The organism is Emticicia fluvialis, from assembly GCF_024793945.1.
Lineage (GTDB): Bacteria > Bacteroidota > Bacteroidia > Cytophagales > Spirosomataceae > Emticicia > Emticicia fluvialis.
The window spans coordinates 57,672-173,014 of sequence record NZ_JANUSD010000011.1 but is presented as its reverse complement, the minus strand read 5'-3'; the positions used below and the strand labels follow the sequence as shown (position 1 = coordinate 173,014).

The window sequence follows — 115,343 nt, the reverse complement described above, 5'->3', positions numbered from 1 at the left end:
AGACCAAGTGAACTTTGAAGTAAACGAAGGGCAAACAGTTGCTTTTGTGGGGCCTTCAGGCTCTGGCAAAACCACTTTGGTGAAGTTGCTGGTAGGTTTGTATAATCCGTCAAGTGGGGTAATTCATTACAATAACCTGCCGTCAGACCGAATAAATATTGAAGAGCTACGCACACAGATTGGCTTTGTAACGCAAGATACACAGTTGTTTTCGGGCACAATTAAAGAAAACCTCTTGTTTGCACATCCAACCGCCACTGATGATGAAATTATGGAGGCACTCAATAAAGCTGCCTGCCAGACATTGCTTGCCCGTGCCGATAATGGCATTGAATCAGTTATTGGAGAAGGTGGCATTAAGATTTCGGGTGGTGAAAAACAAAGACTTTCTATTGCCAGGGCATTGTTGAGGAATCCGAAAATTTTTGTTTTTGATGAGGCTACCTCTGCCCTTGATTCACTTACCGAAGAAGAAATTACCAATACCGTAAAAGCTGTAACAGCGCTGGGAGATTACATTACCGTTATGATTGCGCACCGCCTGAGTACCGTTATGCACGCCGACAAAATTTTTGTTCTGGAGCAGGGCCGTATTATTGAAGTAGGCAGGCATGAAGAACTGCTGGCCGAAAAAGGTTTGTACTATGCTATGTGGAGACAGCAGATAGGGGAGCGGAAAAACACGCTGGCAGTAGCCTGAAACTGTTGAATTTGCGAATAAAAAATGCCCCTGAGCAATCAGGGGCATTTTTTATTGGTTTCGCATTACCTTGGTAATCTCGTTCAGTTTCTGCACTTTGTCCTGAAAATCCCCTTTCAGTTTGTTTCTGATGGCCTGCAGGTTGTCGAGGGTTTCCTGAAGATTATCAGGTAAGATTTCCTCCAGTATTTCTCTGAAACGCTTGGCAAAAGTCGGCGACTTACCATTGGTTGAAATGGCGATTTTTAAATCATCTTTCTGCACCACCGAGCTCAGGTAAAAATCGCACAGGTCGGGGGTATCAGCAATATTAACCATTATTTTTCTGGCTTTGCAATCTATCTGTACCTGTTGATTCACCGATTTATCATCTGTTCCGGCAATTACCAAATCAATGCCATGGAGGTACTGGCTGTCATACTTTTCAAAAACAAGGGTCAGGTCATGGCTTTGTGCCAGATGCCTGATTTCTTCTTTTATCTCAGGCGCTACCAGTGTGATTTTCGCTTTGGGTGAGTTTTTCAATACGGCTTCCAGCTTTTCAAGACCTACGTTTCCACCGCCTACAATAAGCGTATGCAGGTGCTCAAGTTTCAGAAATATCGGAAACAGTGTGTTCATATCAAAGCGTAAAAGTCTTTTGTAATAATTGCATCATTTTCTCAAGCCCGTCTTTATCTACCTCCGAGAAATCATCCAGTTCATCGCTGTCAACATCCAGCACCATAGCTACCTGGCCGGTTTGGTCAAAAACAGGTACCACGATTTCTGACTTTGAGGCCGAACTACAGGCAATATGCCCCGGGAATTTGTCTACATCAGGTACTATCACTGTTTCTCTTGTGCGGTAGCAATAGCCGCATACGCCTTTATCAAAATTAATGCGTGTGCAGGCTAAGGGCCCCTGAAACGGCCCCAGCACCAATTGATTTTCTTTCTTTATATAGAAGCCTACCCAGAAAAAACCGAATGCCTCTTTCAAAACGGCCGCTATATTGGCCAGATTGGCAATGGTGTCTGTTTCTGTACTGATTAACGCTTCTACCTGGGGCAACAGGCTGTCGTAAATCTCTTTGCGAGTTGCTGTTTGTGGTATATATAAGGTCTCGGCCATCAATTTCCGGTTTTAAAATTATTCTTATGCTTTCAAGGCTTTTCTTACCTCGGGGGCTACCACTGAGCCAAACAGCTCAATGGTTTTTAATATTTTGGCGTGAGGAATGTCTCCCTTTACCATCTGTGCCAAAAAGCGTGTATGGCCAAAAAGTTCTGACTGATAGAGTATTTTGTCGATTACCTGCTGCGGACTACCTACAAACAAAGGGCCGTCAGGTAAGCATGAAAGTTCGAAATGCTCACGGGTTATGGGTGACCACCCGCGTTCTCTACCCACCCGGTTCATCAGTTTTTCGTATGACGGCCAGAACTCGTCCTCCGCTTCCTGCGAGGTGTCGGCAATATAAAACTGCGAGTTGATACCTAACTGAAAAGTGGCAGGGTTATGCCCGGCTTCTTTGAACGACTGCTTGTAAAGGTTTACAAACGGCACATACTGGCTGGGTCTGCCTCCTAAGATGGCCAGTGTCATAGGCAGGTTCATTTTACCTGCTCTGATAGCCGATGCCGGAGTGCCACCAACGGCAAGCCAGATGGGCAATGACTCCTGAATGGGTCTTGGATACACACCCAATTTGTAAATGGGCGCTCTGTGTTTACCTTTCCAGGTTATGATTTCCGACTGGTTGATTTTTGAAAGTAAATCGAGTTTTTCTATAAACAACTCGTTATAGTCTTGCAAATCATAACCAAATAATGGGAAAGACTCTGTAAATGAACCCCTGCCTGCCAGTATCTCGGCACGACCGTTTGAGATGAGGTCGAGCGTAGAAAAGTTCTGGAATGTCCGGACCGGGTCTGCAGAGCTTAAAACCGTTACTGAACTTGACAAACGTATATTTTTAGTAACCGCAGCAATGGCAGCCAAAGCCACTTCTGGCGCTGAAATGATAAAATCAGGGCGGTGATGCTCGCCTACTGCAAAAACGTCTAAGCCTACCTCGTCTGCCAGTTTGCCTTCTGCAATTAATTCCTGCATGCGTTCGTGTGCATTAACTGCTTTACCTGCTACACCATCAGGATGCACCTCGCCAAATGTACTGATACCTAGTTCCATGAAAATCTGTTGTGGGAGTTTTATGCCGGGATATTGACGTTATTGAAAAATCTTTTCAGATAGCTTTCTGATGCTTTAATCTGCCAGTTGGTTGACAAGTCGGCCAATGTTTGAATATGATTGTTGTTCACGAAAACAACCGTATCAGCAGCGATTAATCCGCTTTCTATGGCTTTTTTAGGCTGGAAAATAGAAAAAGTTTTTATTTCGCTACCATCAAGGTAGGCCTGCGAGCGGTCGAAGAAATCAACATTCAGTTGTTCGCCCAGTTCTTTAAACCAACGGGTAGAAGCATCTATTGAACAACCGCTGGCTTCGTACTGGCTTTCGTCAAGGGCAATAATTACAAAACGATTCAGCAGCACTTTTACTGAAGCTAATAGTGCAGTGCCGTGAGCCGCCCACTTGGTTACAGCAGGTTGAAGTGTAGTTTCAACTAAAGAAACCTCATTATCGGTTAGTGTACGGTTAGCCTGGTATATCCAGATGCGCGCGCTCTGAGGTAATTGTTCAAAAGAAATATACATACTACAGGTTTTTATTCTGTTAGATAAACATTCAATCTGCCTGTAAAAGTTCTATGAGCCTAGTATCTTATAGGGAAGTATTAAAGCGTCTGAAGCAGCAATTCGGCCAAATCATACACCTTTACCTCATGTTCTTTTTCTTTGTTTTTCACGCCGTCAGACATCATGACCATACAAAACGGACACGCAACTGCAATGGTTTTGGCACCGGTTGCCAGTGCTTCTTCAATGCGTTCTACGTTAATATCTTTAAAGCCTTTTTCTGGTTCTTTAAACATCTGGGCTCCGCCGGCACCGCAGCACAAACCATTGGTTCGGCATCGCTTCATTTCTACTAAATCGGCATCCAGAGTTGCCAGAACCTGACGCGGCGCTTCATAAACATCGTTGGCCCGGCCCAGATAGCAGGAGTCATGGAAAGTAATTCGCTGGCCTTTAAATGTGCCGCCGCCTTCAATCTTCACGCGGCCGTCGTTGATGAGTTGTTGCAGATATTGCGAGTGGTGGATTACCTCATAGGTGCCACCTAACTCGGGGTATTCGTTTTTGAGTGTATTGAAACAATGCGGACAGGCCGTTACTATTTTCTTTACGCCGTAGCCATTCAGTACCTGTATGTTCTGCTGGGCAAGCATCTGAAAGGTAAACTCGTTACCGGCCCGGCGGGCTGGGTCTCCGGTGCAGCTTTCTTCTGTGCCCAACACGGCAAAGTTCACACCGATTTTGTTCAGAATTTTTACAAATGCAATGGTTACTTTCTTGTAGCGGTCGTCGAAAGAACCGGCACATCCAACCCAGAAAAGCACTTCAGGTTCTTTTCCCTGAGCGGCCATTTCTGCCATGGTAGGTACTTTATATTCTGTAGCGTCTGTCATAGTTTTGTCGTTAGTCGCCCCATCAGACCGAGGCTTATAGCAAAAATAGTATGCTTGCATAATATTTGCAATAATAGAGCAAAATATTATTAAAATGTGCAGTTAAGTATGCTGCCAATAAAAGTCTGCTGATTTGTTATGTCATTCTTCTACAAAAACAGCCTTTTATCAAAAAAAGCCTGGCATCGGGTCATTATCCATGTTTATTTGTTGCGTATTGAACCTGCGAGCCTATGATTCATTTGTTTAATGAAGATGGAAACACCCTTGATGTAGTGAAAATGAATGGTAATTCGTTAGTTTTCTCATCATTAAGGCAATTTTATGAGCCCGTAAAATCGGAAGGGTTTGCCATCAAGTATGTGGTTGAAGGCATTGAGAGGTATCAGCTGAACGGACATAGCTACCCTATTGCAGCAGGTGATTATCTGCTAACTAACGACACCTGCGAAGGCAAGGTTGAGGTTGATGAGAACCGAAACGTAAAAGGTATTTGCATTAATATAAGCCCCCGGCTGATAGCCGAAGTTATTGCCGGTTGGAAACGACCTGATACGGCCTTTAGTGATGCAGAACTGGGCAATTTTTTTGTTTCGGCTCACTTTTTTGAAAGCGGTTATCGGGATAATGAAACCCAGCTTGGGCATTACTTAAGACAACTTACGGCAACTGTTCGAAGTGGGTTAGCTGAGCAGGATAGTATTTCTGATGAGTTCTTTTACACTATTGCCGAAAAGATTATACAAGACCAGCTTCCGGTTTTCAGACACCTGCGGGCTATACCAGGCGTAAAACCAGATACCAGAAAGGATTTGTACCGGCGTGTGCAAAAAGGACGAGATTATATAAACGCCTGCTTTATGTTGCCTTTGTCAATCAAAACTATTGCACAAGAGGCCTGCCTTTCAGAATACCATTTTTACCGTCTTTTCAAGGCTGTTTTTGGGATGTCGCCCAACCAGTATATCATTAAAAAACGGCTGGAATTTGGCAAAAGTATTTTACTGCAACACAGGTACGCTGTATCAGAAGCAGCAACGCAATCAGGCTTTGCCGATATACACACCTTCAGTAAGGCATTTAAAAGATATTTCGGTTTCCCGCCATCAGCATTTTTAAAAGGAAAGCGTACTTAGTCTTTCAAAGCCAGATAGCGGCATTTTAAAGATGTAAAGTACGAATTAGCAGAATTTGACAAATTGATTTACGGGGCAATTGATACCTTTGGGTACAAAATTTTACTAATCCTAAAATCTTACTAATTATGAAAAAGCAAGAAGCGTTTCTTCAATCCAAAACTTTCAGGGTTCTGTTGGTTATTTCAATTGTGTACTGCACCATTGTAATATTCAAAGCCGGCTATGCCACGGGCCAATGGCTGTTTGCTGTACTTAATTAAGCATAAGCCACATTTATAGCATTACTAACGTTAAACACACACCATACATTATGATTAAAAAGCTATTACTATTATTATTCGTCAGCATTACGGCAACCGCACAAAACGGAAACATTAAGGGTACTGTAAAGACCAGTAAAAATGAAGCCATTGTCGGGGCAACAGTTATGTTATCGAAATTCCCGAAGGGCGTTATCGTAAAATCTACTTTTACAGATGCTGATGGTAAGTTTGAATTTGAAAAACTGAGATACGATTCCCTCGAAATCTCAGTTAGTTTTGTAGGTATGGCTAAGTTTGTTTCAGATAAAATTATTCTAAGCGGCCAAAGCCCAACTCTTGATCTGGGTACCATTACCCTTGCTGACAGCGACAACCAATTGCAGGAAGTAGCCATTACAGCTCAAAAGGCTTTTGTGGTTCAAAAAATTGACCGAACCGTTGTTAACCCCGATGCCCTGATAAGCAATGCAGGGGTAACATCGCTTGAGGTGCTTGAAAAAGCCCCGGGTGTAATGGTAGATGTGAACGGAAATATATCTTTACGAGGTAAAAGCGGCGTAGTAGTATTTGTTGATGACAAGCCCACTTATTTGTCGGCTGCAGACTTGGCCAATTTCCTGCGTACTATTCCATCTTCTACTATTGAATCTATCGAAATCATGCCTAATCCACCGGCTAAATATGATGCAGCCGGTAATTCGGGGGTTATCAACATTCGCTTGAAGAAAAATGTAGCCAAAGGTATGAATGGTGGTTTGAATCTGTCTTATGGGCAGGGCCAGAACCTGCGTACCAACAACAGTTTCAATTTCAACTACCGCATCAATCAATTCAATTTCTTCTCTAATCTGAGTGTTAATCAGAACAATACCTATCAGGATTTGACTATTACCCGCAAATATTTCACTGATGCAGGTCAGCTGAGTTCAACCTTTGTTCAGAATTCATACATCCGGCCGTCGAACGGAAGCCGTAATCTGAGAATTGGCACCGATTATTACGTAACCAAAAAAACTACGCTGGGTATAGCATTAAGTGGTTTCATTAACCCATCGAGCCGGAATGTGAAAAATACGGCGGTTATCAGAGACGGACAGGGCAGTATTACCGGTTTGGTAGATGCCTATAATCCTATGGATATTTTATTTAAAAATGGCAGCATAAACCTGAATATGACGCATCAGCTGAATAGTAAGGGCAGAGAGCTATCGGCTAATGTAGATAATATTGTGTATAAGTCAAGCATTGAACAGGTGCTTGAAAACAGTAATCTGAACCCTGACGGAAGCCTTGCCGGCAAGACCATTCTGGCTTCAAATTTACCTTCTGACATAAGCATCAGAGTGCTTAAAGTAGATTATCTGCATCCGTTAACAAAAGGTGGCAGGGTAGAAACCGGGGCAAAAACCAGTTTTGTAAAAACAGGCAACATTGCCGATTTTTATGATGTGGCAGACGGACAACAGCAGCCCAATTATACATTCTCTAATAATTTTCAGTATAAGGAAAACATCAATGCAGTGTATGCCAACTACTCCAGAGATTTTAAGAAAATATCGGTGCAGTTAGGTTTACGTGTTGAAAATACCAACATAACGGGCAACCAATTGGGGAACATAGTAGTGAAAGATTCGTCGTTCAAACGAAACTACACCAATCTGTTTCCTACCTTTTATACACAGTACAGGCTAGATTCTGCCTCAAAGCATGTAGTTGGGCTTTCTATCGGCCGACGAATAGACCGCCCGAATTATAAAGACATGAATCCGTTTACGTATCCGATGGACAGATTTACGTATTACGGTGGTAATCCGTTTTTGCAGCCTACGTTTTCTTATAATTTTGAGTTATCTTATACTTACAACAGTTTTGTTACAGCAACGCTTCAGTATAGCAAAATTGAGAATGTGATTTCGGAGACCAACGAGCAAAGGGGCAATATCTATTATAGCCGGCCCGGCAATTTTGCGAAACAGGTATCTTATGGGATAGAATTGAACGGCTCTTATCCTGTTACCAAGTGGTGGACCGTGCAACTGTATACGGCCTATCTTAATAATACATTTGAAGGGCCTATTTATACTGAAACCCTGAACGAGTCGCGCTGGTTTTGGGTTGCAGTACCTACCAATCAGTTTACAATTAACAAAAAATGGAGTGCCGAACTGGCAGGGTCGTATCAGACCAAAGTATTGTCTGGTCAGTTTCTGGTAATTCCTATCGGCTCGGTCAGGGCAGGGGTTTCTACCAAAATAATGAAAGACAAGGGTACATTAAAACTGAACATAAACGATGTTTTTTACACCAATCAGGTGGGAGGCGACATCCGCAACATCAAAAATGCAGCAGCAAGCTGGTTCAGTTATTTAGATACCCGTGTGGTAACGTTATCTTTTTCGTTTAGATTCAATAAGGGGCAAAACCTGAAATTACGCCAGAGCGGCGGTTCAGAAAGTGAGCAGAAACGTGTGAAGGCCTGATGATAACCCCATCCCCCGGCCCTTCCCCGTTAATGGGGGAGGGGTCGGGTGGGGTTAATTATATTACGCTCTTCCATCCGCCACCTAAAGCCCTGTAAAGCCCGATGACACCTTCAAACTGACTTTTACGCAGGTTAATTAGTTCTATTTGCGCCTGCAAGGCATTTTTTTGTGCCGTAATTACCTCCAGATAAGTAGCTCTGCCAAACTTGAATAATTCTACCGATGTGTTGATGGTTACTTTCAATACTTCTACCTCTTTCGATTTCAACTCATACATCTCATTGGTATTCTCAATCAGATTCAGGTAGTTATATACCTCAGTAAAACTATTCACAATTGTTTTTCTGTAATTAGTGTAGGCAATTTTCTGGTCTGCCTCAGATGCCATCAACTCGGCAATCAGCTGGCGTCTGTTCAATAATGGTGCAAACAAACCACCGGCCACATTGTAGGCAAACGAACCCGGATTAAAAAGTACCGCTGCCCTGAATGCCTGCAAACCCATACTGCCATTGATGTTGAGCGACGGGTAAAATGCTGCCTTGGCTGAATATATGTTGGCATCGGCGGCTATTAAATCAAACTCGGCCTGTTTTATATCGGGTCGGTTTTCAAGTAATTGTGAAGGAATGCCAGCCGATAGTTTTGGTGGAACTACTGTCTCCCAGGCTGCAGCCCTTCGTGCAATTGGTTGCGGGAACCTGCCGGATAAGAAATTAATCCGGCTTTCGTTTTCAATAATTTTCTGTTTTACCTCAATTTTTAAAGATTGTGAGCTCAACAACTGGGCGCTCATCAGTTCTACACCCAACTGATTGGCTTCACCGGCCTGTTTCATTACTTTTACAATATCCAGCGCTTCCTGTTGCAGACGGATGTTATCTTCAAGTATTTTCAGTTCGTTGTCAAGAATCAATAATTCAAAATAGGCGTCGGCAATTTCAGCAACCATTGAGGTTACCACCAGATTGCGGCCGTGTTCACTGGCAATAAACCGCGCTGCTGCTGCTTTCTTCTTACTTTTCAGCTTGCCCCATAAGTCAACTTCCCATGATGACTGTAAGCCCACGAAAAAATCGGGGATGCTGGGTGAAGGCAACTTTTGCTTGCTATCCAGATTCGTAGAAAACTGGGTGTCGTAGTTACCTACGCCATCAATTGTATAATTACCGAACTTACGTGAACCCACCGACAGTGCAGCGGATAAATCAGGTCTGTCAATACCCTGTGTGAAACGTACCCCCGCACGCGCCAACTCAATATTTTGAAGGGCCACCTGCAAATCAAAATTATTCTTAAGCGCTGTGTCTATCAGGGCAGTAAGGGCAGGGTCGTTAAAAAACTCATTCAGAGTGGCCAGTTTGTGGGCATCTGCCCCGGCTTTGGCACTGAATTGCTGTGGTAGGTTTACTGGTTTTTGGTCTGGTAAATTCTGTTTTATTTTGCAGCCGCCTAATAAGACAGCTGCCATGAGCGTGTAAATATATTTAGGCTTCGGCATAAGCTTCTTCAGTGATTTTTTTAGCTTTTTTGTTACGATTAAATGTACCTGCAAAGATGATGTACAGCCCCGGAATGACTATTACCCCAAAAATGGTTCCGAAAAGCATACCCCCGGCAGCCGCAGTACCAATGGTTTTGTTACCAATAGCACCTGCACCGGAAGCAAACATAAGCGGAATTAAACCTGCCACAAAGGCAAAGGAGGTCATGAGGATTGGCCTGAAACGGGCTACTGCACCACCAATGGCAGCCTCCAGTACAGATTTGCCCTCTTTTTGTTGCAATACGGCAAACTCAACAATCAGGATGGCGTTTTTGCCCAGCAAACCTATGAGCATTACCATGGCCACCTGTGCATAAATGTTGTTTTCAAGCCCGAAAAGGAATAAGAAGAACAACGAGCCGAATACCCCCACAGGTAATGAAAGAATAACAGGCAAAGGCAGCATGAAGCTCTCGTACTGAGCAGCCAGCAATAAGTAAACAAAGATGAGACAGATGATAAAGATGTAAATTACCTGATTGCCGGATAATACCTCTTCGCGTGTCATTCCCGACCATTCGTAGGAGTATCCACGCGGAAGTTTTTCTTTCGCCACTTCTTCAATAGCGCGGATGGCATCACCACTACTGTAGCCGTCGGCAGACTCGCCGTTTAACATCGCTGAAAAATACATGTTGTATCGAGTGAGCTGTTCAGGACCGTAAATGCGTTCAATACGGCTGAAAATGGAGTAAGGTACCATTTCACCATTTTTATTCTTGATACGTAACTTCATGATATCATCTGGCTGGGCGCGATACTTAGGGTCAGCCTGAATCATTACTTTGTACATCTGCCCATAGAGAATGAAGTTAGTAGCATAAAAACTACCAATGAGCGACTGCAGATTGCTCATGGCGTTATCAACCGAAATGCCCTTTTTGGCGGCCATATCCTGATCAATATGAATAAGATACTGCGGGAAATTAGGGTTGAAGCTGGAGAACACTTCTTTTATCTCAGGCCGTTTACGGAGCTCTTCCATAAAGGATTCTGTTACTTCTGCTGTTCTTTGCAGGTTACCGGTACCGGTTTTATCAAGCAGTCGCATTTCAAAACCACTGGCATTACCAAAACCTGGCACAGCAGGAGGCGGAAAGAACTGAATCTCGGCACCTTTAATGTGTTTGGTTTTTTCTACCAGTTGCGCAATGATGTCGTCAGCAGTAGCTTTTCTTTCGCTCCAGGATTTCAGGTTGATGGTACTCATACCGAACGACGCACCTACACCGTCGGTCATCATACTAAAGCCAGACAGGCTTGAGATGGATTCAACCTCTGGAAGTTTCTGCGCAATGCGGTCTATTTCATTCATTACTTCTTCTGTGCGCTCAAGCGTAGCCCCTGCCGGTGTAGTTACGTTTACATAAACGGTGCCCTGGTCTTCGGTAGGTATAAAGCTGGTAGGCAGCACCTTGCCCACGCCCCAGGTGGCCACACAAAAGGCACCCAGAACAAGTACGGTTACGAGCCTGCGGTTAGCAATAAGGCCGAGAAGTGTTTTGTATTTGTCAGAAAGTTTATCGTAGCTCCGGTTGAAGCCATCAAAGAAACGCGTCAGTAGATTGCTTTTTTTCTTTTCAAGATGTGGGTTTTTCAGCATCAATGCACATAGCGCGGGGGTAAGCGTAAGCGCATTTACACCCGAAATAACAATGGAAATAGCCATTGTGACCGAGAACTGCCGGTAAAATACACCCACCGGGCCGGAAAGAAAGGCCACCGGCACAAACACGGCCGACATAACCAATGTAATGGCAATGATGGCACTGCTGATTTCACCCATCGACTCAATGGTGGCTTCTTTGGGGCCAATATGTTTTTCTTCCATTTTGGCATGCACGCCTTCTACCACAACAATGGCGTTATCTACTACAATACCAATGGCAAGCACCAATGCAAACAGGGTAAGAAGGTTAATAGAGAAGCCAAACAATTGCATAAAAGCAAAAGTACCTACCAGAGAAACAGGAACCGCCAGCACCGGAATAAGGGTAGAGCGGAAGTCTTGCAGGAACAGGAACACGACAATGGCTACCAGAATAAAAGCCTCAATCAGGGTTTTGATTACTTCATGAATTGATGCATCTAGAAAGCGAGAAACATCATAACTGATGGTGTAGGTCATGCCCGGCGGAAATGTTGTTTCTTTCAGGAATTCGAGACGGGATTTGATATTGGCAATTACCTCACTGGCATTTGAGCCCGGTCTTTGTTTTAAAACAATGGCGGCTGATGGTTTGCCGTTTTCCTTTGAAAGCACGTCGTAATCTAACGAACCAAATTCTAAGTCGGCCACGTCTTTCAGGCGAAGCAGTTCACCGTTCTCAGAAGCCTTAATCACAATATTTTCATACTGTTCTTTTTTGGTCATCTTACCTGTGTAGCGCAATACATATTGTAATGATTGCGACTGGCGACCGGAACTCTCACCTATTTTACCGGGGGCTGCTTCAACATTCTGCTCTTTTAGCGCCTTGATGATGTCTTCGGCCGAAATCTCATAGGCATCCATGCGGGCGGGTTTCAGCCATACACGCATGGCGTATTCGCGCGAGCCCATAATATCAACAAAACCTACGCCGTCAATTCGTTTAAGTTCGGCCAAAACGTTTATATCGGCAAAATTATAAATGAATTTTTCGTCAAGCGAGGTGTCAGAACTAATCAGGTTGATGTACATCAACATACTGTTTACTTCTTTTTCGGTTGATACTCCGGCTTTAATTACCTCTTCGGGTAATTCGTCCAATACGGTTGTAACGCGGTTCTGTACGTTTACGGCTGCCACGTCGGGGTCGGTACCTACTTCAAAATATACCTGTATGATGCTGGTTCCGTCGTTACCAGACATGGAGGTCATGTAGGTCATACCCGGCACCCCGTTAATGGCTCTTTCAAGGGGCATTACTACGGCTTTGGCGCACACTTCGGCATTAGCACCGGTGTACTTGGTTATAACTGAAACGGCCGGAGGGGCAATGTCCGGATACTGTGTAATAGGCAGGCCAATCATAGCCAGAACCCCCAGCAATACAATAAATATAGATATAACCAACGACAGAACCGGTCGGTTAATAAAATTTGTAAACATGTGTATCAGGGTTATTTTATGGCATTGTTGGCCACAAGGTCTTTTGATATTTCGTTCATTTCCACAAACTGTGGTTCAACGGTCATGCCGTCTTTGATATTCTGGATACCTTCGTAGATAATCTTGTCATCAGGCGACAAACCCGAATCTATGATATAGAAGTGAGGCATCCGGCTGTTGGTTGTAATGGGCTTTATCTTGACCTTATTACTTTTGTCAATGACATAGACATACATCTTATCCTGAATTTCGAAAGTGGCTTTCTGCGGAATAATCAGTGCTTTTTTGTATTTTCTTAGCAAACGTACTTTACCGCTGGCACCGTGTTTCAGAATCTTGTCGGGGTTACTGAATCTGGCACGGAAAGCTATATTGCCCGTGCTTTGTTCTATTTCACCTTCAGTGGTTTCTATTCGTCCTTTAAACGGATGCTCCTCACCGTTGGCCAGTATAAGGGTTACGTTTTTAGATTGCTCCTGGTCTGCTTTCAGGCCATTGGCATAATTCAGGTATTCTTTTTCAGACACATCAAAGTAGGCAAATACTTCGTCGTTTTTAGAAATACTTGTAAGCAGCGTGCCGTCTTCTATCAGGCTTCCTGTTTTGTTCGGAATCCGGTTTACAATTCCACTGAAAGGTGCTTTAACCTGCGTATATGATAGTTGTATTTTGGCAAAAGTTTCGTTGGCCTGTGCTTCTTCCACTTTGGCTTTGGCCAGATCAACCTTATTTTTTGCCATTTCAAGTTCTGTATTTGAAACCACATTTTTATCTACCAGGTGGCGTACATTCTTTAGTTCAAGTTCAGTAGCTTTTAACTCCGTAATGGTGCTTTTAAGCGCAGCTGATGCTTTGGCAATGTTTTCGTTCAGCTCAGGGTTGTTGATAGTAAACAATAGCTGGCCTTGTTTTACATACTTGCCTTCGTCAATATAGATGTGGTCCAGGTACCCTTTTACTCTCGCTCTGATTTCTACGTTCTGAACAGCGTTAATCTCTGCCACGTAGTCAATCGGAAGCGTGGTATCGATGGCGATGGGCGATGTAACAGGAAATTTTTCCGTCTCCTGAGCTTGCTTCTGACCATCGTCTGTGCTGCAGGAAGATGCCAGAATAAGCATCGAAAGTGTAATTGTAAGATTTTTCATAAACATTCTTGGTGATTCATATTATTTAATGTAGCGCGTGTGTTAAATTAAATTTATCGTATACAAATGGCTATTCCTAGAAATTCTTTGAAAGTCAAAGTCTTTTGTTGGAATCGTACAATGATATACATAGCAGTAGCCCGACAAGGACTTTGCCACAAAGAAAAACGGTGTTTTGTGTTGGAAGCTAAAATGTTACTTTCGTTACAACTGCCTCACCAGCAGCTTGTAATGGCTGCGGAAGTATGTAGCGACGGTAAATTCAGGCGAACAAATCTGATTGTTCGGGAGGGGGGGTGTTCAGGCCCAGGTACACTTCATGTACAAGGGAGGCGGAAAAAGCAGCTTCCTTACCAGGTTTATGTTCAGCAACCACAGGATTGAAAAATCCGGAGCTGATGTATTCATCGGCGTCTTCCAAACCATAAAAGTTGGTTTCAAAAGAACAACTATCTTCAATGCTAATATCCAGACACAGCTCTGATTCATTTGTTGTGAGTTCATAGATACGGAAGGCATCACTTACGAACTGTCTGCAAATAAATAAGAACATCAGCAGTAATAAAAAATGTACGTATGTAGTAGTTTTTTTCTTAAATACCGGCCTCATGTCTTTCACCAGAAAAAGGATATCTGTTGCAAATATAGATATTAACAACTAATGCACTGCCGGGGTTTCAAAAAACTGCTAAATTTCTCTATAAACAACTTGATTTAATCGACCAAACGAAAGAAGTGCATCTATTAGGAATGGATTATTGGCAATCAAAAAAAAAGGTATCAGAAGAAATGCCCCTCTGATACCCTCAAAGATTGAATCTGCCGGAAATGCCTAATAGAGTTTTTCGTAATATTCGGTTGCCATTCTGTCTGAATCAAAAAAGGCATTCACGTCTTGCATGCTTTGCCATACCATTTGCTGCCATTCGGCTGGTTTGTCATAATACACTGGTAAAATATGCTGCTCAAGTGCATCAAACAAGTTATTGATATCTTGTGTATCTCTGTCATGCTCGGGGTAGCCCGGGGCAACAGGAACAACAAAAGAATTCTGTTTGGTAGCAAATTCGCAAATCCAGCCGTCGAATGTAGACAAATTTAGCGCTCCGTTCATGGCGGCAGTCATACCGCTGGTACCTGATGCCTCGCGCGTTACCACAGGCGTATTGAGCCACACATCAGCCCCGTCTTTTAGGGTCTTTGATAATGCCAGTTCGTAACCCGTCAGCACAGCCATGTTTGGGAAAAGATGACTTAAATAATACAGATGGTTAAATGCATTGATGGCGCCTTCGTCAAATGGGTAAGGTTTGCCCGCCCATATAAACTGAATCGGGTATCGAGTGTTTTTCATCAGTCTTTCAAAACGCTCGCGGTCTCTGGTCAGTAAATCAGGGCGTTTGTATCCGGCAAAGCGCCTTGTCCAGACAACAGTGAGTACTTCGGGCTTGAAAAGTTTGCCACACTGGTCGGCCACGGTTTTAAACAAGCTGTTCTTCAGTTCTTTTTTTCGGTCTGCTATTGTTTTTGTATCGGCTTTTTTTCTGGCTTTTTCAAGCGTTTTATCGGCCCAGTAAAGGTTATTCTGGGCATTGGTTATATGGGTAATTTCGCAAACGCCTGCGTAGCCTTTCCACATCGTACGCGACACGTCACCATGAAGTTTTGACACCCCGTTGGCTTTTTTGCTGAACCGAAGCGCTACCAGTGAATGATTGAAAATGTTATCTTTTATGCCTGTAATTTTCCTGACTTCATTGGTGGGTATGCCGTTAAAAAAGCTCATGCTTTCAAGCAGGTTGATGTCATGCTTTTCGTTACCAGCTTCTTCGGGTGTATGCGTGGTAAACACCAGTCTTTTTTTTACCTCTGTGGCATTGCCCAGTTTTTTATACAAATGAAAAATGCCCGAAACGGCGTGGGCCTCGTTAAAATGGTAAGTTTCCGGCTCATAATTGAGTTCGTCCAGCAATTTCATGCCACCCAGGCCCAGTATCATACATTGCGCAATTTTTGTATTGGCGTCGGCGTCATATAATCTGTATGAAATGGCTCTCGCCCAGGGGTCATTACCGTCAGTATCGCTGGTAAGGAAGAACATGGGTACCGTGCCGAAAGTTTGAGGCGGCAGAAAATAGGCGGCTATCCAGACAGGGCGATTCTGAATAGTTATCTGAAAACGGATGCCTGTGTCTTTAATGAAACTATATATTTTTTCGCGGAATTGCACCGCCATGCTGTTATCAGTATTCCGCCCCTGGTCGTAATAGCCATACTTCCACAAGATGCCTATGCCTATCAGGTTTTGTTTTAGTTGAAACGCACTGCGCATGTGAGAACCCGCCAGAAACCCAAGACCACCCGAATAGGTTTTCAGTGCCTGGTCTATGGCAAATTCCATACAGAAATAAACAGCAGATTTTTTAAATTGGGGGGCAAAAGTATAAGGATGAGCCAGTTGCTCAGGAAGGTTTTTCATACTTACTCAGGTGTTTGTTTGGCAATTATTACCAACAATGACATTTTTATATTTCAACTAATGAAAAATTTATACCAGCCCTTTACCATCTCACTTGTCCGTTGCCGGTTATTACCCATTTTTCGGTTACCAGTTTTTCTAAAGCAAATGGCCCGCGCGCATGGAGTTTTTGCGTAGAGATGCCAATCTCGGCGCCTAGGCCAAACTGCCCGCCATCGGTAAAACGGGTAGAAGCGTTATGATACACAGCTGCGGCATCTACCTCTGCCAAAAACTGATTGGCCAGTGCCTGGTTTTCTGTCAGAATAGCCTCCGAATGCCTTGATGAATGCTGTTGGATATGCGCCAGGGCTTCGTCAATGCCTTTTACGGTTTTAATAGAAATTTTATAATCTAGCCACTCTCTACCAAAATCTTCGGGTCTGGCCTCAAGCAGGTTGGTATAACCTGCCTCTTTAAGTACTGCAAATGCGGGGGCATCGGCATATACTTCTACGTTCCACTGCTTTAAATCTTCTATCAGTAAAGGTAGAAAATCACCTAGAATGTGCTCGTCAATAATGGCACAATCAAGCGAATTGCAAACAGACGGGCGCGATACCCGGGCATTGATTATTATGTTTTTGGCTTTCCCCAAATCGGCTGTTTTTTCTACATAAGTGTGTACCACACCTGCGCCGGTTTCAATGGTGGGAATCAGCGAGTTCTGGCGAACAAACTGAATGAGGGAGTCTGAACCCCGCGGAATAATAATATCTACAAAACGGGTGGCTTTGAGAAGTTCTTCAGTAAACTTACGGTCAACGGGTAGCAGCAATACCACCTCTCTGGCTAAGCCTGCTTCTTCAAGTGCCTGATGTATAAGGCTAACAAGGCATTGGTTAGAAAAACTGGCTTCTTTGCCGCCTTTCAGCACGCAGGCATTGCCCGACCGCAGACAAAGTGCGGCAACATCAACAGTAACGTTAGGCCTTGACTCATAAATAACGCCTACCACACCCATTGGTACTGCTATTTTTTTAATATTCAGGCCGTTTTCCAGCTTTTTATTAAGCATAACTTCACCAGTGGGGTCGGGTAAAAGAGCAACCTCCCTTAAAGAATCGGCAAGGCCCTGAATGCGGCTTTCGTTCAGCAGAAGGCGGTCATACTTGGGGTCTGATTTATCCATCAGGTCAAGGTCTTTTTTGTTTTCTGCCATAATAAGCTCCTTCGACTGCTCAATGCCATTGGCCAGCCTGTTCAGTAGTTGTGCTTTCTGTATTGCTGATAAATTTCTGATACCTGCCGATGCCTGTTGCGTAGCCTGAAGAAGTGGAAAAATGCTGTTCATAAATTTCGCCCCAATGTATTGCCTTGATTCTAATTTTTCGTAAAATTACATCGCAATAATTACAAACGAAAGTATAAATACTCACAAGTAACATGCTTATTGAAAAAGACATTAACAAAATAACACAACGCGGGGCAAGCCTTGAAACCATTCAGCAACAGATAGAAAATTTCAAGAAGGGGTTTCCGTATCTGAATGTAATTAAAGCAGCCACAATTGGCGATGGCATTATCTCTCTTTCTGACTCTGAGGCCGATAAATATGCCGGTTACTTTGATTCAAGAGCCAATGATTTGAAATTATTGAAGTTTGTGCCGGCATCTGGTGCGGCTACCCGTATGTTTAAATCTTTGTTTTCGGCCAAAGATGAAGGGAAGCTGGATAAATCAGTAAATGAGTTTCTGGAACGCCTGAAAGATTTTGCTTTTTATGACAAGCTGATTGAAACCATAGGGGAGGCATCGGCCGATTATAAAACGGTTCTGGAGCATTTACTGACCAGCAAAGGACTTGATTATGGTAATTTGCCGAAGGGCCTTTTGCATTTTCATGGTTATGGACAAACCGCACGCACCCCGGTAGAAGAGCATCTGGTTGAAGGTGCCAGATATGCCAATAGTAACAAAGAAGTGAGGCTCCATTTTACAGTTTCGCCAGAACACAGAAAGAAATTTGTTGAGCTGATTGACGCTGTACTGCCAAAATATGAAGCAGAACATGGTGTAAAATATAGCATCAGTTTCTCTGAGCAAAAACCGTCAACCGATACCATTGCCGTAAATATGGATAATACGCCTTTTCGCACGACAGATGATGAGTTGTTGTTCAGACCAGCAGGGCATGGCGCATTACTTGAAAACCTGAATGAGCAGGAGGCCGACATTATCTTTATCAAGAACGTTGACAATGTGGTGCCAGACCGCCTTAAAAAAGAAACTATTCTCTATAAAAAAGCTTTGGCGGGTGTGTTACTGGAGTATCAGGATAAGATTTTCGGATATCTTGAGAAACTATATAACGAAGAAATAAACGAAGCCCTTCTGGCCGAGATACTGGACTTTCTTGAAACTAAACTTTGTACGCTGCCTCCGGAAGGCTTCGGAGCGTATTCGTTTGATGCCAAGGCCGATTACTGTAAACGTAAACTAAATAGGCCGATACGCCTTTGTGGTATGGTGAAAAACGTTGGCGAGCCCGGGGGTGGGCCTTTCTGGGCAAAAGACCCCGACAACTCTGTGTCATTACAGGTTGTGGAATCGGCGCAGATTGATCTGGATAACCCTGAACAGAAAGAGATTTTCCAGAAAGCCACACACTTTAACCCGGTGGATCTGGTATGCTCGGTAAAAGATTATAAAGGCAATAAATTTAATCTGTTGCATTTCCGCGACCCGCAAACCGGCTTTATTACCCAGAAGTCGCAGAGTGGTAAAGACCTGAAGGCGCAAGAGTTGCCTGGCTTATGGAATGGTGCGATGTCTGACTGGAATACGCTTTTTGTTGAGGTACCTCTAATTACTTTTAACCCGGTTAAAACGGTAAACGACTTGTTAAGAAACGAGCACCAACCAGCCTGACGCACATGAACTCTATCAGGATAGATTCTCCAACTGGAATCAGGCAGGGCGAAGAAATTGATTTGAAGAAACTTAATGATTTTTTAAGCGGGGTGTTGCCGGATTTTGAACCGGTTGTAGAAATAGCGCAGTTTCCGGGTGGGTACTCAAACCTTACTTACCTGTTAAAAACGTCTGGTAACGATTATGTTTTACGCAGGCCTCCTTTTGGTGCAAAAGATATAAAAGGTGGCCACGATATGGGCCGGGAGTATAAGATTCTTACTGCTTTGCAAAACAGCGGGTACAAAAAAATACCCCGGCCTGTTATATACGCAGAAGAAGAAAGCATAATGGGTTGCCCTTTTTATATCATGCAGCGCGTTGAGGGGGTGATTCTGAGAGCTAAAGACGCACCAAAACTAATAAACACCGTTGAGCCTGCGCTGATGCGTAAGATGTCTGAGGCTTTGTGCGATAATCTGGTTAATTTACATGCCATAGACATTGAGGCACAGCATGAGGGGTATCCGGCGCTGATAAACATTGGCAAGCCTGAAGGTTATATTCAAAGGCAGATTGATGGTTGGTATAAGCGTTATCTGGTGTCTCAAACGGATGAGATTCCGGCCATGGATAATCTGGCAGCATGGCTGAAAGCTAACATGCCAACGGAAGGGAAACCCACTTTGATACACAATGACTACAAGTATGATAACCTGGTGCTGAATGCGCATGACTGGGCCGATATACTGGCTGTGCTTGACTGGGAAATGACAACCGTAGGTGACCCGCGGATGGATTTAGGTACCACGCTGTCTTACTGGGCTGAGGCCGCTGATGGTATGTTTGAGAAAGGCTTTAACTTGTCGTGGTTGCCGGGAAATATGACCCGCCAGGAGTTTGCAGACCGCTACGCTGAAAAAAGTGGAAGAGATGTATCTAATATTCTGTACTTCTACGTATTTGGGCTTTTCAAAAACGCAGTGGTGATTCAGCAGATATATGGCCGCTACAAAAAAGGCCTTACCAAAGACGAGCGCTTTGCCGACCTTATTTTTGGTGTAAAGGCTTTGTCAAAAAAAGGTACAGTATCGGTAGATAAAGGCAAGATGCTGTAAGAACGGTATTATCATCAAGCAAAAAGGGCTACCTGATTTCAAGTAGCCCTTTTTGCTTTTATTTGTATTGCTCAATAATTCTGAATAATGCCTTCTGGGTATTCAGGTTCGGGAAAAAATCATAAACCTGAGCGTGGGCGTCATAATTAAGTGTAAGGCCGGTTTCCAGATAATGATAGGCTTCATTAAAGTTGCCGTCAAGAATGAGATAAACCGCCGCCCTGTAAAACAAATCGGCATCGTCTGGTATTTCATTGATACCATCATAAATAATTTCAAATGCCCTGCTGTATTCGTTCTGTTCAAAAAACAACAAAGACCAGCTTAACCAGGTGTCTATGTTTTTGGGGTCTAGTTCTATGGCGTGGGTATAGGCTTCGTTGCTTGATACCAGATTTCCCATTTTTGCCTCGGTGTCTGCCAATAGTAACCAATAATCGGCATTAATTTCGTTCAGCTTAATGGCTTTTCGGGTAAAATGATAACTCTCATACCAACGCCCTAATTCATACAATGCTGAACCCAGACCAAACCAGGCTTCGTCCCAGTTCTCATCCAGATTTATTGCCTCATTATAATACTTGTATGCTTCATCAAACTGCTCCAGTTTTTCGCAGGCAATGCCCAGGTGCGTGTAAACTTCAGCCGTAGGTTTTTCATATTTAAGTACTTTCAGATAACACTCTTTGGCATCAATATGGTTTTCCATATTAATGTAAGTGTAGGCAAGATTAAACCAGCCTGAGGCAAACTTTTCGTTAATAGTAACCGAGTAGTCGTAGGCATAGGCTGCATCTGAATGATTATTGAGCCTGCCGTATACCATACCCAATGCAAACCATGCCAGGTAAGAATAAGGGTTGTTATCGATCAGTTCCTGAAAATAAGCTATGTTTTCTTCCAGTTTTTTGAGTTGTTCAAGACAAAAAACCAGTTCATAGAAAGCTATTTCTTCATTAAACTGATACTTGATTGCTTTTTTATAGAAATGCGCCGCTTCTTCAAATTTCTGCCAGTTCTGGTAGGTCTGCGCAAGCTGAAAATAGACAGATTCCGGCTCTTCTGAAATCAACAGAGCCTCTCTCAGGTACTCTACGGCTTCTTCATAACTACCCATCATATTACAGATTACACCACGCATATAGGTAATTTCGTTGTCTGAGGGGTTGAATGTCGAAGCCCTGTCGAGCACTTCCAGCGCTGCTTCAAACTGCTCGTAATTAGCATGTATCTGGGCCTGGTCTAAAAGTAGATCAAGTGAGTAGGGGTATTGTTCCAAACCCATTGAGCAGGCTTTCATGGCCATTTCCCATTGACCTGCCAGAATATAGTATTCAGATATTTGTTCAAACGTTTCCTCGTCAAAGAAGACCGTTTCTCCGCTTTTGAGCATTCCTTCAAAACGTTCGACAGTCGCTTTTACATCTGCGTCATCGAAGTTTTCGAATCTGTCGCTGAATTCGTGTTGCATGTAAGATTACCCAAAGTTTTTACGGCCCAACCATAGGACGGTAATTTTATAAAAATTTGTTCAGATAAGTCTTAATCATATATAAACGGGCTTCAAAAAAAATAAAAGTGTTTTGATTAAGCTTTTCAATGATGACAAATAGAAAAGAATAATGATTAAATATAATGTTTTTTTGTTAGAAGTCAATAGTCAGGGCCAATTTAATTTCTTTTGGTTTTTGGCCTTCCAGCTAAATTATTGAAAATCAATTTTATTAAATACACTATCGGTTCTTTAATAAAAACACAGTTACCCGCTTTAAGGTTTCGTCAAAATCAGTAAACTTGAAATGCAAGGCGTTTTGTATTTTGGTGTTTTTGTACACAAATTTCATCAGCGAATTTTTGGCTGTTTCTTTGGTTATCAGCGGAGCTTTACCTGTAAGCATAGAGCGGAAGGCTTCTAAACGCCAGATGATTTCAGTAAGAACCGGAGACACTTTTCTGGTTGGCGGTTTTTTATTAAACAAGCCGGCGGCCTTTGTAAAAAAGTCTTTATAACTCACTGTTCCACCGTTCAGAATATACCTTTCTCCGTCAATGTCAGAGTTAATGAGTTGATAAACAGCTTCTACCACATCATTTACATCAACATAGTTCAAGTTGCCTTCGCTATAGAAACGGTGTTCGTCATAAGCATATTTAAACAGCTGAGTGCTGCTTTTGCCCCAGTCGCTTTCGCCAAGAATAACCGATGGATTTACTATTACCACAGGCAGGCCTTCTGCATTAGCGCGCCATACTTCAAGCTCGGCCAGATACTTGGTTTTGGCATAATGTGAATTAATGGGCGATTCTTCCCATTTCTGGTTTTCATCTATTTCAATAGATGGGGATGTTAGCTTTAACTGCACATCTGGTTTTCCTAAGGCGGCTATAGAGCTTATGTGGCAAAGCTTTTTTACCCCGTGCATCAGGCAGGTGTTTACTACATTGGCGGTGCCTTCTACGTTTACTTTCAGCATACGGTCTTTGTCTTTGGGCGCATAAGAAACCACTGCCGCGGTGTGCACAACAAAATCTACCTTCTCTAAAGCCTGCTCTAACGATTTAATGTCCAGAATGTCGCCCTCAACAATTTTTATTTTGTCCGCTACTTCTTTCAATGAGTTCAGGTCGCTTTCTGCACGGCATAAAGCCAGTACTTCAAAATCTTCTTGGGCAAATCGTCTGGCTGTTGCACTACCCAGAAGTCCGTTCGCTCCGGTAATAAGTATGCGTTTCATATAGATATCTATTAAACTGGCCTGTATTCTATGTTTTGCAAAGGTAATAGCAAAACTGCTAAAAAAAAGCAGTGAGTGGTTTTGGCAAAGGGCATGCAAACAAAAACTCCCTTATTGAACTGTAAGCCAACAAGGGAGTTTTGGGTGCTGTATACAGAATATTACGCTTTTGCTTCTTCAGCCGCCGGTGTGGCTTCGGTTACTTCTTCAGCCGCTGGCGCTTCAAAAACTTCAGGTAAATATTTTGAAAGAACGTTATACCAGGTGATGATTTTCTTAACATCAGACGCATAAACGCGCTCGCGATCAAAATCAGGCGCTATATCTGCAAAAAAATCAAAAAGCTGGTTGTTTGAGAAATTCTTGTAGGTTTCTTCAACAGTCTCTCCATGTACTTCTCTGATTTTCAGGAAAATATCAGAAAGTGGTATTGACTTATTGTGGTCTTCGGTATAGATTGAAATATCTTTTAAAACAGAAACCCGTGCATTGGCGCTTGCCATTTCACGCTGTTTTTTGTCATCTAGGGTTTCTACAATTACGCCATTACGGCCTGGCTTTAAAATTTTGTACAATCCGCTTTTTCCCGATATATGGGCAATGTCTCTAAGTAATTCCATTGGATGTTAAGCTTTTTTAAGGCTAAGCCTCAAATTGTTTGAGTAATTGAATAAAAAATTCAGTAAATAGCCGGAGTCAGACAACCAACGGCTAATGCGGCTGCAAAATTATAAATTATTTTTTAAATGCCTGATTTAACTCTTCTATTGCTTTCAATAATTCTTCACGGCCTGTTTTTCTTTCTGACGAGGTTACGAAGTACGGAGGAACCTTGCTCCAGGTCATTAACATTGTTTTTTTGAATAAGTCAATGTTTTGCTCGGCTGTAACTTTGCCCACTTTATCGGCCTTGGTAAATATGATATAAAACGGGATGTCCTTCTCGCCCAGCGCATCAATAAAGTTCAGGTCAACGGTTTGTGGTTCAATTCTGATGTCAATCAGTACAAATACGCACATCAGGTTTTCGCGGTAGGCCAGGTAGTCCCAAATCATTTTATCCCATTTGTCGCGTTCGGCTTTCGGGGCCTTTGCAAAACCATAGCCGGGTAAGTCAACAAGAAACCATGCATTATTAACCATAAAATGATTGATAAGCTGGGTTTTGCCGGGTGTCTGCGAGGTCTTAGCCAGATTTTTGGTTGCCGTAAGCATATTAATCAATGAAGATTTACCTACATTTGACCGGCCGATAAACGCGTATTCGGGCAGTAAAGGTTTTGGGCTCTTACGGTAGTCGGAGGCACTCTGTACAAATTTGGCTTCTGTTTGCTTCATAACATTTCTCTGTTGGCCAATACAAATTATTGACTTGGGTATCTCATTCTTTTAAACAAAGAAGAGAGAACAAAGCACAAAGGTAGTACTTTTTTCTCTCTTCTTCTGGTTTGTAAGCCTTGCTTTACGGGCAACGGTTACTTTATCTCCATTTCAAATGGTATTCTGGCCTGTAGTTTATCCATGCTTTGTAAGGTTTTAACCTGTTTTGCCAATGGCGCCAGTGTACCCAGATATGCCCTTAGTTTTTCTTCTTCTCTTTCCTTGCCGAATTTCTCCATAAAGGCCTCAATTCCGGTCTTCTGTATCGGGTAGTATTTCACCCGGTAGTCTCCTTCTTTTAATTTTGCTTTTTTAGCTGCAATACTGATGGCAACATCCATCCCTCCTAAAACATCAACCAGACCATTTTCTTTGGCTTGTTTGCCTGTCCAGACCCTTCCACCTGCCAGAGATTTCAATTTCTCAATGCTCATGTGGCGGCCTTTGGCTGCTTTTGATGTAAACTCTTCGTACCCGCGGTTAACACTGTTCTGAATCATCATTTTTTCGGCATCGCTCATGGTGCGGGTCGCTGAAGGAAAATCTGAATATTGGTGTGTACCCACGCCGTCAAAAGTAATGCCCAGTTTCTGGTTCATCAGGGTTTCAACATTGAAAAGCATACCAAATATACCAATAGACCCGGTTATGGTTGTAGGGCGTGCCACAATGGTATCGCAAGGCATAGCCATATAGTATCCACCGGAAGCGGCGTAGTCGCCCATTGAGGCAATAACCGGTTTTACTTTTTTGGTCAATTCTATTTCTCTCCACATGATGTCAGACGCCAGCGAACTACCACCACCCGAGTTGATTCTGATTACGACGGCTTTCACCTTGTTATCTTTACGAGCTTTTTGCAATTCTTTAATGATTTTGTCTGAACCAATAGAGCCATCTTCGCCTTCTCCGGTTACAATATCTCCTTCTCCTACAATTACGGCAATTCTGTTTGACAGGCTTCCTTCCTTAACAAACTTCTCGGCTTTCAGATATTTATGAATACTGATGTAAGATATTTTCTTGTCATTTTCTTCTCCGGCAGCTTTTCTCAATGCCTGTTCAAATTCGTCCCAGTAGCCTGTGTTGGTTATTAGTTTGTATTTTACGGCATCAGACGGTTCCTGAATCAATGCGTTGTTAAGAATATTGTTCAGTTCTTCCATTGGGATTTTTCTCGATTCCGAGATGTCTCCATAGAAGCGCGCGGCTATGTCGTTTATAAAAGATTGTGTCTGCTCGCGGTTGGCATCACTCATATTGGTTCTGATGAAAGGCTCAACGGCACTTTTATACTCACCAACTCTGAAAATCTCGGGCTTCACGCCTATTTTTTCAAAAAGGCCTTTCATAAAAGTATATTTGGCGCTTAGTCCGTTAAAATCCAGGCCGCCACTTGGGTTAAGGTAGCTTTTGTCGGCCACGCTTGATAAATAGACAGCGCCCTCAGACATCACTTCGGCATAAGAGTAAATAAACTTTCCTGATTTCCGGAAGTCAACCAAATACCCTCTGATTTCCTCAAGCGTAGCAAAACCGGCTGTAGGGTACTCTGCATGCAGGTAAATGCCCTTGATGTTCGGGTCTAGTTTGGCGTTCGCAATAGCTTCTTTTATTTGAGGTAAACCTACCTGCCCGGGGCCTCTGCCACCAGAAAGAAGCTCGGTGAAGGGATCCTCCTGAGGTGTGTTCTCTCGGATTATCTGATTAAGGTCTAATTTTAGAACGGAGTTTTTTGATACAAATGTTTTTTCGTCAGAATTAGACATCAATGAGCCAATACCCACCAGTATAAAGAAACAAACTACAAAAAACAAAAGCAGCCCAACGATTGTCGCAAAGACGTATTTCAGGAATTGTAACATAATTTTTTAAAACGGTATAGTTAATTTAGTGTTTTCATGTATAAGAATTACTTTTTCAAGACCTCAGGGTAGCTGTTTAGTTGCGGTTTAGCTCCGGATAGTTTTTCAAAAATAATTATTAATTGCAAAAATATATGTTGCCACATTAATAAGTACAGATATTTTGATAAATGGCAGAAGTATTAGCTAAGAGGAAATTTGAAAGGATAAAAAAAGGCACCTGTAAAACTCAGTTGACAGGTGCCGGATTTTTAGTTTGTGACAACGGTGTTTGACACCGGCAGAAACTGCCTGATGGCTCCTATGCCACCATCAACATTTATGACGTTATCGAAACCCCTTGATTTTAAGATTGAACTGGCAATCATAGACCGGTAACCACCTGCGCAGTGTATGTAGTTGGTCTGGTCTTTAGAAAACTCGGCCATGTTTTCGCTGATGTAAGCCAGCGGAATATTCGTTGCACCGGCTAAAAACCCGGTCTCAAACTCAGTAGCCTTGCGCACATCTTTTACCAGTTTATTGCCGTTTTTATATTCTTCGGCAAATTGCTCTGCCGAAATAGAAACAATACTATCAGTTTCTTTGCCCGCTGCCTGCCAGGCTTCTATGCCGCCCTTCAGGTAGCCTATAATGTTATCATAACCAACTCTTGATAAGCGCGTAATTACCTCTTGCTCTGTGCCGTCGTTGGCTAAAAAAAGTATCGGCTGATTAATATCGGTTATCAGCGTGCCAACCCAGGGTGCAAAGTCGCCTTTCAGGCCAATATTGATACTGTTGGGTACAAAGGCATCTTTAAAGTACTCTGGCTGGCGGGTGTCTATAATTACCGCGCCGGTTTCGTTGGCTGCTGCCTCAAAAGCCTCTGGCGACAATGGTTGCATGCCGGTCTGCATTACGGCTTCCAGGCTTGCTGACCCTGCTTTGTTTAGCTGCACATTTTTAGGGAAATAATAAGGCGGAGGCGTTAAACCATCTGTTACGGCATTGATGAACGCTTCTTTGGTTTGTTGCTGCAAAGCGTAGTTTACCTGTTTCTGATTGCCGAGGGTGTCGTAGGTTTCTTTGCTCATGTTTTTGCCGCATGCCGAGCCTGCACCGTGTGCCGGATACACAATCAGGTGGTTGGGCAGGGGCATAATCTTTTCATGCAACGAATCATATAAATAACCTGCCAGGTCTTCAACCGTTAGGTCCGACTTCTGGGCCAGGTCTGGTCTGCCCACGTCGCCTATAAAAAGGGTATCGCCGGTAAAAATGCAGTATTCTTTTCCTTGTTCGTCAAACAAAAGATAACAGGAAGACTCCATGGTGTGCCCCGGTGTATGCAGCACTTTTATTTTTATTTCGCCCAATTGAAATGTTTGTCCGTCGGTGGCAATGATACTTTCAAAAGCAGGATTGGCATTGGGGCCATAAATAATGGGCGCCTGTGTTTTTTGCGAAAGCTCGAGATGCCCCGATACGAAATCGGCATGAAAATGGGTTTCAAATATGTATTTTATGGTGGCTCCGTCTTTACGGGCTTTGTTGAGGTAGGTGTTTACTTCACGCAGCGGGTCTATAATGGCAGCTTCTCCGTCTGATTCAATATAATAGGCACCCTGAGCCAGGCAGCCCGTATAGATTTGTTCGACTTTCATGCTTTTGTTGATGTGTTCTGTTTGCTTTTGTCAACGTGAATTTATAAAAAATTGTTCATCTGCCATTCATCAGGTGCCGAATCAACAAGATACTTCAGCAGCCCGGTCAAAAAAAAACTTACCCCGCGCAAAGCGCAGGGCCAGCCAAAACTATTGATTAATGATTGAGATGGCAATCGGCTAAACCATTTTGCCAAGCACGTCGGCAATTTTGCGGTCGTTGGATAAACGAGGGACTTTATTCTGCCCACCCAGTTTACCTTGAGAACGCATATAGGTAATAAAGGCATCGCGTTTCAGCGGTGTAATAACCAGGCGCTGAAGAATGCTTCCGGTTATGAGGTCGTCGTAATAAACATTCAGTTCGGTCATTCGTTTGTCGAGGTCTTCGGCAAACTGAGCTATGTTTTTTGGCGGTGTGGCAAATTCAATAAGCCATTCATGGTAAGGCAAACCCTCTGCCGGGCTTACCATTGGCGCCACTGTAAACTCAATCAGTTCTACTTCCGGATGGCGTTCGCAGGCAAACTTCATTGCTTTTTCTACTTCTTCCCCAATCACGTGTTCGCCAAAGGCTGAAATAAAATGCTTGATACGGCCCGATACTATTACTTTATAAGGGTCAAGGGATACGAACTTTACGGTGTCGCCGATAGAGTAACCCCATAAGCCTGCATTATTGTTTATTACGAGCGCGTAGTTCTTACCCAGTTCAACCTGCTCAATGCTCAGGCGGGTTGGTTTTTCGTTGAAATATTCGTCAATAGGTATAAATTCATAGAAAATGCCGGTGTCTAACAGCAGCAGCATTCCTGGGTCGCCCTGTTTATCCTGATAGGCAAAGAATCCCTCAGAAGCCGGAAAAAGCTCTACCGAATCAATTTTTTTGCCGATAGACTCATACAGTTTAGCGCGGTAGGGTTCAAAATTAACACCGCCATAAACGAACAATTCAAAATTAGGGAACACATCTTTTATCTTTTTGCCCGTACGAGCCTGAATGCGGTCGAAGTACATCTGTACCCAGGGCGGAATACCCGATATGAGGCTCATGGGCTGATTGATGGTTTCATCAATTATTTTCTCCAGTTTTTCTTCCCAGTCTTCAATGCAATTGGTTTCAAAAGACGGCATCCGGTTGCTTTGCAGATAAGCAGGTACGTGATGGGTAGAGATTCCGGACAGACGGCCTATATGTATGCCGTTTTTTTCTTTCAGCTCCGGGCTACCAGATAAAAAGATAAGCTTGTGGTCCAGAAACTGCGATTTACCTGTCTCATGAATATAATTGAGCAAAGCGTTTTTGGCCGAGTTAATATGATTATGGATAGAGTCTTTTGAAATAGGGATATATTTGGTGCCAGAGGTAGTACCAGAGGTTTTAGCGAAGTAGAGAGGTTTACCCGGCCAGAGAACATCTTCACGGCCGTCGAGAATCAGATTAACATAATCTTTTATGTCTTCGTAGTCTCTTACAGCAACCGCCTGCTTGAAATTGTCATAAGACCTGATATCCTTAAAATAATGGTCTTTGCCAAAGGCGGTATCGGTTGCTTTTTCAACCAGCGTTTTTCTCCATCCGGCCTGCACTTCTGCCGAACGGGCCATCCATTTTTTTTGCCGGGCAACAACATAAGCTGCCAGCGGTTTGCTTAAAATTGACCGTATTCCCATAATGTGGCAAATATAGGAGTTTAGAATAAATATTGTTCACAGGTCGTTATTAGTTTGGTAAGTTTTAATACTGCATTGCTTGCCAGTACATAAAAAAGAAGGTAAAAGCGCCGTAGAAACGATTAAGCGGCGCCATGCCAACATACTGCGAAAATTAAGGGCCTAAACTTAAGGAAAATAAAAAAACGGCGGGGTTCTATGCCCTGCAAAGTATTTATATTATTCGGCCAATTAAAAAGTAAAAAATTTATTTTTCACAGAAGTTTGCAAATAATAATTGTAAATTTGCGGGCAAATTTAAAAAACTTATTAACTCATAAAGCTCAATATGGCTGGATTGTTTAATTTTCTCACGAGTGACATCGCGATTGATCTGGGTACGGCAAATACCCTTATTATCTACAAAGACCAGATAGTTGTAGATGAACCCTCAATTATTGCTTTAGACAAGATTACCGGAAAAGTGTTGGCCATTGGTCATAAAGCAATGCAAATGCATGAAAAAACGAACGAAAATATAAAAACTATCCGTCCGTTAAAAGATGGTGTAATTGCTGACTTTACCGCCGCCGAATTGATGATTCGGGGAATGATAAAAATGATTGAAACTGGTCGTAACTGGTTTTTTTCACCATCGCACCGCATGGTGGTTTGTATTCCGTCAGGCATTACTGAGGTTGAAAAACGTGCGGTAAAAGATTCATGCGAGCACGCCGGAGCCAAAGAGGTTTACATGGTGCACGAGCCCATTGCAGCAGCTATTGGTATTGGCATTGATATAGAACAACCCAATGGCTCAATGATTGCCGATATTGGTGGTGGTACTACCGAAATTGCAGTAATAGCGCTTTCGGGTATTGTGTGTGAGGCGTCTATCCGTATTGCGGGTGATTTATTTACGAGAGATATTGTTGATTACATGCGCCGCGAGCATAACCTTTTGATTGGTGAGCGTTCGGCAGAATTTATTAAAATTCAGGTAGGAGCAGCTTTGCCAGACCTGGATAATCCGCCGGCTGATATCGAAATCCGTGGCCGTGACCTGATGACGGGTATTCCGAAAGAAATTAAAGTAACTTACAGCGAGATTGCCTATGCCCTTGACAAATCAATTTCTAAAATTGAAGAGGCTATCATGCGTGCATTAGAGATGTCTCCACCAGAGCTTTCTGCAGATATTTACGAAAACGGCATCTACCTTACCGGTGGTGGCGCCTTGTTGCATGGTTTAGACAAGCGTCTGGCTATAAAAACAAAATTACCTATCCATGTGGCCGACGACCCGCTTCGTGCCGTGGTGCGCGGTACCGGAGAAGTGTTGAAAAATATTGAGAAATACAGAGCCGTTATTGTTCAGTAGATTTAGTAATCTTCAAACTATAAGCTACGGGTTGTATTACTCGTAGCTTATAGTTTTAATTTATAAAGACTTATGTCGCAACTCTTCCGTCTGATATATCGGATACGAAATTTCCTGTTGTTTGTGATTTTAGAAATGCTGAGTTTCTGGCTGATAGTGAAGAACGATTATTACTGGGATGTCTCATTCTTTAATACCTCAAACTACTACGCTGCCAAAACCCTGGAGGTATCAAACTATGTGAAGAGTTATATGAACCTCGGTAATGTAAACGAGCAGCTGGTAACCGAAAATGCCGAGCTGAAGCGCGCCATGATTGCCATGCAGGAATTAAAAGGCCGCGAGGGAGACTATTACAAGGTAGATTCGGCCTATGCCTCCCGGTTTGAATTTAAGGTTGCCAAGGTTGTTAATAATACGGTTAACTTGTCTAAGAACTACCTTACTATTAACAAGGGTAAGCTAGACGGCATTGAACCCGGTATGGGCGTTATTTGTCCGCAAGGTGTGGTTGGGCAGGTTATGCAATGTTCAGACCACTTCTCGCGTGTGTATTCCATTCTGCATTCAGAATTTAATGTTTCAAGCGAGGTAAGAAGCGAAGCCCTGCGCGCCAAAAATGAAAAAGCATTAGGTATTGCCAAATGGGAAGGGCTGGACCCCCGGTCTATTGAGCTGACAACTATCGGGCGATTCAAGCCTATCAAGAAAGGTGACTCCGTGATGACATCTGAACAGAACGTGATTTTCCCTTCAGGAACCATGGTGGGTAGAATCAGTAAAATAGGCACAAAGCAAGATGAAGCATTTTTTGATATTGAGGTAGAGCTGGCAACTGATTTTCAGAACATATCGTACGTGTATGTAGTGAATAACAAGTTGAAAAAAGAGCAGGAAAAACTCGAAGAATCGACCAGACCCGAAGTTAAAAAATAATATTGCAGACCAGCCATACAGCGGGTACCCGTTGTGCATTGTATCAATTATACGCAAGACTTTAAATGAACTCCCAGACCGTCATAAAGTTAATAGTAACCTTTTTCATTTACCTCATCTTACAGATAGTGGTGCTCCGCAATTTTGTATTTTTTGATGTGGCCTTCTGTTTTGTATATGTTGCCTGTATACTATTGTTGCCTTATGAGATTCCGACCCTCTGGGTTATTCTGATAAGTTTTCTTACCGGTTTGCTGGTTGATATTTTCTATAATACAGCCGGGGTGCATGCAGCTGCAAGCGTGCTGGTAGGGTATAGCCGCGGCAGCATTGTTAAGTTTTTGCTTCCAACCAAAGGTATTGATAACGAGATAGTCATCTCATTGAAAGACATGGGAGCAGAGCGATTTGTGAGATATATTTTCATACTTACCCTTATACATCACACGGCTCTGTTTTTTATAGAAGCGGGCGGGTTTACGTTTTTTCTTATTACCATTCTCAAGGTAATCAGCAGTGTTGTGTTTACTTCATTTATGATTATTATTCTGCAGTACGTTAGAGGAAACTGACAGGCCATTAAAAACGATTTTTTTAATCGTATAAAAAGTAATTGTAAAACTTATTTATTGGGTTTTAAAAATGCGTTTTCAGCTATATATTCTTGCCATTCTATTTTCTGTTTTCAGTTTTTCTTGTCAACAAAAATCTACTGATGCTTCTTCGTCTGAACCATCCGTAGACAGCGCTGCTATCCGAAAGAGAGAAGCACGTATCAGAAAAGACATCAAAGCCGATATAAAAGCCGGGCTGATTGAAGAAGTAATGAAAAAGAAACAGGCACAGGGCTTTAACGGAACCGTACTGGTTGCACAGAAGGGGATTGTAGTTTACCAAAACGCTTATGGCTACGCCAATTTTAAAGACACCGTCCGAAATACCCTGCAATCTAAATTTCAGCTGGCCTCACTATCCAAAACATTTACGGCTGTAGCTGTAATGAAACTGAGCGAGCAAGGCAAACTTGGGCTTGACAACACAGTTAAAGACTATTACCCCGATTTCCCCTATGAGGGTGTAACCATCAGAAGTCTGCTATGCCACCGCTCAGGTTTACCTTATTATCAGTATACTTTTGATAAGGTTGTAAGAGGAGACAAAATTTACCCAACCAACCAGGAAATGATGAAGTGGTTTGCTACTACTAAACCTACTCCGGCAATTTTTAACCTGCCCGATCATTTCTTTAGTTACAACAATACCAATTTTGCCATTTTAGCGGCACTGGTAGAGAAAGTAACAGGTATGGGCTTTGACCAATACATGCGCCAGAACATTTTTGTGCCGCTGGGCATGAAAGATTCTTTCATTGCTACCTCTAAAAATGACTCGCTCAATATCAACCGTACCTATGGGTACCAGTTCGGGCAAAGGTTACCAAAAGATTATTATGACGATATAACCGGCGACAAAGGCGTGTTTTCAACCGCCGGTGATTTGCTGAAATGGTATAATGCTTTAAGAGATAACAGGATTATATCGAAGGAATCGTTGAAAGAAATGATTCTTCCAAGGAGTTTTGAGTATCCTGGTTTGCGCAATTATGGCTACGGATTCAGGCTATGGGTGAATGCCAAACAACAAACCGACTACGTGTACCACACCGGCTGGTGGAAAGGCTACAATACCATTATGTTTTTTGACTTGCGTGAGGATTTCGTAATTATACTGCTGAGCAATCGCTACAACCGTTCGGTGTACAATATAAAAGAGATTGTTGATATTATGAATGAAGGTAAGAAATCAACAGTAGAAGAAAATATACTGGACGAGTAAGAACTTTTTTATTCAAAGGCAGGTATTAGATACACCGGGTAAAACCTAAAAAAACAAAATGAAGAGCTATCAGCCCATCGCAGACCACGCTACTGCATATATAAAAAAAAACAAATCAACCTCTTCTATCATTTCTTATCTGCGGCTTTTTCTGGCCATTGCCGGGTTATACATTCTGTTTGTTATCATTAGAGACGGTTCTTCTGTTGTGCTTGTTACAGGCGCCGTTTTGGTGCTTGCCTGTTTTTTGTTTTTTGTGAACTATCACCAGAAGATTATTGAGCGCATAGAATTTCATGAGTCTATGCTCAAAGTCTGCGAAAATGAAACAGCGGCTGTAAATGGTGTCTATGACCAGTTTGAAGATGGAAAGGAGTACCACGATAAGTCACATTTTTTTTCGTTCGACCTTGATATATTCGGAAGGCATTCGCTATTTCAGTTACTGAACCGAACCGTTACCCAGTCGGGCAGGGATACGCTGGCCCGGCAGTTGAAATTCCCTTTTTTGCAAAGACAAGCCATTGAAGATAGACAAACGGCCATTGCCGAACTAGGCAATAAAGTAGCTTGGAGGGTTGATTTTCTTGCAACGGGCAACCTGCTTGAAAAAGACGAAAAGAGATACCAGGAGCTTCTTAAATGGCTAAAAACAGAACCAGTTGATTTACTGGGCAGATACAGATTTTTACTTTGGCTGGTGCCGGCCATCAATGCCATTTTATTGGGCTTGTGGTTGTTTGATATAATTACGTTCAGGGTATGGCTGCTTACATTGATAGCCCAATCAGTTTTTTCTTTTGTGAATCAGAAGAAACTGAGCTCACTTTATTTGAATATCAGCAAAAATGCTTCCAATCTGCAGAAATACACAGAGTTGTTCAGGTTGATTGAGAATGAGCCATTTTCTGCTACTTTATTGAGTAGTCAACAGGCAGAACTGTCAAAACCTGTGCAGACATCGGTTATTATACAAAAACTGGCTACAGTATCGGCCTATTTTGCCATCCGTAACAGTGTATTTGCCCCTGTTTTGAATGCTTTGTTTCTGTGGGATTACCAATGTGCGCACCGTTTTGAAAGCTGGAAAGTTCAGTACAACGATTCAATACTGAACGCCTTTACAATACTGCATGAATGGGAAGCGCTGATAAGCGTTGCCTGCTTCAACTTTGCCAACGATGGCTACACCGTGCCTCAGATTTCAGACACCGTGATACTTGATGCCACACAGATGGGGCATCCGCTGCTAAAAAAGGGCAAAAGCGTAAACAACGATTTCAGCATTAATAAAGAGGAGCAGATATTTATCGTTACCGGAGCCAATATGGCGGGTAAAAGTACTTTTTTACGTGCCATAGGTGCTAATATGATATTGGCTATGACAGGCGCTAACGTCAGAGCCGAAAGGTTTGTGTTTAAGCCGATGCAGGTTTATACCTGTATGCGCATCTCTGATTCAATAGATGAGGGCGAGTCATATTTCCATGCCGAATTGCTCCGCTTGCAACAGGTTGTAAACCTGCTGGCGTCGGGGCATGAGTTATTTGTGATTCTGGATGAGTTGCTAAAAGGCACAAATTCAAAAGACAAGTTGCGGGGCTCTGAATTGTTTCTTGAAAAGCTGGTGCAGTATAAAACTGTTTTTGGCATGATAGCCACACACGACCTGGACCTAACGGCCATGGCTACGCAGTATCCTGAAAAAATAAAGAATATCTGTTTTGAAATAATTATAGAAAACGACAAAATGCGGTTTGATTACAAGCTAAGAGCAGGCGTAACTCAAAACATGAATGCCTTGTTTCTGATGAAACAGATGGGCATTGTGTAGTTTATCTCTTGAAACTTTTAAACCAGCTCCATACTTTCATCATAATTACACCAAATACCGCTTCTCTGAAAATCTTGGTCGACATCTTCGAAACTCCTTTGGTGCGGTCGGTAAAAATAATAGGTACTTCAGTGATATTGAATTTATAAAGGAAGGCGTTAAATTTCATTTCAATCTGAAACGCATAACCAACAAATGTAATTTTGTGTAGCGGTATGGTTTGCAGTACTTCACGCCTGTAGCAGATAAACCCGGCGGTAGGATCCATTATTTTCATACCCGTTACAAATCTTACATATACGCCTGCAAAATAAGACATTAGCACACGCCCGATAGGCCAGTTAACAACGTTTACACCCTTGATATACCTCGAGCCCACGGCCACATCAAAACCATCTATTTTGCAGGCTTTGTATAACCTTACCAGGTCTTCAGGGTTGTGCGAAAAATCAGCATCCATTTCATAGATAAATGCATATTTTTTTTCGATAGCCCATTTAAAACCATGTATATAGGCAGTACCCAGGCCGAGTTTTCCGCTGCGCTCAACCAGATGCAGTTCGTTCGGAAACTCCTTCTGTAACTCTTTCACCTTAAGGCCTGTACCGTCAGGAGAACCATCATCAATTATCAGAATATCAAATGCTTCATCCAGATTGAAAACTTTTCTGATAATGGCTTCAATGTTCTCAATTTCGTTATAAGTGGGTATAATAACCAGGTTGTCTTTAAACATTTACTTTTATTTGTGTTGCGGTTGCTTCAATCTGTTTTTATTTGTTTTTTCTGCTTTCGTTCGTCCAGTATATTCAGGGTTTCGTCATACACTTTCACCATCAGTCCCGGATTCTTCACGTAAAATTTATAGCTGTTTTTATACTGTGCAGTATCTACTTTGTATTTGGCCATTATTCGGCGTTCCAGTTCAATATACGCCACCCGGGTTGAATCATAATCATTAAAAGTGAGCCTGTTTACCTTAGCCTCTGTCAGGTGCACATCTGCCAGAATCTTAGCCATGGTTTTCATGTCAATTACATCTGCCGGTATTTTGGGGTCTGGTATACATGAAGCGAGCGCTGAAATAAGAGCTAAATGTAAGATTATTTTTTTTGTCAGCATTTTCACTTTATCTTCGTTTTCAGATTAAACAACAAATTACGGAAAAAAATAAGAGATTGAGTACGTTAAAGTTTGTTAATCGATTAAAAAGAATGGTAAGTAAATTCTGAAAGACAGGTGGTTGAGGATATCATTTCGAAATTAAATAAGTACGAAATTAAGATACGCAAGGCAGTAGACTCACAAATGCACGGAAACTTCCGGTCGGTATTTAAGGGTTCAGGCCTTGAGTTCAGCGACTTGCGTACCTATCAGTATGGAGATGATGTACGAGCCATAGACTGGATTACCACCGCCAAAGGCCACGGTGCCTATGTGAAGATTTTTAAGGAAGAAAAAGAGCAGACGGTCTTTTTTATGCTCGATGTGAGCGCGTCGCAGGAGGTAGGAAATAACGGCCAGCTGAAGCTGGATACCGCCAAAGAAATATGCGGGGTGTTGTCGCTTTCGGCTATTAAAGAGGCAGGGCATGTAGGGCTATATTGTTTTTCTGACCAGAAAGAGCTGTATTTTAAACCATCTAACGGTATGAAACACGGCTACGAAATTATTCTGAGTCTGTTTAAAATGAAGCCGCTTTCGCAGCAGACCGACATAACGTCGGCCATCGGATTCGCACTCAATATCTTAAAGCGCCGGAGCGTTGTTTTTCTGATATCTGATTTTCTTGACCACAATTATGAGCATAACCTGAAAGCCCTTGCCCGTAAACATGACCTGGTGGTGATACACATTTATGACCAGCGGGAAATAAAGCTGCCAAGCCTTGGGATTATCCCGGTTTTAGATAAAGAAAGCAAAAAAACGGTGTGGCTCAATACTTCATCTCCCAGATTCAAACGGGAAATGAAAGAGATGTTTGAAAATAATCAGGAACGGCTGGAAAAACTCTGCAAACAACATAATGCCAATTATCTGGCCATTGACTCACGCGAAGATTATGTTTCAAAGCTTATACAATTGTTCAGAGTCAGAAAATAACATCATGCGGGGTAATCGTCTGTTTTATACAAAAGAAATTCGGTGGGCTATGCGCATGGTACTTAGCACGCTTTTTTATTTTGTTATGTGTGCAGGAGCAGACCTGTTTGCGCAGAAACCCAAAGGCCGTTTTCTGACGGATAGTGTAGAACTGGGCCGCCCTTTTGACTACGCCCTGAGTTATAAACATGCTCCTGCAGAGGAGGTGTTCTTCCCCGATACCACCTATAATTTCTACCCCTTTGAAATGGTACGGCGCAATTATTTTACAACCAGTACCAATAACAACAAGAGCCTCGATAGCGTGGTGTATACGCTGGTAACCTTTGATATCAGCAAAACGCAGAAATTCAGCCTGCCTGTTTATTTATTGGGTAAAAAAGACTGCACGGCTGTTTTTGCAAGCCTTGATTCGGTTTTTCTGAAGGAGATGATAAAATCAGACACCGACTCGCTCTCTTTAAAGACAGACACAACGCTGATGCCCTTGCAGCAGCAGGTTAACTATCCGAAAATTCTGGGATACATCTTGGGTTTGCTGTGCTTTCTGGGCATTATATATGCCCTTTTTGGCAAGTGGATTGAGAAACAATACAGACTTTTTCTTTTTAGCCGGCGTCATAAAGATTTTGTGAGCAGCTACCGTAAAATTGCACGCGGCACATTAGACAGCGCCAATATTGCCCGGGCATTGGTTATGTGGAAAGAACACCTGGAATGGCTGGAAGACCGGCCTTATACCTCATACACCAGTAAAGAAATTATCAACAGGTTGCCAAGCGAATCGTTAGAGGAGTCGCTACGGGATGTTGACACAGCAATTTATGGGGGGATACTTTCTACCTATATGCCTTTAGCAATGAACGTTTTGTTAGACACGGCTGTTGAATTATACCGGAAACGCAGAGAAGAACTAATTTTGAACTCATAAATAAGGGTATCTCCGGTTAGGTACTCGGTTATTAAGCACAGCATTTTTAATTATGCAAAATCCTATTTTAATTTTTGGAGCAGGCTCGCTCGGCAAGATTACCCTAGATATTTTCAACCGAAACAACGTATTGGTATATGGTTTTTTAGATGATGACAAAAAACTGCATAATACCGAAATAGGTGAAATTGTAGTTCTGGGAGATACAGACGATGACGGTTTTCTGAAAATTATTGGCCAGAAAACCGAAGCTTTTGTGGCCATTGGCAACACAAAAGTTAAAAAGAAACTGGTAGAGATATTGAACGAGCGCCGCAAAGTAATGCCCGTAAACGCCATTCATGACCGGGCGGTGGTATCAGAAGAAGCCATTATCGGGCATGGTAATCTGGTTATGGCCAATGCAGTTATTAACCCGTTTGCCAAGGTGGGCAACCATTGTATTATTCAATCGGGTGCGGTAATTGATGCAGAAGCTCAGGTAGCCGATTTTGCAAACATTGGCGCAGGCGCTATTATAAACACAAATGTAGATATAGCAGAGGGCGCGTTTATAGGTTCGGGTGCCGTAATTGTTACCGGCATCAGAATCGGCAAAAATGCCCGGGTGGGTGCAGGCTCGGTGGTGGTAGAAAACGTGGCCGACAACGCCACTGTTTTTGGCAACCCTGCACAGAAAGTCTAGTCTATCTTAGCATAATTTTTTTCTCCGGCTTCTATTGCCACCTTCAGGTGATTTTCACGCGGAGGTATCGGGCAACTGAAGCCATCACCAAAAGCGCAGTACGGATTATAGGCTTTGTTGAAATCAAGAATGATAACGTCCTTTTCAAGCTGATTCATACGTAAATCTATATATCTGCCGCCGCCGTAAGTATCCTTGCCGTTGGTCTGGTCTTTGAATGGTATAAACAGGTAATCACGATACTGTTGTATACGTTGTAAATCAGGAGAGCGATAAACGGCAAGGGTATAATTCTTCCCATCCAGCATGAAGGTCAGTTCTCCGAATTTTGTGTACGTTCTGGTTTCGCCCGTAGTAGTCGGTATCTTGAATGGCTTGCCGGCAGTAGTGGCTGTAAACTGGCATTCTACCCTGTATTTCTCGTCAGGTTCGTAAAAGCGCAGATATTGAAAGTCTTCTTTTTTTACCGGCGAAAACTTCGACTTCAGAAATTCTTCCTTGTAATTTTCCCTGAACTCTACAATTTCCGTTTTAAAATCCTGTGCAAATGTATTCAGCGCAAAAAACATGAATACATAGGCCAATGTGGTAGTTATCCGTATCATAGTTTTACAGTTTTTATGAAACATCTACGGTGTTTTCATTAGTAACAATTGGCCGGGCTATTGGATTCACCAAACGGGCAATAAAAATACTGATAAATATCATACTTATGGCAAAGTACCCTACATAGGCATAGTTTTCAATATAGCCCGAGGCGGTTTTATGGATTATAAAACCGCCTATATTGGCTGCCAGCGCCTGTGCAAGCAATTGCAACGAAGAGTTAATAGCCATAAAGCTACCCCTTTGCTGCGGATTAACCACGTTTGATATAATTGCCTGTGTAGGAATCAGCCTGCCGTTTGAGAAAACAAAGAAAATACCGGCTACTAATAAAACTGCCCACACCGCGCCTGAAAACATATTGGTGATAAGGTAAATAGGAATCATAGACAGCAACGCAAAAACTACAAATACAGGGTACTTGCCTCTTTTGTCGGCCAGTTTGCCTACCATGGGTGCTGTAAAAATGGTAAGCAGCCCACCAACCAGATAAATAAGAAAGATATTCTGCTGGCTAAAACCTACATTTGCCACCAGCGTAGGAGAAATGTACGGAATAATACTGAAATGCCCCAGCATGATGGTAGTTGAGAGCCAGAGGGCTTTCATCTGGTTCGGATTATTCCATATATTGGTTATTACGTTCAACGGATTAGGCTTGGTTTCTCTATTTTTCAGATGTTTGTCAAGATTGGGTACGAAACGGATAATGAGAAAAATAACCACAATACCCAGAAACCCTACTACCAGAAATGGCGTGTGCCAGCCAAATTTAGCGGCCAGAAACAAACCCGAGGGTATGCCAACCACAGAGGCAACAGAAAAAGCAGTGGTAATATAACCTACGGCAGTAGCCCGGCATTCGTAATCAAAGGTATCAGCTACGATAGACATCACCTGGGCACCGATAAGACCGCCGAAAGTACCAGCAATGATGCGTGCAATAATAAGAAACTGGTGTGTTGGGGCCAAGGCACAGGCAAATGTACCTGCCACAAAGCCAATATAGGCAAAGAGTACTACTTTTTTGCGGTCATAATTATCTACAAAAAAGGCAGCCAGAAAACCCGAAATACCCGCACTGAGCCCATAAGCTGAAACAATGAAACCAAAATGACCGGGAGAAATATTGAAAATCTGCATTAATTGTGGGCCGAGTGGCATCATAATCATGAAGTCCACAATGTGTGTAAAATTAATGCAGGCCAGTATAAAAAGTAGTAGTTTTTCTTTTGAACTCATTTTGAAACATATTCAGGGTCTATTTGTCAACGCAAACAGGCCCTGGCTGGTTCATTATTTGTTGCTGTTAGCCAATTGGCTATCCATACTGTTCACTGGTATTTTGCCTTGCACGCTCCAGGCTCCGTCTACAAAGAACAACTGCCCGGATACAAAGCTTGAATCGTCAGAGGCCAGAAAAACCGCAGGGCCTACCATTTCTTCCGGCTCACCGGTTCTGCCCAAAGGTACCACGCCACCCCAGTTGGTACGGTAGTTGGGGTCTTCTCTCAGGTTTCTATCTACATTAATTGGCCCGGGGCCAAAGGTATTTACTCTGATATTGTAAGGTGCCAGTTCTACTGCCATTTGTTCGGCCATGGCATGTATACCACCCTTGCTGGTTGAATAAGTAATGAGGTTTTTAACACTTAACGTAGCACAGATACTTGAAATGTTAATAATACTGCCGCCGCCGTTGGCGCGCATAATTTTGGCTGCCTCTATTGAGCAGAATAACGTACCTTTCAGGTTTACGCCCATTACGGTATCAAACACGGCTTCGTCTGTTTCAAAGAAATCACTCCAGCCGGTTATGCCAGCATTGTTTACCAGTACATCCAGTTTGCCGTATTTTTGGGTAATCAGCCCAAACATTTCTCTGATTTCAGCCACTTTTGAAATATCCGCATAAATTACTTCAGAACGCCTGCCCATAGCCCGTATTTGGGCAGCCACTTCTTCGGCATAAGTGGCGCCTGCTATTTCGTTTATAATTACATCGGCTCCTTCTCTGGCAAAGCCCAGGGCTATGGCTTCTCCAATACCTCGTCCGGCTCCTGTTATAAGGGTAATTTTATTTTTTAATCGCATGGTTGAATAGAAAATTGAAAGCCAAATGTAATAAATTTTAAAGACGATGAGGCCCCCGGATTGCTAAAATTGCTAGGGCTGCAAAAACAAAGAGGCCACCTGAAAAGGCAGCCTCTGCGTAGATAAAAAACAAAGAGCTTAGTTCAGAAACTCATAAATACCTGCCACGCCTTGTCCACCGCCTACGCAGGCACTTACCATACCATATTTTTTGTTCTGACGGCGCAGCTCGTTGATAATCTGTACCGATAAGCGGCCACCGGTTGAACCCAGTGCATGGCCTAAAGCAATTGCACCGCCGTTCGGGTTAATTTTATTCAAATCTAAGTCAAGTTCTTTAATAACTGCTAACGATTGAGCAGCGAAGGCTTCGTTCAGCTCAATGATATCAATATCATTTTGAGTTAAGCCTGCCTGTTTTAAAGCCAACGGAATAGCAGCCACAGGGCCTATACCCATTATGCGTGGCTCAACCCCTGCCGAAGCATAGGCCATCATACGTGCTATAGGTTTAAGCCCTAAGTCGTTTACCATCTTCTCTGACATTACCACAACAAAGGCAGCTCCGTCAGACGTTTGTGAAGAGTTACCTGCCGTAACGCTGCCACCCATGGTAAACACAGGCTTAAGTTTAGCCAGGGCCTCAAGGCTGGTGTCAGCGCGGGGGCCTTCGTCTTTATTTACTACATATTCTTTTGTTTTTTTCTTACCGGTCGTTTCGTCAAAAAACGTTTCTTTAACGGTTATTGGCACTATTTCTTCATCAAACTTGCCTGCTGCCTGTGCGGCCAGTGCTTTCTGATGCGAATAGTAAGAGAAACGATCCTGCTCATCGCGTGAAATATTAAATTGTTGCGCCACCTGTTCGGCCGTTAAGCCCATACCAATGTAGTAGTCGGGGTGCATGGTGGCCAGGTTATAGTTCAATGCGGTTTTCCAGCCCATGGTTGGTACCAGCGACATTGACTCTGTACCACCGGCAACAATACAGTCGGCCAGGCCGGCATGTATTTTGGCAGCAGCAATGGCAATGGTTTCAATACCAGAGCCGCAGTAACGGTTTACAGTAACACCCGGTACACTTTTGCCCAATGCCAATAAAGATATATAACGCGCCATTTGCATTCCCTGTTCGGCTTCCGGTACGGCGTTACCTACAATAACGTCGTCTACCTGTGCCGGGTCAAGGTTAGGTATGCTGGCCATCAGGTGTTTAATTACCTCAGCGGCCAGGTCGTCTGGGCGTGTAAAACGAAATACACCTTTGGGTGCTTTGCCGACAGCACTACGGTAGCCGGCGACTATATATGCATTCATGTTTTGTTCGTTTTATAAAGCTTTCTGCAAGGGTAAAAGCTCCTTGCCAAAAGGGAATTAGTTCAATGAAACTTTAGTGATTAATTTCTTGGTGGTTTACCACCGCTCAGTAGCCCCTGCATACGCTCAAGGGTTTTCTTCTCGCCGGTTAGCGATAAGAACGCCTCTCTCTCCAGATCAAGCAGGTATTGCTCAGATACTTTCTGAGGGTAACTTAAATCACCACCACAAATAACATAAGCCAGTTTTTCGGCAATTTTTGCATCATGGCGAGAGATGTACTTGCCCATCAGCATGCCTTGTATGCCAGCTTTAAAAAGCGCCAGCCCGGTTTTACCCTGCACTTTAATATCGGTGCGCATTTTTGGCTGGGTATATCCGCCTTCGGCCAGTTTAATGGCTTCGTATTTCGCTTCGGCAATCAGGCGGCTGCGGTTCAGCACTATCCGGTCTTTACCGGCTTTCAGGTAGTTCATATCAAAAGCTTCCTGAGCCGAGGTTGAAACCTTAGCCTGGGCAATATTCATAAATGCGCTCTGCAATATGTTTAGTTCGATATCACCTGCCTGATACATGTCAGAGCAGCGAACCGCCATTTCTTTGGTACCTCCACCGGCTGGTATCAGCCCTACGCCCAGTTCAACCAGCCCCATGTAGGTTTCGGCATGCGCTATTACGCGGTCGGCATGCAGGTTTAGCTCGCAGCCACCACCCAGAGCAAGGCTGTGTGCAGCCGTAACTACAGGTATAGAAGAATAGCGGGCGCGCATCATGGTTTGCTGAAACTGCGCTATCATCAGGTTGATTTCGTCATACTCCTGCTCAACTGCAAACATAAACAGCATAGCCAGATTGGCACCTGCCGAAAACGCCTCGTTTGAGTCATTGCCAATTACCAACCCTCTGAAGTCTTTCTCTGCAACGGCATAGGCTTTGTTGAGTCCCTCTACCACTTCCGGGCCAAAGGTGTTCATTTTTGAATGGAATTCTATACCTGCAATACCATCACCCAAATCAAACAGGGTTGAGCCGGCGTTTTTCCAGACAACGTTGCTTTGGCGAAGGTTATCAAGAATGATGAACGATTCTGTTCCTGGAATGGTCTTGTAAGTCTTACCTGGTATATCATAATACTTACGCTGGCCGTCTTCTATTTTATAGAAACTTTCAAATCCTTCTTCCAGCATTTCATAAACCCAGGTGGCCGGTTTCATGTTTACTGTTTCCATGATTTTCAGCATGTTGCGTACACCTATGGCGTCCCAGGTTTCAAACAGACCTATCTCCCAGCCGAATCCGGCACAGATGGCCTCATCAATGCGGTAAAGTTCATCTGAAATCTCGGGGATACGACGGGTTGCATAGCGGAAGAAATCAGCAAATGTTTTTCTGTAAAATTCTCCGGCGTTGTCTTTACCATTCAGTAAAACCGAAAAACGTTTTTTCAGGTTACTGATACTTTTGGTGCTTTCAAGCGTGGCAAATTTTACCTTCTCAGACGGTTTATATTCAAAGGTTTTCAGGTCTAGTGCCAGAATAACCGTTTTGCCGCTTTCATCTTTGGTTTTTTTATAAAAGCCTTGTCCGGTTTTGTCGCCCAGCCATTTGTTTTTCTGCAACTTGGCCATAACTGTCGGAAGCTGGAACGCATCTTTTGATTCATCGACACGCAGCACTTTCGACAGGTTATTACAAACGTTGACGGTGGTATCAAGCCCTACGATATCAGACAGACGGAACGTGCCTGATTTCGGCCTGCCAACAACCGGGCCAGTCAGTTTATCTACTTCTTCAACGGTCAGCCCCATGTCTTCTGCTGCTCTGATGGTTTGCACCATGGCATATATACCCAGTCGATTGGCGATAAATGCCGGTGTATCTTTGCAAAGCACAGTGGTTTTACCCAGAAAGAGGTCGCCGTATTTCATCAAAAAGTTGACTACCTCAGGGTCTGTATCTCCGGTAGGGATAATTTCCAGTAAACGCAGATAGCGCGGAGGGTTGAAGAAGTGCGTACCACAGAAGTGCTTACGGAAGTCTTCTGAGCGCCCTTTGGCCATTAGCTGAATAGGTATGCCAGAAGTATTGGATGTAACAAGAGTACCGGGTTTACGGAACTCATCCACTTTTTCGTAAATCGCTTTTTTAATATCCAGCCTTTCTACAACTACTTCAATAACCCAATCGTAATCGGCAATTCTGGGCATATCATCATCAAAATTACCCAACGAAACCAACGACAACGATTTCTGGCTGTAAATGGGCGAGGGGCTTGCCTTTACCGCAGCCTGAAACAGGTCTGTCACAATACGGTTACGAATACCCGGCTGGCTGGTAAAAATTTCACCATCCTTTTCGGCATCAGCCGCTTCTTTTGGTACCATGTCTAGCAATAGTACTTCCACACCGATATTAGCGAAATGCAGGGCTATTCGGCTTCCCATAATACCTGCACCTAAAACAGCTACTTTTTTTATACTACGATTCATTTTTGATTGAATATTATTTCTTAATCTTAAATGGTTTCTTAACTCTGTTATAATTGATAAAACTCAGTTTTATGTCTGAAACCGAATGTCGTCTGTTTTAACTCCTGCCTAAACGTAATCAAATAAGCAAAAAATTCTCACTATCAGCAACATTCTCCGCTCAAATTATACTACTAATCGACGGATTCAGGTTTTCGGAATCCAGGCCCATATCATTTCGGCTACAGCCACTTCTTCTTCCGTTTCGTCAGTAATTTTAACTGCCACATTCACATCTCCTTTTACAGTTTCGCGAATCTGGCTTATTTGCTGATCAGTTAGGGTAGCTACTGCTTTTTGATTGCCCAGGCTTCTTTTAATATACTTTACAGACATACTTTTCATCAGTGGTATGCTGGTGTCGGGTATATTCATACCTACAACCATGCCCGTGGCGGTTTCTGCCAGAAGTGCACTGGCTGCTGCGTGTATCTGTCTGATATGATTCTGAACCCTGGGTTTATTTGGAAGTGTAATTACGACCTCGCGGCAACTCATTTTATTGAAATGTATGCCGGCAGTACCTACAAATTTGACGAGCCGGCCGATGGAATAATCTCGTACCTTACCTTGCAGAAAAACGGGTAGTTTCTGAATCTTTGCAAGGTTTCGGTTAAGAAAATTGTTAAATTCCATCAATTTTGAGCAAAAGATTTATTGATATTTGATGCTGCCAGAATTTTGAACAACTGATTTTGCGCCGTGTAAAAATAGTATGCAAGCATAATTTTTTACAAAGATACAGCAAAGAAAATATTATGAAAGAATAAGAATGTAAAATTTATTATAATAAATTTCCGAATAATTATATAATAAAAATTTTAAGCAGCAGAAGTATTTTTGAAACCATTTTTTTGCGCCAATGGTTTTTATTAACAGCATTCAATTACAACACTCTACTGTTTATTGTTTTTATTGATTTGTATTATTCGATAAAAATTAAATTCATTGTTATGGAACTTATACCCATTGAAAGACGCAGCAACTTAAGTCGTGAAGAGTTCATAGAAAATTATCTGAAGCCTAAAAAGCCGGTTGTATTTACCGACCTTGTAAAAGATTGGCCCGCTTTAGATAAATGGACTTTTGAATGGCTCAAAAAAAATTACGGACACATTGAAGTGCCGCTGTTTGACAACCACGTGCATGACACCAAAACTTATTTTCAGGCGGCAAAAACAATGCCTTTTGGCGAGTACCTGAGCCTGATAGAGAAAGGACCGACCGACCTTAGGATTTTCCTGTTCGATATTTTCAAAAAAGTACCTGAGCTTGCCAACGATATCCGTTTTCCTACTATTATGGACGGTTTCCTGAAAAGCTATAAATTCATGTTCTTTGGCGGGCAGAATTCAGAAGTGAATCTGCATTATGATATGGACTGCTCGCACGTGTTTCTGACACAGTTTCAGACACGTAAGCAAATTATTCTTTTTCCGCCTGAAGAGAGCACAAATCTGTATCACCACCCGTTTACAGTTCAGAGCCACGTGCATCCGCTGAAACCAGATTTTGAGAAATACCCGGCGTTTAAAAATGCCGTAGGCTATGAGGCCACTTTCGGGCATGGCGAAACCGTGTTTATTCCTTCTCTATGGTGGCACTATATTAAGTACGTAGATGGCGGTTTCAGCCTTGCCTTGCGTGCCAATGACTCAATATTTACTACCGTAAGAGGTGGCTGGAATCTGGTGCGCCACACATTTGTGGATAAAGGAATGACCAAAATGCTGGGTGGACAGTGGAAAGAGTGGAAAGAAAATAAAGCCAGAGAAAAAGCAGCTCAGGCATTACAGGAAGCCTGATAGATGAATAAAGCGGCATTAAGAGCAGCGTACCTGCAAAAAAGAAAAGAACTTTCGGGTACCGACAGCCAGACTTACTCGCAACGAATCCATGATTGGCTTTTTAAAAGTTTTCCTGTTCATAATTATGCGGCTATTCATACGTATCTGCCCATAAAAAAAAAGATTGAGGTTGATACGCAGTTGGTTATAGATACGCTCAAGCAGGATTTTAAGGCCGGTATAGTTGTTCCTAAAAGCCATGATGACGGCACCATGACTAATTACTGGCTGAAAGATGATACTATACTGCTGGAGAATAAATTTGGTGTACCCGAGCCTGTTAACTGCTCACCATTGACCGTTAATGCACAAGAAATTGATATGGTTTTAATACCTCTGCTGGCTTTTGATAAACGAGGTTACAGAGTAGGATACGGTAAAGGCTATTATGACCGTTTTCTGACCAGATGCCGGCCTGATGTAGTGAAGATTGGCGTGTCTTTTTTTGACCCCGTAGAGGCCATTGATGACGTGAATGATACTGATATAAAGCTCGATTATTGTATTACACCTAACGGAATTTGGAGCTTTTAAAATATTTTGGATTATTCCAAGAAAAACAAACAAAAAAACTTCTATTTTTGTAATTCCAAAGCCCCTTTGAAAATTGGGGCTTTGCTGTAAATATATGTCTAACTAAATTTTGCCCTCAAAAGGGGGTTGTTAATCATGAAAATCGCAGTTGTAGGTGCTACCGGACTGGTAGGCACTGAAATCTTGAAAGTCTTGGCGGAACGTAATTTCCCCGTTACCGAAATCATTCCTGTTGCTTCAGAAAAATCTATAGGTAAACAGGTTGAATTTAAGGGTAAGCAGTTTACAGTAGTAGGCTATGAAGACGCAATCAAGATGAAGCCTGCGGTGGCAATTTTTTCGGCTGGTGGAAGTACTTCGTTGGCGTTGGCTCCGAAATTTGCAGAAGCAGGCATCCCGGTTATAGATAATTCATCAGCCTGGAGAATGGACCCTACCAAGAAACTGGTAGTGCCAGAGGTAAACGCTGATACCTTAACAGCAGAAGATAAAATTATTGCAAACCCGAATTGCTCTACTATTCAGATGGTAGTGGTTCTGAAACCTTTGCATGACAAATATAAGATAAAGCGTGTGGTGGTATCTACCTATCAGTCAGTTACCGGAACCGGTAAAGCCGCGGTAGACCAGCTTTTTGCTGAAAGAAGTGGCGACGACGAAGCTAAAAAGGTGTACCCACACAAAATAGACCTGAATGTGTTGCCCCACATTGATGTATTTCTTGACAATGGTTATACCAAGGAGGAAATGAAAATGACCAACGAAACCAAGAAAATAATGGGCGACGACAGCATTGCAGTAACAGCAACCACGGTGCGTATCCCGACAATCGGCGGGCACTCTGAGGCGGTAAATATTGAATTTGAAAACGAGTTTGACCTCGCTGATATCCCGCAGTTGCTAAGCGAAATGGAGGGAGTAGTTGTACAGGACGACCCTAAAAACTTTGTGTATCCTATGCCAATTAATGCACACGGAAAAGACGAAGTTTTCGTAGGCCGTATCCGTCGTGACGAATCTCAGCCTAAAACCCTTAACCTTTGGATTGTAGCTGACAACCTTCGTAAAGGTGCTGCTACCAATGCCGTTCAGATTGCCGAGTACTTGTTGGCAAAGGGTTTACTTGCTTAAAAACTGGTTTTACAGATGTTATTATATAGAAGGGTATCGGCTGCCGATACCCTTTTTTCGTATATAAGTTTAGGCAAATATCAGCAGTAAACAGTCTTATCTGGTATTAAAAGGGCGATTTAGCTTGTGAAACTGCTCTAAACTTTTTAATATCCTATTCTTTTCCGAACTTTGTATCCTGAATAGCCGTTAGTCTATTCTACGCCTGTCTTACTACAATCAGTAAAAAGTTGAAAACAAAAGGTTCAGTAAAAAATAAAGTAAATATAGTTACACTTGGTTGCTCCAAAAATCTGGTCGATTCGGAGGTTATCTATACGCAGTTAAAAGGTAACGGCTACCATGTAACGCATGAGGGTAAAAAAGATGATGCCAATATTGTTATTATTAATACCTGCGGGTTTATTGATAATGCAAAACAGGAATCGATAGATACAATTTTACGCTATGCCGATGCCAAAGATGCCGGCGTGGTCGATAAAGTATATGTAACGGGGTGTTTGTCGCATAGGTATAAAGACGAACTCGAGCTTGAAATACCAACAGTTGATGCCTGGTTTGGTACCAATGAGCTACCACGCTTATTGAAAACCCTGAAGGCCGATTATAAGCAGGAGCTAGTAGGCGAACGCCTGCTAACTACCCCTGCGCATTACGCCTATATGAAAATAGCCGAAGGCTGCGACCGCCCCTGTAGTTTTTGTGCAATACCTCTTATGAGAGGAGGGCATGTTTCAAAAACAATTGAAGAGGTTGTGCTGGAGGCGAAGAATCTGGCAAGAAAAGGCACCAAAGAACTGATTCTGATTGCACAAGACCTGACCTATTATGGGTTAGACCTCTATAAAAAGCGTGAACTGGCCAATTTGCTCGACAGGCTCTCTGATGTTGAAGGAATAGAATGGATTCGCCTGCAATATGCGTATCCTTCGGGCTTCCCGTTAGATGTGCTGCAGGTAATGAAGAATCGCACTAATGTATGTCATTATCTTGATATGCCCTTGCAACATGGTTCAACAGAAATGTTAAAATTGATGCGCCGCGGTATTACCAGAGAAAAAACAGAAGACCTGATTAAAACCATCAGGGATACCGTGCCGGGCATTGCCTTACGCACTACCCTGATAGCCGGCCACCCCGGCGAAACCGAAGAATACTTTGAAGAAATGTACCGTTTTGTAGAAGAAACAAGGTTTGAGCGCCTGGGGGTTTTTCAGTATTCACACGAAGAAAATACGAATTCATATACCATGCCAGACGATATTCCGGCAGAGGTGAAGCAGGAACGGAACGACCTGATTATGGAGTTGCAACAAGGTATTTCTCAGGAACTCAATCAGCAGAAAGTCGGGCAGACCTTCAAGGTGTTGTTCGACCGCAAAGAAGGCGGTTATTTCATTGGCCGAACAGAATTTGACTCGCCGGAAGTGGATAATGAAGTGCTGGTGCCGGCTTCTCAGTATGTTCGCCTCGGAGACTTCGCCAACATACGAATCACCGATGCAACTGAATTTGATTTATACGGAGAGGTAGTTGTCTGATAACTACCGGCTTTGCCCTGGCGGGTTTTCAGCCACGCAATCTTACATGCTATAGCCATTATAAATTGTTACATGCTGAATTATTAATTTTCAGTAATTACTAATAATTCAGCATGCCAGACGTTATTTATTTGAAGTTTATTTCAGGAAAAGTAATGAGATTGTATTTGTTTTCTTGTGTTACCCTATTTGTTTCAGCAGAGTTGTCGGCTCAGACACCTGTTCTGCGTTCGCAAAATGCAAGTTTTGGTAGTACGTCTGTGGTTAAAACCAGTTCGCCTGCTTCAGAGGTCAAGAATACCAAAAAGCGATTTGCCCCCGCAGGTACAAATATTCATCTCCTGCCACTTTTTGGAGGTTTTGATAAAACCGATAGCCAGAAAGCAACAGATGCAGAATTTTTGAAAGTATGTGACCTGAACTTCAAAAGTCGTAAAGAAGCCAGTGAGTTTTTCTCTTCAAGAGCCTGGGAGTATCTGGGCGAAGGCCAAAGAGATACCGCAACGTACCGTTTCAATCTGGCTTATCTGCTGAATGATGAGAACGTAGACGTATACTGGGGCCTGGGCGTTATTAACTACCAGAATGAGAAATACCCCGAAGCCATAGAGCTGATGGAGCATGGCTTGCAGCTTGACAATGAAGATAACACCACACTGATGGTAGATTTATCGACCGTTTACCTGAAATGGTTTATGGTTGATAGCAAAACCGAGCATATAGATAAAACCTTTAGCTTACTGGCCGATGTAATTAAAAAATCGCCTGAGTATGCCAATGCTTATATGCAGTTGTCGCTGGCAAGGCTCACCAATAACCAGATTGACGAAGCCTGGGATAATTTCCACAAAGGCTACTCGTTAGACCCGCAAAGCGCAAACCCAGAAATTTTGCAGGCATTGCTTGAAAAGAAAGAAGACCCTAAAGGTATCTTCAAAAAAGCACAGTAAACATTAAGCCTCATATTGCCTTCTGTAAACCAGCGGGGTAACTCCTGTCTGGCTTTTAAATATCCGGTGAAAGTGCGATAAGTTCTGGAACCCGCACTCAATACTTATCTGGCTTATGTCCAGCTCATTATCCATCAACATCTTACGGGCGTTACTTAATCTTATCTCGTTCAGAAAATAAATATAGGTTTTTCTGGTACGGGATTTAAAGTACCGGCAAAACGAAGGAACCGTAAGATTAGCAATTTCTGCCACTGTTTCTAAAGATATATCTTCCTTGAAATTCTCAAGCGTAAACTCCAGAATCTTCCGCATCCGCTCATTTTCAGTCTCATCAGGTTTAATATTGAAACCCTCGCTGGCCAGCAACTGGTATTCGGCGCATTTAGATAATTGCTCTAGTGCATCAATCAAAGCCAGCAAGCGCATTACGCCTTCAGTTTCAAATACTTTTTGTACAAGTGGCGCCATAGACACCGGAAATTTTATGCCCGAATCAGCCATATTCAGCATTGACACAATAGATTTACATTCAGGCAGGCTATCTAAAATATTATCTACAAAGGCCGGCGAAAACTGAATCACCACGGCTTCGTCAAGATCATATTCATTTTTGCTCACATGTTCACTTCGCCAGAAATGCGGCAGATTAGAACCCAGCAGAACAAGGTCGCCTTCTTCAAAAGCAGAGACGTGGTCGCCCACAAATCTTTGTCCGCTACCTTTTACAATTAAAGTCAGCTCATATTCAGGATGATAGTGCAGGGGGGCATCAAAGTGGGGCAGGGCTACATATCTTGTCAGGAAAGACGAGCCTTCATCAGTTATTACTTTCTCAAAAAGCGCTTTCATAGTACTTACAACAGTGCTAAAATATATTCAGCGGTATTGATTAACATAGTTGATTCATGGAGTTTCAAATTTATGTTAAAATACTATACAAAAATGAAAATAATAAAGATTTTTCTTAGAAAAATTCTATCGAGATTTGTATTCTCTATTCAACCATAACACTTTAAGCAATGATTGCTGAGTCAGAGAAAACAATTCTTTTGCAACAACTCAGAAAACCCTTCCAATTATCAGCAGAAACCATTGCATTCTACCAGGAATTCGGCTACGTAAAGCTAAAAAATGTACTTTCAGCGGAAGTCTTAACCTATTACGGTGAAATTATTACAGATTGGGTTTTCAGACTCAATAAGCTGAACAAGCCAATGGACGAGCGCACTACGTACGAAAAAGCGTTTTTGCAGATAATGAATTTGTGGTGCGAAAATGAGGAGGTAAAAGAATTTGTTTTTTCTGAACGGCTGGCGCGCATTGCCAGCGAACTGATGGGTGTATCGGGTGTGAGGCTTTACCATGACCAGGCACTGTACAAAGAGCCCTCTGGCGGTATTACCCCCTGGCATGCCGACCAGTTTTACTGGCCACTATCTAGTTCAAATACCATTACAGTCTGGATTCCGCTACAGGAAACGCCAATGGAAATGGGGCCTCTGGCATTTGCCGAAAAAAGCCAGAACCTGGAAATAGGCCGCGATAAAGAGATTTCTGACGAGTCGGAAGCCCTGCTGGCAGATACTCTGAAGCAGTTCTCAATGAACGATACACCCTTTGAACTGGGTGAAGTAAGCTTTCATGCCGGATGGACGTATCACCGCGCTGGGCCGAACATATCTGATAAGCCGCGTAAGGTAATGACCATGATATACATGGACAAAGACATTAGAATTGTTGAACCTACCAACGAGTACCGGTTGGCAGACTGGCAAACCTGGCTTGATAGCAAACCCGTTGGCAGCATTGCAGATGGAAAGCTGAACCCTATATTATACGTATCATGAGCATGAAAAGCGGAGCTTTACACCAGTTTCTTCCGTAAAGCTACGAATCCTATGGTCGCAATCAGACCAAAAGACCCCAGAATATACCAAAGGGCATCATAGCCAAACCTGGCAATCGTTTGTGTGCCTATGAGTGGGGCCGAGATCTGCGCCATAGACCAGCTCATGGCGTAGAGTGCCGAGTATTGTCCACGATTATGAGGCTTGGCTCGCTCAATGCTGAATGCATTCATAAAAGGCATGGCAAACATTTCTGAAAAAGTAGCAAACACCACACCTATTATCAGCCAGAAATAATTGTGCGTAAGCAAAAATATAATGTAGTTGGGCACAACCAGTAATGTTCCGATACTGATGAGAGACAACCGTCTGAATTTTCCTTCAATTTTGTATATGAAAACCATCTCTATCAAGGCAACCATCAGGCCATTAAGGCCCAGCAGATAGCCAATCTGAACCTCGGTTAAATGACAGGCTTCTTTATAAAAAAGTGGGCCTATGGTAAACAATTGCGAAAAAGCAATGGCATAGAGCGTAGCCAGCAGAATGAAAACCAAATAAATGCGGTCTTTGAAGGCCGAGTCGTTTTTATCGGGTGCAAAGGTGTTCTTTGTGGATGTTTTTTCCTTTTTTGTGCTTCTCAAGAACGCCCAAACCAATAATCCGGCGCCAATATTTGTAAAACCATCAGCCCAGAATAGCAGGCTGTAGTTATAAGCTGCCAGAAAGCCTCCGATGGCCGGCCCGATAGACCAGCCTATATTGATAGCCAAGCGAATGAGAGAAACCGAACGGGTGAAGTTTTCAGGTGTGCTGAAATCTGCAATAGAGGCGGTGTTGGCGGGGCGGTAGGCTTCTCCGAACGCACTGAGACAAAGCGCACAAGCGCACAGCGGATAGAAGCTCTGTAAGTGAACCATTACAATAAACATAATACCGCCCAGAAACAGGCTCCAGAACTGAACCGGATAGTATCCGATTTTATCGGTAAGCTTGCCACCCATCCAGGTTCCGAATATAGAACCCGCTCCAAAAAGGGTCATGATAACGCCAGCCTGTTCAATACTGAAATGTAATTTCCGGGTAAGATAAACCGTCAGGAATGCAATTACCATTGTACCGCTACGGTTGATAAACATAACAACAGCCAATAACCACACCTGCTTTGAAAGGCCGCCAAAAGCATTGCGAAACAAGGAAACCATCTGAAGAAAAATTAGGTAATAGCACTGAAACAAAGGTAATGTTTTCATTGCTTGCATCAAACTAAACAATTTCTTAGTTTTGTTGTAATAGGTATGCAAGCATACTATTTCAACACAAACCAATAAACGTAAATGGAAGCTTATATATATGATGCCCTAAGAACCCCTCGCGGGCGTGGCAAAGCAGACGGCTCTTTGCATGATGTTCAGCCTGTGCAATTGCTCTCAACCGTTTTAAAAGCCTTACAAGAGCGCAATGATTTAGATACCTCTTATATAGACGATGTAATTGCCGGTTGTGTTTCGCCACTGGGCGAGCAGGGAGGTGACATTGCCCGTGCTGCCGTGCTAGATGCAGGCTATGCCCAGAGTGTGGCCGGCGTACAGGTAAACCGCTTCTGTTCGTCGGGGCTGGAGGCTATCAATATGGCAGCCGCTTATGTAATGTCGGGCCATGCAGACCTGATAGTGGCTGGTGGAGTAGAGTCCATGTCGCGCGTGCCAATGGGCTCTGACGGCGGCGCAATGATGATGAATCCGCAGCTAATTGCCCGTCATAACATTGTTCCACAAGGCATATCTGCCGATTTGATAGCTACCAAATATGGTTATTCAAGAACAGATCTGGATACTTTTGCTGCTGAATCGGTAAGAAGAGCCGTGCAAGCGCAGCAAAATGGTTATTTTCGTTCAGTAGTACCTGTAAAAGACGAAATAGGATTGACCGTGCTTGACAGAGACGAAGGCATCAGGCCTGATACAACTACTGAATCGTTAAGCAAACTAAAGCCGGCCTTTGAAATGATAGGCAGCATGGGGCTTGATGCCCTGGCTTTGCTTAAATACAATAGTCTGCTGGCCATCAACCATGTGCATCATGCAGGTAACTCGTCGCAGATAAGCGACGGAGCAGGAGCCTTGCTGATAGGTAACAAAGCCACAGGAGAGAAACTGGGCTTAAAGCCCAGAGCCAAAATCAAGGCTTTCGGGGTAGTGGGTTCAGACCCGACTATTATGCTTACCGGCCCTGTGCCGGCTACTCAGAAGGTTCTGAAACGCGCAGGTATGCTGGTGAGTGATATTGATATTTTTGAAGTAAACGAAGCCTTTGCAGCCATACCCATTTATTTTATGGACCAGCTGGGGGTAGACCACAGCAAAGTGAACATCAACGGTGGCGCTATTGCCTTGGGGCATCCACTAGGTGCAACTGGTGCTATTCTATCGGGTACTTTGATTGATGAGATGGAACGCACCAATAAAGCAACAGGTTTGGTAACCCTGTGTATAGGTGGGGGTATGGGCATTGCTACTGTTTTTGAGAGAGTTTAAAATACTACAAGGGGGGCAAAATGATTGTCCCTCTTATGTTTATTGGTAAATCTGATATGCCTGGTTGAAACATATTTTACCCGTCAAACTAAAGTTTATGGAGAATGCATTGCTGAAATTCTTATCAAAATTTGAAACGCTTACGCAAGACGAAGCAGAAAGCATTGCTGATAAGCTACAGGTGCAGACCTACAAAAAAGGCACATTACTGCTGAAAGAAGGTGAAATAGCTAAAAGATGTTTTTTTATATTGAAAGGCTGTGTAAGGCAGTATTATCTAGCCGACGGAGACGAAAAAACTACAGCCTTTTTTACTGAAGAGCAGGCGGTTGTGTCTTTTTCAAGCTATGCAAGGCAAATTCCTTCTACCCAGAATTGGATATGCGCCGAAGACACCACCGCCATTGTTGGTTATCTTGACGCGGAGCAGGAAATGTATGCACAATTTCCGAAATTGCTTGAAATTACACGCGCATTTCTTGAAGTTGACTTTGGTAAAACGCAGGATGACTTTGCGACTTTTGTTGCCTCTTCTCCTGAAGAAAGGTACAACCAACTTCAAGAAAAACGTCCTGGGTTGCTTCAACGTGTGCCTCAACACCAGATAGCCAGTTATCTGGGCATAAAGCCGGAGTCTCTCAGCAGAATCAGAAAACGGCTAAGCCTCCGTAAATGAATCTCCTTCTTTTAGTTTTCTTCCCTTTATTAGCAGCCAGATGGCAAAGCCTACTTCTCCTGTTATTGATGGAATTGCTACCAGTGCAGTCAGAACAGTTTTATAGTTATGGTAGTTACTGGCTAACAACTTTGCCATGTTATCGGTCATATAGGCAATGGCAGCCCACAGTAGAAGGAAACCAATTATTTTAGGAACGAAACCCGAGCGCATGATGAGAAAGGCTAGAAGCAATAAATGAAAAGCAAAAAAGATGAGGGCAATTGCCCAGCCGTCATCAAATGCATTGAAATAAATCAGCGCCTGAACAGAAGCCTCATCAAATGGCTGCGATTGGTTAGTAGATAACAGCCTGAAACCCGATACAAGATTCAGCAACGAAACTGCAAAAATGGTTGTGTAAACCAACCTGAAAATGGCAGCCAGTAATGAGATACATCTATCTACTTTTTTAAAGAAAATATATAATGCCCAGCTAACCAGTATATCACAAATAAGAACAATTATAAAAGCCAGCAAACCTATTTGAAACTTAAAAGGATTGTTGATGATATTATGTGCAGTAGCCTGCGCATTGGCAGGTTCAATAAGGCTCTGGCGTGTATGAAACTCAGCTATCATAGCTGCGAAAAACATAAATATAGACGCTATTGCCGCTATAAAAGCCGCTTGCCCTGTAGTGGTGCCTGGTGTTTTGATGCTCATTTTTGAATCTGGAATAGGAACACAAAACTAAGCAGCTACTGATTGCCAGACATTGACTAAAGTTAAGAAATCAATAGGCGCGAGTATATAAAACAAAACCCCGATGGCGGTTCATCAGGGTTTTATTTTGGGTAAAGCGTAACTACCGCAAATCCACTACCTCTGCGCCGGGGTACAGCTTTTTATCAAAAGTGAAAAGCTTTTCGTCAGCCGGTGCATTGGGTACGAATTTATCTACTCTGAAAACCGTACGTTTGCCGCTTTTATCCCATATTTTCCAGGATTTTAAGGCTTTATCTTTTCTATCCACCTTCATCTGAATTTTGGCTATATTACCCGATTTGCTTTCGGGGGTCAGCTCAATATTATCATATACCTGCGCGCCCTCTTTGGTTTCTCCGGCATAAACATATTTATAGCCTTTTTTATAAAGGTTCAATATACCGGTCGGAGACAGCGCCTCGTCGGTACTGGGGTCATATTCTGTAATATTTACCTCATTGGTTTCTTTTACATAGGTGTAAAGGTCTTTTCCGTTGGTAAATACAGCCTGCCCTGCCATTTTTAAATGAAATTTATTTCCTTTTACTGTTACATCGCCTTTGGTACTTTCAAGCAGCCTGGCATTATTGCCTTCTGTTCCAAAAGTAAAAGCCGCATTGAACGACTTCATGCTCTGGTATTTCCGGCTCACTTCGTCTAATATGGCTGTAGCTTTGGGGTCTTTCTGGGCAATTGCCAGGCTAGTTATAACCAGCCCGCCTATTATTAAAATTAATTTTTTCATTCTGTAAACGTTTAACTGGATGGATATATACCCTTTAGACTAAAAATTTATACCAGGGATTAATACTAACGTAAATTGCGTAATATTTCTTCCAGGTGAGTAAGGTCCTTTACCAGCACCTCACGGGCTTTGCTACCTTCAAATGGCCCTACAATGCCTGCACCTTCCAGCTGGTCAATAATTCTACCGGCACGGTTGTAGCCCAGTTTCATTTTACGTTGTATTAATGAGGTACTACCTTGTTGGTGACTAACCAGCAATCGGGCGGCTTCTTCAAACATGGAGTCCAGTTCTGAAGCGTCAAAATCCAGTGTTTCGTTATCATCATCACCATAAAACTCGGGTAGCATATAAGCAGACTCATAGGCTCTCTGGCTACCGATAAACTCGCAGATATCTTCTACCTCCGGCGTATCTACAAATGGGCATTGCAGGCGTATCATGTCTGAACCCATAGAAAGCAGCATGTCTCCATTGCCCACCAGCTGTTCAGACCCCCCGGTATCAAGAATGGTACGTGAGTCTATTTTTGAAGTTACTTTAAAAGACAAACGCGCCGGGAAGTTAGCTTTAATAAGACCCGTAATAACATTAACCGATGGGCGCTGGGTAGCAACAATCAGGTGTATACCAATGGCACGGGCCAGCTGAGCTAAACGGGCTATGGGTTGTTCAACTTCTTTACCGGCGGTCATCATTAAATCGGCCAACTCGTCAATCACCAGTACAATGTATGGTAAATACTTGTGTCCTTTTTCCGGATTCAGGCGGCGTTGCACAAACTTGGTGTTGTATTCTCTGATGTTTCGCACACCTGCATCTTTCAGCAGATTATAGCGGTTGTCCATCTCAATACACAACGAATTGAGGGTATAGATAACCTTCTTGGTATCAGTAATAATTGCTTCTTCCGAATTTGGCAGCATTGCCAGAAAATGCCGCTCAATTTTGTTGTAAAGTGTCAGCTCAACTTTTTTAGGGTCAACCAATACAAACTTGATTTGTGACGGGTGCTTTTTGTAGAGCAGAGACGTAAGAATTACGTTTAAGCCCACCGATTTACCTTGTCCGGTGGCACCGGCCATCAGCAAGTGAGGCATCTTGGCTAAGTCGGTAATAAAAGCCTCATTTGATATAGTTCTGCCCAGAATAATGGGTAATTCATAATTGCTTTTCTGGAATTTCTCGTTCGAGATAACCGATTTCATCGTTACCATTTCACGGTTTTTGTTCGGCACTTCTATACCTACCGTGCCTTTACCGGGCATGGGTGCAATGATACGGATACCCAAAGCCGACAGGTTAAGGGCGATGTCATCTTCCAGATTCTTGATTTTTGAAATTCTGATACCGGCATCGGGTACAATTTCGTAGAGTGTAACCGTAGGGCCAATAGTAGCCTTGATGCTTGAAATACCAATCTGAAAATTGCGCATGGTTTCCACAATTTTATTCTTGTTAGCTTCCAGCTCATCTTCAGTTACTTTACCTCCGGCGTTGCTGTATTCACTTAGAAGACTAACCGGCGGATATTGGTAACTGCCCAGGTCAAGGGTAGGGTCATACATGCCATAGTCTTTCAGTACCTTTTCGTTTACGTCGTCATCGTCCAGGTCTCCTTCTTGCCCTTCAGGCTGGGGCTCATTTACACGGGTATCTTCTATAATAAATGTAGGGCCGTTGCCCGGTGCCTGACTGGTCTCTGTTTTTTTCTGAGGTTGAGGCTTTTCTATTTCAAATTGCACCGGTTTATTAACGGTGTCAATTACAGGGCTGTCAGCCACTGGATTTTCTTCTATAGATTTCGGTGTTTCGGCCACTTCCATAACCGGTTCAGTTCTTACCTGTTCTTCACGGGCAGGTTCTTTTCTTCTGAAAGAGGGTTCGTCATAAGGTGAAACCTCTTCGTCCAAATCAACCTGTACAGCGTTTCTGATTCTTTCAGTAGCAATGTCAACCTGCGGTTGACGGTTAAATACCTTCGTAATAAACCAGTCGTCAATAGTAGAGTAACCATGAAAGAAAATAAGCCAGGCCACCAAAACCAGCATGATGATAAGTATACCGCCTGCACCAATGGCATGGTAAAGAAATTTATTGACCGAATAACCAATACCCCCGCATAAGGTGCCAGCGGGTATGTCTATCATGGTAACAAAATAGCCGAGGCAGATACTTGCCCAGAAAATATAGAAAACACTGGCAATAGTGAAGCGATTCAGACTTTGTGGCAGGAGGTCTTTTTTGAATACCAGACGAAAACCTGCCCAGAAAATTACCGGAATCCAGCCAAAGGCTGAAATACCAAACCATTCAAAAATAAAATAATGCGAAATATAGGCACCCATCAGGCCCATCATGTTACGAGGCTTGAGGTCTATTTCTTCAAGAGAAGCGCTAAAGTTACGTTGAACAATGTCCTGATCAGCGTTGCCCACCAATAAATGCGAAATAAACGAAACAAGAAGAATAACCGAGAGAACCAACAAGAAAACTCCGAAGGCAAGCACGTAGCCATCGGTATTTACACTGATCTCAATCGGCTCTTTTGTTCCGCTGTTTCCCGAACCTTTCGAAGCCGTACGCTCGGTATTCTTCGGGGGCTGTTTTTTGCGAAATGTATTACCCGACATCTTATACTTTTATTAGGAAAGCTATCAATTTTAAAACAAATATATGAATCCTGGCAGAAAAACCCTTGAATAACAAGGAAAATAGTATTTCGTGGTGCATTAAAAGGTTAATAGACAGGCCAATCAGAATCTGGTTTCCGAGCAAAGCAATAGCCTTAATTACCTGCCGGGGAATAACCGTCTTTACAGGTTTTTTATTGATAACGGAACCACAAGAAAATTATTGGCTTGCCTTTGTAACCCAGAACCTCTCGCCCCTGAACTGGCACCAGGCTTTTTTTACCGCACCCGACTCATCTTTTACAAAAAGTATGTTCATATTCATGGACGAAAAATAATCGGGGGCATCCTGATAAAGATGGAAGAAATTTCGTGTGTCTCGCCCGTTCCAGATAAAGTGCAGTGTATTGTCTTTCTGGCTTATTTCCAGTTTGCGCCCGGTGGCATCTACATAAGTGCCTATGTATTGGGCAAACTCAGCCGTTTTGTTTTTTACTTTGGGTAAGGCGCAAGTGGCTATGCTGTCAATCTCTTTCATTAATTCATGCGCAAACGATGCCATGTTCTTTTCTCCTTTTTCTCTGGTTCCCAAAGCTGCATAGCCGTTGATACCACTGGTATTCAGATTGCCGCCCTCAATCATGATGGGGGTCATACTTCCGCTTTTGCCTTTCATGCTCGAATCATTAACGGCGCTGTCCATATCAACCAAATCGGGGCGGATGCTTAGGACATTAGAGGTTTCCAATTCATCGGCATGGCCGCTATAAGTTTTAGTTCTGAAACGAGCCTCTGCTTTATCGAAAGCAGGGCGGTCATACCTACTGAAATAGAGCAGTATGCCCTCATCTGCCAGCGTTCTGGCGGCTGTTTCAAGGGTAGGGGTGGTGCTTACCCCCACATTAATAATATAAAACCTGCGGGGGCCATAGCCAGCCAGACTTCTCACTATCTCAACCACCATATTGGTGGCTGTTGCAAAAGTAGTACTGGTAGAGCCGGGGTATTTCAGAAAAGCCGGATAAAACCCGTAACTGACAGTGGGTGTAATAACCACCTTTTTTTTGGCAGCTACTCTTTTAGCCAGCTCTTGTGCTTGCAGAAAATCAGTCGACAGAGGCAAATGAGGCCCATGTTCTTTGGCGCCTGCACCGAGGGGAATGACAACCACCGTTTCACTGTTGAGTATTTGGCGAGCAGATGTCCAACTGATATCTTCCAGATAGATGGCTTCGTTAGTAGCCGGAATATTATTTTGTGCAAAACTGTTTAGGGTGATGCTCAGGAGTATGAGGGAGTAGATTTTTTTCATGAATTATATTATTAAAGGACCGATATTTTTAAAAACAGTGTATGAATTTACTGGCTTTCAAAACAACAGAATAGTTTATTTTTATACCGACTTATGCCGGTATTCTTGCAGAAAAATTAACCTTTGTTTTATTAGTCGCCCAATTCATTGGGTGTTTTTTAGGTGGAAAACAATTATTTCAAACTATTTATAAACGCCTGAGCCAAAGTAGATGCATTACTACTCAACAATGACTCATTTACCAGAAGATTAAAACCATTGCTTTCATTCGGCCTGGCTGTAATACCATTTTTCTTCAGGTTTTCTGCAAATGTTTTTGAGGCTATGCCTTTCACTGTCAGTTTAAAAATATTGGTTCCGTTCGTAATACGCTCAATTTTAAATGCCCCATGCGCATCGAGGTTTTTTATCAGGTCTTCGGCAATGTTTACAGCTTTGGCATATCTGTCGGCAAAACCATCCAGATAATGTAACGCCACCGCTGCAAAAGGCCAGACCTGATGCAAACCGCCTCCAAACATCCGCCTTTCATGATACATTGGGGCTATCAGTTCTTTTGGTCCCGCCAGAATAGCCCCTGATGCCGCATTGAAATATTTGTAAAGCGAGACATAAACGGTATCAAATAAAGAGGCATAAGCAGCCGGACTGATACCTGTATAGGCAGAAGCCAGCAATAACCGCGCACCATCAAGGTGCATTTTAATGTTATTGGTTCTGGCAAGAGCTGAAATCTGCTGCATTTGTTCGTAATCAAACAATTGTCCGTTTTTCCTTCGTACCGGCGATTCAATAGATATAACCCCTACTTTAGAAGCCACTCTGCCACCTGCTGTTCTTTTCAGTACCTCGCTTACTTCTTCAACCGTAAAAGTTGCCTTATCTAAACCTAAAGGAACCAGATTAAGATTGGAGAGTATCTGGGTGGAATCTCCCGTATCGTTATACACATGGCTTTCGTGCTGAAGAATCACCCTGCTGTTTTTTCCTGCCTGTGTCCGTATGGCCAGATGATTAGCCAATGTACCCTTTGGCATAAAAACGGCGGCTTCTTTGCCCAGCAGATTTGCCATTTTTGTTTCCAGCTCTTCTACGCAGCCGTTCTGAGAATAATAGTCGGCCGTCAGGTTCTTTTTTTTGGTAATATCTGCCAGTAATTGTGAATAAGCCGCCGGATTAAGCACAAGCCCGTCTGATACAAAATTAACAGTGGCAGGTAGCACGTCAATAGGTGGGTTTTCAGTTGTAAAAGCGTTGGCAGCAAAGGCAGGTGCCAGCGAAAAGGCAGAAGACAGCTTCAGGAAATTTCTGCGGTGTAGATGGTTCATAAGTTTGCGAATGATTTAAGAGGAATCACTAAAATTAAATATAATTTTTTAGGTATTGCATCGAAAAAACTGATTTTTTGGTGCAATAGGATAGTCGTTCTGGCTACTTTAGCGTAATTATTAAAATCTATTCAATTAAATTATAAAATATGGCCTTTGGAGCCATGTTTTCGCAGAAAACAGGGGTGTAAATGAGCAGAATTGAATTTTTAAAATAATTTAATAATGTTTTAAATAATTTCATTTTTTCTATAAAAAATACTACTTTTGTTTTTGGGCCATCTCTATTCAAACACCCTTAATGAAAACTTTAACCGTAAAAATTAAATACCTTTTTCTTCTTTGCCTTATTACGGTTGGCATTGCCTCTGTGGTCTGGAATTGCACCAGCGCTTCAGCAGAAACATCGGCTATACCAGACGAGGTAGACTATAATTTTCATATCCGCCCGATATTATCCGACCGTTGTTTTAAGTGCCATGGCCCGGACGCCAAAACCCGCGAAGCGAACCTGCGCCTGGATACCCCGGAAGGCGCGTATGCTGCGCTGAAAGACAACCCAAAGGCACATGCCATTGTGGCCGGAAATCCGGATTTGTCAGAAGTGTTTCTTAGAATTACAGCCAAAGACTCCAGCCAACTGATGCCTCCGGTTGAATCAAACCTGAAACTGACCCGGCATGAAATAGACCTGATAGAAAAATGGATTAAGCAGGGTGCAAAATATAAAGAACACTGGGCATTTATTGCACCACGTAAAACAACGGTGCCTAAAGCCGATGAAGATTGGGTGGTGAACGAGATAGATAATTTTGTGTATGACAAAATGCGTGAGAAGGGTCTGAAACCCAATGATGAGGCAGAAAAAGAACAATTGCTGAAACGTGTAAGCCTCGACTTAACCGGCCTGCCGCCAAGTGTAGACTTGCAAGACCGTTTCCTGAATGACAATTCGTCAAATGCGTATGAAAAAATTGTAGACGAACTATTAAAGAGCAAGCACTACGGCGAGAAAATGGCCACCTACTGGCTGGACGTAGCCCGTTATGCCGATTCGCACGGATACCAGGACGATGGGCTGCGTACCATGTGGCCCTGGAGAGACTGGGTGATTCATGCCTATAATGAGAATTATCCTTACAGTAAGTTTCTGAGCTGGCAATTAGCCGGCGACCTGCTGCCGAATCCGGACGGAAGCGGTAAACCTTCAAAAGAAATGCTACTGGCAACCGGATTTAACCGGAATCATAAAATAACACAGGAAGGCGGGGTAATTGACGAAGAATACCGGATAGAATACGTAACCGACCGCACCAATACCTTTGGCAAGTCTTTTCTGGCGCTGACATTTGAATGCGCCAAATGCCACGACCATAAGTATGACCCGATTTCTCAGAAAGATTATTACCGCACCTTTGCTTTCTTTAACCAGGTGCCTGAAAAGGGTCTTTTCGGAACCATAGATGCCTCTTTTGCCGACCCGCCGAACATGGCTATAACCGATGCAGACGTAAAGTCTTTATTGAGGTTTATCAATAAAAAAGACACCGCAAAAGTGATGGTAATGGTAATGAAAGATACTACCAAAACCCGGACAACCTATGTGCTGAACCGCGGGAATTATGATTCGCACGGCGACTCAGTAACCTTTGGCCTGCCGCAAAGGGTAATGCCTTATGATACCCTAAAGTACGGAAGAGGCCGCCTGGGACTAGCCAAATGGATGCTTGACCCTAAAAATCCTTTAACGGCACGGGTATATGTGAACCGCCTGTGGGCGCAGTTTTTTGGCAGAGGTATTGTAAAAACACTGGGCGATTTCGGGATGCAGGGTGAACTACCGTCTCATCCCGAATTACTCGACTGGCTGGCGGTTGATTTCAGAGAAAAAGGCTGGAATGTTAAAAGGCTGGTAAAACAGATGGTAATGTCGGCCACTTACCGGCAGTCTTCAGTGGTAACAAAGAAACACCTTAACACCGACCCTGAGAATATTTATCTGGCAAGGAGTTCGCGCCTTCGAATACCAGCAGAAAACGTACGCGACTATGTTTTGTCGAGCAGTGGCATACTAAATGATGAAATCGGCGGGCCAAGTATTAAACCGTATCAACCCAAAGGGTTGTGGGAAGTGGCAACCTCTGGCCGCGGAACGCTGTCAAGATATGTGCAGGACCATGAATCTGACCTATACAGGCGTGGTATGTATGTGTTCATTAAACGAACGGTTCCGCCACCTGCCATGTTGATTTTTGATGCCAGTAACCGTGACCAATGCGAGGTACAACGCGTGCGTACCAATACGCCTTTACAGGCACTGGTAATGATGAACGACCCGCAGATGATTGAAGGCTCAAGGGTAATGGCTGAAAAGCTGTCGATTGAAATCGGTAACTATGATACAAAACTGGAAAAGGCTTTCAGAAAGGTGCTTTGCCGAAAGCCGACCGAAAAGGAAATGACCATTGTGAAGCAGTATTTTGCGCAAGAGTCAGGGTTACTTAAAAAAGATATAAAGCGAGCCGAAAGGCTACTGAATATAGGTGAATACAAACATGAAGCAGTAAAAGACAAGGCTTCGGCCGCTGCTTTGATGCAAACTATTCAGATGTTGTATAACATGGAAGAGGCCATTACCCGCATTTAGCCGTTTTGAATTACCAATTACTGATTTTAATTTTCACTGATGGAAAACGAATTTTTCAAAAACAGATTGAATATTAACCGCAGGCATTTTCTGAGCAAATCGGCTGTGGGCCTGGGCAGTTTGGCCTTGGGCTCATTGATGATTCCTGACCTCTTCAGGGGCGGAGATGAAAGCACGGCACAATTGCCGCTTGGCTTGCCTCACTTTGCACCCAAAGCCAAAAGAGTAATTTATCTGTTTCAGAATGGGGCACCTTCTCAGCTTGAAACTTTCGATTATAAACCTTTGCTCAATAAAATGGCAGGTGAAGACCTGCCCGAGTCAATCAGAGGAGGGCAGAGGCTGACTGGTATGACCGCCAACCAGACCAAATTTCCGCTGGTTGGGTCTTATTTCGGGTTTAAGCAATACGGTCAGTCTGGCGCATGGGTAAGCGATATGTTTCCCAACATGGCCAGGATTGTGGATGAGCTTTGTATCATAAAAACCATGAACACCGAGGCCATAAATCATGACCCCGCGCTGACTTTCCTCCAGACAGGAGCACAGGTTGGGAATCGCCCGAGCATGGGCGCCTGGATGAGCTACGGTTTAGGTAGTGAAAACAAAAACCTGCCTGCGTTTTGCGTGTTATTGTCGCGCGGAAGAGGCAACGGGCAAGGGGTTTACTCTAAACTGTGGACAAACGGTTTTCTTGATTCTATCCATCAGGGCGTGGTGTTCAGTAGCGGAGAAGACCCGATTCTGTATCTGAAAGATTCAGAAGGTATTGATAAAGAATCGCGCAGGCGTATGCTGGATAAACTGGCAGAACTTAATAACCTGGGCTTTGAGACCAATGGCGACCCCGAAGTGCAGGCCAAAGTGCAGCAATATGAAATGGCCTACCGCATGCAAACGGCTGTGCCTGAGTTGACAGACTTATCAAAAGAGCCAGACCATATCGTAAAAATGTATGGCCCTGAATGCCTGGTGCCGGGTACTTATGCGGCCAATGCTTTGCTGGCAAGAAAACTCTCTGAATCGGGCGTGCGCTTCGTGCAGTTGTATCATCAGGGATGGGACCAGCACGGTAATTTGCCTAACGAAATGCCGTTGCAGGCCGAAGACGTTGACCGTTCGTCGGCAGCTTTAATAATGGACTTGAAACAAAGAGGACTGTTAGACGAAACGCTTGTGATATGGGGCGGCGAATTTGGCAGAACCAATTATTGCCAGGGCAACTTTACAAAAGATAATTATGGCCGTGACCACCACCCCAGAGCCTACACCATCTGGATGGCGGGCGGTGGGGTAAAGCCCGGCATAGTTTATGGAGAAACAGACGAGTTTGGTTACAATATAGTTAAAGACCCCGTGCATATACACGATTTCCATGCCACTGTGATGCACCTGATGGGTCTTAACCATGAGCAGCTTACTTATAAGCATTTAGGCAGAAGATACAGGCTCACCGACGTGGCCGGTAAGCTGGTGCCCGGTATCATTGCCTGATTTTCCACCTGTCTGAAACATCTATTGCACCCTGAACACTTCGATGAATCGTTTCTATAAAGCCAGTTCGTATCTTTTACTAGTTTGTAATTTACTGCTCATTTTTCTGCTCTTTTTTGAAGAAAGAGTAAAGGTGCCTCTTTGGGTAAGCCCGTTTGGCAGGCTTCACCCAATGCTTCTGCATTTACCAATCGGGTTTTCAATTGTACTGGTACTCATAATACTGATGAAGAAAGAAATTGAACCCAAAAGCTATACATTTTTTGTGAGGCTGATGCTCATCATTACGGCGCTTACGTCATGTATTGCTGCTTTGATGGGTTTTTTCCTGTCGAGAGAGGGTGGATACGATGCCGGTCTTTTGCAATGGCATAAGTGGACAGGTGTAGGCGTGAGTGTATTTACTTATGCTTTAACCTGGTTTTATGAATATTTAAGCGAAAAAACAAAGTTACTTCAGTACCTGTCAGTATTCTGTCTAGTGCTTTTCATTTTAGCCGGTCACTATGGGGCGGCTATCACGCATGGTGAGAACTATGTACTGGAAGCCTTTGAGAATAAAAAGAAATCGTCAGATTTTTCGACTGAAAGCAATCTATATGCTGTCTCTATTGTGCCGATTCTGGAAAAGAAATGTATGGCATGCCATAACGACCAGAAAGTAAAAGGAGAACTGAACATGAGCAGCGTAGAAAAAATACTGAAAGGGGGTAAGCATGGCGCTTTATGGAAAGCCGGAGATACCCTGCATAGCTTATTGCTGCAAAGGGTACACTTACCGCTTGAAGAAAAAGAGCACATGCCGCCTAAAGGCAAAGAACAGCTGACTTTTGAAGAAATTGCCTTATTGAGTGCTTGGATACAGGAAGGCGCCAACATAAAAAAAACGGTGAAGGATTATCCGGAGGCATCAAAAACCAGAGCAATGGCCCTGAAAATGGCGGGCAGTGGCAATAGTATAAAAACTTACGATTTCGCCGAGGCATCTGAAAGTACATTGACAGACGTCAACACACCTTTTTGTGTGGTAAGTCCGCTGGCAGCCGGGTCTCCGGCATTGGAGGCCGAGTTTTTTGTTAGTCGGAAATTCGATAAAAAGTCACTTGAGAATCTGGCTAAAGTAAAAGAGCAACTGGTAGAACTGAGCCTGTCAAAAATGCCTGTGAAAGACGAAGATGTTAAGCTAATTGCCCAATTCAGAAATCTTGAAAAACTCAATCTGAATCAGACTGATATTTCAGGTGGTACTTTAGACCAGCTTGCACAAAACAAAAAATTATTTTCTGTTACATTGTCAGGTACAAAAGTAGGAAAAGCCCAACTACAAAAATTAATGGTGTTGCCAGCTTTAAAAGAAGTTTTCGTATGGAATACTTCGTTAGATTCAGTGGCAATTCAGGAATTTGCTAAAAAGTATCCGGGGGTTGTATTTGATACAGGTTACAGGGGGAATCCGAAAGAAGTACTGAAACTGAATCCGCCGATACTGGTTAATGAAGATTTTATACTTAAAAAAGGCATACCGGTAGAGCTTAAACATACGTTAAAGAATGTGCAGATTCATTATACTTTAGATGGCACAGACCCTGACTCAACCACCGGAACGATATACACCAAACCATTGGTTGTTGATAGCTATACCCGTTTAAAAGCGCTGGCCACCAAAGATGGATGGCTTGCAAGTAACAGAGTATCTTACACTTTCTTTAAAGCCGGCTTTGTAGCTGATACAGCCATTTTGCTTACCTTACCCAAACCGCAGTATGCAGGCAAGGGCGCCAGGAACCTGATAGATTTAAAGAAAGGCCCGAACGATAATCACGGCGATGCGGCTTGGCTGGGTTACCAGCAGGAAGATTTTGTGAGCCTGCTGAAATTTAAGAAGCCAACGTTTTTAAGCACGATAACCCTGAGCTATTTAATGAAGCCGGGGTCGCACATTATGCCGCCTGCTACTGTTGAAGTATGGGGGGGGAGCAGTGAGGCAGACCTCAAGAAACTTCAAAAAATAGTGCCGGAGCAGCCCGATAAAATGCAGAATGCTGTAAACATGGGTATTAATGTGCCTATCAGACCCGGTGATTATAAAGTAATAAAAGTAGTAGTGAAACCACTACCAAAATTGCCTAAGTGGCATCCGGAAAAAGGGAAGCCGGGCTGGTTTTTTGTTGATGAAATCTTCCTCAACTAAGTTTTTCAGGATGCCGTTTGGTTACTAATCAATAGCTTACTGCTTTATCTTTTTTAAATGGCTTGCCAGACCATGCTTTTTGCTGGGTCCATTCTTCATCAGGTGCCGACCAGAACGGGTCGGTTTCGGGCAAGCCCAAAGTCAGGAATCCCAAAGAGGTGAGATACATGCTGCCCGCGTTAGAGTATGAATCAGCAATGCCCGGCTGGTGCCCTGCAAAACCGAGGGTCAGCCATCCTGCTTTATCAAAAACACCTTCTTGGCCGAACATCCGCTTCATAACGGCTGTCATTGCACAGCGTACCTGTGCCGGGCTTACACCTTCCGGTAGTTGGTGTAAAAGCGCCGTGTGCGCCAATGCCTGAAAGGCACCTAAGCGATAAGTGATACTTCTACCAAAAGGAGGAAATGAGCCTTCGGGAGATATCAATCTTTCCAGAAAATCGGCTTGCCGCTGCATTCTTTTCACGGCTTTGATATACTGTTCTTCAAGAGCCTGATTTTTTCTATCCGGCCACTGCCTTTTTTGTACTTTCAGCAGGGTGTCAAGCACATCTACAATCATTGGGTGAATCACGAACGAGTTGTAATAGTCCATGTGAAAAACTTCTCCATCTTTAAACCAGCCGTCGCCCACATAAAAACTCTCAATAATCCTGAGCCCGTAATCTATTCTGAAACGGTCTGCTTCTTCCCCCGCAAATTGTAAAAAAACCTCAACCATCGCAGAGAATAAAAGCCAGTTATTGTTGCCCGGTACTACCCTGCGCAGCAATCTGAATTCTTCAATAACCCTTTTTTTGGTGGTGTCATCTAATGGTTGCCAGAGAGCCTCAGGGGCTTTCAGGAAACTTTGTGCCAGAAAGGCGGCATCTACCAGTGTTTGCCCTTCTTTTCGCCAGAGCATGTAGTCGGGGCTAGCCGGGTCAACGCTGTTTTTAATACTGCCCAGTGCATAAGTTCTTAGTTTTTTGCGCAGTCTGCCTTCTTCGTTATCTGTATCAGGCAGGGCCAGCCAGGGGGCAATGCCTGTCATGGTGCGGGCAAAGCCTTCCAGAAAAGCAACTTTGGCATTGCGGTTGTCCCAGATTGGGCTCAGTTCTACCTGCCAGTTTTTCTGCAAGGTGCCTTCGCTCAGATTCTTAAGAACGGGTTCGGCAATTTTATAAAGTAATTTTGCCCAGTAAAGGCGCGTATCTTCTTTTTCAGGGGCAGGGTTGGCCTGTGAGATAACTGGTGACGCTGCAATGGCAAAGCCAGCCATTGTGTTTTTCTGGATAAAGTCTCTGCGGTTCATGGGTTGAATATAATTTAAAGCAATTTATGCCTAAAATTAATAGCAAACAACCCACACAAACAGATGTGCCGGAAATAAAAATGCAGTAAGAAAAAGGAATAATTAGCTTATTTCGATTTCATCCCCGTGCTTGTTGATGAAATGAAACTCGGTGATACCGATAGATGAATCTTTTACGAGTTTGATCCAGGTACGGTATTTCAGGAACCACTTCACTTGTTTTGAAATGATACCTTCACGGTAGTAAGCGTAAACGAACGGATGCAGTATAATGCTGATGCCTGTCTCGTTTTGTTTCGACAGGATATAGTCCAGATTATTTTCAATTAAATCGGTAATAACAATACTTGCCTGAATTGTACCCGTACCGCCACAGGTTGGGCAGGTTTCGCGGGTTACAATATTCATTTCGGGGCGTACACGCTGGCGGGTAATTTGTAGCAGGCCAAACTTAGAAATAGGCAGAATGGTGTATTTAGACCTGTCGCCTTTCATTTCTTCTTTCATTGCTTCCTGAATCAAACGACGGTTTTCGTTTTTCTTCATGTCAATGAAATCAACCACTATAATACCACCCATATCGCGCATGCGCAACTGGCGGGCAATTTCTTTGGCTGCTTCAAGGTTAACAGTGAGCGCGGTAGACTCCTGGTCGCCCTCCTGTGTTGATTTATTGCCACTGTTTACGTCAATTACATGAAGCGCTTCAGTGTGTTCAATAATCAGGTACCCTCCACCTGGTAGGCTTACCGAGCGGCCAAACAAAGATTTAATTTGTTTCTCTATACCGAACTGCTCAAAAAGTTTTGTTTTTCCGGTATGGAGCTTCAGGATCTTCTCTTTTTCTGGGGCAATGGTATGTAAAAAGCTCTTGATACCATCAAAATTTTCTTTCGAATCAACATAGATATTGTCGAAATCATCGTTCAGCATATCACGCAGAATAGAAGATGCTCTATCCATTTCGCTGATGATGCGGTCACGAGGTTTGGCATCCCTAAGGTTTTTCATCCCTGACTCCCACTTGTCTACACAAAAATCAATATCTCTCTTCAATTCGTCAAGGTCTTTGCTTTCGGCTACGGTTCTTACTATCACCCCGAAGTTTTCAGGTTTGATAGACGAAACCAGCTTATGTAAACGCTGACGCTCTTGCTTATTGGTGATTTTCTTGGAGATATTAACAGACGTACTGAAAGGTACCAGAACTATGTTCCGGCCGGCAATCGAGATGTCGCAGGATAGCCGCGGGCCTTTAGTAGAAATAGGTTCTTTCACGACCTGCACCAGAATAGGGGTATTCTTGGTAACAACTTCGTTTATCTTACCTAATTTGTCTATATCTTTTTCAAGTTGAAAACCTTTCAGACGAAGATTGACAGGACGTTTGGCAATAACGTCTTTAACAAATTTACTAAGAGAATTGTACGAAATGATTTCGTTATAGTGCAGAAAACCATCTTTATCGTAGCCGACGTCTACAAAGGCAGCGTTGTTGCCCTGTACAACTTTCTTAACTACACCCAAATAGATATCTCCGACGGAAAACTGGTGTTCCGTCTCATCAAAGTGATATTCAAGTAGCCGTTTGTCTTGTACTAGGGCTATCCTGTCACCTTTCTGTGTGGTACTGATATATAATTCGTTGCTCAATACTGAGGTAGAATCAAGAGGTTAGATATTGTTTTGGCTAAATGATGGATTTTGATAGTCATAAGCACAAATTACTGGAGCCTATGACTATCAAAGTAAAGAAAGATTATTTTTTCTTATGACGGTTTTTTCTAAGACGTTTCTTTCTTTTGTGAGTTGACATCTTGTGTCTTTTTCTTTTCTTTCCGCAAGGCATAATTGTAAAAGATTATAAACCCCTGGTCGGTAAGGGGTATTTAATTCAATAATTTATTTATATGTTTTTCCTCTGCCTTTCAACAGGGGAGACCGTGGCACGGTGTTTTTTATCGAACCGCAAAGATAGTGAATTATTTTATACTCTCCAAAGTCTTGTTGAGTTCTTGTAATAAAGTAGGGTCTTTCACTTTTTCTTTCAGGTCAAGCAAAATCTTTTTTGCCTGGTCTTTCTCTCCTAATTCAAGTAGGCTGTATCCTAAACCAAACTGCGCATTGGCATTTGAAGGGTTGATACGCAACACCTGTCTGAAACGGTCGGCGGCTTTGGCATACTGGTTAGACTGCATCGATAACACACCCAGGTTCATCAGCGCCGGCTCGTAGTTAGGCTCTTCTGCCAATACTTCGCGCAGCATCATAATGGCCTGCATAGGCGAGTCTGTCTGTACGTAAGTCATAGCCAGGTTGGTTTTGGCCTGTAGCTGTCTTGGGCTTTTCTCCAGAACCTTATGATATGCATTACGGGTTTTATTAGCCAGATACTCAATGTTTTCGGGTTTCAATGCCAAATTATATGCCTGTAAATAGGCATCACCGGCTCTCATCCAGTTTTCGGTGCTCGGCGCGGCCAGGGCAATTTTTTCTATATACACAGCGGCGCTGTCAAATCTGTTACCAAGTGCATAGGTTTCTGCCAATTGGTTATAAACAGCTTTTTTGTCAGCGGCTGTGGTTAGCTTCTGTTTCAAGTCGGCAATTTGTTTTTCCTGCTCCGGCGATAACTTCGGTGCCTGCGTGGCAATATCGTCTTTGTGGTTGTCTGCTGTGGCAGGGCCTTTGTTGTCGGCTACTTTATCACGGTTCGACTTCGCCTCGTTTTTAACAACCACTTTAGGGCGATAATAAAGAAAGCCCGTGAGGGCTATCGCTGCTACAATTATAATCAAAAATTGTTTTTTCATAAGTTTCTGATAACCGTGGGTAGTGCATTGCACTACCCACAATCGGTCGATAAGCCCTTTCGGGCAATGAAATTATTTTACGTTGGCTTTCACTTGTTCCGTAAATTCTTTGGCTGGCTTAAAGCCCGGAACAGAGTGAGCCGGTACGGTTACCGTAGTTTTAGCAGAAATGTTACGAGCTTTTTTAGCAGCCCTTCTCTTGTTTACAAAACTTCCGAAACCTCTGACATACACAGCATCTCCTTGTGCCAATGTGTCTTTTACTGTGTTAAAAAATGCCTCAAGTGTAGATGATACACTTGCTTTGTCCACGCCAGTCTTGTCGGCAATCGCTGAAATTACTTCTGCTTTAGTCACGATCGTAACTTATTTTTTAAGGTTTTAATATTGAATTTTACCAAGATAACTATTGAATTGAAAGGACTTAATAAACAAAATAAAAGCAGACGCTCAGTTCTATTAATTCAACCTCTCCAAACTCTTTGGGTTTATTTTGGGTTTGCAAAGATATGGGTTTTAAACTTAGTATCCCAAAAACATTTTAGTATTTTTTTATATAATTGCTTAATAATTAGTGAGTTATATTTTTTTTATAGGTAAAACAAACGTTTTAAAAAAGAAAAAATAAGCGATTGTTAAGAAAACTTCAATAAAAATTGGAAAGACAAACGTTTTCCGGAGTACTCAGAAAATGGTATTTCAGTAACAAAAGAGACCTGCCCTGGAGGCATACAAACGACCCATACAAGATATGGTTATCTGAAGTTATACTGCAGCAAACCAGAGTTGTGCAGGGCATGCCTTACTACAATAAATTTGTTGAGAAATACCCAACAGTTACAGCACTGGCCAATGCCGATGAACAAGACGTTTTGCGGCTGTGGCAAGGCCTGGGTTATTACTCAAGAGCCAGAAACATGCACCAGACAGCCCAAATTATTGCAGGTGCTCTAAATGGCATATTTCCGGATACTTATGCAGCACTGGTAAAACTGAAGGGCATAGGCCCATACACCGCAGCTGCCATTGCCTCTTTTGCATTTAACGAGAAAGTGGCAGTAGTCGACGGAAACGTGTACAGAGTTTTGGCCAGAGTATTTGGTATTGAAACTGACATAGCCAGCCATGAGGCAAAAAAGATTTTTAACGAACTGGCCAACGAGTTAATTTCAGAAGAGGAACCGGGTACGCACAATCAGGCGGTGATGGAGTTCGGGGCTACTTATTGCACGCCGGTCAATCCCGGCTGTATGTTCTGTATTTTTCAGGATTCCTGCCAGGCAAACCTGCAAGGCAAGCAGGCAATACTGCCTGTGAAACTGAAAAAAGTAAAAGTGCGCAGCCGTTTCTTTGATTATTTTGTAATTGAAAAGGCCGGTAAGTTACTGATGGCCAAACGCGGGCCAAAAGATATTTGGGAAGGGCTGTACGATTTTTATCTGGTAGAAAGCCCAGGAAGCCTGATGGATATTGAATTAACCGATAATGATTTTCTGCTGGCATTATTGCCACACGCTATTATCAGAAGTACATCTGAGGTTTACAGGCATATACTGACACACCAGCGTATAGAGGTGCGGTTCTGGCATCTGGATGTGGATGGTAACATGAATGTGCCATTGCCGCCAAATTACACTTTTTTTGAGTGGGAAGAAGTAGAAGATTTGCCCAAGCCTGTTCTGATAGAAAAGTACCTGAAATTGCACCATAAGGAATTTCAGAAGTAGTGCTGAGGGGCTGAAAATGGTTGCGGTCTGAATACCAAACAATTGGACGCGCATCTTAGAAAGTATTATGGTTTTTTATTAAATTTGTTCTTATTCAAAACGACATACATTCAAAACAGATAAAAAAATGGCTGGAGTAAACAAAGTGATTTTATTAGGAAGATTAGGGTCTGACCCTGAAGTCCGTACGCTTCCAAGCGGTGGTAAAGTAGTAAACTTTAGCATTGCTACGTCTGAGAACTATACCAACAGAAACGGAGAAAAGGTAGAACAAACAGAATGGCATAGAATTGAGCTTTGGGAGAATCTGGCAAATGTAGCTGAGCAGTATCTGAAAAAGGGAGACATGGCTTACATTGAAGGGAAGATAAGAACCGAAAAATGGACTGACCAGAACGGGCAGGAGAGATATACAACCAGAGTAAGAGGAACGGCTATTCAGCTGATAGGTGGCAGAAGCAGTAATGCCGAAGAAAGTGACGCAGCGCCGTCATACGGTAACAGCAACAATTTTGCACCTAAACCTGCACCTGTACCAACCCCACCACCTATTGAAATGGCCGGCGATGGTGGCGATGATTTGCCGTTTTAAGTCATTCAATACTGGTAGAATATAAAATGAGTCGGGTTTCAAAACGTTTTGAAACCCGACGCATTTTATAAACAAAAACTTATTTCTACGCTGGCACTTGTTCTATTTTCTCTTTCAGTTGCATCATTTCGTCTCTGAAACGGGCAGCCTCCAGGAAGTCAAGTTCTTTGGCAGCACGCTCCATTTTTTTCTGGGTTTCATCCATTAATTTCTGTAGCTGGCCTTTGTTCATATAGCTTACAACAGGGTCGGCGGCTATGCTAACTTCCTGTGGTTCAATATAATACGTTTTGGTGCTGGCGCGGCTGTCGGCAATAGAGGTTTGCTCCATAATGGCCTCTCTGCTTTTAAATACCGTTTTGGGTGTAATACCATGCTCCGCATTGTAGGCCATCTGTCTGGCCCGGCGTCTTTCAGTTTCTTCAATGGCTTTTGCCATTGAACCCGTTATGGTATCTGCATACATCAGTACTTTACCGTTTTCGTTACGTGCTGCCCGACCAATCGTTTGTATCAGCGAGCGGATATCACGCAGGAAGCCCTCCTTATCGGCATCCATAATAGCAACCAGCGATACCTCAGGCAGGTCCAGACCCTCTCTCAAAAGGTTTACCCCCACCAGAACATCAAAAATGCCAAGGCGCAATTCACGAAGGATTTCAACCCGTTCAAAAGTTTTTACCTCAGAGTGTATGTAGCGGCCCTTGATACCCACTTTGTCGAGATACCGGCTCATTTCTTCGGCCATCCTTTTGGTTAGTGTGGTTACCAAAACCCTTTCTTTGCGTTCAACCCTTAAATGAATTTCTTCCAGTAAATCATCAATCTGGTTAATGCTTGGTCTTACTTCAATCTTAGGGTCAAGCAGCCCGGTCGGCCGGATAATCTGCTCTACTACCACACCTTCTGCTTTTCTTATCTCATAATCGGCCGGGGTGGCGCTTACGTAAATGGCCTGGCCTATCAGCTCTTCAAATTCCTGAAATTTCAATGGCCGGTTGTCCATAGCTGATGGCAGCCGGAATCCGTATTCCACCAGCGATTCCTTGCGCGAGCGGTCTCCTCCCCACATGGCCCTAATCTGGGGCATTGATACGTGGCTCTCGTCTACTACCAAAATAAAGTCTTCCGGGAAGTAGTCAAGCAGGCAGAAAGGCCTCTGGCCCGGCTGGCGTCTGTCAAAAAAGCGTGAGTAGTTTTCTATACCTGAGCAATAACCCAGTTCGCGCATCATTTCCAGGTCAAACTCGGTTCGTTCCTGTATGCGTTGCGCTTCCAGCCTGCGGCCGTCAGACTCAAAGTACTTTACCTGCCTTACCATCTCGTCCTGAATCTCGTGAATAGCGTTTTGCATCACATCTCTACCGGTTACAAACAGGTTAGCAGGAAAAATCGCTATTTGTTTTTCAGTCGATAGTTTTTTGCCATTGGTGGGGTCAATCCGCTGTATTTCTTCAATCTCATCGCCAAAGAAAATAAAACGGTAGGCAAAGTCGGCGTAACTGGGGTATAAATCAACGGTATCTCCCTTTACTCTGAAATTCCCCCGCGTAAACTCAGCTTCTGTACGCGAATAAAGTATCGAAACAAGCTGATATAAAAACTGGTTTCGGCTTACCTGCTCGCCCACTTTTATCTGAATAATGCTCTGCTTCATTTCATGGGGGTTACCTGCACCATAAATACATGAAACCGATGCTATTACGATTACATCGCGCCGACCAGACATCAGTGACGAAACCGTTGAAAGCCGCAGCTTGTCAATTTCCTCATTAATCATCAGGTCTTTTTCAATATAGGTATTGGTAGTGGCAATGTACGCCTCCGGCTGGTAGTAATCATAATAGCTGATGAAGTATTCAACAGCGTTTTCGGGGAAGAACTGCTTAAACTCGCCATAAAGCTGGGCGGCCAGTGTTTTATTATGGCTCAGTATCAGCACGGGGCGGTCTAGCTGGGCAATTACATTGGCAACGGTAAATGTTTTACCAGAACCCGTAACACCCAGTAAAACCTGGGTTTCTTCTCCATTTCTGATTCCCTCCACCAGTTTTTTTATGGCCACTGGCTGGTCGCCGGTAGGTTTGTACTCTGAGGTTAGTTTGTATTGCATAATTTACAGTCTGGTCAGTAAGCCTATCGTTTTAAAACAAAAGTCGTGTTGTTATAGTTTCGTGTTTTTTGTTTATCAGAAACTATACATAAACTTTTTCAGGGCAATAGCAGACAGATTTTGAAGCCCGGGCAAAGTAAGAATAAAAAGTAAAGCCACAGTACGAATTTCAGGAAAGGATATGACTGGTTAAAGTTGTTACAGGACAATTCATAGAATCTAAGATTAAGTTTCTGCCAAATGTAATTACATAGAAAAAACGGTGTTAGATTTCGGAAGAATTATATTTATTTTGCCCAAAAATCAAGTTTTATGAAGCCAGTTTACAAAGCACACCCTTGGCATGGTATTCCTGTTGGAGAAAAGGCCCCAGAAACAGTAACAGTATTTATTGAAATTGTGCCTTCTGATACCATTAAATATGAAGTAGATAAGGAGTCAGGTTATTTGAAAATCGATCGTCCTCAGAAATATTCAAACATTATCCCTTCGTTATACGGGTTTATTCCACAAACCTATTGCGGAGAAGAAGTAGCAAAACTGGCCCGCGAACGTGGCTCAGATAAAGTAACAGAGGGGGACGGTGACCCGCTTGATATTTGTGTGTTGTCGAGCCACCATATTCCGCATGGTGACATTTTATTACAAGCTATACCTATTGGCGGTTTGTGTTTATTAGACAAAGGCGAGGCTGACGATAAAATTATTGCTGTGCTGGTAGCAGACCCAATTTATCAGAAATTTAAGGATATCAGTGAGCTGCCGGAAGCGATCATTACGCGTCTGAAACACTATTTCCTTACCTATAAGAGCTTACCTGACGAAAAAAATGCCATTGAGATATCTAATGTTTATGGCCGTGAAGGTGCGCATGAGGTAATCAGGAAGTCGATGATGGATTACAGAGATTTAATCTTTAAACCTATTTAAGTTTAAAGTTACAAGATATCAACGGGGCATAACTCAGGTGATGCCCCGTTTGTTTTTTTAACAGCGGTGGTACAGTAATAATTATAGCAATATAGGAATCTTGTATTATTGTTGTACCTTTGCAATTGATAATCAATTAATTACAGCAGTGATGCTGCAAACTCATGAAGAATACTGAAAGACCCCGGAGACCAAGAACGGAGGGTAAAGAAAAACCGGTCTCATCAAGATCCGACCAACGCTCGGATAAAAAAAGCTACTCAGACGACAAACGTCCTTACGCAAGTAAAAAAACTGACTCCGCCGCCAGGCCAAAAGGCAATTTTCCAAAAAAAGAAGGATTTGATAGAAGTTTCTCTGAACCACGTTTCGGAGAGAAGAGGCCTTTCGGCGCAAAAAAGCCGTTTGCCGCAACATCTTCAGACCGACCTTTTGAAAGGAAAGCTGCTGACGATAAACGCCCTTATGGAGAAAAGAAATCCTATGGCAGCGACCGTCCGGCTCGTCCTTACGTGAAAAAAGACGAAGGCGGATTTGAAAGCAAACGCCCTTATGGAGAGAAAAAATCCTATGGCAGCGACCGTCCGGCCCGTCCTTATGCGAAAAAAGACGAAGGTGGATTTGAAAGCAAACGCCCTTATGGAGAGAAAAAATCCTATGGCAGCGACCGTCCGGCTCGTCCTTACGCGAAAAAAGACGAGGGCGGATTTGAAAGCAAACGCCCTTATGGAGAGAAAAAATCCTATGGTGATGAGCGTCCGGCTCGTCCTTATGTAAAAAAAGAGGATGGCGGGTTCGAAAATAAACGCCCTTATGGAGAGAAAAAACCATTTGGTAGTGACCGCCCAGACCGCCCTTTTCAGAAAAGAACAGAAGGTGGATTTGATAAAAAAAGTGGTTTTGGCGACAGAAAGCCAGCTACCGGCGACCGCCCCGAGAGACCGTTCTTTAAGAAAGAGGAAGGTGGATTTGAAAATAAACGTACTTTCGGCGACAAAAAGCCATTTGGCACTGAACGCGCAGAACGACCATCGTTTAGAAGAGAAGGTGGTGATTTTGCTGAGAAAAAACCATTTGACAGAGAGAAACCACGATTCGAAAAACGTGACGACAGACGCGAAGAAAGAGGTTACAGCAGAGGTGCCAGAGATGAAAGAAAAGAAAACCAGGCAAGCGCATCTAAAGTAGCTGCTCCTAACTACAATCTTGATAAAATGAAAAACTCTTTACCCCCCAGGGTAAAGCGTAAAGTAGAACAGGAAGAGAAAGATATTGATGGATTAATAAGACTGAACCGCTACATTTCAAATGCAGGTATTGCTTCGCGCCGAGATGCTGACGAGCTGATTGCCTCAGGTCAGATTACGGTTAATGGCAAGGAAATAACTGAAATGGGCTACAAAGTTAAACCCAGTGATGTAGTAAAATATGGTAAAAAAATATTGAACCGCGAAAAACTGGTTTATTTGTTGCTGAACAAACCCAAAGATTTTATTACTACTACCGAAGACCCCAATGAGCGCAAAACCGTAATGGACCTGGTGGCCAATGCCTGCGAAGAAAGGGTGTATCCGGTGGGCAGGCTTGATAGAAACACAACGGGCTTGCTGCTTTTGACAAACGATGGCGAACTGGCAGAAAAGCTATCTCATCCTTCTAACGAGATAAGAAAGATTTATCAGGTTGAACTTGACAAGCCTATTTCAACCGAGCATTTTGATGCTATTAAAGAAGGTATTGACCTGGAAGATGGCTTCATAAAAGCAGACGACCTTGCTTTGGTAACACCAGATGCAGAAGTTGTAGGTATTGAGATACATAGTGGTAAAAACCGCATTGTACGTCGTATTTTTGAGCATTTCGGTTATGAAGTACTCAAACTTGACCGCACCACCTATGCAGGTTTGAATAAAAAAGATTTGCCAAGAGGCAAGTGGCGTTTTTTGACCGAGAAAGAGGTTATCAGACTCAAGTATATGATATAAAAACCGGATATTAGTTAATTAGTATCTATTCTTAGGTATAATAGGCTTTATGGCTCCCTGAATAAAATCTGAGAGCCGTAAAGCCATTTTTTTTTGTTGGGTTGTAAATGGTTTTACTGTTCTGCTTCACTAATTTTGAATCTGAAATGTTTCTGTTGAAATATTTCCCGTATGCTTATTCCTGATAATCCTTAACCACTTAGCTTTCTTACATGTCGGCCATTAAATTTCCCGGATGGAGAGTTTTCAGACGCTCTCTCATTCCTTTACCCGCTTGTCTGTTCGGTGCGTACATCATGTACCATACCGGAGTATCAAAAGTTTTCTGGCTTACCAACCTTGCGGCTACTATTTTGGGTATTCTGGTAACTTTGTTTATCCAAAGCCGGCAAAAGACTTTTCCAGCCCGCAACCTTAATTTAGTTGCAGGTTTATCTGTTGGTTTTCTTTTGTTTACCTTTTTTAATAAAGATATGTATGGCGTGCACCGGTGGGTTTTTGCAGGGGGCCTGAATCTGAATGCCGGCCTTATAACCTGCCCGGTTTTTCTGATGCTGATTTTTAGGCAGGAGGGAACCCTCAGGCCTTTGCTTTTATTTACGATAGTAACTGTTATTTTGCTTATGCAGCCTGACGCATCGCAGGTTTCAGCATTTTCAATTTCGGCAATGCTTCTGTTGTGGAGCCGTTGCAAACTCCCATTGCATAAGGTATTATTAATATTGTTTGTATCTGCTGCCAACCTTTATACATGGCTGAACCTGGACGGCCTTGCCCCGGTGGATTACGTAGAGCGGATTGTTTATCTGGCCGGCCATATCAGTAAATTCTTACAGTATACAGCAATTGTATTACTGGCATTATTAGCCGCACCTTTTTTTGTGCATGGTACCGGTAGCAATAGCTTATTGTCTTTTTCATTAGGCGTGTATTTTTCTATCACCCTGCTATCTGCGTTTATTGGCAATTTTCCGGTTATCGTAATGGGGTATGGGTTATCTCCGGTTATCGGCTACTTTATTGGTCTCAACCAGCTTTTGTCTAAGAAATATTGAGTTTGCCTCGTATTCAGATTTTGTAAGTTTTTGATGTGGTCATTGCCATTTTATTTACTGCCACATCTATACAAAGTAAGTGCTATTATCTAAAAATTATTACATTTGCAAAAAAGTTGAGACATAGAATGAATTATAACCTAAGTCAAGTTCCCAAACGTACAGGCAAGCCCCGTGAGTCAGGTTTAACAATGGTGATGGATAAAGGCTTGAGCATCAGAGAAGTAGAAGATATGCTTTCTATTTCTGCACCACACATTGATATTGTAAAGCTGGGCTGGGCCACTTCATACGTAACACCTAATCTGAAAGATAAATTAAAAGCTTATAAAGACGCCGGAATACCGGTTTATTTTGGCGGTACATTATTTGAAGCTTTTGTTGTGAGAGACCAGTTTGAAGACTACCTGAGGGTATTGGATGAATTTGGTCTTGAACACTGCGAGGTATCAGACGGCTCTATTGAAATAGCACATGATGAAAAGTGCGAATATATTACGCGGCTGGCTAAACGTGCCAAGGTGCTGTCTGAGGTAGGTTCAAAAGATGCTGAAAAGATATTTGCCCCCTACAAATGGATTGAAATGATGCAGGCAGAACTGGACGCAGGCGCCTGGAAGGTAATTGGCGAGGCACGTGAGGGCGGCAACGTGGGTTTGTTCCGTAGCAGTGGTGAGGTTCGTCAGGGGCTTGTAGATGAGATTATTCATGCCATACCAGCCGAGAAAATAATTTGGGAGGCACCTCAGAAATCGCAACAGGTGTACTTTGTAAAACTGGTAGGGCCTAATGTAAATGTGGGTAATATTGCTCCGAACGAGGTTATACCTTTGGAAACCATACGTTTAGGGCTAAGAGGAGATACTTTCGGTAATTTCCTGACCGAAAAAACCAAAAAACGTTTCAAACTGGGTAAATATAGCAGCGACCGCCGTATTACTCAGGACGAATAATATTCTTAAAACACTTACCCTTCATCTTAGTAAAGCACTCCACATTTATGGAAATTATACACTTTCTGATTGACTTACTCAAAGACCCTCTTTTTACCTTGCAGGGTTTTCTTGATAAATACGATACCCTTACCTACGGCATATTGTTTCTGATAGTTTTTGTTGAAACAGGTCTTATTATTATGCCTCTGCTGCCCGGCGACTCATTACTTTTTGCAGCCGGTTTGCTGGCTTCATCAACAGGAAAACTGGACGTTACCCTCATCATCCCGCTTTTAATTCTGGCGGCTTTACTGGGCGACAACGTTAATTACCTGGTTGGTAAAAACTTCAGCAACTATATCAAGTCCAGAGATAAAATCCTTTTTCTGAAACGCTCTTATATTACCCAAACCGAAGAGTTTTACGAAAAACATGGTGGAAGAACCGTAATTCTGGCCCGCTTTATGCCAATTGTGCGTACCATAGCCCCTTTTGTGGCCGGTGCCGGAAGCATGAAGTACCCAAAATATATTATGTTCTGTATTCTGGGGGCTATTTTATGGGTAACTTCTATTACGTTACTGGGTTATTTCCTGGGCTCAAACCAATGGGTAAAGCTTAACTTCGAAAAAGTTGTTTTAGGCATAGTTTTCATTTCTATTGCCCCTATGATATGGGCAATTATTAAAGCTAAATTCTTCAGTAAGGCCAAATGAATATCTACGGACTGATAGGGTATCCGCTGGGGCATTCTTTTTCGAAGAAGTATTTCACCGGAAAGTTTGAGCAATTGGGTCTGGCTGATAGCCATGCCTACGAGCTGTTTGAACTACCCGAGATTGAGCAATTTTCGCAAATAATCAGTAATACCCCTGGCCTCAAAGGGCTTAATGTTACAATTCCGCATAAACAGGCTGTGATGCCTTTTTTGGACGGATTGGATGCTTCTGCCCTTAAAGTTGGTGCCGTAAACGTTATTAAAATTGCCGCAGATGGCAAACTGATAGGCTTCAATTCTGACTATTACGGTTTTAAAACCTCTCTGGAAGAGTTTATTCCGGCCAATATTGCATTAAAAGCCCTGGTTTTGGGTAATGGCGGAGCTGCCAAAGCAGTAATAGCTGCATTGAATGATTTATCGATTCCTTTCAGGATAGTTTCGAGAACAAAAACCGATGATACCATTAGTTATGATGATTTAAAGTCTGAAATTGATAATTATCAGCTTATTATCAATTGTTCTCCGGTAGGTACTTATCCGAAGTCTGAGGTATGCCCGGACATCCCCTATGAAAGGTTAACGGCTAACCATTACCTCTATGACCTGGTTTATAACCCCGTACAGACGTTGTTTCTGCAAAAAGGAGAGGAGCAAGGGGCAAAAACCCACAATGGTTTAGAAATGCTGCATCTGCAAGCTGAAAAAGCCTGGGAAATCTGGAATTCATAAAATATGGCCTGCTATGCAACGCTTTAAAGGTAAAGTGCATCTTGCAGGTAAGAAATGTATTGTTTAATAAATAATCTTAGCACACCTTATGAAAACGAGACTATCTTTTCTACTTATTTTCTTTTTTTGTCTGGTTGTTTCAGGCTTTGCTGCTCCGGTTGATCTGGAGTATAAAGAAACCTCTGTTAATGACGAGTTTGCCAAAGTTGATAAACTTGAAAAGTATCTGGCAGACCACCCAGAGGCAACACTTGAAACGGTAAAGAAAAATCACCCTGAATTGCTGGAGGGTTTTAAATTGGTTACAACTACTGAAACTAACCTTTTAACACCACAGGAAATGCCCATTGCAGGTGGTTTCTGGTGGGGTTGTTGCTTAGGAATTGTAGGCCTCGGGCTGGTATATTTTATAACAGATAATGATCACGACGAAGTACGAAAAGCGCTGTGGGGTTGTGTAATATCTACTATCTTTTGGGGTCTGGGTGGTTTATGGGACCCATTCGGCTGGTTCTGATAATAGAATGAACATATTTAAATAGCATGAGACGCCACAAAGTTTTTGTACCTTTGTGGCGTCTTTATTTATAACCATATTTTATGAAGTTTAAGAAACACGTATTTATTTGTACCAACGACAAGGAAGCACCGAAGAAATCGTGCGGCAGTGTACATGGCATGGAGCTAGTTGAAGCCTTTAAGGCATCTCTTAAAGAGAAAGGTTTACAGCTTGATATCAGAGCACAGAAATCCGGATGTCTGGATGCCTGCGCTTTTGGGCCATCAATGGTGGTTTATCCTGAAGGGGTTTGGTATGGCAATGTTCAGTTGTCTGACGTAGAAGAAATTGTAGAAAGTCACCTGGTAAATAACCAGCCTGTTGAGCGCCTTACGCTCAAGTTTCCTGCAAGAGCTTAATATTTGGCCATGTATAAGCACCTCTTTTTTGACCTTGACCACACCCTGTGGGACTTTGAGAAGAACTCAAGGGAGTCATTGGCTGAGTTATATGAAAGTTTCGGTTTGCATTCCTGGAATATTGACGGTCTTGGTGTTTTTCAGGCCGAATTTTCAGTAGTTAACCGCCGCTATTGGGCTATGCTGGAGTCTAACCAGATAACCCATGAAGAACTGCGCCGTAGACGGTTCAGAGACACACTGGTTAATCTGGGCGTTGAGGCTGACGAAAAACTGGGTTTGGAACTGAACGAAGCCTTTCTTGAATTACTGCCACAAAAATCGCATTTGATTGAGGGTACGCTAGACGTGCTCGATTTCCTTGCCCCCAACTATGAAATACATATTATCAGTAATGGCTGGCAGGATGTGCAGGCAAAGAAAATAAAAAGCTCAAAGATAGAGCATTATTTTCGGGAAGTAATTACAAACGAAAGAGCCGAAGCCCGCAAGCCCGATAAGAAGATTTTTGACTACGCCGTAAATGTAACCAAAGCCCGAATTGATGAAAGCCTGATGATTGGTGATAATTATGAAGCCGACATTCTGGGGGCTATTAATGCGCAAATGGATTCGGTCTTCTATAATCCGGATGGTATAAAGACTGACCAGAAGCCCACTTTTGATATTAAGCGGCTGGTAGAGCTGAAAGAGATACTATAAAGGGGGTGTCTAAAAAGCCAAGTGCTGCCAAATAATCTTTGCCGAAGATTATTTGCCTGAAAATACTTTTGGACAGCCCCTTTGTGGGTTAAAATTGAGGCTTAAAATATACGACATAAGCCATAACGCAAATGATTCCAATAAGAAATGAGAGTAACCACCTTGTTGTCATATTCTTGTCTTTGAGCAGATAACTAAATACGAAATTGAATCCTATTATTGCAATTCCCAAAAGACAAATGGTGACTTTTAACTGAAATCTTATCTGTTGGTTCTTCGTTAATATGTCGGCTAAAATAAAACTTAAAGGATAAAGAACTGCAAATACCCTTGAATTTGTCAGTTTATAAATGCCTGCTAAATTTTTCATAGAATTCTACATATACATTAAATCTTATTTGAGAAGAGCCGAATAGATGGCTTATCAGAATTACTAAAAAAAAACTTTCAAGCCAATTATTTTAATTGTAAATTATTTAACGGTATAGTGTTAAATACGTGCCATCAAAGACTCTGCTTCATAGAATGCACCTGGGGCATAGGGCATATTAGAATAATACAATTATGATTTTTACCTGAAAAAACATTAGTTTATCAAGATGCACTATCGAGTTGTGAATGCAGGCTAATTGCCGATAAAGATTTTTTTCTACGTGATTTGTTAATTTTAAAAAAAATAAGAGAGCATTACCGGTTAAATTCTAGAGAGAGCAAGTATTTTGCTGAGGAATAGCCGCACGAAAAAGCGGGTGCCGGGACGAAAAAAAATATGTAATATTATGCCTGCATAATGTATTGATTTTCAGTTTTTTATTAAAAAACGATTAAACAAAATGCTACACGCATTTTTTTTCTTTTTATTTTGCGTATAACGATAAACCCAGAATAACATTTGGTTTGTTAACATTTTGTTAACTAAAATTTTGTGCCAAACCCTTGACAGAAATTGATTTTATTGTCTATCTTTAACCATTCAAAAAAAATCTTCTAAATTAAAAACCAGAATATACAATATGATTTGAACCTCTACGTTAACTAAATTGAAATACAGAAATGGGAAAAATCCAAGTTAGCGATAGTGAGCTAGTATCATTGTATATCCGCGGTAACGAAAAGGCTTTTGCGACACTTGTACAACGCTATAAGTCTAAAGTCTATACTACCATTTACCTTGTTGTTAAAGATCAGTATGTAGCAGAAGATTTGCTACAAGACACCTTCATAAAAGCTGTAGAAGTTTTACGCGAAGGTAAGTATAACGAAGAAGGCAAGTTTCTTCCATGGGTATTAAGAATAGCTCACAATTTGGCAATTGACTTTTTCCGGAGAGAGAAACGTTACCCTAGCGTAGTGTTTGAAGACGGAAGCAGTGTATTTAATACACTTGAGTTTGCGGAAGACTCTATCGAATCGATGCAAATCAAACGGGAGTCTCACGAGCATCTGAGAGATCTGATTAAACGTCTTCCTGACCAGCAGCGAGAAGTGCTTGTGATGCGTCATTATGACGACATGAGTTTTCAGGAAATTGCAGATGCTACTGGCGTAAGTATCAACACGGCGTTAGGCAGAATGCGTTATGCTCTCATCAACCTTAGAAAAATGATGAGTAAAACAGCATATGCTTATGATACAAACCTTTACCAATACGCAAAATGATGTAATTCGCTATTTGTATAACGAGACATCAGGTCAGGAAAACGCACTGATTGAAGACGCCATGCTTCATGAACCGGAGTTGCTTGACTTCTATCTTGATTGTGCAGATATTAAACTAGGATTAGACCAGATCCAACTTTCGCCCTCTGATAAAGCTATTGACAACATATTGAATTTCTCACGGAATTACGAGCCCAAAATTTAATTTTGGGCTTTTTGTTTTGTCTTTGCCAGGGTTTAAACCCGAAATGTAAGTATGGCATCTGGTAAATCTTTAAATGATTCCTTACCTTTGGTTCTTTAACGAACGAAAGGTAAAATGTCTGTTATTATATCTCCTATTTCCGAAAGCCTGAAAAATTATCTGGCGCAGAAAGACTATTCTAAAATTGTTGTTCTGACCGATACCAATACCAGGAAATACTGCTACACTTTAGTAAAAGATTCACTGCCAAAACATACGCTTATAACCGTAAAAAACGGAGAAGAGCATAAAAATCTGGCTACTTGCGAAGAAATCTGGTCGGGCATGACCGATGCCGAGCTTGACCGCCATGCCCTGATGATAAACCTGGGCGGTGGCGTAATAGGCGACATGGGTGGCTTTTGTGCTGCCACCTATAAGAGAGGCATAGATTTTATTCAGGTTCCGACCACACTTCTGGCTCAGGTTGATGCCAGTGTAGGTGGAAAACTCGGAATTGATTTCAAGGGCCTGAAAAACCACCTTGGCGTTTTTACGCTTCCTAAAGCCGTGTTGATAGACCCGGTGTTTCTGGATACGCTTTCTGAACGGGAAAAGCGCTCTGGTTTTGCCGAGATTATTAAGCACTGCCTCATTCAGGATGGTGAAAAATGGAACGAAATCAGAAAAAAAGACCTTGAGCAGCAAGACCTGCGAGACCTGATTGCGCACTCGGTTGAAATCAAGAAAAAGGTAGTTGAACAAGACCCCACAGAGAAAGGCCTGCGGAAAATTCTCAACTTCGGGCATACGCTTGGGCATGCCATTGAGACCTATTTTTTAGATAAAGGCAAAAAAAAACTGCTTCATGGCGAAGCCATTGCAACCGGAATGCTCTGCGAGTCGTATATAGCTTTTGAAAGAAAATTGATTGACGAGCAAACATTGGCGCGCATAGAAGAGTTTATATTTTCGGTTTATGGAAAAATAGCCATGAAAACCGAAGACTTCGGGGCTATAATAGAGCATACCCTTCAGGACAAAAAAAATAAGGGTAAAGAAATACGTTTCTCATTAATTAATGGTGCGGGTAGCTGTCTTTACGATATCGCAGTGTCAAAAAACGAAATGAAAAAAGCCCTGGAGTACTACGTTAAGTGAGGGAGCAGGTTAACCAAAAAACCTGAAAACGGGCAGGAGAAAAAGTCGATTTACGGATAGATGCCAGTAAAATAACACCCTTAAGCATATCTTGACTTTTAACAAAACTATAGATAAATTTGATGAGTATCCGCTCGGCAGATTTGTGAGGTTGTTATTAAGTTTTTTGTTTCTAAGCTTTATTTAACTGAAATTAATCTAATCTGTATGTCGTATGAAAAAACTGTATTTGCTCTCTGCTCTTCTTGTTCTAGGTATTGCCTCTACCAGCTGTAATTCGCTCAGATTATTGGTTGACAATGATTACAGTTATGAGACTGACTTTACCAAATACAAGACCTACAACTTTTTAAATTGCGAAGTCGACACCTCCTTTATCTGTACTGAAATTCAGGATGCCATTCGCAGGCAAATGAAAGCCAGGGGATATAAAGTAACCGACAACGACCCGGGTTTATTGGTTAGCTACAGCATTATCCGTGATCGTGTGGATTACAAAGGGTATTTTCAACCGTCATTAGATCGCTGGGTGAACCATTTTGATGATGATGAAACTTACAAAACACAGAATTTGCATTTTGGCGGAGGCATGATACTGGTTTCTTTGCTGGATGCCGAAAGCAGCAGGTTAATCTGGAGGGGATACGCTTCGGGCGTTTTTAATAAAAAAGTTAACAAACCGGTTAATTATTACAGAAGTGTGGTGCGTAATATTTTTGACCAGTATCCGCTTTTTGCAGCTGGTGAAAAACCCCGAAAAATTGAGGACCTTTAGGGCTGGTTAGTGTGTTTTTTTAATTGCCTGCTTACCAAGAGCCAATACTTTTTTAGTATTTTTGTATTGAGAATTTTATACACAAAATGAGGAATGTGTCACGTTCCTCATTTTTAATTTATCATTATGCTAACGGTTTACGGAATCCCTAATTGCGACACAATTAAAAAAACACTAGACTGGCTGAAAGCCAACCAGATTGAGTTTCAGTTTCATGATTACAGAAAAGAGGGTATTAGTGAAGAAAAACTGAATGACTGGCTTGCACAAGTACCCTTAGAAAAACTGTTCAATAAAGCCAGCACTTCTTTTAAAGAATTGCCTGACGAGGTTAAACCAACCGTAGGAGACCCCGCTGTGGCAGTTCAGCTAATGCAGGAAAAAACTTCAGTTATTAAAAGACCCGTTGTAGAAAAAGACGGTAAGGTGCTGGCCGTTGGTTTTAAGGCAGACGAGTACAAAGCTATTTTTACCCCCGGGGCTTAAACGAGCCTACAACTTTTTTCAGGATTCTGACAGCATCTTCTGTTTCTTTCTGATTCATGCCTGCAAAGCCCATTCTGCAGGCATTTATGTCCGGTTTTTCGTCGGTATATGTTTGGCCGTTTGCCAGGTATAAGCCGTATGAAGCAACTTTTTCAGATAGTGTGCCAAGTGGTATATCCTGCGCAAACTGCGCCCAGATGGCCATACCACCGTCAGGAATTCTGAATTGAATAACATCACCCAGCGATTCTTTCAATAGGCTGCATGTAAAGTCTCGTCGTTCTCTGTACACTTTCAGGGCTTTAGTAGTATAACGTTTCAAATCTCCGTTCTTGAGCATATCTGCCAGGCATTCTTCAAGAATAGAATCATTCTGGCGGTCTATTACGCGTCTTAAGCGAGTCATTTCATCAATAATGGTTTCATGGGCGGCTACATAACCCACCCTGAAAGCAGGGGCAATCTGTTTGGTGAATGACCCCAGATATACAACCCAGCCGTATCTGTCGGCACTGGCAAGGGGTAATATAGGCGCATTGGCATAATGGTAGTCATAGTCGTAGTCATCTTCTAAAATAAAGAACTGGTATTTTTCAGCCAGTGCCAATAGTTTTAGTCGCCGTTCGGGTTTTAGTGTTACCGTCGTAGGATGATAATGGTGCGAAGTAACATAAACCAGTTTTACTTTTTTAGTCAGACAAATATCCTCAATGGCTTCCACCTGTAAGCCTTCTTCATCAACCGGTATAGTAGCCAGGTCGGCGCCCAATTGCCTGAAGGTATAATTGGTAGCCCTGTAATTCAACTCACCTACAATGGCTGTATCACCTTTTTGCAGCAAGGTTAAACCGGCCAGGTAAATACCCATCTGGCTACCGCGGGTAGTGATAATGTTTTCAGCATTGGCCTGTATTCCTCTGGTTTCGTTCAGGTATCTGGCAAAAATAGAGCGGAATCTGAGACTTCCCCTGGGGTTGGTATAAGTCATAGTGGCAGTATCGGCATAGCGTATATGGTGTGCGTAGAGCTTTGCCCATTCTTCGCGTGGGGCCAGTCTTACGTCGGGTATTCCATCATTAAACGCCAGCCTGTGGTTAATACTGGGGGGTAAAGGTATTGTCCATTGTTTATTCAATCTGTTTTTTAGAATAATTCCCTGTTCTACTCTGCCCACCTCTGTTGAGAATTGCGTGGGTTGCAGCACCGGCAGTTTACCTGCTACGAAAGTCCCTCTTTGTGGTAAGGTTTCTACCCAGTTCTGCGACAACAGCTCCTCGTACGCTGCAATTACTGTTTTTCGATGTATTTGCAGTAACGCAGCCATTTGGCGGGTGCCGGGCAAAGGCGAGTTAGTTGGCAGAGTTCCTGCCTGAATTTGCTTGATGATGGCGTTGGCAATCTGAATATACAAGGGAATAGAATGCGACTTGTCTAAACTGATAAGGCTTTTAAATGGTGTTTTCATCTGGACTACCCGATTATGTGAAATTGGATGAGTGGGCTAATCCAGTAAAGATATACATTTGCCTTATAAATCGCTATTATCATTAAATATTATGTATCCGATTACAAACAATACCAAAATCAGCCGGTCTGCTAAAAGAGGGCTGTATGACCAGGAAACCATTTATAAGATTCTGGATGAAGGCCTGCTTTGCCATATTGCCTATGTACATGAGGGCCAACCAATGATGATACCAACAGGCTACTGCCGTATGGGTAATAAATTATATATTCATGGTTCGGTGGGTAGCCATTTCATGCGTAATATTGCCGACGGACGTCGGGTTTGCCTGACCGTTTCTTTTCTGGACGGTCTGGTGCTGGCGCGTTCAGCTTTCAGTCACTCGGTCAATTACCGCTCTGTAGTGCTTTTTAGTGCTGCAACTCTGGTAACTGACGAGCAGGAGCGTTGGGATGCCCTGGAAGCATTTACCAATCAGGTAATACCGGGCAGGTGGGAAGAAGTAAGACAGCCCAATACAAAAGAAATGAAAGCCACAATGGTTATTTCTTTTGTTATTGAAGAGGTATCGGCCAAGGTAAGAACCGGAAATCCGAATGACGATGAAGAAGATTTGGAATGGCCTGTATGGGCTGGTGTGCTGCCACTAAGCCAACAACCGCATACACCCATACCAGACCCAAAAATGGTGCAGGAAATACCCGTGCCCCATTATGTGTTGAATTATAAGCGATAAACAGAAAGGCCGGCTTCAATCTGGTTAAGCCGGCCTTTCTGTTTATATTCAGGTAAAATCTGCGCATTAAATCCCGTATTTCTCTACTCGTCTATACAAGGCTTGCCGGGTAAGACCCATTTCGCGGGCGGCCTCGGTTATGTTACCATTAAATTTCTTCAGGGTTTTAATGATCAGCATCTTTTCCATTTCATCCAGCTGGAATGTCTGTTCAAAAGACGGCATCGAATCCTGCTGCTTTTCAAAAGGGTGGCCTTCAAAAAAGTCTTCAGGTTGCAGTACGTTGCCCTGGCACAATATTACAGCCCGTTCAATGGCATGTTGCAGCTCACGCACGTTGCCAGGCCATTGGTAGCGTTGCAGTTGTTTTACCAAAGCAGCGCTGATGCTGCTAACCGGGCGGTTATATTTTTTACGATAAATCTTAAGAAAATGTTCAGCAAGTGGCAGAATATCCTCCGTTCTTTCTCGTAAAGCCGGAAGTTTGATTTCAATGGTATTGATACGGTAAAGTAAATCCTGTCTGAAAGTGCGCTGCGCCACACGGGCATGAATTGGCTCGTTGGTTGCGCAGATAAGCCGTACATCAACGTTTTTTGATTTGTTTGAACCAACTTTGGTTACACTCCGGTTCTGCAATACCGTCAGCAGTTTGGCTTGTAAAGGCAAAGGTATATTGCCAATTTCGTCCAGAAATATCGTACCGCCGTTGGCTTCTTCAAAGCGGCCCAAGCGGTCTTCCCGCGCATCGGTAAAAGCCCCTTTTACATGGCCAAACAACTCGCTCTCAAACAAAGACTCTGATATTGACCCCAGGTCGGCATGTACAAAAGGGCTTTCTGCCCGGTCCGATCTTTCGTGTAATGCCCTTGCTATTACATCCTTTCCGGTTCCGTTTTCGCCCAGTATCAGAATATTGGCATCTGTAGCTGCCACACGCTCAATGGTCTCAAAAATTTTAAGCATGGCAGGGCTTTTGCCTATTATCTCAACTTTACCTTCGGCTTTGCGTTTTACCGTTGGTGTTTTGCCTGTTCGGTGTTCTCTGATTTCCAGTGCCGACTGCATCGTGGCCAGTAATTTTTCGTTTTCCCAGGGTTTCAGCACAAAGTCAGACGCACCAACTTTAATGGCACGCACGGCCATTTCCACATCTCCGTATGCAGTAAATAACACAACAGAAGCCTTCGGGTCTATATCCAGGATACGGTCGAGCCATTCAAAACCTTCTTTACCGGTGTTTACGTCACGTGTGAAATTCATGTCCAGCAAAATAACGTCGTAATCCCCGTTAGAAACCAGAAAAGGTATTCGCTCCGGATTTTTTTCAATATCAACTTGAGTAAAATGTCTTTTCAGGAATAATTTAGCAGCGCTTAGTACATCTACATCATCATCAATTATCAATAGTTTAGACATAATTCGGGGTCAGATTAGAATATCAGGTAGTTTTATGCATTTTACGACAAAAATTATACCTTTCAAAGTATAACTTTCTTAAGACGAAGATAACTAATTGATAATAAACTGATTAATTTTTTCTGTTAATTTAGTGCTTTTCAGCCATTCGTCCGTGTGCGTACAAGTGTTGTCCGAAAACGGACAATTCTAAAGAGTAAATATTTAATAAAGTGCTGATAATCAGTTATTTGAAATATTTGGCACACATTGTGAATTAAGGAATTACAGATTTAAATCGCAATTAATCAATTAAACTAACAGTCACTGCGGCAATTTGTCAGAAGCAAATTGTACGGCAATTTTAAAGAATACAATGGACAAGCAGATTAAAAAGAAATTCTGGAATAAACAACGAATCCTGTTAACCCTCGGCGGAGTATTATTTGCTTCATTTGCAGCCTACAGCCTGCTTTTTGCAGACCGCCGCTCGACTCTGAATGCCGAAAAAGATAAAATGACGATTTCGCAGGTGTCTAATGGTAATTTTGATGAATTTATTGTGGTAACAGGTGTGGTTTTACCTTTAAGAATTATCCGTCTGGATGCCATTGTGGGTGGGTACGTAAAAGAAAAAGTAGTAGACGGTGGTAATATGGTAAAACAAGGCCAGGTTATTCTGAAACTGGAGAACCAGAACCTTAAACTGAATTTCCTGCAGTCGGAAACAGAAGCCAGCCGATTGGTGAATGACCTGCAGAATACGCGCCAGCGGTTGAAGGTGGAGAAATTTACGATTCGCAAAAATATGTCTGACCTGGATTTCCTGACCGACCAGGCAAAAGACCTCTACGACAGAAACAAAAAACTATATGCAGACAAAGTGATACCAGAGGCAGATTATCTGAAAGCCAAACGCGATTATGAAAAACTGTTAAGCCAACGCGAAATTGATGTGGAATCGCAAAAGTATCAGGAAGAAAACTCCGCCATGCAGATTAAACAGTTGGAGGGCACCTTGGAGCGCACCCAGAAGAACGTTCAGCTATGGCGCGAAACACTAGAGAATCTGGTAGTAAAAGCCCCCGTTTCAGGTTTGTTGTCATCTATTGATGTTGAGGTAGGTTCAAACATCAGCCAGGGCCAGAACATCGGGCAGATAGATGACCTGAACGGATTTAAAATGCGTGTAGATATTGATGAACACTATATTTCAAGAATTTTTTCAGGTCTTGGCGGCTCTTTTGAGTTTAACGGAAAAGAGTATCCGCTTGAAATTACCAAAATATATCCCGAAGTTCGCAACGGACGTTTTCAGGTAGACATGATTTTCTCGAAGGGAGTACCAGAAGGTATTAAGAGAGGGCAGTCATCACCCATCCGTCTCGAGTTAGGCAAAGCTACCAAAGCGGTATTGCTGCCTGTTGGTGGTTTCTTCTCAGATACCGGCGGAAACTGGGTATATGTGGTAGATAAGTCTGGAACCAAAGCTGTAAAACGCAAAATTACTTTGGGTCGTAAAAATCCTGAATTCTTTGAAGTACTGGAAGGGCTTGAGGTGGGCGAAAAGGTAATTACTTCGTCATACGAAAACTTTGGCGACAACGAAGTGCTTCAATTGAAGTAAAGGGGTGGGTATCGATAAAAAACATTCTTTCTTGGTACAACATTTAAAGACTCAATGCCGGCACCAATTAAGTGCCGTTAGCCAACCAATAGTTTAAAGCAGATTATTAACTTAAAGATATAAATTGAACATGGAAAGAAGCAGAGAATAGTTGAGGCATACGTTCTCCATTCTACTTTTCCATTTTCGCAAACCTAAAAACAAAATTATGATTAAAATATCTAATCTTCAGAAAGTGTTCACTACCGAAGAGGTGGAAACCACAGCCCTCAATGGCATTGATATGAGCATCAAAGATGGCGAGTTTGTGGCTATTATGGGGCCGTCTGGTTGCGGAAAATCAACTCTGCTCAATATCATGGGTTTGCTGGATAATCCATCAGAAGGAAGCTATGACTTTTATGGAGTGGAAGTGGCAAAACTTAGTGAGAGAGAGCGGGCTTCTCACCGCAAAGGTAATATCGGGTTTGTTTTTCAGAGCTTTAACCTGATTGATGAGCTAACCGTTTTTGAAAACGTAGAGCTTCCGCTTTTGTATCTGAAAACTCCGGTTACCGAACGCAAGAAAAAAGTTGAAGAAGTATTAGAGCGCATGAACATCATGCACCGCCGTAATCACTTTCCGCAGCAGCTATCGGGTGGCCAGCAACAACGTGTTGCTATTGCCCGTGCCGTAGTGGCCAAACCAAAGTTGATTCTGGCCGATGAGCCTACTGGTAACCTTGACTCAACCAATGGAGAAGAGGTAATGAAGTTGCTTCAGGAATTGAACAACGAAGGCACAACCATTATTATGGTTACCCACTCACCTTATGATGCAGGCTTTTCTCACCGAATCATTAACCTGTTTGACGGCAAGGTTGTAACTGAAAACTTCCACGTTTAATTAACTGCCTTACCAGAGCTTTAGTCTCATAAGGTATACTTAATTAAAGCAACATTGATATAAAATGGGCTTACTATAACCAAAAATATAGTAAGCTCGCATTGCTATTGCCTTCCGAAGGATTCTTGTATAATCATAATTATGAAAAACTATGTTAAAAAATTATTTCAAAATCGCATTCCGAAACCTTTGGAAGAATAAATCTTATACTTCAATCAACGTTGTTGGGCTCTCTATTGCTTTCGGGAGCGCCATTTTATTGTTTCTTACTGCCTGGTTTGAATTTACCTTCGACGACTTCCAGGCCAATAAAGACCGCATCTTTAAGGTCTACTTTAAAATTAATCAACCAGATAAAATACATTACCAGGGCAACATGCCTGCGCCGCTTACTCCGGCTTTAATTTCTGATTTTGGCTCTGAAATAAAATATGCCACCCGCATTGTAGGGGGTGGTGTGCAGATTATGCAAGGGGAAAAGACGATTGACGAGAGCATAAGGTATGTAGACGCCGATTTCCTGAAGATGTTTTCATTTAAAATGCTGAAGGGGAGTCCGGCTACGGCCTTGAACGACCTTCGGAGTGTGGTTTTAAATGAAGAAGTGGCAGCGAATATATTCGGCAAGGCAGACCCGATAGGGAAAACAATTAATATGAATTTTGGCGGGCAAGTTGAAGCGTTTGTGGTAACGGGTGTGGTAGAAAAGGCTCCTAAAAACTCATCGTTAGAGAATGAAATACTGATGCGTTTTGAAAACAACCCAGAATATAAAGATACAAAAGACAGTTGGAATTCAAATTACCATGATGCCTACGTGCAGTTGGCCGATAAGGTAGAAGCTGAGAGTTTAGAAAAGCAAATGAAGTCTTTTGCCGGAAAATATTTTAAAGGAAGCATAGACCAGCTAAAAAAAGAGGGTGCGAAACCTGATGACAGAGGAGAAATTATAAGTGTTAGAATAGCACCACTAATCGGATTACATTTTAACAAACAGGCTGAAGGCAACCGGGCTATTGATATTACTTACCCGTATATTCTGCTGGTTATAAGCGGGCTCATTTTGTTAATAGCCTGTATTAATTTTATTAATCTGTCTATTGCCCGCTCAATGACCCGCGCCAAAGAAGTGGGCATGAGAAAAGCCCTGGGAGCATTGAAAACCCAGATTGTGGGTCAGTTCTGGGGCGAGGCATTTATTATATGCGTTATGGCCTTTGGTTTAGGATGCGTACTGGCCACCATGCTTATGCCACAGTACAATGCCATGTTCAGAAGCGAGCTGACGTTTCATAATCTGCTTAATCCCACAGTCGGTATATTGCTATTGCTTAGTTTTCTGGTTATAACCCTTATAGCAGGTGGTTACCCGGCATTGGCCGTTGCCCGGTTTAATACCATAGAAGTGCTAAAGGGCAAAGTAAAAGTAAGCTCGCGTTCTGGGGGAATCAGAAGCGCGTTGATTGTGGCGCAATTCAGCATTGCTATTTTATTGATTAGCTGTACGTTAATAATCTGGAAACAGATTGATTTCCTGCGTAACAAACCTTTGGGTTTTGATGAAACACAGGTGATTAGTTTTCCGATAGGTAATGAGGTACAGGGCAGCAAGGTGCTTGACTACGTGCGCAATAAACTGGCCAATGACTCAAGGATTCTGGTAATATCAGGCGCTGATATCAACATCGGCAGAGGAAAGGACGGGTCAAGTTCAAAATCAGTGTTTACTTTTGAGATGGAAGGTAAAAGCTATAGAACCAATGGCCTGACTATTGATTACGACTACATAAAAACACTTGGGTTAAAGCTGGTAGAAGGCCGCGACTTTTCTCGGCAGTTTACAACCGATAAAGACCGCGGATGTATCATCAATGAAACCATGGCCAAGCAAATGGGCTACAAAGACCCGATTGGCAAAAAAGTAGCTATTGGCGATAGTATCGGCAAAACCATAGTGGGCGTTGTAAAAGACTACCATTTTGAATCATTAAAAAATAAAATAGAAGCCATAACTTTTATGATGCCCGGCGATTTTGGCATCAACTATGTTTTTGTAAAACTGGCTCCTGATGCTCCCAAATCAATTGTAGATGTAATAGGCAATGCCTATAAAGAAATTGCGCCTAAATCAGAATTCCTTCCGTCGTTTCTTGACGAAAACACCAATAATCAATATAGAAAAGAAGAGCGGATGTCGCAGATTGTGATGAGCGCCGCAGTGCTTACCATTATTCTTTCCTGCATGGGGCTGTTTGCCATTGCGCTGATGATAATGGCGCAGCGTACCAAAGAAATAGGCATCCGTAAAGTATTGGGCGCCAGTATCCCAAATCTGGTTATGCTGCTTTCAAAAGAGTTTCTGAGCCTTGTTTTAATAGCCATCCTGCTGGCCACGCCATTGGCTTACTACCTGATGAATAAATGGATTGAGGATTTCGCCTACCAAACGAACATAAGCTGGTGGATTTTTGCAGTAGCAGGCGCCACAGCCATTATGATTGCCTTGTTTACGGTAAGCTACCAGTCAATCAGGGCCGCTTTGATGAATCCGGTAAAATCGCTTAAAAGTGAGTAACGCCCCTAACCCCTGAAGGGGAACAAAAAAGCCAATATCGGGAATACTGAAAGTCTGAAATACTACCGTTTGGGGTAAAGATATAATTTAATCATTAAAACCAGGGGCTATGATACGAAATTACTTAAAAATAGCTTTTCGTAAGTTGTTGAAAAACAAGACGCATACTGCCATTAATATTATTGGCCTATCTGTGGCTTTTGGCAGTAGTATTCTGCTTTACCTGACTGTGGCTTACGAGTTTTCTTATGATACTTTTCATAAAGATGCCAACCGGGTTTACTATCTCTATTTTAATAGTGTAGATAAGTTGGGTAAGCCAGAATACAGCGCTGCTATGGCCTATCCGCTTACATCTGCTTTAAAAGCCGAGTATCCGGAGGTAGAAGCGGCTACCCGCATAAACTGGGGAGGTGGGCCAATTATTTATAACGGTAAGAAATTTGAAAAGAATGTCAGAACCGTTGATGCCGACTTCCTGAAGGTTTTTTCTTTTCCTCTGCTGAAAGGCAATGTTAATTCTGCTCTGGCAGATAAAAACGGTATGGTTATCAGCAAAACCACAGCTGAGAATATATTTGGTAAAGTAGACCCCTTGGGTAAGCAACTACTTATTGACCTGGCCACGGGTAAAACACCTTTTGTGGTAACCGGCGTTATTGACGATGCCCCTAAAAACTCAAGCATTGAGTATGACGTTCTCATCAGGTCTGAGAATCATGGCAGCTATGAAGCTATAAAAGACAAATGGACAAGCCAGAATCATCAGGTATATGTAAAGCTTGCAGAAAACGCTACCCAGGCGGCTACTGAAAAGCGGTTTGAGGCACTGGTAAGTAAATACATGAAACCCGCCTTAGAAGACGCCCGGAAATCTGGCAAAATGAAGAACGGGCAAGGGCAATACCTGAGTTTGTTAATGATGCCGCTTAAAGATGTGCATTTCGATACCATTACGGGTTGGGGCAGTGGCGTAAGTAAAAGCTATATCTATACTTTGTTAATAATTGCCTTGCTGATAGTGCTCATAGCCTCTATCAACTTTATTAACCTTACCATAGCCAAATCATTAACACAGGCCAAAGAAGTAGGTGTGCGGAAGTCGCTGGGAGCTAACAAAGGGCAACTTTTTATACAAGGCTGGGGAGAATCGTTTTTGATTTGCACATTGGCTATATTTTTAGGTCTGGCGGCAGCTTATGGTTTTCTGCCACAGTTTAATAGTTTGTTTCAATCAAGCCTATCTATTGAAAACTTTCTGAATTCTTCCAATCTGGTTATTGTGTTGCCTGGCTTTTTGCTAGTAACCCTCATTGCAGGCGGGTACCCTGCGTTTGTGTCTTCTCGTTTTAATATTGTAGAAGTATTGAAAGGCAGGCTTACAAAAAAGAAACCCGGTGTATTACGTAATTCGTTGATTATTGTTCAGTTTTCAATTTCATGTCTGCTTATCAGTTGTACAATTGTGATATTTGAACAGCTGCAATACCTGAAAAACAAACCGCTTGGCTATGACAAAGAGCAGGTTATAAGCGTGCCTATTGGTAGCGCTTTAGACCATAAAACTGCTGTAAAGCAAATAAAAAATGAGCTTGCCAGGTATCCTTCTATCGTATCAGTTAGTGGTTCGGGCATTAATTTTGGTAATGGGCTTGATGGTGCCTCTTCCAGAAGCACCGCCGGGTTTGATTATTATCCTAATGAAAACGACACTAAAAATGTACGTCCTATTATAAGCGACTGGCTTTATGTGGATTATGATTTTCTGAAAACGCTTGGTATAAAAACCATACAGGGGCGCGATTTCTCCCCGGCATTTGGTACCGACTCTACGGCTTTAATTGTAACCGAAAGTCTGGTGAAACAAATGGGTGAAACCCTTGTGGTTGATAAATTTCTGATGCCAGATTCAGCAATTGGACGGCAGAGAATTATAGGTGTAATTCCTGACTTCTATCTGTATTCGCTTCGCAGAGAAGGCCGTTCAATCACACTTGAAATGGCACCTAAAGGCAGTGTAAACTATATTTTGATTCGCACACAGACAAAGAACCTGAGTGAGTCGATGGAATTAGTAAAAAATACATGGAAAAAGCTGGCGCCTACCGAAGAATTTAATGGCTCTTTTATTAATGAAAACGTTGACCGCTGGTATAAGAAAGAAGAGCGCCTGTCTCAGATATTCAGCCTGGCAGCAGGTATAGCCGTTTTGCTTTCTTGTATGGGGCTGTTTGCAGTGGCGCTTATAGTGCTAGAGCAACGTACCAAAGAAATAGGTATCCGTAAAGTTTTAGGTGCCAGTATCAGTGGTATCGTTGGCCTTATCTCAATCGACTTCCTGAAAATGGTAGCCGTTGCATTCGTAATAGCAACACCGGTGGCCTATTTTGCCATGCAGAACTGGTTAAAGGATTTTGCCCACCGAACCGAGTTATATTGGTGGATTTTTGCACTGGCAGGTATATTATTGGTCTTAATTGCCCTGTTTACAATTAGTTTTCATTCCATCAGAGCCGCATTAATGAACCCTGTAAAGAGTTTGAAATCTGAGTAAAACAACCCTAGCCCCTAAAGGGGAGTTAAGGGAGAGTATTTTCTTTACTTTAAAACAAGTTCCCCTTTAGGGGACGGTCCGACGAATCGGAGGGGCTATGATCCGTAACTACATCAAAATCGCGTTCCGAAATCTTGTTAATAACAAGGTTTACTCATTCATCAACATTATGGGGCTTGCTATAGGTATGGGCGTTGCCATGCTTATCGGGCTGTGGATTAATGATGAGCTGAGCTTTAATAAGTCGTTTGCCAATTATAATAAGCTGGGGCAGACCTACATGCATCAGACCTTTAATGGACAAACAAGCTCTCAGATGTCTATGGCACATCCATTAGGAAAAGAGCTGAGGGAGAAATATCCTGACTTTAAAGATGTGGCGATGGGTAGCTGGGGCGAAATGAATATTCTGGCCTATAAGGAGGCTAAGTTTTCTCGTTTGGGTATGCATGTAGAGCCACAATTTACCAGAATGTTTTCTTTAAAGATGTTGAAAGGAGTGCAGGATGGTTTGGGTGAAATCAATTCGGTGATGATTAATGCATCATTGGCTGAGTCACTTTTTGGCACAGAAGACCCAATCGGAAAAATTGTTAAAATTGATAATAAATCAAATCTGAAAGTTACCGGAGTTTTTGAAGATTTTCCGACTAATTCAGATTTCGCAGAATTAGGCTTACTTACATCCTGGGCCTATTATCTGTCGCAGGAAGCATGGGTAAAAAACGCTGCAGACAGATGGGAGGATAACTCTTTTCAGTGCTTCGTGCAGTTGAATGAGAAAGCAGATTTTGATCAGGTATCAGCAAAAATTAAAGATGTTGTGTTTAACAAGCGCAATAAGGAAGACAGACACACGAAGCCCGTTCTTTTTCTTCATCCGCTAAGTAAATGGCACCTGTATTCTGAATTTAAGAATGGGTTTAATGTTGGTGGACGTATTCAGTTTGTTTGGTTGTTCAGCATCACAGGCATTTTTGTTTTATTGCTGGCCTGTATCAATTTTATGAACCTGAGCACTGCCCGTTCAGAAAAAAGGGCCAAAGAGGTAGGAATCCGAAAGGCAGTAGGTTCTGTTCGTTCCCAATTAGTCAAACAGTTTCTAAGTGAATCAATGCTCATTGTTCTGGTAGCTTTTCTTGTTGCCCTTGTTTTGGTAAATATTTCACTACCCTGGTTTAGTGATTTGGCAAGCAAAAAAATGATTATGCTGTGGGCAAATCCGGTGTTTTGGGCAATCAGTATTGGCTTTGTAATAATTACTGGTTTGTTATCGGGCAGTTATCCTGCCTTGTATCTTTCTTCATTTAAGCCGGTCAGTGTATTAAAAGGAACTTTCAGGGTAGGGCGCTTCGCCTCCATACCGCGCAAAGTATTGGTTGTGGTACAGTTTACGGTGTCAGTAACGCTTATCATCGGTACCATAATCGTTTATCGTCAGATTCAACACGCCAAAGACAGACCGATTGGTTATGACCGCAGCGGATTGATTTACATTGATATGAACACTCCGGATTTATATGGTAAATACAATGTATTAAGGAGTGATTTACTATCAACCGGAGCGGTAGATAACATGGCAGAATCATCAAGCCCTGTTACTGGTGTTTGGGCCGATAACTTTGGTTTCTCCTGGGATGGAATTGCCCCGGGTCTGAATCCTCTTTTTGGTACCATTGCCTGTACACATGATTTTGGTAAAACCGTAGGATTTAAAATGAAAGAAGGCCGGGATTTCTCAAGAGACTTCAAGACAGATTCATCAGGTATTATTTTAAATGAATCGGCAGCCAAAATAATTTCACCAAATAAGGATACTTCTGTAGGTAAGTTTATTAATTGGAATGGTAAAAAATACCAAGTGGTGGGTGTAATAAAAGATATGGTTATGCGGTCTCCTTACGAGCCGGTACTGCCTTCTGTATTTCTTCTGGATTATGATTGGGCAAATGTAGTAACAGTAAAATTGAAAACTGCCATGAGCACCAGCGAGGCATTGAGTAAAGTAGAAACGGTTTTCAGAAAACATAACCCGGGTAGTCCGTTCGATTACAAATTTATAGATCAGGAGTTCGGTAAGAAGTTTGCAGCTGAAGAACGAGTGGGTAAACTGGCTTCTTTCTTTGCGGTTCTGGCTATTTTTATTTCATGTCTGGGTTTATTCGGGCTGGCATCTTTTGTTGCAGAGCAACGCACCAAAGAGATAGGTATCCGCAAGGTATTGGGTGCCTCTGTATCTAATTTATGGACACTGCTCTCAAGAGACTTTGTGCTACTGGTGCTGATTTCCTGCGTGATAGCCATACCAATTGCCTATTATTTTCTGAACGAATGGTTGCAGAAATATGAGTATAGAACTGAGGTATCCTGGTGGATTTTTGCAGTTTCCGGTTTCGGAGCATTAGCCATTACATTACTTACAGTAAGTTTTCAGGCCATTAGGGCAGCATTAATGAATCCGATTAAATCACTAAAAAGTGAATAGCGCCCCCGACCCCTAAAGGGGAGTTAAGGGGAAAAATATTTGTTAACCACAAAACAAGTCCCCCTTTAGGGGCTAGGGGTTGTATGATTAGGAACTACATCAAAATCGCCATCCGGAATTTATTCCGGAACAAGGTATTCAGCCTTATTAATATAGTAGGGCTGTCGTTGGGCTTAGCTGTGTCTACACTTATCCTCTTGTTTGTTTCGCATGAGATAAGCTATGACAAATTTCATAAAAACTACCAGCGAATCTATCAGGTGGGCGCTTCTATGAAAATGGGAGAGCAGGAGTTCCATTTTTCAAATATGTCACTCAGGCTTGGCGGAGCCATTCAGGAGAATACGGCTTCTGTAAAAGAGGTGGGCCGTAAGGCAAAAGCATGGCAAATTACACTGGAAACAGACCCGAAGCACAGATTTACTGAATCGCAGATGATTTTTGCAGATGAGGGTTTCTTCAAGGTTTTCGACTTTAAAATCCTGCAAGGCAATGCATCGTCGCTGGCCAAGCCATATACTGTATTTCTGACTCCCGAAATGGCTAACAAGTATTTTGGTAAGGAAAGCCCCATTGGCAAAACCCTGAAATGGAATAAGAAAACAGACCTTGAAGTGGTGGGTATAGTTGAGAAAGCCCCTTCAAATTCAAGCATCACATATCAGTTTATTGCCTCGCTTCCTACGCATCTGGCAGAAAACAAAAAAGAATATCCTCAGGTTTATACCGATGAAAAACTAAACAAAATTTCTACCGGCGACTACGAAACCTATTTACTGCTTGATGATGCCGGTAACCAGAAAAATGTAGCAAATATCCTTACAAAACTGGCGTCGCAGAGTCCGGATAACAAAGATGTTAACTTTTCGCTCAACTATTTTGTCAATCATTTAGGATTAGACAGTGATAAAATAAGCGACAGACTGATGTATGTCTATATTTTTGCCGGGGTGGCTGTTTTAATATTACTGCTGGCAATAATCAATTTCATGAATCTGGCTACTGCCAGAGCAACCACCAGAGCCAAAGAGGTAGGAGTGCGGAAAGCCATTGGCGCCAATAAGGCAGGGCTGGCTACACAGTTTTATATTGAATCCACATTAACCATTATTATTTCTACTGTTTTAGCTTTTGTACTTTTCCAGATACTGAGGCCTACGTTTTATCAGATTCTTGATTTACAGATTGACACCAGTTTTCTTTACAGTCCGTACTTTCTGTTGTCTTTTGTGGCTGTTTTGCTCAGCAGTATCTTACTGGCAGGTAGTTATCCGGCCATTGTGTTATCAGGCTTTAATCCTATTGAGGTGCTCAAAGGCAGGTTTCAGGGCAAAGGCAATGCGGGTATCAGGCGCACGTTGACTGTATTTCAGCTGGTGGTTTCATCGGTATTGATATTCTGTTCAATTATTATCTTCGGGCAAATCAGAAAAATGCGTGATAAAAATCTGGGGCTTAACAAAGACCAGATAGTTACCATTAATCTGGATGTGCAGGCACGTGGTAAGAATCAGGCAATGCTGAATGATTTAAAACAATTGGATGGCATAGAAGGAGTAGCAGGCTCTAAACAAAGAATTTTTAATGAAGGCTTTAGCCTGACAGGGCTGAACAAAATCGGTTCTAAAGACAATTCAGTTGCATCAATGGTAGGTACCATTGTTTTTGATGTAGACTCTGCCTATGTAAACCTGTTTAAAATGCAGTGGAAAGCGAAGCCCAATAAGTTGCCCAGTGATTTGAAGAACAAAATACTATTGAATGAGGCAGCCGTAAAAGCATTAGGCGGAGAAGCTTCTACAATTAAGAATCTGGAAATGGGAGATAAACAATCCATTGAGGTAGTAGGTGTGTTAAAAGATTTCAACTATCTGAATATCAAAAATGCGGTGAGACCATTGATGCTGAAATTCATTACTGATATGCAGGAATATGACGTTCTGAATATCAGAATCAGTAAGGATGCCGATGCGGTAAGTACATTAGCCCAAATTGAGAAAATATATAACCGCTATAAAGTAGAAGAGCCCTTTACCTATTATTTCGCCGATGATTCGTTTGATGCGCTATTTAAAGCGAAAGACCGCATTGCCAATATATTCGGTGCATTTACCAGTATAGCCATTTTTATTGCCTGTCTGGGTTTGTTTGGGTTGATTACCTTTATGGCCGAGCAAAAAACCAAAGAGATTGGTATCAGAAAAGTAATGGGGGCATCAATATTCCACATTACTTCTTTGCTTTCAAAAGATTTTATGAAACTGGTGCTTGTCTCAGTTCTGATAGCCTCGCCCATTGCTTATTATGCCATGAACAAATGGCTGCAGGATTTTGTGTACCGCATTGAGGTATCGGCATGGGTATTTTTAGCAGGCGGATTGGGTGTGTTGTCTATAGCCATAATAACAGTGGGCTACAGAGCCTTCAGAGCCGCATTGATGAATCCGGTGAAGAGTTTAAAGTCTGAGTAAAGCGCCCCCCGCCCCTAAAGGGGAGCCGGGACGAGTATTTTCCATAACCATTAAACAAGTTCCTTTTTAGGGGGCGGTCCGACGCATCGGAGAGGTATATGATCCGTAACTACTTCAAAATAACGTTTAGAAGCCTCTGGAAAAACAAGCTTTTTTCGTTCATCAATATTGTTGGGCTTGGCCTTGCTATGACCTTCGGGCTTATAGCCCTGATGCAGGTGCAGAATGTTTTTGAGTACGATAATTTCCACCCGTATCCAGGCCGGACATATCGTATTCTTACCGATTTTAAAGATGCTGGCGGGAGGCAAACGGCCTATGCATCGTCTCCTTTTCTGCTGGCCGATAAATTAAAGAATGATTACGGTTTTGTTGAGAAATCGGCAAGAGTGGTACGCTATTTTTCGGGTGATATGAACAACCGCCTGAAGACTATCCGTGTAAATGGCATTTATGTAGACCGTTCGTTCTTTGATATTTTCGGCTTTCCGCTTGAAAGCGGAGCCTATCCGGTGGCAGCCAACACAGTAGTATTGAACAAAGAAACCGCAGTGAAGTTTTTTGGTAGTACCAGCCCCATCGGCAAAACCATTTCTCACCCCGACTACGGTGTATTTACAATTACCGGCGTGTTGAAACCTTATAAATACAGGGGAACACATTTCAGAAGCGATTTGATGGTGTCAATGGCTACTTTTGAGCACTTGAACGCCGATAAGCCCGACCTTAAAAGCTGGACAAAATTCGAAACTTTTACTTTTGTTCTCTTGAATAAAAATGCCAGTGTGGGCGCCTTGAACCGTGCGTTGGTATCGGTGGCAAAGGATAACAGAAAAGATTCGGATTTCGGCAGAAGCACCCATGCTTACAGAGTTCAAGCGCTCAGAGATATTTCTCCAGCTTTTGAGCAGCTGGAAAGAAATGCATACGTTGAAAAAATTTCTGACCAGTTGGTTAATATAATAATGGCATTGGTAGTTGTGTTGCTGGCCGGTTTTAATTACACCAACCTTACGCTGGCGCGGTCGTTAAGCAGGGCCCGTGAGGTTGGCGTCAGAAAGGTTTCCGGAGCTTTGCGTCGGCAACTGGTAAGTCAGTTTCTGGTTGAAGCCGTGGTATTGGCTTTCTTTTCTCTAGTGGTTGCTTATTTCGGTTTTATAGCCGTTAAAGAATACGTTCGTGTTCCGTGGATTGTATGGGAAGTAGAAAACAAATGGATAATGTGGCTCGCTTTCACAGGCTTCACAATTGTTACGGGTGTAATGGCCGGAGTATTCCCGGCGCAGATTCTCTCACGGTTTCAGCCCGCTCAGGTTTTGAAAGGCGAACTCATGCCTGCTTCGTTCGGTAAAATCAATTTTCGTAAAACCTTGATTGTGATTCAGTTGGTGGTAACGCTTGTGTATATGGCGTTAAATCTGGGTATGTATAGTCAGTTTGAATACATGGCTACTGAAAACGGGAATTTTAATCGCAAGGATATTCTCAATATTACCCTGGCCGATACAGATTATAAACTGCTGAAAAATGAGGTTGCAAGGTTATCAGGTATTGAGGCCGTAGGTATGAGTTCTGACGCGTTCGGAAACGGGGCAGGCCAGTATGCCCTTAAAGCCAGACGAACCGACGAAAATTTGCAAGCATCTTACTTTGCGGTTGACAACCGTTTCATCGATAACATGAAACTTACCATAGTGGCTGGTGAGAACCTTCCGGATGCATCTGTCGACTCATCAGGCAACTTTATTTTATTGAATGAAAAAGCAGTGAAACTGCTTCACCTGGGCAGCCCGAACGAGGCAATTGGCAAGATGGTTTTTCTGAATAACCAGACCGAAGCGCTGGTGAGTGGTGTAGTAAAAGACTTTTGCTTTAATAATTATCAGTTTGAGGTAACGCCTGCAGTATTTCAGTATAACCCAAAGCAGTTTCGCCTCATGTCTGTAAAAACTAACCGGGGTGCTGATAAGGCTTCTCTGGAAGCATCAATTAGTAAAATCTGGAAACACTATCAGCCTTATGATGCCATGGTTTATAACTGGTACGAGCAGGAAATGTATGACCGCTATTTCCCGGGCGAAGATATGAAACTCTTCGGCCTTACCACAATAGCTGGCTTTGCGGTTGCCATAATGGGCTTGCTGGGTATGGTTACATACAATACTGAAAAGCGGTGGAAGGAAATTGGAATCAGAAAAGTAATGGGTGCGTCAGAGACCGAGGTAGTGCGTTTGTTGTCATGGGGTTTTCTGAAATTACTCATGATTGCCGGGTTAATTGCCCTACCGTTAGGATACGTATGTAATGCACTGGTTTTAAATATTTTTGTATTTAATCCGGGTGTGCGTTTGGGTTTATTGTTAGGCAGTTTTGCTCTTGTTTTTCTGTTTGCCCTGTTAACCATAGGCATTAAGACCTATCAGGCTGCATTGATGAATCCGGTAAAGAGCTTAAAGGCTGAATAGCAGAATGTTAAAATAACTTAAACGAAATGAGAATGATTAAATGCGGTTTTAACTTTCAGCTTTAATCATCAAAATTTCAAAACTATGTTAAAGAACTATCTGAAAACTTCCTGGCGTAACCTTATGAAACGCAGGTTTTATACATCGGTTACTATTTTCGGTCTTTCGGTCGGAATCACCTTTGCTTTGCTTATAGGCAGCTATGTTTCGAATGAATGGATGGTAAATACTAACCTGAGGAATGTTGAAAACCAGTTTGTGATTCAGAGCAGGTGGGACAAAGAGAACATGGGCTTAGAGTTTACGTCATTAGGGCCCCTGGCTAAAGCATTAAAAGATAATTACCCGGCACTTGTAGAAAACTATTACAGGTTTGATGGTGTAACTACCGTTGTTGCCAGGGCTGACAAGGTTTTCAGAGAAGATATTCAACTGGGCGATTCAACCATTCTGAATATGTATGGATTTGAGCTTTTGCATGGCAATGCAGGCGCTGCGCTGAATCAGCCCAATACTATGGTTATTTCTACCGACCACGCCCTCAAATATTTCGGTAAAACTGATGTTCTGGGCCAGACACTGAGACTGGAGTCTTTTTCAGGCGAGAAGCGCGAGTTTATGATAACAGGGGTTTTGAAAGAAACACCCGCTAACTCGGTAACTAATCTGGTGAATATCAATAACCAATTGCCCGTTCTTATTTCGTTTAGCAGTGCTTCGTTTTTCGGGCGCAATGGCTTTGAGTTCTGGAACAACCCCTACATTGGCAGTTTTATAGAACTGAAAAAGGGAGTTAAAAAAACAGATGTTGAAAAGGCAATGGCACAGCTGATTGCAACCAATGCACCGAAGGAAATCAGTGAGAACCTGCACGCTTACCTCAAACCAGTCAGAATGGCTTATCTCGATGCAAGCAATGGTCTTGTAAAAAAGACCATACTCACATTAAGCCTGGTTGCCTTGTTTATTTTGTTGATGGCGGTTGTCAATTTTGTAAATATATCAATAGGTAACTCGTCGTCAAGATTAAAAGAGATTGGCGTTCGCAAAGTACTAGGCGGAGACAAACAACAGGTGCTTCATCAGTTTTTAACTGAATCGGTACTTATCAGTTTGTTCAGCCTTATCGTTTCGCTAGTGGTTTATGGGTTGTTTCGGCCTTATTTTTCTGAATTGCTCAACAAACCAATGGTGTCGCTCTTTCAGGCATCACCCTATTTTTACCTGGCAGCGCTAGTTTTAAGCTTGCTGATTGGTTTGTTAAGCGGCCTTTACCCCGCTGTTGTGTTGGCCAATCTGCCATCGGTTGATTCAATGAAAGGAAAATTGAAGTCGGTTAAAGAAAATATCTTTTTCAGGCGTGTGCTGCTGGCGTCGCAATTTACGGTGGCTTTGTTTGTTTTTGGTGGGGCAGTGGTTGTTTCGCAACAGGTCAGCTACTTTTTCAATAAAGACCTGGGTTATATTAAAGAATCAGTTTTTTCGGTAAAAGTACCACGAGACTGGTCGGCAGAAGGAGTAAATAAAATGGAAACCATGCGTAATGAGCTGGCCAGGGTTAAAGAAATTAAAGAGGCAAGTTTGTCTTATGAGATACCCGACGGGGCATCCGGCTTTAGTGGTGCAATCTACAGAATAGGGCAAGACTCCACACAGGCCGTTTATGCGCCTACCTTGGTAGCAGATGAAAAATATGCCACCACATACGGCATTACTGTTAAAGAAGGGGAGTTTTTTCAGGCAGAGAACGAAGCCTTTCAGGCCAACAGAATGGTGCTTAACATGGCTGCTGTAAAGGCTTTGGGATTTAAAACGCCTGCAGAGGCCATTGGTAAGCAGGTAAAGATGCACTATTTTCCGGGTGTCTATATCATTGCCGGGGTGGTAAAAGATTTTCATTTTCAGTCGATGCACAGCACTATCGGGCCGGTGGCCTTTATGCAGGTAAAAGACAACCCAATTTACAGGTATTTGTCGTTCAGGCTTAACCCCGGTAATCTGAAAGAAGCCATGGCAAACGTAGAAAATAAATGGAAGCAGCTGATGCCGGATGCACCATTTGAATACACTTTTATGGATGAAACGGTACAGAAGATGTACAGGTCTGAGTTGCAGATGCAGCAGGCTGCACAGATAGCTACCATTTTGGCAATAGTTATTGTTTTGCTGGGTGTACTTGGCATGGTGTCGTTAAACATTGTCAGACGAACCAAAGAAATAGGTATCCGCAAGGTGTTAGGTGCCTCTGGCATTAGTATTACCTATTTGTTTCTGAAAGAATTTATAGTGGTAATGGCGGTAGCAGCATTCATTGCTTTTCCGCTGGCCATTCTGGGCATGAATAACTGGTTGCAGAATTATGCGTACCGTATTAATTTAAGCTGGTTTACGTTTGTGGTTATTGGTGCTGTTTTCGGGGTGCTGATAGCGGCGCTGGTGGGTATCCAGACCCTCAAAGCTGCCAGGTTGAATCCGGTGAAGAGTTTGAAAATTGAATAAAGCCCCCCACCCCTAAAGGGGAGTTGAGGGTGATAACATATATATCTTTTAACTTTAATTCCCCTTTAGGGGTTAGGGGCGCATTATGATACGCAATTACTTGAAAATCGCTTTTAGAAATCTGATTAAACAAAAAGGTTTCACTTTTATCAACATCGCCGGTTTAGCCATAGGACTAACCTGCTTTTTGTTGATTGGTTTGTATGTAAAAGATGAATTGAGTTATGATCGATTCAACAAAAATGCTGACAGTATTTACAGGGTTTCTCGCATTTTTAAGTCGAACGACGGCACTGTGAGCCTGCATCTGGGGCATGTAGCTCCGGCTTTTATGCAGCACTTTCAAACCGACTTCACAGAGGCTGAGCAGATCACACGGTTGTATGGTTTAAATTCGGTAATTTACAGACCAGAGAATATAGAGAAGAAATACCAGGAGCAGCGAATGTATTTTGCTGATGCCAATTTATTAAAAGTATTTTCAATTAACCTGGTATCAGGTAATGCCGATAAGGTGCTGGCTAATCCGTTTACCGTTGCCATTGCTAAACCAATAGCCGAAAAGTATTTTGGTAAAGAAGACCCTATAGGCAAACTATTAAAAATAGAAGGAAAATATGATTTCACTGTCTCGGGGGTATTTGAACCACTGCCAACACAATCGCACTTTCATGCCGACTTCCTGATGGCAATGAGTACGCTGAATGATAAGCGCCTGTATGGTAAGGAGGAAATGAATAATGACTGGGGAGGAAACAATTTTGCTACCTATTTTTTGTTGCCTAAAGGCTATGATATTGCCAGTTTTGAGAAAAGAACCAAGTCTTTTCTTGACCAGCATCTGCCTGTATATGATGGCAGAAAAGGGTCTGAGTATTCTGACCTGAAGTTTCAGAAACTGACAGACATACATTTGTATTCTCATCTTGATTCAGAGCATGAAGCCAACGGCAACATTAAATACGTATATACGTTTTCGGCTATTGCATTCTTTATTCTGCTCATAGCCTGCATAAACTATATGAACCTGGCCACTGCGCGTTCGGCTAGCAGAGCCAAAGAGGTGGGTTTGCGTAAAGTAGTAGGTGCGGTAAGGGCTCAGTTGATAGCCCAGTTTTTAAGTGAATCTCTGCTGGTAACGCTGTTTGCCTTAACCATAGCACTTGTATCAACAGTATTATTGATTCCGGTTCTGAACGACTTTACAGAAAAGAATCTGACTTTTAATGGGTTATTCGATTTTGAGTTTTTAACCTTAATAATCGGAATTATCTTTTTCACCGGCGTTCTGGCCGGAAGCTACCCTGCTTTTTTTCTTACTGCCTTCCAGCCGGTTGAAGTATTGAAGGGAAAAATAAAAAATGCCATGCGGAATGGTCGCCTGCGTGAGGCGTTGGTGGTGATACAATTTTCAATAGCCTGTATTCTGATTATCAGCACAGGTGTGGTGTACAAACAACTGAGCTTTATGCTAAACCAGGACACCGGCTACAAAAAAGACCAGGTGCTGTTGATGCGAGTGGGTAACAGCAACGCTATTGACTTTGAAAGCTTTAAACAGGAACTGAAACGCCAGGCAGGGGTAATGAATGTAAGCCAATCATCAAGAACGCCTACAGGCCGCTTGCTTGATTCGCAAGGAGCAAGAGTAACCAAAGGAGATTCGCTGGCGCCTACAAGCACTGAAATAAAAGCGTTGGCAGTTGACCATGATTATTTGCAGACATACCAGATACCTCTGGCGGCAGGCAGGGATTTTTCAAGAGCATTTAAGTCTGACGACTCAACGGCTTATATTCTGAATGAAGCGGCCGTGAAATCAATCGGATGGAAAAGTAGCAGCGATGCCATTAACGAAATATTTGTTTATGGTGGCAAAAGAGGGCGGGTAATTGGTGTGGTAAAAGACTATCATTTTGAGTCATTGCATCAGAAAATAGTTCCGATGGTGATGTTCATCAATAATGGCAGGCGAAACTGGTTTTCTGTCAAGCTATCGGCCGGAGATTTTCAGTCTACCATAGCAGGCATTGAAAAAACCTGGAAAACCTACGTGCCTGATACGCCTTTTAGTTACCAGTTCTTAGACGAACGATTCAATAATCAGTATAAGGCAGAACAAAAGCAACGCACCTTATTTGTAATTTTTGCAGGTCTTTCAATTTTTATATCCTGCCTTGGTTTGTTTGCATTGGCTGCTTTTATGGCTGAACAGCGCCGGAAAGAGATTGGCGTTCGTAAGGTATTAGGCGCGTCTGTGGGTAGTATTACTTCTTTGCTATCTAAAGACTTTATCAAACCTGTAATGGTATCCATTTTTATAGCCTCGCCTATTGCCTGGTATGCCATGACAAGCTGGCTGACAGACTTTGCCTACAAAGTGGAGATTGAATGGTGGATATTTCCTGCCGCGGGGGGTCTGGCAATTGTCATTGCTATGATTACAGTATGTTATCAGGCTGTATCGGCGGCGTTGATGAATCCTGTGAAAAGCCTGAAGTCAGAATAATGGCGGCGTACATGCCACTTGCGCCCCGAACTTTAAAGGGGGTGAGAAGAGTAGCCATTGAGTGCTATAATACTGCTAACAGGAAGAAAAAAATATTAATAATTTAAAAATCCCCCTGATGGGGGCGGTCCGACGTATCGGAGGGACTATGCTACGTAACTACTTGAAAATTGCCTGGAGAAGTCTGGTAAAAAGCAGACTCTTTACTTTGCTTAACTTGTTGGGTTTAGCCCTTGGGCTTACTGTATCTCTTTTGTTGATACTATATGTAAAAGACGAACTGTCTTTTGATAAGTATCATACCAATGCCGCAAATATTTACCGCATCGGGGTAACGGCTACTTTTGATGGTAAAAGTGCTAAGTGGGCCAATGCCCCCAATGCTGTTGGCCCCAGCCTGAAAAATGAAGTGCCAGAGGTAGTTCAGCAAGCGCGTATTTTGTTGAATGATTACGGGGAAACCGCCTTTGTAAACCTTGGAGATAAGAAATTTACCGAGAAAAAATTGTATTGGGTAGATGGCACCATCTTTGAAATTTTTGATATTAAGCTTCTACAGGGTAACCCCAAAACGGCTTTGCAAGAACCCAATAAAATTGTTTTAAGCCAGGCTACTGCCAAAAAGTATTTTGGTGATGACAACCCTATGGGCAAAATTGTAAAAATTGGCGCCAAATACACAATGGAAGTAACAGGGGTTTACGAAGACCTGCCGCATAATTTTACGTTGGATGCCGAATTGATGGGTTCTTTTAATAGTG

The 115,343-nt window shown here is 42.6% G+C and carries 92 protein-coding genes (2 of these 92 cut by a window edge); 52 read left to right on the top strand and 40 right to left on the bottom strand.

All coding sequences use genetic code 11. From position 1 onward, the window contains the following. Positions 1–700, top strand: partial view of an ABC transporter ATP-binding protein gene (locus tag NZ848_RS14250; RefSeq protein WP_253529460.1) — the 3' portion only. It extends 1,061 nt beyond the left edge of the window; only the last 700 of its 1,761 coding nucleotides appear in the window; its start codon lies beyond the left edge, outside the window; the stop codon is at positions 698–700. 51 nt (positions 701–751) lie between these two features. On the opposite strand, the gene NZ848_RS14245 is transcribed toward NZ848_RS14250, so the two are convergent. The 5 genes from NZ848_RS14245 to NZ848_RS14225 all read right to left on the bottom strand — a co-directional run bounded on the left by NZ848_RS14245 (position 752) and on the right by NZ848_RS14225 (position 4,275). After that, entirely contained in the window at positions 752–1,321 is a 570-nt protein-coding gene (locus NZ848_RS14245) for a precorrin-2 dehydrogenase/sirohydrochlorin ferrochelatase family protein (RefSeq protein ID WP_259016041.1), read from the bottom strand. Between the two features lies 1 nt (position 1,322). Beyond that, on the bottom strand, positions 1,323–1,814 hold the full coding sequence (locus tag NZ848_RS14240) for a GAF domain-containing protein (RefSeq protein ID WP_259016040.1): 492 nt from the start codon (positions 1,812–1,814) through the stop codon (positions 1,323–1,325). Positions 1,815–1,838: 24 nt separating this feature from the next. Beyond that, a complete protein-coding gene (locus tag NZ848_RS14235) occupies positions 1,839–2,873 on the bottom strand; it encodes an Atu2307/SP_0267 family LLM class monooxygenase (protein ID WP_101728087.1) in 1,035 nt (344 codons plus the stop codon). Between the two features lie 20 nt (positions 2,874–2,893). After that, positions 2,894–3,400 (bottom strand): hypothetical protein, encoded by a 507-nt coding sequence (locus NZ848_RS14230; protein ID WP_259016039.1) that lies wholly within the window; start codon positions 3,398–3,400, stop codon positions 2,894–2,896. Between the two features lie 80 nt (positions 3,401–3,480). Then, complete coding sequence (locus NZ848_RS14225; RefSeq protein ID WP_259016037.1) at positions 3,481–4,275, bottom strand: (Fe-S)-binding protein; 795 nt, start codon at positions 4,273–4,275, stop codon at positions 3,481–3,483. 233 nt (positions 4,276–4,508) lie between these two features. Between NZ848_RS14225 and NZ848_RS14220 the strand changes: the two genes are divergently transcribed. The 3 genes from NZ848_RS14220 to NZ848_RS14210 all read left to right on the top strand — a co-directional run bounded on the left by NZ848_RS14220 (position 4,509) and on the right by NZ848_RS14210 (position 8,157). Continuing rightward, positions 4,509–5,411 carry an AraC family transcriptional regulator gene (locus NZ848_RS14220; RefSeq protein ID WP_259016036.1) on the top strand — a complete coding sequence of 301 codons (903 nt, stop codon included), beginning with the start codon at positions 4,509–4,511 and terminating at the stop codon, positions 5,409–5,411. Between the two features lie 128 nt (positions 5,412–5,539). Then, complete coding sequence (locus NZ848_RS14215; protein ID WP_256503997.1) at positions 5,540–5,674, top strand: hypothetical protein; 135 nt, start codon at positions 5,540–5,542, stop codon at positions 5,672–5,674. Between the two features lie 50 nt (positions 5,675–5,724). Next, a complete protein-coding gene (locus NZ848_RS14210; RefSeq protein WP_259016034.1) occupies positions 5,725–8,157 on the top strand; it encodes a TonB-dependent receptor in 2,433 nt (810 codons plus the stop codon). A 58-nt stretch (positions 8,158–8,215) separates the two neighbouring features. Here the strand turns inward: NZ848_RS14210 and NZ848_RS14205 are convergent, their stop codons facing one another. The 6 genes from NZ848_RS14205 to NZ848_RS14180 all read right to left on the bottom strand — a co-directional run bounded on the left by NZ848_RS14205 (position 8,216) and on the right by NZ848_RS14180 (position 17,760). After that, the gene (locus NZ848_RS14205; protein WP_259016033.1) at positions 8,216–9,631 is read right to left on the bottom strand and encodes an efflux transporter outer membrane subunit; all 1,416 of its coding nucleotides are present in this window, start codon (positions 9,629–9,631) and stop codon (positions 8,216–8,218) included. A gap of 16 nt (positions 9,632–9,647) precedes the next feature. Further along, on the bottom strand, positions 9,648–12,800 hold the full coding sequence (locus NZ848_RS14200) for an efflux RND transporter permease subunit (protein ID WP_259016032.1): 3,153 nt from the start codon (positions 12,798–12,800) through the stop codon (positions 9,648–9,650). Positions 12,801–12,811: 11 nt separating this feature from the next. Continuing rightward, positions 12,812–13,948: an efflux RND transporter periplasmic adaptor subunit gene (locus NZ848_RS14195; protein ID WP_259016031.1), complete on the bottom strand. Its 1,137-nt coding sequence runs from the start codon at positions 13,946–13,948 to the stop codon at positions 12,812–12,814. 262 nt (positions 13,949–14,210) lie between these two features. After that, positions 14,211–14,558 carry a hypothetical protein gene (locus NZ848_RS14190; protein WP_253529407.1) on the bottom strand — a complete coding sequence of 116 codons (348 nt, stop codon included), beginning with the start codon at positions 14,556–14,558 and terminating at the stop codon, positions 14,211–14,213. A gap of 222 nt (positions 14,559–14,780) precedes the next feature. Then, positions 14,781–16,427: an alpha-glucan family phosphorylase gene (gene glgP / locus NZ848_RS14185; RefSeq protein WP_259016030.1), complete on the bottom strand. Its 1,647-nt coding sequence runs from the start codon at positions 16,425–16,427 to the stop codon at positions 14,781–14,783. Between the two features lie 82 nt (positions 16,428–16,509). Next, positions 16,510–17,760, bottom strand: a complete 1,251-nt coding sequence (locus NZ848_RS14180; RefSeq protein ID WP_259016029.1) for a glutamate-5-semialdehyde dehydrogenase — start codon at positions 17,758–17,760, stop codon at positions 16,510–16,512. 92 nt (positions 17,761–17,852) lie between these two features. Between NZ848_RS14180 and NZ848_RS14175 the strand changes: the two genes are divergently transcribed. Further along, positions 17,853–19,337, top strand: coding sequence for a DUF4301 family protein (locus NZ848_RS14175; protein WP_259016028.1), 1,485 nt, complete (start codon positions 17,853–17,855; stop codon positions 19,335–19,337). Positions 19,338–19,342: 5 nt separating this feature from the next. Then, positions 19,343–20,437 carry a phosphotransferase family protein gene (locus NZ848_RS14170; protein WP_259016027.1) on the top strand — a complete coding sequence of 365 codons (1,095 nt, stop codon included), beginning with the start codon at positions 19,343–19,345 and terminating at the stop codon, positions 20,435–20,437. Positions 20,438–20,495: 58 nt separating this feature from the next. Here NZ848_RS14170 and NZ848_RS14165 read toward each other — a convergent pair whose 3' ends face one another. The 7 genes from NZ848_RS14165 to NZ848_RS14135 form a co-directional block, all read right to left on the bottom strand. Continuing rightward, the gene (locus NZ848_RS14165) at positions 20,496–21,908 is read right to left on the bottom strand and encodes a tetratricopeptide repeat protein (RefSeq protein WP_101728075.1); all 1,413 of its coding nucleotides are present in this window, start codon (positions 21,906–21,908) and stop codon (positions 20,496–20,498) included. Positions 21,909–22,170: 262 nt separating this feature from the next. Then, positions 22,171–23,172 (bottom strand): SDR family NAD(P)-dependent oxidoreductase, encoded by a 1,002-nt coding sequence (locus NZ848_RS14160; protein ID WP_259016026.1) that lies wholly within the window; start codon positions 23,170–23,172, stop codon positions 22,171–22,173. 161 nt (positions 23,173–23,333) lie between these two features. Then, on the bottom strand, positions 23,334–23,792 hold the full coding sequence (locus NZ848_RS14155) for a DUF5606 family protein (protein WP_253529385.1): 459 nt from the start codon (positions 23,790–23,792) through the stop codon (positions 23,334–23,336). Between the two features lie 115 nt (positions 23,793–23,907). After that, positions 23,908–24,510 (bottom strand): ribosome biogenesis GTP-binding protein YihA/YsxC, encoded by a 603-nt coding sequence (gene yihA / locus NZ848_RS14150; RefSeq protein WP_253529382.1) that lies wholly within the window; start codon positions 24,508–24,510, stop codon positions 23,908–23,910. Between the two features lie 137 nt (positions 24,511–24,647). Beyond that, positions 24,648–26,417, bottom strand: a complete 1,770-nt coding sequence (sppA, locus tag NZ848_RS14145; protein WP_259016025.1) for a signal peptide peptidase SppA — start codon at positions 26,415–26,417, stop codon at positions 24,648–24,650. A 251-nt stretch (positions 26,418–26,668) separates the two neighbouring features. Then, positions 26,669–28,063 carry an MBL fold metallo-hydrolase gene (locus NZ848_RS14140; RefSeq protein ID WP_259016024.1) on the bottom strand — a complete coding sequence of 465 codons (1,395 nt, stop codon included), beginning with the start codon at positions 28,061–28,063 and terminating at the stop codon, positions 26,669–26,671. Between the two features lie 180 nt (positions 28,064–28,243). Further along, the gene (locus tag NZ848_RS14135; protein ID WP_259016023.1) at positions 28,244–29,737 is read right to left on the bottom strand and encodes a GH3 auxin-responsive promoter family protein; all 1,494 of its coding nucleotides are present in this window, start codon (positions 29,735–29,737) and stop codon (positions 28,244–28,246) included. A 328-nt stretch (positions 29,738–30,065) separates the two neighbouring features. Between NZ848_RS14135 and NZ848_RS14130 the strand changes: the two genes are divergently transcribed. The 5 genes from NZ848_RS14130 (at position 30,066) to NZ848_RS14110 (ending at position 35,703) form a co-directional block, all read left to right on the top strand. After that, positions 30,066–31,097, top strand: a complete 1,032-nt coding sequence (locus NZ848_RS14130; RefSeq protein WP_101728069.1) for a rod shape-determining protein — start codon at positions 30,066–30,068, stop codon at positions 31,095–31,097. 72 nt (positions 31,098–31,169) lie between these two features. Next, on the top strand, positions 31,170–32,033 hold the full coding sequence (gene mreC, locus NZ848_RS14125; RefSeq protein ID WP_259016022.1) for a rod shape-determining protein MreC: 864 nt from the start codon (positions 31,170–31,172) through the stop codon (positions 32,031–32,033). Positions 32,034–32,098: 65 nt separating this feature from the next. Beyond that, positions 32,099–32,605, top strand: coding sequence for a hypothetical protein (locus tag NZ848_RS14120; RefSeq protein ID WP_253529367.1), 507 nt, complete (start codon positions 32,099–32,101; stop codon positions 32,603–32,605). A 70-nt stretch (positions 32,606–32,675) separates the two neighbouring features. Beyond that, a complete protein-coding gene (locus NZ848_RS14115) occupies positions 32,676–33,869 on the top strand; it encodes a serine hydrolase domain-containing protein (RefSeq protein ID WP_259016021.1) in 1,194 nt (397 codons plus the stop codon). Between the two features lie 58 nt (positions 33,870–33,927). Then, entirely contained in the window at positions 33,928–35,703 is a 1,776-nt protein-coding gene (locus NZ848_RS14110; RefSeq protein WP_259016019.1) for a MutS-related protein, read from the top strand. 1 nt (position 35,704) lies between these two features. Here NZ848_RS14110 and NZ848_RS14105 read toward each other — a convergent pair whose 3' ends face one another. Then, positions 35,705–36,439 carry a polyprenol monophosphomannose synthase gene (locus NZ848_RS14105; RefSeq protein WP_101728064.1) on the bottom strand — a complete coding sequence of 245 codons (735 nt, stop codon included), beginning with the start codon at positions 36,437–36,439 and terminating at the stop codon, positions 35,705–35,707. Between the two features lie 26 nt (positions 36,440–36,465). Further along, the gene (locus NZ848_RS14100; protein ID WP_259016018.1) at positions 36,466–36,825 is read right to left on the bottom strand and encodes a DUF4296 domain-containing protein; all 360 of its coding nucleotides are present in this window, start codon (positions 36,823–36,825) and stop codon (positions 36,466–36,468) included. A 117-nt stretch (positions 36,826–36,942) separates the two neighbouring features. Here NZ848_RS14100 and NZ848_RS14095 point away from each other — a divergent pair, with 117 nt between their 5' ends. The 3 genes from NZ848_RS14095 to NZ848_RS14085 are packed head-to-tail and all read left to right on the top strand — an operon-like array spanning position 36,943 to position 39,422. Further along, on the top strand, positions 36,943–37,806 hold the full coding sequence (locus NZ848_RS14095; protein WP_259016017.1) for a DUF58 domain-containing protein: 864 nt from the start codon (positions 36,943–36,945) through the stop codon (positions 37,804–37,806). A gap of 49 nt (positions 37,807–37,855) precedes the next feature. Continuing rightward, on the top strand, positions 37,856–38,737 hold the full coding sequence (locus NZ848_RS14090) for a hypothetical protein (RefSeq protein ID WP_259016016.1): 882 nt from the start codon (positions 37,856–37,858) through the stop codon (positions 38,735–38,737). A gap of 52 nt (positions 38,738–38,789) precedes the next feature. Then, positions 38,790–39,422, top strand: a complete 633-nt coding sequence (locus NZ848_RS14085; protein ID WP_259016015.1) for an acetyltransferase — start codon at positions 38,790–38,792, stop codon at positions 39,420–39,422. Here the strand turns inward: NZ848_RS14085 and NZ848_RS14080 are convergent. From NZ848_RS14080 to NZ848_RS14055, 6 genes are all read right to left on the bottom strand, one after another. Further along, positions 39,419–40,027, bottom strand: a complete 609-nt coding sequence (locus NZ848_RS14080; RefSeq protein ID WP_259016014.1) for a DUF1684 domain-containing protein — start codon at positions 40,025–40,027, stop codon at positions 39,419–39,421. The two genes, NZ848_RS14085 and NZ848_RS14080, sit on opposite strands and share 4 nt — an antisense overlap. A gap of 13 nt (positions 40,028–40,040) precedes the next feature. After that, entirely contained in the window at positions 40,041–41,270 is a 1,230-nt protein-coding gene (locus NZ848_RS14075; RefSeq protein ID WP_259016013.1) for an MFS transporter, read from the bottom strand. Between the two features lie 54 nt (positions 41,271–41,324). Further along, entirely contained in the window at positions 41,325–42,122 is a 798-nt protein-coding gene (locus NZ848_RS14070; RefSeq protein WP_259016012.1) for an SDR family NAD(P)-dependent oxidoreductase, read from the bottom strand. 138 nt (positions 42,123–42,260) lie between these two features. Continuing rightward, positions 42,261–43,439 (bottom strand): acetyl-CoA C-acyltransferase, encoded by a 1,179-nt coding sequence (locus NZ848_RS14065; protein WP_253529333.1) that lies wholly within the window; start codon positions 43,437–43,439, stop codon positions 42,261–42,263. A gap of 80 nt (positions 43,440–43,519) precedes the next feature. Further along, positions 43,520–45,928, bottom strand: coding sequence for a 3-hydroxyacyl-CoA dehydrogenase/enoyl-CoA hydratase family protein (locus tag NZ848_RS14060; RefSeq protein WP_259016011.1), 2,409 nt, complete (start codon positions 45,926–45,928; stop codon positions 43,520–43,522). A gap of 186 nt (positions 45,929–46,114) precedes the next feature. Next, positions 46,115–46,603 carry a DUF4442 domain-containing protein gene (locus NZ848_RS14055; RefSeq protein ID WP_259016010.1) on the bottom strand — a complete coding sequence of 163 codons (489 nt, stop codon included), beginning with the start codon at positions 46,601–46,603 and terminating at the stop codon, positions 46,115–46,117. Positions 46,604–46,920: 317 nt separating this feature from the next. Between NZ848_RS14055 and NZ848_RS14050 the strand changes: the two genes are divergently transcribed. The 5 genes from NZ848_RS14050 to NZ848_RS14030 all read left to right on the top strand — a co-directional run bounded on the left by NZ848_RS14050 (position 46,921) and on the right by NZ848_RS14030 (position 51,970). Next, entirely contained in the window at positions 46,921–47,772 is an 852-nt protein-coding gene (locus NZ848_RS14050) for a cupin-like domain-containing protein (RefSeq protein ID WP_101728143.1), read from the top strand. 3 nt (positions 47,773–47,775) lie between these two features. Next, a complete protein-coding gene (locus NZ848_RS14045) occupies positions 47,776–48,348 on the top strand; it encodes a 5-formyltetrahydrofolate cyclo-ligase (protein ID WP_259016009.1) in 573 nt (190 codons plus the stop codon). Between the two features lie 135 nt (positions 48,349–48,483). After that, positions 48,484–49,479 (top strand): aspartate-semialdehyde dehydrogenase, encoded by a 996-nt coding sequence (locus tag NZ848_RS14040; protein ID WP_101728053.1) that lies wholly within the window; start codon positions 48,484–48,486, stop codon positions 49,477–49,479. A gap of 230 nt (positions 49,480–49,709) precedes the next feature. Next, positions 49,710–51,020: a 30S ribosomal protein S12 methylthiotransferase RimO gene (gene rimO / locus NZ848_RS14035; RefSeq protein ID WP_259016008.1), complete on the top strand. Its 1,311-nt coding sequence runs from the start codon at positions 49,710–49,712 to the stop codon at positions 51,018–51,020. Positions 51,021–51,133: 113 nt separating this feature from the next. Next, positions 51,134–51,970: a tetratricopeptide repeat protein gene (locus NZ848_RS14030; RefSeq protein ID WP_259016007.1), complete on the top strand. Its 837-nt coding sequence runs from the start codon at positions 51,134–51,136 to the stop codon at positions 51,968–51,970. Positions 51,971–51,973: 3 nt separating this feature from the next. Here the strand turns inward: NZ848_RS14030 and NZ848_RS14025 are convergent, their stop codons facing one another. Then, the gene (locus NZ848_RS14025; RefSeq protein ID WP_259016006.1) at positions 51,974–52,822 is read right to left on the bottom strand and encodes an AraC family transcriptional regulator; all 849 of its coding nucleotides are present in this window, start codon (positions 52,820–52,822) and stop codon (positions 51,974–51,976) included. A 170-nt stretch (positions 52,823–52,992) separates the two neighbouring features. On the opposite strand from NZ848_RS14025, the gene NZ848_RS14020 reads away from it, so the two are divergent. Next, positions 52,993–53,820 carry a phytanoyl-CoA dioxygenase family protein gene (locus tag NZ848_RS14020; protein ID WP_259016005.1) on the top strand — a complete coding sequence of 276 codons (828 nt, stop codon included), beginning with the start codon at positions 52,993–52,995 and terminating at the stop codon, positions 53,818–53,820. Between the two features lie 17 nt (positions 53,821–53,837). On the opposite strand, the gene NZ848_RS14015 is transcribed toward NZ848_RS14020, so the two are convergent. Beyond that, complete coding sequence (locus tag NZ848_RS14015; protein ID WP_259016004.1) at positions 53,838–55,025, bottom strand: MDR family MFS transporter; 1,188 nt, start codon at positions 55,023–55,025, stop codon at positions 53,838–53,840. A 132-nt stretch (positions 55,026–55,157) separates the two neighbouring features. Between NZ848_RS14015 and NZ848_RS14010 the strand changes: the two genes are divergently transcribed. Both NZ848_RS14010 and NZ848_RS14005 read left to right on the top strand, forming a co-directional pair. Beyond that, positions 55,158–56,357, top strand: coding sequence for an acetyl-CoA C-acetyltransferase (locus tag NZ848_RS14010; RefSeq protein WP_259016003.1), 1,200 nt, complete (start codon positions 55,158–55,160; stop codon positions 56,355–56,357). A gap of 97 nt (positions 56,358–56,454) precedes the next feature. Next, complete coding sequence (locus tag NZ848_RS14005) at positions 56,455–57,033, top strand: Crp/Fnr family transcriptional regulator (RefSeq protein ID WP_259016001.1); 579 nt, start codon at positions 56,455–56,457, stop codon at positions 57,031–57,033. On the opposite strand, the gene NZ848_RS14000 is transcribed toward NZ848_RS14005, so the two are convergent. The 5 genes from NZ848_RS14000 to NZ848_RS13980 form a co-directional block, all read right to left on the bottom strand. Next, a complete protein-coding gene (locus NZ848_RS14000) occupies positions 57,016–57,738 on the bottom strand; it encodes a DUF4386 domain-containing protein (protein ID WP_259016000.1) in 723 nt (240 codons plus the stop codon). The genes NZ848_RS14005 and NZ848_RS14000 overlap by 18 nt on opposite strands. Positions 57,739–57,880: 142 nt before the next feature. Then, positions 57,881–58,525 carry a LolA family protein gene (locus tag NZ848_RS13995; RefSeq protein ID WP_253529287.1) on the bottom strand — a complete coding sequence of 215 codons (645 nt, stop codon included), beginning with the start codon at positions 58,523–58,525 and terminating at the stop codon, positions 57,881–57,883. Positions 58,526–58,590: 65 nt separating this feature from the next. After that, the gene (locus NZ848_RS13990) at positions 58,591–61,158 is read right to left on the bottom strand and encodes an FtsK/SpoIIIE family DNA translocase (RefSeq protein WP_259015998.1); all 2,568 of its coding nucleotides are present in this window, start codon (positions 61,156–61,158) and stop codon (positions 58,591–58,593) included. 220 nt (positions 61,159–61,378) lie between these two features. Next, positions 61,379–62,470, bottom strand: coding sequence for a creatininase family protein (locus tag NZ848_RS13985; protein ID WP_259015997.1), 1,092 nt, complete (start codon positions 62,468–62,470; stop codon positions 61,379–61,381). 173 nt (positions 62,471–62,643) lie between these two features. Beyond that, entirely contained in the window at positions 62,644–63,798 is a 1,155-nt protein-coding gene (locus tag NZ848_RS13980; RefSeq protein WP_259015995.1) for a threonine aldolase family protein, read from the bottom strand. A 301-nt stretch (positions 63,799–64,099) separates the two neighbouring features. Between NZ848_RS13980 and NZ848_RS13975 the strand changes: the two genes are divergently transcribed. The 3 genes from NZ848_RS13975 to NZ848_RS13965 are packed head-to-tail and all read left to right on the top strand — an operon-like array spanning position 64,100 to position 70,130. After that, positions 64,100–66,445: a PSD1 and planctomycete cytochrome C domain-containing protein gene (locus NZ848_RS13975; RefSeq protein ID WP_259015993.1), complete on the top strand. Its 2,346-nt coding sequence runs from the start codon at positions 64,100–64,102 to the stop codon at positions 66,443–66,445. Between the two features lie 39 nt (positions 66,446–66,484). After that, positions 66,485–67,939 carry a DUF1501 domain-containing protein gene (locus NZ848_RS13970; RefSeq protein ID WP_259015992.1) on the top strand — a complete coding sequence of 485 codons (1,455 nt, stop codon included), beginning with the start codon at positions 66,485–66,487 and terminating at the stop codon, positions 67,937–67,939. Between the two features lie 43 nt (positions 67,940–67,982). Continuing rightward, positions 67,983–70,130, top strand: a complete 2,148-nt coding sequence (locus NZ848_RS13965) for an FN3 associated domain-containing protein (RefSeq protein WP_259015991.1) — start codon at positions 67,983–67,985, stop codon at positions 70,128–70,130. Between the two features lie 28 nt (positions 70,131–70,158). Here the strand turns inward: NZ848_RS13965 and NZ848_RS13960 are convergent, their stop codons facing one another. From NZ848_RS13960 to NZ848_RS13945, 4 genes are all read right to left on the bottom strand, one after another. Next, a complete protein-coding gene (locus tag NZ848_RS13960) occupies positions 70,159–71,427 on the bottom strand; it encodes a DUF2264 domain-containing protein (protein WP_259015990.1) in 1,269 nt (422 codons plus the stop codon). Positions 71,428–71,529: 102 nt separating this feature from the next. Then, the gene (locus NZ848_RS13955; protein ID WP_101728037.1) at positions 71,530–73,080 is read right to left on the bottom strand and encodes an Rne/Rng family ribonuclease; all 1,551 of its coding nucleotides are present in this window, start codon (positions 73,078–73,080) and stop codon (positions 71,530–71,532) included. Between the two features lie 329 nt (positions 73,081–73,409). Next, the gene (locus tag NZ848_RS13950) at positions 73,410–74,240 is read right to left on the bottom strand and encodes a tetratricopeptide repeat protein (protein WP_259015989.1); all 831 of its coding nucleotides are present in this window, start codon (positions 74,238–74,240) and stop codon (positions 73,410–73,412) included. Positions 74,241–74,312: 72 nt separating this feature from the next. After that, positions 74,313–74,597 carry an HU family DNA-binding protein gene (locus NZ848_RS13945; protein WP_101728035.1) on the bottom strand — a complete coding sequence of 95 codons (285 nt, stop codon included), beginning with the start codon at positions 74,595–74,597 and terminating at the stop codon, positions 74,313–74,315. A 299-nt stretch (positions 74,598–74,896) separates the two neighbouring features. Here NZ848_RS13945 and mutY point away from each other — a divergent pair, with 299 nt between their 5' ends. Both mutY and NZ848_RS13935 read left to right on the top strand, forming a co-directional pair. Further along, on the top strand, positions 74,897–75,967 hold the full coding sequence (mutY, locus tag NZ848_RS13940; RefSeq protein WP_259015988.1) for an A/G-specific adenine glycosylase: 1,071 nt from the start codon (positions 74,897–74,899) through the stop codon (positions 75,965–75,967). Between the two features lie 127 nt (positions 75,968–76,094). Next, a complete protein-coding gene (locus tag NZ848_RS13935) occupies positions 76,095–76,559 on the top strand; it encodes a single-stranded DNA-binding protein (RefSeq protein ID WP_101728033.1) in 465 nt (154 codons plus the stop codon). Between the two features lie 85 nt (positions 76,560–76,644). Here the strand turns inward: NZ848_RS13935 and uvrB are convergent, their stop codons facing one another. Then, a complete protein-coding gene (uvrB, locus tag NZ848_RS13930) occupies positions 76,645–78,672 on the bottom strand; it encodes an excinuclease ABC subunit UvrB (RefSeq protein ID WP_259015987.1) in 2,028 nt (675 codons plus the stop codon). 312 nt (positions 78,673–78,984) lie between these two features. Here uvrB and NZ848_RS13925 point away from each other — a divergent pair, with 312 nt between their 5' ends. The 14 genes from NZ848_RS13925 (at position 78,985) to NZ848_RS13860 (ending at position 90,912) form a co-directional block, all read left to right on the top strand. Next, a complete protein-coding gene (locus tag NZ848_RS13925) occupies positions 78,985–79,602 on the top strand; it encodes an inorganic pyrophosphatase (protein WP_101728031.1) in 618 nt (205 codons plus the stop codon). A gap of 164 nt (positions 79,603–79,766) precedes the next feature. Then, positions 79,767–81,587: an rRNA pseudouridine synthase gene (locus NZ848_RS13920; RefSeq protein WP_259015986.1), complete on the top strand. Its 1,821-nt coding sequence runs from the start codon at positions 79,767–79,769 to the stop codon at positions 81,585–81,587. A gap of 212 nt (positions 81,588–81,799) precedes the next feature. Beyond that, the gene (locus NZ848_RS13915) at positions 81,800–82,642 is read left to right on the top strand and encodes a hypothetical protein (protein WP_259015985.1); all 843 of its coding nucleotides are present in this window, start codon (positions 81,800–81,802) and stop codon (positions 82,640–82,642) included. 128 nt (positions 82,643–82,770) lie between these two features. Continuing rightward, entirely contained in the window at positions 82,771–83,595 is an 825-nt protein-coding gene (locus NZ848_RS13910; protein WP_101728028.1) for a phosphosulfolactate synthase, read from the top strand. A gap of 47 nt (positions 83,596–83,642) precedes the next feature. After that, the gene (locus NZ848_RS13905) at positions 83,643–84,293 is read left to right on the top strand and encodes a VTT domain-containing protein (RefSeq protein WP_253529227.1); all 651 of its coding nucleotides are present in this window, start codon (positions 83,643–83,645) and stop codon (positions 84,291–84,293) included. Next, on the top strand, positions 84,290–85,027 hold the full coding sequence (locus tag NZ848_RS13900) for a shikimate dehydrogenase family protein (protein ID WP_259015984.1): 738 nt from the start codon (positions 84,290–84,292) through the stop codon (positions 85,025–85,027). Before NZ848_RS13905 ends, NZ848_RS13900 begins: the two co-directional genes overlap by 4 nt. An 88-nt stretch (positions 85,028–85,115) precedes the next feature. Further along, positions 85,116–85,544 (top strand): hypothetical protein, encoded by a 429-nt coding sequence (locus tag NZ848_RS13895; protein ID WP_259015983.1) that lies wholly within the window; start codon positions 85,116–85,118, stop codon positions 85,542–85,544. 83 nt (positions 85,545–85,627) lie between these two features. Beyond that, positions 85,628–85,945, top strand: coding sequence for a (2Fe-2S) ferredoxin domain-containing protein (locus NZ848_RS13890; RefSeq protein ID WP_253529210.1), 318 nt, complete (start codon positions 85,628–85,630; stop codon positions 85,943–85,945). A 9-nt stretch (positions 85,946–85,954) separates the two neighbouring features. Beyond that, complete coding sequence (locus tag NZ848_RS13885; RefSeq protein ID WP_259015982.1) at positions 85,955–86,647, top strand: YjjG family noncanonical pyrimidine nucleotidase; 693 nt, start codon at positions 85,955–85,957, stop codon at positions 86,645–86,647. 1,053 nt (positions 86,648–87,700) lie between these two features. Then, the gene (locus tag NZ848_RS13880) at positions 87,701–88,306 is read left to right on the top strand and encodes an RNA polymerase sigma factor (RefSeq protein ID WP_101728021.1); all 606 of its coding nucleotides are present in this window, start codon (positions 87,701–87,703) and stop codon (positions 88,304–88,306) included. Next, the gene (locus NZ848_RS13875; RefSeq protein ID WP_253529205.1) at positions 88,275–88,511 is read left to right on the top strand and encodes a hypothetical protein; all 237 of its coding nucleotides are present in this window, start codon (positions 88,275–88,277) and stop codon (positions 88,509–88,511) included. The genes NZ848_RS13880 and NZ848_RS13875 overlap by 32 nt, the downstream gene beginning before the upstream one ends. Positions 88,512–88,625: 114 nt before the next feature. After that, complete coding sequence (gene aroB / locus NZ848_RS13870; protein WP_259015981.1) at positions 88,626–89,651, top strand: 3-dehydroquinate synthase; 1,026 nt, start codon at positions 88,626–88,628, stop codon at positions 89,649–89,651. 214 nt (positions 89,652–89,865) lie between these two features. After that, positions 89,866–90,426 (top strand): DUF4136 domain-containing protein, encoded by a 561-nt coding sequence (locus NZ848_RS13865; protein WP_101728018.1) that lies wholly within the window; start codon positions 89,866–89,868, stop codon positions 90,424–90,426. Between the two features lie 126 nt (positions 90,427–90,552). Beyond that, the gene (locus tag NZ848_RS13860) at positions 90,553–90,912 is read left to right on the top strand and encodes an arsenate reductase (protein WP_259015980.1); all 360 of its coding nucleotides are present in this window, start codon (positions 90,553–90,555) and stop codon (positions 90,910–90,912) included. Here the strand turns inward: NZ848_RS13860 and NZ848_RS13855 are convergent. Next, entirely contained in the window at positions 90,896–92,377 is a 1,482-nt protein-coding gene (locus tag NZ848_RS13855; RefSeq protein ID WP_259015979.1) for an aminotransferase-like domain-containing protein, read from the bottom strand. The genes NZ848_RS13860 and NZ848_RS13855 overlap by 17 nt on opposite strands. 91 nt (positions 92,378–92,468) lie before the next feature. On the opposite strand from NZ848_RS13855, the gene NZ848_RS13850 reads away from it, so the two are divergent. Continuing rightward, positions 92,469–93,113, top strand: a complete 645-nt coding sequence (locus NZ848_RS13850; RefSeq protein ID WP_259015978.1) for a pyridoxamine 5'-phosphate oxidase family protein — start codon at positions 92,469–92,471, stop codon at positions 93,111–93,113. A 66-nt stretch (positions 93,114–93,179) separates the two neighbouring features. Here the strand turns inward: NZ848_RS13850 and NZ848_RS13845 are convergent, their stop codons facing one another. After that, positions 93,180–94,532 (bottom strand): sigma-54-dependent transcriptional regulator, encoded by a 1,353-nt coding sequence (locus NZ848_RS13845; RefSeq protein WP_259015977.1) that lies wholly within the window; start codon positions 94,530–94,532, stop codon positions 93,180–93,182. 355 nt (positions 94,533–94,887) lie between these two features. On the opposite strand from NZ848_RS13845, the gene NZ848_RS13840 reads away from it, so the two are divergent. The 10 genes from NZ848_RS13840 to NZ848_RS13795 form a co-directional block, all read left to right on the top strand. Further along, on the top strand, positions 94,888–96,138 hold the full coding sequence (locus NZ848_RS13840) for an efflux RND transporter periplasmic adaptor subunit (protein WP_253529172.1): 1,251 nt from the start codon (positions 94,888–94,890) through the stop codon (positions 96,136–96,138). Between the two features lie 208 nt (positions 96,139–96,346). Further along, on the top strand, positions 96,347–97,024 hold the full coding sequence (locus NZ848_RS13835) for an ABC transporter ATP-binding protein (RefSeq protein ID WP_101728012.1): 678 nt from the start codon (positions 96,347–96,349) through the stop codon (positions 97,022–97,024). 151 nt (positions 97,025–97,175) lie between these two features. Further along, the gene (locus NZ848_RS13830) at positions 97,176–99,599 is read left to right on the top strand and encodes an ABC transporter permease (protein WP_259015976.1); all 2,424 of its coding nucleotides are present in this window, start codon (positions 97,176–97,178) and stop codon (positions 99,597–99,599) included. Positions 99,600–99,708: 109 nt separating this feature from the next. After that, on the top strand, positions 99,709–102,153 hold the full coding sequence (locus NZ848_RS13825; protein WP_259015975.1) for an ABC transporter permease: 2,445 nt from the start codon (positions 99,709–99,711) through the stop codon (positions 102,151–102,153). Positions 102,154–102,250: 97 nt separating this feature from the next. Continuing rightward, entirely contained in the window at positions 102,251–104,638 is a 2,388-nt protein-coding gene (locus NZ848_RS13820; RefSeq protein ID WP_259015974.1) for an ABC transporter permease, read from the top strand. An 83-nt stretch (positions 104,639–104,721) separates the two neighbouring features. Further along, the gene (locus NZ848_RS13815) at positions 104,722–107,109 is read left to right on the top strand and encodes an ABC transporter permease (RefSeq protein WP_259015972.1); all 2,388 of its coding nucleotides are present in this window, start codon (positions 104,722–104,724) and stop codon (positions 107,107–107,109) included. Between the two features lie 98 nt (positions 107,110–107,207). After that, a complete protein-coding gene (locus NZ848_RS13810) occupies positions 107,208–109,574 on the top strand; it encodes an ABC transporter permease (RefSeq protein WP_259015970.1) in 2,367 nt (788 codons plus the stop codon). A gap of 84 nt (positions 109,575–109,658) precedes the next feature. Then, the gene (locus NZ848_RS13805; protein WP_259015968.1) at positions 109,659–112,073 is read left to right on the top strand and encodes an ABC transporter permease; all 2,415 of its coding nucleotides are present in this window, start codon (positions 109,659–109,661) and stop codon (positions 112,071–112,073) included. A gap of 100 nt (positions 112,074–112,173) precedes the next feature. After that, positions 112,174–114,582, top strand: coding sequence for an ABC transporter permease (locus tag NZ848_RS13800; RefSeq protein WP_309600837.1), 2,409 nt, complete (start codon positions 112,174–112,176; stop codon positions 114,580–114,582). Between the two features lie 148 nt (positions 114,583–114,730). Next, a protein-coding gene (locus NZ848_RS13795) for an ABC transporter permease (protein WP_259015966.1) crosses the window boundary here: on the top strand, positions 114,731–115,343 show its 5' portion. The gene runs 1,787 nt beyond the window's last position; only the first 613 of its 2,400 coding nucleotides appear in the window; the start codon lies at positions 114,731–114,733; the stop codon falls past the right edge of the window.

Excerpts from the sequence above, each read along its gene's own strand:
- NZ848_RS14110 (WP_259016019.1), top strand. The coding sequence starts at position 33,928 with ATGAAGAGCTATCAGCCCATCGCAGACCACGCTACTGCATATATAAAA.
- NZ848_RS13975 (WP_259015993.1), top strand. The coding sequence starts at position 64,100 with ATGAAAACTTTAACCGTAAAAATTAAATACCTTTTTCTTCTTTGCCTT.
- NZ848_RS14000 (WP_259016000.1), bottom strand. The coding sequence starts at position 57,738 with ATGAGCATCAAAACACCAGGCACCACTACAGGGCAAGCGGCTTTTATA.
- NZ848_RS14025 (WP_259016006.1), bottom strand. The coding sequence starts at position 52,822 with ATGAAAGCGCTTTTTGAGAAAGTAATAACTGATGAAGGCTCGTCTTTC.
- NZ848_RS13805 (WP_259015968.1), top strand. The coding sequence starts at position 109,659 with ATGTTAAAGAACTATCTGAAAACTTCCTGGCGTAACCTTATGAAACGC.
- NZ848_RS13860 (WP_259015980.1), top strand. The coding sequence starts at position 90,553 with ATGCTAACGGTTTACGGAATCCCTAATTGCGACACAATTAAAAAAACA.
- NZ848_RS13905 (WP_253529227.1), top strand. The coding sequence starts at position 83,643 with ATGGAAATTATACACTTTCTGATTGACTTACTCAAAGACCCTCTTTTT.
- NZ848_RS13850 (WP_259015978.1), top strand. The coding sequence starts at position 92,469 with ATGTATCCGATTACAAACAATACCAAAATCAGCCGGTCTGCTAAAAGA.
- NZ848_RS14225 (WP_259016037.1), bottom strand. The coding sequence starts at position 4,275 with ATGACAGACGCTACAGAATATAAAGTACCTACCATGGCAGAAATGGCC.
- NZ848_RS13865 (WP_101728018.1), top strand. The coding sequence starts at position 89,866 with ATGAAAAAACTGTATTTGCTCTCTGCTCTTCTTGTTCTAGGTATTGCC.
- NZ848_RS13965 (WP_259015991.1), top strand. The coding sequence starts at position 67,983 with ATGAATCGTTTCTATAAAGCCAGTTCGTATCTTTTACTAGTTTGTAAT.
- NZ848_RS13895 (WP_259015983.1), top strand. The coding sequence starts at position 85,116 with ATGAAAACGAGACTATCTTTTCTACTTATTTTCTTTTTTTGTCTGGTT.
- NZ848_RS14120 (WP_253529367.1), top strand. The coding sequence starts at position 32,099 with ATGAACTCCCAGACCGTCATAAAGTTAATAGTAACCTTTTTCATTTAC.
- NZ848_RS14020 (WP_259016005.1), top strand. The coding sequence starts at position 52,993 with ATGATTGCTGAGTCAGAGAAAACAATTCTTTTGCAACAACTCAGAAAA.
- NZ848_RS14030 (WP_259016007.1), top strand. The coding sequence starts at position 51,134 with ATGCCAGACGTTATTTATTTGAAGTTTATTTCAGGAAAAGTAATGAGA.
- NZ848_RS13970 (WP_259015992.1), top strand. The coding sequence starts at position 66,485 with ATGGAAAACGAATTTTTCAAAAACAGATTGAATATTAACCGCAGGCAT.
- NZ848_RS13825 (WP_259015975.1), top strand. The coding sequence starts at position 99,709 with ATGATACGAAATTACTTAAAAATAGCTTTTCGTAAGTTGTTGAAAAAC.
- uvrB (WP_259015987.1), bottom strand. The coding sequence starts at position 78,672 with ATGCAATACAAACTAACCTCAGAGTACAAACCTACCGGCGACCAGCCA.
- NZ848_RS14195 (WP_259016031.1), bottom strand. The coding sequence starts at position 13,948 with ATGAAAAATCTTACAATTACACTTTCGATGCTTATTCTGGCATCTTCC.
- NZ848_RS14230 (WP_259016039.1), bottom strand. The coding sequence starts at position 3,400 with ATGTATATTTCTTTTGAACAATTACCTCAGAGCGCGCGCATCTGGATA.
- NZ848_RS14075 (WP_259016013.1), bottom strand. The coding sequence starts at position 41,270 with ATGAGTTCAAAAGAAAAACTACTACTTTTTATACTGGCCTGCATTAAT.
- NZ848_RS14220 (WP_259016036.1), top strand. The coding sequence starts at position 4,509 with ATGATTCATTTGTTTAATGAAGATGGAAACACCCTTGATGTAGTGAAA.
- NZ848_RS14170 (WP_259016027.1), top strand. The coding sequence starts at position 19,343 with ATGAACTCTATCAGGATAGATTCTCCAACTGGAATCAGGCAGGGCGAA.
- NZ848_RS13815 (WP_259015972.1), top strand. The coding sequence starts at position 104,722 with ATGATTAGGAACTACATCAAAATCGCCATCCGGAATTTATTCCGGAAC.
- NZ848_RS14060 (WP_259016011.1), bottom strand. The coding sequence starts at position 45,928 with ATGAATCGTAGTATAAAAAAAGTAGCTGTTTTAGGTGCAGGTATTATG.
- NZ848_RS13935 (WP_101728033.1), top strand. The coding sequence starts at position 76,095 with ATGGCTGGAGTAAACAAAGTGATTTTATTAGGAAGATTAGGGTCTGAC.
- NZ848_RS14155 (WP_253529385.1), bottom strand. The coding sequence starts at position 23,792 with ATGGAATTACTTAGAGACATTGCCCATATATCGGGAAAAAGCGGATTG.
- NZ848_RS13925 (WP_101728031.1), top strand. The coding sequence starts at position 78,985 with ATGAAGCCAGTTTACAAAGCACACCCTTGGCATGGTATTCCTGTTGGA.
- NZ848_RS14235 (WP_101728087.1), bottom strand. The coding sequence starts at position 2,873 with ATGGAACTAGGTATCAGTACATTTGGCGAGGTGCATCCTGATGGTGTA.
- NZ848_RS13840 (WP_253529172.1), top strand. The coding sequence starts at position 94,888 with ATGGACAAGCAGATTAAAAAGAAATTCTGGAATAAACAACGAATCCTG.
- NZ848_RS13960 (WP_259015990.1), bottom strand. The coding sequence starts at position 71,427 with ATGAACCGCAGAGACTTTATCCAGAAAAACACAATGGCTGGCTTTGCC.
- NZ848_RS13845 (WP_259015977.1), bottom strand. The coding sequence starts at position 94,532 with ATGTCTAAACTATTGATAATTGATGATGATGTAGATGTACTAAGCGCT.
- NZ848_RS13835 (WP_101728012.1), top strand. The coding sequence starts at position 96,347 with ATGATTAAAATATCTAATCTTCAGAAAGTGTTCACTACCGAAGAGGTG.
- NZ848_RS13885 (WP_259015982.1), top strand. The coding sequence starts at position 85,955 with ATGTATAAGCACCTCTTTTTTGACCTTGACCACACCCTGTGGGACTTT.
- NZ848_RS13820 (WP_259015974.1), top strand. The coding sequence starts at position 102,251 with ATGATCCGTAACTACATCAAAATCGCGTTCCGAAATCTTGTTAATAAC.
- aroB (WP_259015981.1), top strand. The coding sequence starts at position 88,626 with ATGTCTGTTATTATATCTCCTATTTCCGAAAGCCTGAAAAATTATCTG.
- NZ848_RS14040 (WP_101728053.1), top strand. The coding sequence starts at position 48,484 with ATGAAAATCGCAGTTGTAGGTGCTACCGGACTGGTAGGCACTGAAATC.
- sppA (WP_259016025.1), bottom strand. The coding sequence starts at position 26,417 with ATGTTACAATTCCTGAAATACGTCTTTGCGACAATCGTTGGGCTGCTT.
- NZ848_RS14050 (WP_101728143.1), top strand. The coding sequence starts at position 46,921 with ATGGAACTTATACCCATTGAAAGACGCAGCAACTTAAGTCGTGAAGAG.
- NZ848_RS14245 (WP_259016041.1), bottom strand. The coding sequence starts at position 1,321 with ATGAACACACTGTTTCCGATATTTCTGAAACTTGAGCACCTGCATACG.
- NZ848_RS14010 (WP_259016003.1), top strand. The coding sequence starts at position 55,158 with ATGGAAGCTTATATATATGATGCCCTAAGAACCCCTCGCGGGCGTGGC.
- NZ848_RS13830 (WP_259015976.1), top strand. The coding sequence starts at position 97,176 with ATGTTAAAAAATTATTTCAAAATCGCATTCCGAAACCTTTGGAAGAAT.
- NZ848_RS14165 (WP_101728075.1), bottom strand. The coding sequence starts at position 21,908 with ATGCAACACGAATTCAGCGACAGATTCGAAAACTTCGATGACGCAGAT.
- NZ848_RS14175 (WP_259016028.1), top strand. The coding sequence starts at position 17,853 with ATGCTTATTGAAAAAGACATTAACAAAATAACACAACGCGGGGCAAGC.
- NZ848_RS14065 (WP_253529333.1), bottom strand. The coding sequence starts at position 43,439 with ATGAATGCATATATAGTCGCCGGCTACCGTAGTGCTGTCGGCAAAGCA.
- NZ848_RS14005 (WP_259016001.1), top strand. The coding sequence starts at position 56,455 with ATGGAGAATGCATTGCTGAAATTCTTATCAAAATTTGAAACGCTTACG.
- NZ848_RS13890 (WP_253529210.1), top strand. The coding sequence starts at position 85,628 with ATGAAGTTTAAGAAACACGTATTTATTTGTACCAACGACAAGGAAGCA.
- NZ848_RS14190 (WP_253529407.1), bottom strand. The coding sequence starts at position 14,558 with ATGAGGCCGGTATTTAAGAAAAAAACTACTACATACGTACATTTTTTA.
- NZ848_RS14070 (WP_259016012.1), bottom strand. The coding sequence starts at position 42,122 with ATGCGATTAAAAAATAAAATTACCCTTATAACAGGAGCCGGACGAGGT.
- NZ848_RS13900 (WP_259015984.1), top strand. The coding sequence starts at position 84,290 with ATGAATATCTACGGACTGATAGGGTATCCGCTGGGGCATTCTTTTTCG.
- NZ848_RS13980 (WP_259015995.1), bottom strand. The coding sequence starts at position 63,798 with ATGAACCATCTACACCGCAGAAATTTCCTGAAGCTGTCTTCTGCCTTT.
- NZ848_RS13810 (WP_259015970.1), top strand. The coding sequence starts at position 107,208 with ATGATCCGTAACTACTTCAAAATAACGTTTAGAAGCCTCTGGAAAAAC.
- yihA (WP_253529382.1), bottom strand. The coding sequence starts at position 24,510 with ATGAAGCAAACAGAAGCCAAATTTGTACAGAGTGCCTCCGACTACCGT.
- NZ848_RS14200 (WP_259016032.1), bottom strand. The coding sequence starts at position 12,800 with ATGTTTACAAATTTTATTAACCGACCGGTTCTGTCGTTGGTTATATCT.
- NZ848_RS13910 (WP_101728028.1), top strand. The coding sequence starts at position 82,771 with ATGAATTATAACCTAAGTCAAGTTCCCAAACGTACAGGCAAGCCCCGT.
- NZ848_RS14015 (WP_259016004.1), bottom strand. The coding sequence starts at position 55,025 with ATGGTTTCCTTGTTTCGCAATGCTTTTGGCGGCCTTTCAAAGCAGGTG.
- NZ848_RS14205 (WP_259016033.1), bottom strand. The coding sequence starts at position 9,631 with ATGGCAGCTGTCTTATTAGGCGGCTGCAAAATAAAACAGAATTTACCA.
- NZ848_RS14215 (WP_256503997.1), top strand. The coding sequence starts at position 5,540 with ATGAAAAAGCAAGAAGCGTTTCTTCAATCCAAAACTTTCAGGGTTCTG.
- NZ848_RS14135 (WP_259016023.1), bottom strand. The coding sequence starts at position 29,737 with ATGGGAATACGGTCAATTTTAAGCAAACCGCTGGCAGCTTATGTTGTT.
- NZ848_RS14140 (WP_259016024.1), bottom strand. The coding sequence starts at position 28,063 with ATGAAAGTCGAACAAATCTATACGGGCTGCCTGGCTCAGGGTGCCTAT.
- NZ848_RS13990 (WP_259015998.1), bottom strand. The coding sequence starts at position 61,158 with ATGTCGGGTAATACATTTCGCAAAAAACAGCCCCCGAAGAATACCGAG.
- NZ848_RS14045 (WP_259016009.1), top strand. The coding sequence starts at position 47,776 with ATGAATAAAGCGGCATTAAGAGCAGCGTACCTGCAAAAAAGAAAAGAA.
- NZ848_RS14090 (WP_259016016.1), top strand. The coding sequence starts at position 37,856 with ATGCGCATGGTACTTAGCACGCTTTTTTATTTTGTTATGTGTGCAGGA.
- mreC (WP_259016022.1), top strand. The coding sequence starts at position 31,170 with ATGTCGCAACTCTTCCGTCTGATATATCGGATACGAAATTTCCTGTTG.
- NZ848_RS13950 (WP_259015989.1), bottom strand. The coding sequence starts at position 74,240 with ATGAAAAAACAATTTTTGATTATAATTGTAGCAGCGATAGCCCTCACG.
- NZ848_RS14240 (WP_259016040.1), bottom strand. The coding sequence starts at position 1,814 with ATGGCCGAGACCTTATATATACCACAAACAGCAACTCGCAAAGAGATT.
- NZ848_RS13985 (WP_259015997.1), bottom strand. The coding sequence starts at position 62,470 with ATGAAAAAAATCTACTCCCTCATACTCCTGAGCATCACCCTAAACAGT.
- NZ848_RS13855 (WP_259015979.1), bottom strand. The coding sequence starts at position 92,377 with ATGAAAACACCATTTAAAAGCCTTATCAGTTTAGACAAGTCGCATTCT.
- NZ848_RS13995 (WP_253529287.1), bottom strand. The coding sequence starts at position 58,525 with ATGAAAAAATTAATTTTAATAATAGGCGGGCTGGTTATAACTAGCCTG.
- NZ848_RS13920 (WP_259015986.1), top strand. The coding sequence starts at position 79,767 with ATGAAGAATACTGAAAGACCCCGGAGACCAAGAACGGAGGGTAAAGAA.
- NZ848_RS14085 (WP_259016015.1), top strand. The coding sequence starts at position 38,790 with ATGCAAAATCCTATTTTAATTTTTGGAGCAGGCTCGCTCGGCAAGATT.
- NZ848_RS14130 (WP_101728069.1), top strand. The coding sequence starts at position 30,066 with ATGGCTGGATTGTTTAATTTTCTCACGAGTGACATCGCGATTGATCTG.
- NZ848_RS14055 (WP_259016010.1), bottom strand. The coding sequence starts at position 46,603 with ATGGAATTTAACAATTTTCTTAACCGAAACCTTGCAAAGATTCAGAAA.
- NZ848_RS13880 (WP_101728021.1), top strand. The coding sequence starts at position 87,701 with ATGGGAAAAATCCAAGTTAGCGATAGTGAGCTAGTATCATTGTATATC.
- NZ848_RS13875 (WP_253529205.1), top strand. The coding sequence starts at position 88,275 with ATGATACAAACCTTTACCAATACGCAAAATGATGTAATTCGCTATTTG.
- NZ848_RS13915 (WP_259015985.1), top strand. The coding sequence starts at position 81,800 with ATGTCGGCCATTAAATTTCCCGGATGGAGAGTTTTCAGACGCTCTCTC.
- NZ848_RS14100 (WP_259016018.1), bottom strand. The coding sequence starts at position 36,825 with ATGCTGACAAAAAAAATAATCTTACATTTAGCTCTTATTTCAGCGCTC.
- NZ848_RS14105 (WP_101728064.1), bottom strand. The coding sequence starts at position 36,439 with ATGTTTAAAGACAACCTGGTTATTATACCCACTTATAACGAAATTGAG.
- NZ848_RS14080 (WP_259016014.1), bottom strand. The coding sequence starts at position 40,027 with ATGATACGGATAACTACCACATTGGCCTATGTATTCATGTTTTTTGCG.
- NZ848_RS14115 (WP_259016021.1), top strand. The coding sequence starts at position 32,676 with ATGCGTTTTCAGCTATATATTCTTGCCATTCTATTTTCTGTTTTCAGT.
- glgP (WP_259016030.1), bottom strand. The coding sequence starts at position 16,427 with ATGAAAAACCTTCCTGAGCAACTGGCTCATCCTTATACTTTTGCCCCC.
- NZ848_RS14180 (WP_259016029.1), bottom strand. The coding sequence starts at position 17,760 with ATGAACAGCATTTTTCCACTTCTTCAGGCTACGCAACAGGCATCGGCA.
- NZ848_RS14160 (WP_259016026.1), bottom strand. The coding sequence starts at position 23,172 with ATGAAACGCATACTTATTACCGGAGCGAACGGACTTCTGGGTAGTGCA.
- NZ848_RS14210 (WP_259016034.1), top strand. The coding sequence starts at position 5,725 with ATGATTAAAAAGCTATTACTATTATTATTCGTCAGCATTACGGCAACC.